This is a genomic window from Pedobacter sp. N23S346, from assembly GCF_048515415.1.
Taxonomy (GTDB): Bacteria; Bacteroidota; Bacteroidia; order Sphingobacteriales; family Sphingobacteriaceae; genus Pedobacter.
Genome location: NZ_JBLYEE010000007.1, coordinates 173,015 through 288,357 on the forward strand (window position 1 = coordinate 173,015; position 115,343 = coordinate 288,357).

The following is a 115,343-nucleotide window of genomic DNA, read 5'->3' on the forward strand; positions in this document are numbered from 1 at the left end:
TTGGAGCAGAACCACCAGCACCGGTTTCAAATAAACCACCACCATTCATTAACGGAACAATAGATAACATTTTAGCCGAAGTACCCAATTCTAAAATCGGAAACAAATCTGTTAAATAATCACGCAATACGTTACCGGTAACGGAAATGGTATCTTCACCTTTACGAATACGCTCCAAGGTAAATTTGGTCGCTTCGATAGGTGCAAGAATGCGGATATCCAAGCCTTCAGTATCGTAGTCTTTTAAATAAGTATTTACTTTAGCAATAATTTCTCTATCGTGTGCTCTGTTTTCATCTAACCAGAATACTGCTGGTGTTTCAGATAAACGAGCTCTGTTTACGGTTAATTTAACCCAATCCTGAATGGGTGCATCCTTAGTTTGGCACATGCGGAAAATATCTCCTTGTTCCACTTTTTGATCGAAGAAAACTTTACCATCTGCATCAGTTACCTGAATAGTTCCATTTGCAATAGCTTGAAAAGTTTTATCGTGTGAACCATATTCTTCAGCTTTTTGAGCCATTAAACCTACATTTGGAACGGAGCCCATTGTAGTTACATCAAAAGCGCCATGTGCTTTACAGTCTTCAATTGTTGCAGTATATACGCCAGCATAGCAACGATCAGGAATTAAAGCAATAGTGTCCTGAGCGTTACCATCTTTGTTCCACATCTGACCAGAAGTACGGATCATTGCAGGCATAGAAGCATCAACAATCACATCACTAGGAACGTGAAGATTCGTAATCCCTTTATCAGAATTTACCATAGCCAAAGCCGGGCCGTTTTCAATTGCGGCAGCAATAGCAGCTTCCACTTCGGCTTGTTCCGGGCGACCAGCAATTTTCGCAAAAACATCACCTAAACCATTGCGGGTATCAACATTAATTTCTTTAAAAAGCGCTGCATATTTAGTAAAAACATCTGCAAAATAAACCTCTACAATTGCTCCGAAAATAATCGGATCCGATACTTTCATCATTGTAGCCTTTAAGTGAGCAGATAACAAAACACCTGCAGCCTTCGCAACTTCGACTTCTTTAGCAACAAAAGATTTTAAAGCAGATAAACTTAAAGCAGAACTATCAATTACCTCACCTGCTTTTAAAGGAGATAAACCTTTCAATTCAGTAACTGAACCATCCTCTGCTACAAATTCGATTTTAAATTGAGAGGCATCGGCGATAGTAACTGATTTTTCCGAACCGTAAAAATCACCTTCCGTCATGCTAGCCACTACTGTTTTTGAATCAGCAGACCATTTCCCCATCGAATGCGGATTTTGTTTTGCATAATTTTTAACTGCCTTTGGTGCCCTGCGATCTGAGTTACCTTCACGTAAAACCGGGTTTACTGCAGAACCTAAAACTTTTGCATATTTTGTTTTGATGGCTTTTTCTTCTTCCGTTTTTGCGTTATCCGGATAATTTGGAATGGCAAAACCCTGAGCCTGTAACTCGGTAATGGTACCAACTAATTGAGGAATAGATGCTGATATATTTGGTAATTTAATGATGTTTGCTTCTGGGGTGGTAGCCAATGCACCCAGTTCAGCTAAAGCATCACCAATTTTTTGATCGTCTTTTAAATACTCAGGAAAGTTTGCCAAAATTCTTCCCGATAAAGAAATATCTCTGGTTTCTACATCAATACCTGCTGATGCGGTAAAAGCTTGTACTATTGGTAAAAGTGAATAAGTTGCCAGCATTGGCGCCTCATCGGTTTTGGTGTAGATAATTTTTGATGTATTTGACATGTTTATATTGATTTTGCTTTATAAGGTTAACTATTTAATCGGTTAAAATTACAAACCGACCTTTTCTTAAAATCGCCTAAAGATAAAATAAACGAATGAATTAAGGAACATCGTAATGTTATTTGTGTTTGGTAAAACATTAAATTTTAGCCCCTGATTTTTAAATAACAAATAACCCTACCCTATTTTTAACCACTAAAATAAGTACCTCCTGATGGTTACTTTTTCATAATTGGATCAGGATTTGTTATGAAAGAAGACGAAACAAACGGGCTATTCGCCACGGCGAATGTATTTCCTCAATTTCAGGCATTACAACGCATAGCTCTTAATTTTAACCTATACCTATAATATCTATGAGTGAACAGAATTTAGAACAACTATTAATGCAAAAACAGTTTGATCAGGCATTCTCGTCAATCCAATCAGGTGAGAAATTATCAAAAAATATTCCCGAACATCAAAAATCCCAAATTTTAGAACGTTTATTCAGCAATGAGCAATACGAAATCATCAATGAATTAGTGGCTGGCAAATGGATTGAAACCGACGTTTATGAATTTGATAGTTTCGATAAAAGTGTGTTTGGAAATATGATCTGGAACTTAAAAAATGATGATAAAGCACTAGGGTTTTTTCAGGATTTCATCTCTAAATGTGATAACATTAATGATGAAGTAGAAGCAAAAACACTCATCAATTATTTCCTTGAAAAAGGGGTCAGTGTAGAAAAGATTAAAATATTAATAGATACCGGATGCGATATCAACTTCACTAATAACGCAGAAGAAAATCTTATCCACCAGGTGATCAAAACTAACTTGATGAAACCGCAGCTTTCTATCGCATATCTGGAATTACTGATCAACGAGGGGTTAGACGTAAACGCAGTTAATATTGTAAATAAGACACCGTTAATTGCCGCGATTGAATTTAACAAACCAGAGTATCTCGATATTCTATTACAAAATGGCGCAAATCCTAATGAGCTGGATCAGGATGGAAATTCAGCGTTTTTCTATGCTGTAGCGCAGAAACAAGACCTCAATATCTACCTAAAAATTAGAGACTTTGGCAGCCCCGATTTTGATACAATCAATAAAAATGGCGTGAATACTCTTTTCGAATTTCTAAGGATGATGTATGCAAGCGAAAAAAATCTTGAGCTATTAAGTACAATGATTAGTGATGGTGCAGATATTTACCAGGCCAGTACCTATTACAGTAAAGAAAAAACACCAATAGATTTAATCGCAGAAAAGCAACCAGAAATTCTTCAGGCTGTTCTGGATTCGGGTAGCATAGATGTTAACCGTCAGGATAATCATGGCAATACCCTTCTTCATAAAGTATGCGCATACAACGTAAATTTCGAAGCTGAGAAGGCAAAAGAGACTTACAAAAAAGTAAAACTATTGCTTGAAAATGGAGCAGATGTTTCTATTAGCAACGATGAAGATAAAACGCCACTCATGCTTGCTTCTGATGATAATCTGAAAATAAAAACGGTAGAACTATTAATGAAAAACGCTTAAATCTGATTCAGGAAAAATATGTCGATGTCATTTATAATTGCCTGCGAAAGCGGCAAAAGAAAAATAGCCGAGCTTTTATTAGCCAATGGTGAAGTTGAAGTGGGTTATACTGATGAAAATGGAAGAACAGCATTGCATTATGCAGCGCATCGTGGTTATTTAGATCTTGTTCAGCTTTTAATTAATGCCGGAGCAGATTTAAATTACGAAGACCACGCTGGCGAAACACCTCTTTATTTTGCTTGTCTACAAAAACAGAAGCAAACCGCACTGTATCTTTTATCACAAGGTGCAAAAGCAGATATTAAAGATTTAGCAGGCAATAGCTTGCTTCATTTAACCGCACAAAGTGGCCAGATTGAAGTGCTGGAAAAATTACTGGATAACGGATTGGCAGTAGACGAAGAAAATAACGAAGCAGAAACACCACTTCTGATTGCGGCCAGCTGGAGGAATAAAGAAATTGTAAAAACCCTATTGGATAAAGGTGCAAACGTAAACACCACGAATAAAAGCGGTAACACACCTTTATTATTTGCAGTGGTTTCTAAAAACATCCCTGTAACGGAACTCCTCTTGGAAAACGGAGCAAACATCAACCACGTTAACCATAACGGAGAAAGTGCCTTACTACAAGCCTGCTATGATAGCAACAGAATGTTGATCAAACTATTAATGGATAAAGGTGCTGATGTATTGGTATCATCTAAAAACGGGCAATCGCCGATTTGGTATGCTTGCGCAAACAATCAAAAAGAAATTGTGGCTTTATTCCTGGAGAATGGTGTTGATGTCAATTATTCTAAACCTGTTTCAGGTGATGAAACATCGATGTACTCCTACTTAGACTGGGTGGAAAGCGCTACGAATCTATCTTCAGCCAGTACTTTTTCCCTGGATACCGAATATGGTTATGGTGGTGAAAGCCTGCTTCATGTAGCAGCAAAAAGCGGAAATGTGAGCATGGTGAAATTACTGATTGAGAAAGAAGCAAATATTAATATTCAGGATGAAAGTGGTAATACTGCATTGCATTATGCTGCTGCGAATGGCAAAAAAGATATTGTGAAATTGCTATTAGAGCATAAGGCTGATGGAACGATTGTAAATGCCAAAGAACAAAAAGCAATAGATTATGCAAACATTAAAGGGTTTAACGAAATCACAGTGCTTTTACTTCAGTACCATCCATCAACTCAGGTGAGTTTCAGTAAACCAAATGAAACTACAGTAACTGATGAAAAACCAAAACTTGATCTGGCTGCTAAAAAACAAGCTTTACTGGATTTGAAAGAGCTGCTTGATATGGGAATTTTATCACAAGCAGAATTTGATATAGAAAAAGGGAAAATTTTGGGTAATTAAACTTTCAGCAAAATAATTTTTAGTTATTCGTTTCAGTGATTTGAATAGGTTTTATTTAACAAACATCTCTGCATTTAAAATGTTATCATTTCGAAAATCTTCTTATTCACGAAAAAAGAAAAACATGAAAAAATATTATTTTTACGCCTCAATACTCTCTGTGGCCTATCTTACGAGTTGCCAATCAGGCTCTAAATCAGCGCCGCAGGGTACAGATACCACTGTTACAACTGCAAGTGAATCTCTTAACCTGCCTGCTCCAGATACGACAGCGTCTAAAGATAAATTCAGCAAAGTGATTGGTTGGCCGGAAAACAAAACGCCGGTTGCGCCAGAAGGGTTTGTAGTAACGAGATTTGCTACCAACATTAAAAGTCCACGCAATACCATTGTAGCACCAAATGGAGATGTACTTGTAGCGCTTTCCAATTCTGAACGCAGTACAAAAGAAAAAGTTGCGAATGCCGTAACCGGAAAATCAAAATCTGAAGTTGCAGGACAAAGTGCCAACACGATTTTACTGTATAGAGATGCAAACAAAGATGGAAAACCAGAATTAACAACTACCTTTTTAACTGGTTTAAATCAGCCTTATGGCATGTTAATCATCGGAAATTCTTTCTACGTAGCCAATACTGATGGCATTTGGCAATATCCCTACAAAAGTGGAGATACAAAAATAACGAGCACAGGTAAGAAAATTATGAGCCTGCCCGCAGGTGGTTACAATAACCACTGGACGAGAAACTTAATTGCGAATGCAGATAAAAGCAAAATTTATGTTACCGTAGGATCAGGAAGTAATGTTGGTGAAAATGGAATGGAAAATGAAGTTCGAAGAGCGAATATTCTGGAGATCAATCCCGATGGTACAGGTGAAAAAGTTTATGCTGCAGGTTTACGGAATCCGGTTGGAATAGATTGGGCGCCAGGATCAAATATGTTATGGACCGCCGTTAACGAACGTGATGGCTTAGGTGATGATTTGGTTCCGGATTATATCACAAGTGTAAAAGAGGGTGCTTTTTATGGCTGGCCTTACGCATATTATGGTCAAAATGAAGACCCTAGATTAAAAGGGAAGAATCCAGAGCTGGTTAAAAAAACAATTGCACCTGATGTTCCTGTCGGATCACATACTGCATCATTAGGTCTGGCCTTTTATAAAGGAACTAAATATCCTTCAAAATACCAGGGAGGTGCTTTCATTGGGCAGCACGGTTCATGGAACCGCTCAGAAATTGCTGGTTATAAAGTGATTTTTGTTCCATTTAAAGATGGAAAACCATCAGGCAAACCAGAAGATTTTTTAACAGGCTTTGTTGCTGATGCTGATAAAGCTGATGTATATGGCCGACCTGTTGGCGTAACCTTAACTCCAGATGGCGCTTTATTGGTTGCCGATGATGTAAGTGGTGTAGTTTGGCGAGTAGCTGCAAAATAATTAATTATTCATAATAAAATACGAGGAGATGGTGGAAGCACGCATCTCCTTGTTATTTTTACTAAAATTTAAAATATTGAAAATACTTTTTACTTCAATTTCCTTATTTCTTTCCATTACCACATTTGCGCAAATAAGTAAAACTGATTCTACTAAAAAATTAAATGAAGTCGTTGTTCGTGGCTACTACAATAATCAACCGCTGTTAAGATCCGTTTCAGCAGTAAGTTTAATTGATAGTAATATGATCAGGAATCAGCAAAACAGTTCATTGGTAAGTACATTCAATACCGTTCCCGGCTTAAGAATGGAAGAAAGGTCACCTGGTAGTTACCGGCTATCCCTGCGTGGCAGTTTGCTTCGTTCACCTTTTGGGATCAGGAATATTAAAATCTATATTGATGATTTCCCATTGACAGATGCGGGTGGAAACACTTACTTAAATGCCTTAGACCCACTTTCTATTGCAAACATTGAAATTTATAAAGGTCCGGAAGCCAGTGTTTTTGGTGCCAATACCGGCGGCGCAATTCTGATCTCTCCACAACCTATAAATGAAAATAGTATTGCAGCAACTATTACTGCTGGCTCATATGATTTATTTCATCAAACGGCCAGTATTCAGCGAAAATATAAGAATTACAGTTTTAGCTTTATGCAGGGCTACCAAAGAAGCGATGGATTTCGCGAACACAGTGCTATGGAAAGAAAATATTTCCAAACCAATCATCAGTGGGACTACAGTAATAAAGGGAATTTAAAACTTTATGCTTTCTACAGCGACTTAAATTATGAAACCCCAGGCGGCTTAACGCTGGCACAATTTGAACTCGACGCTAAAGCAGCCAGACCTGCAACAGCAACGCTACCAGGCGCAGTGACGCAGCAGGCAGCCATTTACAATAAAACATTGTTTGGCGGCCTATCAAACAATTACCAGATCAGTAAAAACTTTAAACACGTAATTGCATTATTCGGAAGTTATACAGATTTCAAAAATCCATTTATCACTAATTACGAAAAACGCTACGAAGGTACATTAGGACTGCGAACTTTCGTTGATTATCAAAAAACCAGTAATCTCATCAAATTCAATGCTCAACTTGGCGTGGAGAGCGGTGCAACGAAAACCCAGATTAAAAATTTTGATAATAATGCTGGCTCCCCTGCTGCCATACAAGCTTTTGATCACCTGAAGGCAAACCAGAATTTTGCCTTTCTGAGATTTAACCTAGACATTAGTAATAAGCTTTTGATTGAATTGGCTTCCAGTTTAAATTTCTATAAATACAATTATGAAAGCTTTCTGCCAGTAACTGTGGCTAAAAGAGAAAGAAAATTTGACGCCGAACTGATGCCAAAACTGGCCGCATCATATCTGATCAACAACGAACTGTCAATCAGGGCATCTGTAAGTAAAGGCTATTCACCACCTACCATTGCCGAAGTAAGGGCTTCAGATAATAATATCAATAACAACATACAGGCAGAACTAGGCTGGAACTATGAAGCAGGTTTTAGGTATCACCTGAAGAATAATCGCCTCCGTATTGCCGCAAATGTTTTCCAATTTAACCTAAACGATGCGATTGTGAGACGTCTGAATGCAAACGATGCAGAATTCTTTATTAATGCAGGTGGAACAACACAAAAAGGACTGGAACTGGAAACCGCATTTTGGCTCATCAGAAACAGCGTTTCATTTTTAAAAGCAATCGAATTAAAAAGCAATTACACTTATAGTCATTTCAGATTTAGAGAATTTACTATAGGCAATGTAAGTTTCGACAGAAATAAGTTAACTGGTGTTCCGGCAAATGTAGTAGTGAGCAGTTTAGATTTTCAATTTAGCAAAGGCTTATACTTTTTTGCCCAACATAATTATACCGCTAGTATTCCACTAAATGATGGCAATACTGTTTTTGCAAAAAACTATCACCTGGTTGAACTTAAGACAGGGATGCGCAACATCCGCATTAAAAAAATCAAATTAGAAGTTTTCGGCGGAGTAAATAACCTTTTAAACCAGAAGTACAGCCTGGGAAATGATTTAAACGCAATGGGTGGCAGATACTATAATGCCGCAGCAAGTATTAACTATTACCTCGGAACATCAATTAAACTTTGATGAATAAAGTAATCAGGCTTTACCTGGCTTGATTACTTTATTCAATATAATTAGCAGCTAACTAATTGGCTAAATCAATTTCTTTGATAACCACTTCGTTCACCACAACGTCTGTTGTGAATTTTTTCGTCCCGTCTTTGGCTACGTATGATCCGGTTATCAATCTACCTTCTATCGTTAATCTGGTACCTTTTTTGATTTGAGCTGAAGCCAGATCAGCTTTATCATTCCAAAATGTTAGTGAAAACCAGTTTGTTCGTTTCATTTCTTCGCCGGATGCATTTTTATAATACTCATGTACCGCAAGATTTACCCTGGCTAATCTTTGACTTCCCGATACATTTTTTACCTCCGCATCTGCTCCTGCAAAACCGCTTAATACTACTTTGTTGATTGCACTTTCCATGATCTTTTAAATTTAAGTTTCTAATTGTTTAATGAACGGTAGATTCCTCGCTACCGACAAAACAAAGGTGCAAACAGTGAAAAATTCTATTCGGGTATTAAATATTTATAGTCGTTTATAAACGTTTAAACACGGATAATGATAATCCAGGAGAGCAAAATGGAATTTGGCCTCATAGGGTCTTTCTTAATATTTAAAGAATATTTCTACATTTAAATATGAGATCACAAATCGATAAGCAACGCAGTATCAGGAAACATCGATTAATATATCATGCTAATACCGAATTGGTTTTTAATAGGCTCTTCGAAAATTTCATCTGGATCATCTGTCTGGCGCTACCCGTTTTACCATTGTTTAATAACAATAATCAGATCACTACTACTGGCTTATTTTTAATTTCAATTTTCTGGGTGTTCTTGCTGACTGGTTTGTATTTTATTAATCATCTTACTATGATTAACGGAACCAATCAAACTATAAACAGAATTAAAATTATTGAAATTTTAAAATTAAGGTATCCCGAATTTACACTTAATGATTCCGGGAAAAACGTTATTAAATGTAAAAAGAAAGCAGGACTCTTTGGCTGGGGAAAGCAGATTACAGTAATGTTTGATCAGGATCGGATATTTATTAATTCGACCACACTAGGGCGTTATGATATAAAATCACCTTTTCATTCGATATTTAACGCAATCGCAATGAGACATATTAAAAAAGATTTTATGTCAGCCTAAATCAACAATAAACCAAAACTATAATATGATACAGAAGTTTTCTTCAAATAACTACCATTGACATATATTGCTAACCACCTATATTTCAAAAACATAAATTAACGCCATTAATATTAAATTTTATGGAACTAAATTATCCATCAGAATGACAACTTCTACATCGTTTTAAATTCTTACCCTGTCTAATCAAAGTATTATTTTGCCCACAAATAAATTTTTATTAGTTTTAAACATCATCCCATAATATTTAACCTGATTATTATGGAACGCTTGTGTTTAGATTGTGGTCTTGTTGTAAAAGGCAGAACCGATAAAAAATTTTGTGATGATAATTGCAGAAACAATTACAATAATCGCCTCAAAAGTGAAAACGGAATTGTATTCAATAGCATCAATGTAATTCTTAAGAAAAACAGGAAACTCTTAGCGAGGTTTAATCCAGATGGAAAGGTTAAGGTATCAAAGAAGAAGATGCTCACCGCTGGCTTTAATTTCGATTATCATACACATACCTATGTAGCTAAAAATGGGAACAAGTATGTATTTTGTTATGAGTTTGGCTATTTAGCATTAAGTAATGAAGAGTTTCTATTGGTAAAGAGAGAGGAGAAGTTATAATAAGCTATTATTCTATGAAAACATAGCAATTATCGGGTGTATTAAATCCAATTACTGCTGTAGTTTTGTGTATAATTAATAAAGTAATGAAAGCACAAGAAGAAATCAATTTTACCCGGATTACAGAGGCCATAAATTTTATTCAATTAAATTTTAAAAGTCAACCTAGTTTGGAAGAGATTGCGGAGAAAGCTAACCTAAGTCCTTATCATTTTCAGCGATTATTCAGCGAATGGGCAGGTACTAGTCCGAAAAGGTTTCTTCAATACATCAGCATTGGTTATGCCAAAAAATGTCTGAAAGAAAATCAGGCATCACTATTTGAAACGGCATTAGAAACCGGCCTTTCTGGAACCAGCAGACTACATGATTTATTCGTAAACATTGAAGGGATGACACCTGGAGAATATAAAAATGGTGGCGAGAATTTAGTAATCAGTTACAGTTTTGCGGAAACACCTTTCGGAACTATTATTGTGGCATCAACACTAAAAGGAATTTGCCACCTCGTTTTTTCTGAAGAGGAGGAAATTGCATTGATGCAGTTAAAAGCTAAATTTCCAGCGGCAAACTTTATCAGGAGACTTGATCCTATTCAGCAAAATGCGCTTTTAATTTTCCAAAACGACTGGACAAAACTAAACCAGGTGAAGCTACATTTGAAAGGCACCGCATTCCAGTTAAAAGTTTGGGAAACGCTTTTGAAAATCCCCATGGGGAAGTTATCTACTTATGGAAACATTGCCCGGAAGGTCGATAATCCTAAAGCATCCAGAGCGGTAGGCACTGCAATTGGTGATAATCCTGTTGCCTTTTTAATTCCTTGCCATCGGGTCATCCAGGCCAGTGGCGCATTGGGCGGCTATCACTGGGGCACCAATCGTAAAACAGCTATCATTGGCTGGGAAGCAGCAAAAACAGAGACCGACTCATTGTAAATATGTTGAATCACGTTGCTTTATCATCTGCTGACTTAACAAAAAAGATAAAAAATAAAGAAATTTGCCTTGGCGGAAATCTTAAGCTAAAAATTTACGGTAGCCTGCAATGTAAATCCGGCAAAAGGATGAAAAGAGAAAACCGGGTATTTTTTCATTCAGACAAGCAAGCAATTGACGCAGGCTTCAGACCCTGTACGCACTGTTTACACACGAAATATAAAAAATGGATTTGTTCAGTTCAACAATAGATAACAATAAAAACCTCTTGCCTTATGATGGCACAGTGCGTTATTTCGGTCCATTATTTCCCATTAGAAAGGCCAATGCTTATTTCGAAGCGCTGATGAACACCATTGAGTGGAAGAATGATGAAGCTTTTATTATGGGAAAACATATTATTACCAAAAGAAAGGTGGCCTGGTATGGGGATCTTGAATACGCGTACACTTATTCAAAAACCACAAAATATGCCTTACCGTGGACAAAAGAATTGCTCGAACTTAAAAGCATTGCCGAAGAAAATACAGGCTCGAAATATAATTCCTGCTTGTTAAATCTGTACCACAATGGCGACGAAGGTATGGCTTACCACAGTGATGACGAGAAAGCCCTGGGTAAAAATACCAGCATCGCATCAATGAGTTTTGGTGCAGAAAGAAAGTTTCTTCTTAAACATAAGGTCTCCAAAGAAACCATTGGTATGTTTTTAGAAAACGGTAGTTTGTTGGAGATGAAAGACACAACACAAACTAATTGGCTGCATCGTTTACCTCCAACAAAAAAAATTGCTACCCCAAGAGTAAACCTCACTTTTCGATCGATGGTTGCCGGATGATTAATCTATTTCTTAAATTCGCTGATGTCAACAATCCGGTTATCATCAGGATTTTGCTTTAAGAATGATGTTCCCTTAGCATTGGTGGCCCAGCTGTAACCCTGTCTGATTTCATTTGCCACATTTTCAGACTGAGCAACTTTTGCAGGAAGCGCAAGGTTATTGGTTTCGCCAGTACGATAATTTACCTGGTAAAGTGAATTGTTGGTTACAAAAACCAACGTTTTTTTATCAGAAGAATTAAATAAAAAATCACCTTGAATACGCTCTCCCTCCTGCTGTCTTTTTATAGGATAAATCTTTCCATTTACCAGTGCGATGGCAAAATCATTGTTTACTATTATATTACTCAGGCTCATTTCCTGTATACCTTTTGTATATTTTTTATCGTTTTTACCATTCGATGCCCTATCCAAACTCGTTACGCTCACTTTTCCATCTGTTAACGAAACCACATAAAATGGAGAAACCAGACCCGTACCATCCTCTACCTGAACCAATGCCGCCGTTTTTTGGGTATTGATAAATCTTGCTTCCTTAAACTTATTGGCCAATGGCTTCGGGTTATCCTGAACAGCCACCGTTGTATCTTTAAAAGTTATGGCATAACTTTCTTTGCCTTCCGGAGTTTCAGGCTCAATGGTTACAATATTTAAGGTTTGATTTTTAACTTTTGGAAACTCATTAAAATCATCATTTGCATATGCTTTTGGTGTGTAAACAGTTTCTAATTTACCCGGTTTACAAGCAAATAAGCTAACGGAAAGTAAAATGGCTAATACAGTAATTTTCATAGACTTAAGGTTCTTGCTTTTTTTTGCTAATTTATTACCTTTATTTCTTTCCTCCGATTAAATTTTCAACTTTATATGATTTTTATGTAGAATTGAAGATTAACATGGAGCATGTTCATGCCAATATATTACATATGAAATGATCATAACTTCCTTATCCAACACCAAAACAAGATGTATACCATTCCATTTACCAGTATTGACTGGAATCAGGTTGAAAAAACTGAACATATAGGCACAAGGGGTATAGCTACGTGGCAAACCCTAAATTTTGATGGTTTAAGAATCAGAATCGTAGAATATTCGCCAGATTACCTTGCAGACCATTGGTGTTTAAAAGGGCATATTGTACAATGCCTTGAAGGAAGTTTTGTGAGCGAAATGGAGGATGGAAGCACCTTTAGCTTATCAAAGGGAATGACTTATGTGGTATCAGATGATTTAAGCAGCCACAGGTCTATATCTGCCGGGGGAGTAAAGTTATTGATTATTGATGGTGATTTTTTAAAACCAAAAGCCTGATAAAAATCAGTCATCTTCAACCTTTATTAACATACTTAAACGTAGGTGAGAGAGAACCGCATACTTGGTAATACTTATTGGATTAATTATTGTTGATGTTTTCCAAATTACAAAACCTATGAAAAATTTATTCATCTTCGGAATGATCCTTTGCCTTTTTAGTGCCTGTTTAGAAAAAAATGACCCTAAAAAATTAACCAACACCAAGTGGGAATTAACTGAATTACCCGGCTTAACACTTCCGCCAAGCTCAAAAGCAACGCTCATTTTTGGCGATAGTTTAAAGGTAAGTGGTAAATCATTTTGCAACAGCTATGGCGGCAAGATAGAAGTTAAAGAACAAAAAATTTCATTGAAAGATATTTTCAGTACCAGAATGTTCTGCCAGGAAACAGATGCGGCCGAACGGGCTTATATGCAAGCCATTAATCAGGTAACCGGAGCCAAAATAACAGATAGCGAACTTCAGCTCTTAAATGGAGATAAGAAACTATTGGTATTTAAAAAGTTCGATCAATAACAATCTATATACAAATAGAACGAAATAAAGTATTTTGATTATTTTCGACCCTTTATTAATCGAACATGCTGTCAAAACTAAAGGATGAATTACGTTTTTTTTTCTTAACCGGGAGAAATGCATTTGTTTTATTTCAACAAAATGATCCTTTACGCTTAGCAGGAGCTACTGCTTTCTTTACCAACTTTGCATTACCTCCAATACTAATTATTCTAATTCGCTTATTCGGGCTTTTTACTGACAGGCGTACACTATTCACCAATATTTTTCAGCGGCTGGCTAATATCCTTGATGAGGATAGTATCAAACAAATTAAGTTGACCCTTAGAAATATCAGGGGAATTGATCAGGCCTGGTATATTACCTTGTTTAGTTTCGTCTTTTTTCTTTTTGTGGCAACCACGCTTTTTAATGTGATTAAAAATTCTTTAGAACAAATCTGGAACATTGGACAGAAGGATAAAAAAGGAATATTAGCAACTTTGAAATCAAGAGCCATATCCATGACGATCATTTTATTCGCTGGAATCTTATTTTTTATCGGCTTATTAGCTGATAGTGTTCAGGCAATTATTGGTGCTTATTTGAAAACAAATTCACCATCTTTTGGCCTCATTCTTACCTCAATACTGAACCAGATTATTTTTGTAATTATCGTAACCACGTGGTTTACTATGTTATTCAGATTCTTAACCAATGGCAGACCTACCTGGAAAGCGGCATTTTCTGGCGGATTACTTACTGGCTGTTTGTTTACTGCCGGCAAATACATTTTGAGAATTCTATTGCCACTAAGCAACATTAGCAATATCTATGGTTCAGCAGGATCAATTATCGTAATTATGCTTTTTGTATTTTACTCTTCACTCATCTTCTATTTTGGTGCATCTTACATCAAGGCTTTAAGTATCGGCAGGGAAACGCCCATCATCCCTAAAAATGGATCATATGCTTATGAGCTTACGGAAATAGATACAGAAAAAACGCCATAAAAAAAGGGCAGATCAAATGTCTGCCCTCTTATATACTGATAATTTAATATCAGATTAAAAAATTCTATATCCTAAACCAACAGTGAACAAGTTCAACTTTGTTCCAGGATAACCATCTTTATTTAATTTAGACAAGCCCAATTCGTAACGTGCATCAATACTTAATTTCTTAATATCAAGTGCTGCGCCAAACTGCCATGCAAATGCCTGGTTTTTAAAGTTTCCGTTAAAAACATTTCCGGTAGCCTGACCAAAACTTTGTTTCTCATCTAAGATAAATGAAACCATTGGACCTGTATTTAACCTAACGCCAACGCCCAAGGCACCAATTTTAGTTCCAACCAATAATGGAACATCCAAACTGGTAAAACTCACTTTGTTTACCTGGCCTGTTGCATCACTAACTAAATTCGTTTTCTTACCAGAGATGTAAAGTTCTGGTTGAAAATGAACGCCTGCACCACCAATCCTCGCCCATAAACCGCCATAAAAACCAGCGCGGTTATCACTACTAAAAGTGTTATCGCTATCAAACTTTGAAAAATTTGCTCCGGCTTTTAAACCTAGCTGGAAGGTTGGTAATACCTGTGCGCTTGCAAAAAAGCATACAAATAAACAGGCAACAGTTAATGATAAAGATTTCATATTAAATAGGGTTAAAGTTAATTAGCTAGTCGCATTGTTGATTGCTTCTTGTTCTTTCAAGGCATCAACATTGTTCTTATCGCCAAAATTTTGTGTCTTACCTGCAAAGTAATCTAAAATTCCTGAGATAGTATCTAAGTTATCAGCTAAATTTTGGTGAATATCTGGTAAATCTTTTTCCAACCTGCCATCGCCTAGTTCGATATTGTCAACTTCAATTTTACCAATCTTTTGAATAAGTGCGGTTTGGGAGTTCTGTAAATCCTCTAATTCACGCACAATTTTTTCCATCAATTCGAATTTCTGTAAGGTATTCATAGCTTCTTATTTTTAAATTTTTATACTGTTACCTTTATAAACCCACTCGTCTTCAATTTGTTTTATTTACCTATTCTTCCATATAGATTTGGAATAATCAAAAACAACTAATAAATTAGTTTAAAATATTTATGGTTATGAAAAATCTTTGTACATGCTTACTATTATTTTTTCTTTCAGCGTTTTGTTATGCACAAAATACGCCAGTTATAGATAAAGATAAGTTGTTTGATTTATATCAAAGTCAGCGGTATGCCGATGCAGCAGTTTACCTAAAAAGTATCTTCAATGATGACACACAGGATATAAAAGCATTAACACAGATCGGCTATTGCTTTTTAATGGCCGGAAATAATGTAGAGGCAGAAAAATATTATAGCAAGGCCTACCAAATACAGCCACATAGTTTACCAATTCTTTTCAGCCTGGGTAATATTAGTACCAAACGTGGCAATAACGATAAAGCGAAGAAGTATTACGGTGAAATTGCAAAAATCGACAGCAATAATTTTAATGTTTATAAGCTGCTCACCAACTTATACCCATCCCTAAAAGATTCTTTAAGATTTGTTTACCTGTTAAAAGCCAATCAAATTAACCCTGGTGAGGGAGATATTGCCGCTGACCTGGCTGAAGTACATGCCGTTTCCCAAAATTATGATAAGGCCTATGAGGTTCTTAACATTGCAATTAAAGCTGATAGCGAGAATCTGGTATTACAGCGGGCGAAACTTCCAGTCGCTAATCAATTAAAAAAATATCAGGAAGTAATTAATTCAGGAGAAAGATTAATGAAAGATGGAATGGATGCGGCGGTAATTAAAGATGTGGCTAAAGCTTATTATTATACAAAAAACTATAACAAAGCGATCAAACTTTTTTCGCTGCTCGAAAACCTGCTGATGCAGAACGAAAATACTTTATACTTTACCAGTTTAAGTTTTCGCTACTTAAAGAATTATAAAATGGCTGCCGTTTATGCTAAGAAAACAATTGATGAGGCAATCTCACCAAACACGACAAGTTATTATGTGCTATTGGGGCTGGTATACGAAGAGAACAGTCAGTTTGCATTAGCAAATTCAGCCTATAAAAAAGGCTTGCAGTTTAAAGCCAACCCGACCATTTATTATCGCCTGGCTACACTTTATGACACCAAACTTAATCAGCGAAAAGCTGCACTTAATTACTATCAACTTTACCTCAAAAGCAAACCTAATGCAGCCGATGATAAGGAAGAGATCAAATTTACAAAAGACCGGATTGCGCAGCTAAACCTGGCTGACTAAACCAGGTCTTCGAAAACTGGTTTAACATTATCCCAGAAATCATCAAGCGCAATAATTCTTGGCTTGAAGAATGAAATCAGTTCAGGCCAGTGTTGTTGATTAAAGATGCTTACTCCAGTTAAGGTGACTGAAATCTGACTAATTGTTTTGCCATATTCATCCGTAAAATCTCTTTGCCAGTCCCATTCTTGGCCTACTGTATTGGTGAACATGAGCTTAAACTCTTCAAACTGATCAAAAATCAGGTGGCGAATCTCCGGATCTGGATGGCTTAACTGAATGGCGATACTTGCCTTTTTGCTATCCACATCCATTTTAAAAATGATGTTTTTTACGCCAGTTTTGTAATTAATCCAGTGTACAGTGCTTCCACTTGCTGAAGGAACAGGCTTCATGTATTGCCCGAAACTGATCCAAAATTGCTGCCTTAACCGGGCGGCCTCATCTTTACTGTACATCCTAATCTATATCTGCAATGAAATAAGGTTGATATAAGACATCAACCACCAAAGCTGCAATATTAAAGCATTAATTTTTATATTCAAAACAATACCAACTTGCAAGTTTAAAACACGTCATGCTGACCTGTAGCGAAGCGGAAAGCTACGCAGTAAATTTAGTTCAGCACCTATCTAAGTAAGATCCTGAATCAAGTTCAGGAGGACGATTCGTCGCAAAAGGGATTTCCTCGAGGGATGAACTAACCCATTCGTCATGCTGACCTGTAGCGCAGCGGAAAGCTACGCAGTAAATTTAGTTCAGCACCTATCCAGGTAAGGTCCTGAATCAAGTTCAGGAGGACGATTTATTGCAAAAGGGACTTCCTAGAGGGATTTACTAACCCATTCGTCATGCTGACCTGTAGCGCAGCGGAAAGCTACGCAGTAAATTTAGTTCAGCACCTATCTTGGTTGATACTGAATCAAGTTCAGAAGGACGGTTCGTATTAAAGGGGGTTTCCGTTCCTACTTATTCATCAACCTGGCAACGTATTTTCCAATAATGTCAAATTCCAGGTTTACTGTGTCGCCCACCTGAACTTCCTGCAAATTGGTGTGTTCGAAGGTGTAGGGAATGATGAAAACAGAAAACTCATCTGTTGTAGAATTGACAACGGTTAAACTGATTCCATTTACGCAAGCAGAACCTTTTTCTACCGTTACATTCCCAGAACTACTATCATATTTGAAACGATATTCCCAGCTACCATCTAATTCTGCTCTTTTAACACAAACGGCAGTTTGATCTACATGCCCCTGAACAATATGACCATCCAAACGGGCATTCATTTGCATGCAACGTTCCAGATTTACCCGGCTTCCTACTTTTAAATTACCTATGCTGGTTTTATTTAAGGTTTCATCAATGGCCGTAACCGTATGCGCACCATCAGCTAAAGATACCACTGTGAGGCAAACGCCATTGTGCGCCACACTTTGGTCGATCTTTAATTCGTGGCTAATGGCCGATGAAATGGTAAAATGAATGTTGGTATGATCGTTTTTGATGGCGGTAACCTCGCCCAGCGTTTCTATAATTCCAGTAAACATGATTTATAATTGTTGAGGTCACCTTAAGATTCTAAACTATGTTAGAAATTAAGAAACCAATATTAATATTCTAATCTATTTTTTCTCCAGTTTGATGATTGTTGGGTAACCTGTTCCTGTTCCACACTCAAAACATTTTTCTGAAAAAACTTTGCAGCGATAACAGCAGCAATTAATACTTCATCATCATTTACAAGCTTATTTTTATCTGGTTTAAAATATTTAGACACAAAATGAGTATCGAAATTTCCAGTTTTAAAAGCTTCATGCTGCATTACAAACTTACCAAAAGCAAGGGTAGTTTCTATCCCTGTAATCTCATATTCTTCTATTGCCCTAACCATTCTGGCGATCGCCTCTTCCCTATCCTTACCATATGTAATCAGTTTAGCAATCATCGGATCATAATAAATCGGGATTTCCATTCCTTGCTCAAAGCCATCATCAACCCGTACACCGTTTCCTTTCGGAGTTTTATAGGTTTGGAGCACGCCAATATCTGGCAGAAAGTTGTTGTTCGGATCTTCTGCGTAAACGCGAAGCTCAACCGCATGACCGCTAACTTTCAAATCTTCCTGACGGAAACTTAATGGCTCACCAGCAGCAATTTTTATTTGTTCTTTAACCAAATCTATACCCGTAATCAATTCCGTAACCGGATGCTCTACCTGCAATCGGGTATTCATTTCGAGGAAGAAAAAATCGAGGTTTTCATCTAAAATAAATTCCACTGTTCCGGCGCCGGTATAATTAACGGAACGTGCAACATCTACTGCGCATTTTCCCATTTTCTCGCGAATTTCTGGCGTTAATACCGATGAAGGTGCCTCTTCCACAACCTTTTGATGGCGGCGCTGCACAGAACACTCCCGTTCAAAAAGATGGACAATGTTTCCATACTGATCACCAAGAACCTGAATTTCGATATGCCGTGGGGAGGTAACATATCGCTCAATAAACACTGCACCATCGCCAAAGGCAGAAGTTGCCTCGCTTACGGCCAGGTCCATCTGCTCTTCAAAATCGTCAACACTTTCTACAATCCGCATTCCTTTTCCGCCACCACCCGCAGCCGCTTTGATCAGGATGGGGAAGCCAACTTCAACAGCTCTTTTCTTTGCTTCATTTAAATCAGTAATGGCTTCTTCCGTTCCCGGAACCATTGGGATATTATATTTTAATGCTGCCGCTTTCGCTGATAATTTATTTCCCATGATCTCCATGGCTTCTGCAGATGGCCCGATTAAGATTAACCCTGCATCGGCTACCTTTTGCGCAAAGGCAGCATTTTCAGATAAGAAACCATAGCCTGGATGAATGGCATCTGCACCAGTTATTTTGCATGCATCAATAATTTTTTCTCCAACTAAATAGCTTTGGTTTGATGGCGCCGGACCAATACAAATCGCCTCATCAGCATAACGAACATGCAGTGCATTGCGATCCGCTTCAGAAAATACAGCAACAGTTTTTATCCCCATTTCTTTTGCAGAACGCATAATACGCAAAGCAATCTCACCACGGTTGGCTATTAGTATTTTGGTTATTGGTTTATTGGCTTTTTGGTTCATTCGTTTAACACCTTTTTATTTAAACAATGTATATCAAGCGTTGCAAACTCCGGACGTCTGACTAAAGACTTCCGACTTCACTACAAATGTAATATTATTTCAATCGCACGATCAATCATCGCTGGGCTAAGATCCAGGTGCGTTACCAACCTCACCGTGCTTGCGCTTGTTGTTCCGCAGTAAAGTCCCTTTTCTTTTAGTTGCTGAACCACTTTTTCTGCAGTTCCAGCTGCCACTTCAAAGATTACGATATTAGTTTCAACAGGCAAAACAGAAAGTACATACTTTGTACTTAATAATGCCGTAGCCAGGGCGTGTGCATGTTGATGGTCTTCCTTTAACCTTTCCACATGATGATCTAGGGCATAAATCCCCGCGGCCGCTAAAAACCCTGCCTGGCGCATTCCACCGCCAAATGCTTTCCGCAGTTTACGTGCCTTTCTGATCATATCTTTACTGCCTAATAGTACTGATCCAACTGGTGCACCAAGTCCTTTAGATAAACAAACGGAAATGCCATCAAAGTATTTACCATAATCGTGTGCTTGATCACCTGTTTTAGCCAAGGCATTAAAAATCCTTGCGCCATCCAAATGAAGTTTCAAACCTTTAATATTACACAAATGATGGATGGGTGCAATCTGAGTGAGGTCATAACATTTTCCTCCACCCTTGTTCACGGTGTTTTCCAGCACGACCAGGCTGGAGTTCGGATAATGGATATTGTCTTCATTAATTTCCGGCTCGATAAGTTCTGGAGTTAAAATCCCTCTTTCGCCGTGAAGCAATCTCACGGATGCGCCGGAGTGAAAGGCAATTCCGCCAATTTCATAACGGTAAACATGTGCGGTTTGGTCGCAAATTACTTCATCCATTGGTTGAGTGAAACATTTAATGGCAATTTGGTTTGTCATCGTCCCTGATGGACAAAATAACCCGGCTTCCATATTGAAGATATTGCAAAGCTTTTCCTCCAAGGCAGCCACCGTTTCATCCTCGCCAAAAACATCATCACCTACCTTTGCACTCATCATGGCATCCAGCATACCAGCTGTAGGTTTGGTTACAGTATCGCTTCTAAAATCTAAAAAGTTATTATTCATTTGACTTAAAATTGTAAAATATTCTTGACGGTTAAAAAAAAGACCAATGCCCTTTCTAGTATAATATTAGGCTTTTAACGTGATTAACGCCCCTATATAGTGTATTTTTTACACACTTAAATTTCAACAACAATAAATTGTTAAAAAATTATTAAAAAAAAGGATACAAAATATAAGAGTTTTTATACTTTTATCGTGCTAAAACCAAAAATAAATAAAATGATAGTAATTGCAGACGGTGGATCGACCAAAACAAACTGGTGTCTGATTAACGAGGCCGGCAGAAAAATTTACTTTAACACCGAGGGTTACAATCCATATTTTTCAAAAGGAGAATACATTGTAAAATCTTTAAACGAAACACTTCCAGACCACTTGGAAAGAGAAAAGCTAACCGCTGTTTATTATTATGGCGCTGGTTGTTCTACCCCCGGTAACGTAAAGATTGTGGCTGATGCCATGAAACAGGTTTTCATTAATGCCGAAATCTTTGTTGGTCATGATCTACTTGCCTCTTGCAGAGCACTTCTTGGAAACGAGCCAGGATTTGCTGCTATCTTAGGCACAGGTACCAACTCATGTTTATACGACGGGAACGACATTACCTTGAATATAGATTCTTTAGGTTACTTTTTGGGTGATGAAGGTAGCGGTTCCTACATTGGGAAACGCATTTTGAGCGATTATATGAAAGGTTACATGCCGAAAGGTTTACGTGAGGCTTTTTATGATAACTATGCCTTAACCAACGAAGATATTTTCGATAATATTTACAACAAGCCATTGCCGAACCGTTTCTGTGCTAGCTTTAGTAAATTCTTATACGATTTTAAAGATAACTACGAAGACTACGCATTCAGCACAATAGATTATGCTTTCACGTCATTCTTCGAGGCATTGGTGATTCACTATCCAAACTACAAAGACCACAAATTAAATTGTGTTGGTTCTGTAGGTTACAGCTTCCGTGATATTTTAAGTATTGTAGCAGATCGTTATGAAATGGGCGTTGGTAAAATTATCCGCTCACCTATAGATGATTTAGTTCACTACCATTTAGAGGCCGCTAAGAAAGGTTAGTTTTTAGTACTGAGTTTGGAGTCTTTAGTCTGAAGTCATGAGTCCAAAGTCTTTAAAGCCATAAAAAAGGTCCCTATTGAAATTCAATCGGGACCTTTTTTATATGGCAACCTGGTCTTTAATCTTTGCTCCTTATTCCTTGCTCTTCAATCTTTATTCCTTGCTCTTTATTCCTTGCTCTTTACTCTTCGCGCTCCTAAAAAGAAATCTCCTTACCAAATAATTTTGCATATCTGCGTTTATCAAAACGATACAGTGTTGCTGCACGATAAGAAACACCTTTCTGCTTTTCATCTAATTCTTTAAGCACACCGAAACTGACAATCTTTTTTCTAAAGTTCCGCTTATCGAGTTTTTTACCTAAGATTAACTCATACACATGCTGCAATTGGGTTAAGGTAAATTTTTCAGGAAGTAATTCAAAGGCAATTGGCTGATGTTTAATCCTCCTTTTGATTTTTTCTAACCCTTTATCATAAATCTTCTGGTGATCGAAAGCCAGTTTTGGCAAATCGGTAATAGGCAACCAGTTCGCACGTTTAGCATAAGTACTAATCGGACGAAGCTCCTTCTCACCACCCAAGCGAATCAGCGCATAATATGCCAGCGTAATTACCCTACCTTGCGGGTGCCTTCCCGGATCTCCAAAAGCATAATATTGCTCCATGTAAATACCACGTAAGCCCGTTAACTCATAAAGGATACGAGAAGCCGATTGATCCAGACTTTCATCTGCGCCAACAATGTTACCGGGCAAAGCCCACCAATCTTTAAATGGTTCTTCATTTCTTTCGATAAGTAAGATTTTTAATTCCTTACCATCAAATCCAAACAAAACGCAATCTATCGAGAATACTGAATCTAAATGAGGTAAAATTTGTTCCAAGGTAAAATTTAGTTATTTTAAGCAGATAAAGGTATGACTTTCAATATTAAGTAAAAAAAATAAAAAAAATTACTTAGTGTAAAAATTACACACTATATTCGTATCATAGATGGAGCCAAATATTAAAAATATAGCTGTACTTACTTCTGGTGGCGATGCCCCAGGAATGAATGCGGCAATCAGAGCTGTTGTTCGTACCGGAATTTACCATGGCATCAATATGTTTGGTGTGATGCAAGGTTACCAGGGATTGATCACAGACAATATAAAACCAATGGATGCCCGATCTGTAAGTAATATTTTACACTTAGGGGGAACCATATTAAAAACTGCACGCTGTTTAGAATTTAAAACAGAAGAAGGGCAGCAAATTGCCTATCAGAATTTAAAGAAAAATAACATCGATGGTTTAGTGGTTATCGGCGGAGATGGAACTTTTACCGGCGCAAAACGTTTTTCTGAAACTTTTGGCGTTAAAGTAATCGGGATTCCAGGAACGATTGATAATGACTTAGTTGGATCTGACTTTACTTTAGGCTATGATACTGCTATTAATACCGTAATTGAAGCTATAGATAAAATCAGGGATACTGCAGATGCACATGATCGTTTGTTCTTTGTTGAAGTAATGGGAAGAGATTCTGGCTGTATTGCACTTAGAAGTTCCATTGCAAGTGGCGCAGAAGCTGTTTTATTACCAGAAAGAGCAACCAGTGTAGATGAATTAATTACTAAACTGGCATTAGGTGCAGCAACTAAGAAATCATCCAGCATTGTAATTGTTGCTGAAGGACATAAACAGGGCGGCGCTTACGATATTGCTAAAAAAGTAAAGGAAACTTTTGATCATTACGATACTAAAGTAACCATCCTGGGGCATTTGCAAAGAGGCGGAAGTCCAAGCAGTTTCGACCGTATTTTAGGAAGCAGACTAGGCTTTGCCGCAGTAAATGCACTGATTGCAGGCGAAACGGAGCAAATGGTTGGTTTACATGGTAATGCTATTAAGCTAACCAGTATTACGGAGGCGCTTACTGCACATAGTTTCAAACTGGAACCAGACTTAATGGAAATGACTGAAGTTTTATCGATATAATTTATGGTAGCAGTTGTTTACAGTGGATCAAGAACCGCATTTTGGAAATTAACACGAAATGGACACGTAGTAGCGCATTGCAATACAACGGGCATTAATCCAACCTTTGTAGATCCGAAAATGATTCTTCAGATTCTGAATAAAAAAATTGTGCTGGTAAACAATGCCGAAAATATCAAGAAGATTTATTTCTTTGCTGCAGGAGCGTCTTCTGCAGATCGAAAAGATGAACTTGCAGAAACTTTATCATCATTTTTTAGATACAGTAAAGTTTTTGTCGAAAATGATTTGTTCGGTGCAGCTAAGGCTGCTTGTTACGACCAACCCGGAATAGTAGGCATGTTGGGAAGTGGATCCAACTGTGCGTATTTCGAAGGTAAAAAATTGATTGACAACAATTTTGGCTTAGGATACATACTCGGTGATGAAGGTTCATCTAACTATTTTGGAAAAATACTTCTTAAGAAATTTTTAAGTAAGCAATTGCCAGAAGAACTGGAAACAAAATTTATCAGGAATTTTAATCTGGATCGCCCTCAAATTTTAGAAAGAATTTACAATAAGCCACAGGCGAATATTTTTTTAACTTCTTTCTTCGATTTTTTTACTCAAAATATTAAACATGAGTACATCCTTGGGTTAATCGATGAGGGATTTGAGAAATATTTCCAAACCTACGTATTACCCGTGGTTGCAAAATATAACAATGAAGATTTACACTTCGTTGGTAAAGTGGCCGCAGAATTGGAAGATCGATTGCAACTTGCAGCTGAAAGGCATCAACTAAAAATAAAATCTATTATTAAAGAACCCATATTAAATTTATTAAAACATTACACTAATTAACAAAAACAATGAGCAAAATTGGAATAAACGGCTTTGGCCGTATCGGCAGACTGGTTTTCAGAGCCGCATTAAAAAGAGGATTAGATATTGTAGCAATTAACGATTTGATCGAGCCGGATTACATGGCTTATATGTTGAAATATGATACAACACACGGTAAATTTGATGGCACAATTGAAGTTGTAGATGGTAACTTAGTCGTTAATGGCAAAACAATTCGTGTAACTGCAGAAAGAAATCCTGCTGACTTGAAATGGGATGCAGTTGGTGTTGAAGTAGTAATCGAATCTACTGGTTTATTTTTAACCCGTGCTGATGCTGAAAAACACATCGCTGCTGGTGCTAAAAAAGTTGTTTTCTCTGCTCCTGCTAAGGATAGCGACATCCCTACTTATGTAATGGGTGTTAACCACGATAAATTAACGGCAGATCAAACTATCGTTTCTAATGCATCTTGTACTACCAACTGTTTAGCGCCAATCGCTAAGGTATTAAATGATAACTTCGGAATCGTTGAAGGCTTAATGAGTACAATTCACGCAGTAACTGCAACTCAAAAAACAGTAGATGGTCCTTCGGCTAAAGACTGGAGAGGCGGACGTGGTGGTTTCTCTAACATCATTCCTTCATCAACTGGTGCTGCTAAGGCAGTAGGTATGGTATTACCTGAATTAAAAGGTAAATTAACAGGTATGTCTTTCCGCGTTCCAGTAGCTGACGTTTCTGTTGTGGATTTAACTGTTCGCTTAGAAAAAGCAGCAACTTACGAAGAAATTAAAGCGGCAATGAAAGCTGCTTCTGAAGGTGAATTAAAAGGCGTATTGGCTTACACTGAAGACGAGGTGGTATCTTCTGACTTCATTGGTGATGATCATGCTTCTATTTTCGATGCAAAAGCTGGTATTTCATTAAATGATAACTTCGTAAAAGTTGTTTCATGGTATGATAACGAGTGGGGATATTCTTCTGCACTTGCTAAATTCGTAGAATACTACGCTAGTTTATAATAGAAAACAGCTACAAAGCTAAATTAAGTAGTTTAAAAGCGACAATGCCATTGGCATTTGTCGCTTTTTCATTTTAAACAGAAATTTCACTAATAAAAAGGAGTATAATTTTGATTTAAAAATAAAATAAGACTTAAATAATCTATCAAAAAAGTGTCTTTACAAAAAAAATAACACTAAAATCACCTTAAAATTAAATTTAATCATCAAACAACCCTAATTTTATAAAAAAACAGCTACCATACATCTGTTTTTTACTAAAATTTAACATTTACTTAACACATTTTCAGTGTATATTCGTAGCATGGCAGTTTTAGCAGAGGATTCGAGCATAAAAACTACAACAAACAAAAAATGACAAAAAAAATATATAAAAATTTCATAGTGTATTTTTTACACTATCATTTTTTTTACTATATTTGTAGAGTAATAAACGAGACGATGTTTATTCAATTAAAAAAAGATAAATCATTCTCCTTAAAAAATAAATTTTAGACGGAGGATTAAAGACAAAGCCTGGCTCATAACAGGTTTATATTTGGTTAGAAAAAAAGGAGACGCTTGGATGAGGTCTCCTTTTTCTTTTTCAGATAATTTTGAAAATTTTGGCTAAGCGAATAAAGTTGTGCAAAACAAAATCGAGCTCCATCAAACATATAAATAGTTTAAAATTAATAACATGGGTACCTCACCAAGTAGCCTAAGTTTTATCTCGTCAATCTGTTAATAGCAATGGATCTATTAGGAATGAATTTTTCGATTAGCGAGAAAACGAACGATAGATAAAAATCTAATCTGAAATATCTTGGAAAGAATAAGACTAATCTACAGAGATAGTTCAGATAAATTTTAAGTATTGGCATAATGATGGTTAATCTGATCATTTGAAATTTGATTTAACCAGATGAAGATTTTCAATTTGGTTTCGTCATAAACCGTAATTGAATTCCAGGCTTCAAGAAATATCTTCTCCAAAATAACTTCAGCTGTTAGCCTATCTCCCACTTTCCTAAGCACAATACCAAACAATGCCGCAGCATATTTTTTATATAATAGCCGAAACGTTTCCAAATCGCGTGACCTTAAACGTTCAAAAAAGATTTCCTGATCAGATAACCAGCCACTTAGGCCCGAGCCTTCTTCTTGTTGCTTTAATACATTAAATGAAACTTGCATTTGCTGATCAGTATAAATCCTTAACATTATAAAGTTTCATTTGTTCGTTCGCAAAGCTAAATAACGAACAACCAACTGGAATAAGAAACCGATATACTGATGCTGAACACCAAGGATTTACCTAATGGTTATCAATTACCTACAAATATACCAAGCAGAAAATTCCACAAACACCAGATAAAGTTGCTAGAAAGTGTAGTAGATGGCTCACATTTGAATCCAACATTTGATGACATTTGGACTCTACAGAAGGTAAAATCTTTATGAAGGAATTGAAGTTTTAAGAAACTGTCTAAAAACTAGAACCTATCAATTCACGAAATTCCAAAAGCCCGTACGTTGAAGAATTTCGAAAGTTTTGATGACAATATCACAAAACTTGCGAAGTATTTCCCCCCAACAAAGGCCACCAAAACTTCGCAAGTTGATCTTCATTCATAAATTTAAACAGCTTCTAAAAAAGATTTACCTTATTTTAAAATAGCTATTGCCAGAGAAAACTATTATTGTATCTTTGCACCCTCTCTGGAAGCTTCCACTCCAGAGTTTAAGAAAGCCTTCCAGCAATGGGAGGCTTTTCTTATTTAAGCTTATTTGCTTTTAAATATGGTTACAGCCAATGGTGGCAATGTAATGTCGATGGAATATCCCTGATTGTTATACCCTTCTTTGTTAGTAACGATATCTCCCCTATTATTGATCCCACTTCCGTAATAAACAAGATCATCAGTATTAAAAATTTCTTTCCATTTGGTTTTAAATGGCACCCCAATGCGATAATGTTCCCTAACAACTGGTGTTAGGTTAATTGCAATCACTAAGGTATCTTTTGCTTTTGGCCCTTTTCTCATGAACACATAAACAGATTCGTTTGTATTATCTGCATCAAGCCACTCAAAACCTTCGTAACTGAAGTTGAAATGATAGAGCGCAGGCTCCTTTCTGTATAAAAAGTTTAAGGCTTTTACTGTTTCCTGCATTCCTTTATGGCCTGGATATTGAAGCAAGTGCCAATCTAATGATTGAGTAAAATTCCACTCACTGGTGTCGCCAAATTCGTTGCCCATAAACAATAGCTTTGCTCCAGGGTGCGTAAACATATAACCGTAAAGCGCTCTTAAATTTGCAAACTTCTGCCAGTCATCGCCCGGCATCTTGTATAGCATCGGCGATTTTCCATGTACCACTTCATCGTGCGAGAAGGGAAGCATAAAATTCTCCGTAAAAGCATAAGTCATACTAAAGCTTAACTGATGATGATGGTGTTTCCGCGCCAGGGTATCCACCTTAAAATACTTCAGGGTATCATTCATCCAACCCATCATCCATTTCATACCGAAACCTAAGCCCCCGGCATGTACCGGATGCGTAACACCTGGATAAGTGCTACTTTCTTCTGCAATGGTTTGAACGCCTTCAAAATTTCCATACACCGCTACGTTAAGATCCTGTAAAAACTGGATGGCACCTAAATTTTCGCTGCCACCATATTCATTTGTTGCGGCATCTCCATCTTCTCTTGAGAAATTGAAATACAACATTGAAGCGACTGCATCCACCCGTAATCCATCAGCATGGTACTGGTCTAACCAAAATAGCGCATTACTGATTAGAAATGAACGGATTTCATTCCGGTCGTAGTTAAAAATATATGATTTCCAATCCGGATGAAATCCCTTCCGCATGTCTGCGTGCTCGTAAAGATGCGTTCCATCAAACTCATAAAGTCCATGTCTGTCGCCAGGGAAATGCGAGGGCACCCAATCCAGAATCACAGCGATATTTGCTTCATGCAAAGCATCAATCAGAAACATTAAATCTTGTGGAGATCCGTAACGTGAACTGGCGCCAAAATATCCGGTAATCTGGTAACCCCAGCTTGGAAAGTAAGGAAATTCCATTACCGGCATTAGTTCTACGTGTGTAAAACCCATTTCCTTAACATAAGGCACTAACCTTTCTGCCACTTCACGGGCATTTAATACACGTTCAGGGTTTTCCGGATCACGCTCCCATGAACCCAAATGTAGTTCATAAACTGAGATAGGCTGATCCAGCGTATTAATCTTTGCTCTTTTGGAGAGCCACAATTTATCTTTCCAGGCATAATCGGTATCCCAAACTACGCTGGCCGTTTGCGGCGGATGCTCCCATTTTCTAGCATAGGGGTCACCTTTTAAATGTTCTGAATCGTCATATCCCTTAACAAAATATTTATAAATCGTTCCTTTCGAAATTCCCGGGATAAATCCTTCCCATATTCCTGATTTGTCTTGTCTTTTATAGAGCGGGTGAGTAGCAATATTCCAGTCGTTAAAATCACCAACTAAGCCAACTTTCTGTGCATTTGGCGCCCATACCGAAAAATAAGTTCCATCTTTTTTATCAACAGTAATAAGGTGGGAACCCATTTTCTCATATAATCTGAAATGCTTTCCTACGGAGAAAAGATCAATATCATAATCTGTAAACAGGCTATACTCCCAAACTGGCTTACTGGTATCTATTAGAGGTACGGCTATAATTTTCTTGGAAACTTTTTTTGCTGGCATAGTAATTAGGCTAGATATAATTAGCCCCAAAAACTAAACAGAATTTGGGGCTAAAAGATTTACAGACTTAAAATCTGTATATCGCTGAAGTTTTTAAGGCACTTGAAATGAAGCACATTTTGATCGTCTACCTGATAATCGGTTACTTCCTTATCATTTATAAGAATCTTTTTAACCTGGAATTTCAAGCCCATAATTTGACAGGCGTAAAACTCATAATTAGGCGTATAAAGCCCCTCAATTCTTTGATGTACTTTCAATCCGTTTGCATCTGCTTTAACGGTGAACTTTTTCTCCAGATAAATATCCTGTTCAAAAGCAAACGTATCTCCATGATCTTCATACATATAAGAATTCACTTCATAATCACTACTGTAGATATTAAGTGCAACTTCTGTAATTGCCTTTTCATCCACATACTGCATCACCGGATACTCTGGAATAACTGAGCCTGCTCTCACAAAAATCGGCATACTGTCTATTTTTGCTTCAATGTTATATTCGTTTCCACCTTCTAACACCTCATTGGTCCAGAAGTTGTACCAGGTTCCTTTCGGGAGATAAACTTGTCTTGAAATTGCACCTTGCTCTAAGACAGGACAGATCAACAATTTATCGCCGTAACAGAATTCATCCTGACGGAAACTGTTACTAATATTTTCTTGCTCCAGCATCACTAATGGTCTTAAAATTGGGAAACCGTAACGGTGATGTTCCCAGAAAACCGAATACAGGTAAGGCATCAGGCGATATCTTAACTCGATAAACTTTCGGTTGATATCTTCAAAAAACTCACCAAAGCTCCATGGTTCTCGTTCTGCAGTATCACCAGCTGAATGCGCACGCATAAATGGTGAAAAAGTTCCTAACTGAATCCAACGGGTAAATAATTCACCATCTGGTTCACCACTGAAACCGCCAATATCTGTTCCGCAGAAAGGCACACCAGAAACCGATAAACGCTGGCACTGGATGTTTCCAATTTTCAGGTGTTCCCATGTCGCGATGTTATCACCTGTCCAAACACTTGCATAACGCTGCATCCCGGCATAACCTGCCCTGGTAATGGTGAACGGGCGTTTATTACGCATCAGTTTTTTCAACCCTTCATAAGTTGAGCGAACCATCTGCATGCCGTAAACATTGTGTGCTTTGCGGTGAGATCCACGGTAACCATCATAATTATGGCGAACATCATTAGGAAAAGTGCCCGAACCAAAAACAGCTGGCTCATTCATGTCGTTCCAGAAGCCTGCTACCCCCATATCTACCAATTCTTCGTATAATTTACCCCACCATTTTCTTACTTTCGGATTGGTAAAATCCGGAAACTGGCATCGGCCCGGCCATACATGACCTTCCATAAAGTAATCATCACTTCTTCTGCAGAAGTATTTATTATCTTTTCCTTCCTTAAATACCCAATAATCATCATCCACTTTAATTCCGGGATCGATCATTACCACCGTTTTAAAACCGTCGGCAGCAAGTTCTTTAATCATCCTGCGTGGATCTGGAAAATATTTTTTGTTCCATGTAAAGCAACGGTAGCCATCCATGTAATCGATATCGAGATAAATGGCATCACAAGGAATTTTACGATCCCTGAACTGCTTCGCAATTTCTTTTACTTTGGTTTCCGGGTAATAACTCCAGCGACATTGCTGATAACCCAAAGTCCACTTTGGCGGCATAGGGTGTGTTCCGGTGAGGCTGGCATATCGTTTTACCACGTCCATAATGTGCGGACCATGGATATAGTAATATTGTAGTTCGCCACCATCGGCCCAAAAACTTGTTTTATTTACATCTTCACCGCCAAAATCGAAGTAAGATTTAAAGGTATTATCGAAGAAAATACCATAAGCAGCCTGATTATGTAATCCGATATAAAATGGAATTGTTCTGTAAAGCGGATCCTGGTTCCAGCCAAAAGAATAGGCATCGGTATTCCAGTTTTCGAATCGGCGGCCGCGAAGGTTGAAGTTCCCTGATTTATCGCCCAAACCGAAGAAATTTTCCTCAGGATGGCATTTTTTTGTTGCGTAAATATAGTAGCCACCAAAATCAACATTTTCTTCCCAGTGCATAGAGTTGGCTTCATCTACCATTACTAAATTGGTGATGTTATCAGAAAAGGAAACATGGAAGTTTTCTTTTTCGATTTTACAGGTTACTGAATGCGTGGATATGGTGTAATGATCCTCATGCTCCTCCATTTTAAAAACAGAAACCTTTTGATCAACCTCTGGTACGGCATAAGAAAAATCATCCAGAAAAACACCGTGTGGTGCAAGCCTTACCCTAATGATATCATCACTCACTACCCGGATTTCAACCCGCGCATCTCCATCAGAGAAATAAAAGCGATTTCCTTCTTTTTTTACCTTCTTTACGGCGCCAAGATATTGCTTAACAATTGGCTTAACCGATATATCTACTGGATTATTTAAATGCTGTATTTCCTGCTCCTTATCGATTAGTTCATTAACCTCATTCGGCTTATCGTTTTGCTGTTCCATCCTTTATTTATTCAAAATTTATTTTTTTTAACTCTTAAACTTGGGATGTGCTTAAGAAAGTACTATTATACAAATATTTTATAGAAGGCCCGTAGTAAATCACAAAAAAGGTCATCGCCTTTTTTGCTCATAAATTTGCTTTATTGTAGAAAAAAAAGGCCGTTATCTATCTAAAAAGAACCAATTGAAAAATGGTCTTTGGGAAATAATTTTCTTTGGGTTACTTGTTAAACCCTCCGCCATAAAAAAAGCGTGCCCATTTAAGTTAGACACGCCTGATTCATTTTCCATCATTTACAAAATTCATCTATAGAAATGATGTTCTACTATTTGAGTTCCATAACAAAAACCTCACCTTGTGCGGAATTGGATTGCACATTGATCATATATTTTTTACCGTTGTTTTTAAAGGCATATACCGCAAAAGGTTCGTCATCACCTAAACCAAATGTTCGTTTTTTACCATTATAAAGGTTTTCTTTAAGTTTACTTTTAGCGCCCTCATCTGATGGAAAGATTCCTTCATAAATAAGTGTAGCGCCTAATTTTTCAACCCAATCATCGAAGGTATCATCAAACAACAACTTATTGAAAGGCTTGCCATTATTCTCTCCAAAGAACATCAGTCCAAGCTTCCCTTTGGTAGGATAAATTCCTGTGCCGGTATAATTGTTGAGTTGGGCATAATCAATGAGTTCTGACACTCCGTTTTTTGCATCTGCTACCACCACGTCGCCGGTAGGCGCAAAAAACGGAAAAGTTCCAATATTTTTCATTTCCGGAACTTTTGCCCACACAATCGTATCTGCTTCCACTGCTGGATTCTTTTCTACGGGTTGGTTAGTCGAAGCCATGCTGGTATCTTGCTCACCACCAGAATTATTGTTTTTTTGTTTACTGTTACAGGCTGCCAATGCCAAACTGATGGCGAAAATGGTCAATACTTTTTTCATTTGTTCAGTTATTGAGGTTTGATTTAGTTTTATAAGATTTTTAATAACAGTCAAAAATAATGCCCTGATTCCATGAATCCAAGACATAAAAAAACCCCTATGCTTTTTAAAGGCATAGAGGGCGTTTCATTATTATAGTGTTACTAGGGGTTAAAAGAATAGGCGATATAATAAATTGCGCCTGCGGCCGGATTGCCATATGAGGTAATATAATATTTATTCATCACATTTGATCCGCCGAGTTTAATAGATGACTTTACCGAAGGAATTTTTAAGCTAACCTGTGCATCCAATGAACTGTATGCCGGAACATCTCCAGATGCAAATGATGAATTCCAATAGAATTTATCCTGCCAGCGATAGTTTACATTAAAGCCAAAGTTTTTAATAATTTCCCTGTTACCCAAACCTAAATTAAACCTAATTTTTGGTGTGTTAAAGTCGTTTATATAATTTACAGGCAAATCACCGATCTGGTTGTAAGAAACATTTCCACTCATGGTCCATTTATTAATCAAATAATCAAGGCCCAAAGCAGCGCCATAAGAACTTACTTCGTCTGTTGCATTCACCGGAATACCGAATTTCACAAACGTTGGACTAGCAGGTGTACCTACATTCTGATAAACATCAACTGCGGTGATAAAGTCTTTATAGATATTGTAATAACCATAAGCATCAATTAACAAATTAGGGGTAATTAAACCTTTATAACCTAATTCATAAGATTGCACACTTTCCGGACGAACGCCCCTGCTATCTAGCGTATATTGCTGCAACAATGCCGGATTTGGTGTACCGGTAGCTGCAGATGCCAGGAATGCACGATAACTCACATCTGTAAACGGTCTGTTTGTATCCAGTTTATATTTTCCGAAAATAATTTCAGGTAAACCACCAATTAAACGTTGTGATCCACCGCCAACAGAAAGATCGATGTACTGATTTTGTGTGGTTGGGTTGCGGTAGCCTGTTTGGTAAGATGCCCTGATGTTGTTATTCTTCGCCACGGTGAAAACTCCGGTTACTCTCGGTGTAAAACGGCCTTCAAAATTCTGGCTTTTATCATATCTGCCAGCAAAAGTAATCTTTACCTTATCGTTAAAAAATTTCTTCCCGATTTGTGCAAATGCACCATATTCATCAATATCAATTGATTCGTTTAAATCATTGAAGATTGTTCCGGCAGAATTAAGATCATACAAACGATAGGATGCACCTACCTGAAACTCCACTACGTTATTAAAAGCATTGGTAAAATTGTACATTCCTTCGTAATGATAAAGGTTAGACTTATCATCGAATTTTGCACCATAAACACTTTTTGTTGGATCCTGGGCATTAATCGAAGTGGCGCTGATTGTGGTATTCAGAATAGCATTTTTTGCAGATTCAAACTGGGGAGTTCCAGGCACAAAGCGACCTTGGTTGGCCACGCCCCGAGCAAGTGCATGTGCAGCCGCATCAGTTTGTCCGGCTGCCCTCGCTCCTACATAGTTGCCAATATACTGTGGAAACCACGTGGTAGATGGTTTTGAAACTTCATTAATATAACTTCCCAAAATAGAAGAAATATAAGAATCGCCAGAGCGTTCCTGGGTGGTATAACCTTTTAAATAAAAATCCTGTCCTTTCAATTCAACCTTATATTGACCAATATTAAAGTTGCGGAGCGAATAACGATCTGAACCAGTGTAAACCGAAGTTCCTGTTCCCCAATTGGCCTGTGCAACGGCCTGAATCGTGTTGGTAAAATTGTAGTAAACGGCTCCCGATGCTTTGAGGGATTTGGTATCGTAATCAACCAGATTCTCTTCATTGTAACCTGTTCTGGATACATTTTGATCAGGAATCAGATTTGCTTTTAAGCCCACATAAAAAGGAAGATAATTTTGCACCGCTGGCCTCAATGCTGCCGGCAAGCCTGATAAAAACCCAGCTTGTTGCGCTCCGGTAGGAATTGCAGCACCAAAAGCACCATCCATTAATGCTTTAATATTTGGAATTGCACCACCTGAACCAGCATTTATACCAGCAATTGTTGCATTCTGCACACTTAAGGCTACATTGCGCATGTTCTGGCTCACTTCATCACCGTAAGAATTGATTCCATCATAATTGGTGTCACTATTGCGATCGCCGCTTTTTGCCGTTCTGGAATTACGATCGAAATTGGAAAAATTGTTGCCTATCCAATCCTTCGCCTGCAAAAATGAAAATGCTGCTTTTACCCCAAATTTATTATTCCAGGATTTTGCTACCCGAACATCAAGCTGATTAAATTGCTGCACACTGCTATTATCATCATTAACATGGTTGATTCCCGATTTATATTGAAAACTTGGCCCCTGGTATTTAAAAGGATCTTTAGATGTCATCAACAATGTTCCATTAATACCACCAGCGCCATACAATGCAGAAGATGCACCAGGTAAAAGTTCAACATTATCAACATCCAACTCGGTTATGCCGACAATGTTACCTACAGAAAAGTTGAGACCTGGTGCCTGGTTATCCATTCCATCGATATATTGATTGAAACGCGTATTTCCGTTGGAGTTGAAACCGCGTGTATTGATTGATTTAAAGGTTAAACTCTGCATGCTACTCTCCACACCCTTCATATTATTCAGTGCATCATAAAATGATGGCGCGGCAATATCTCTGATGGTAGCAGCACTCATTCGTTCGATAGAAACTGGAGATTCCAAAATGCGTTCAGGTGTTCTGGATGCCGAAACAACTACATCACCACCTAAAACCACAGCCGTTTCAAGTTCCAGTATAATCCCGGAAGTATTAGTCGTAATTTGTTGCTCTACAGTGCCATAGCCTACATAAGATGCTACCAGGGTAAAGGGTAGCTTTGCGGTAGTAGAAAAACTAAATGTTCCGTTTGCAGTCGAGGCTGTTCCGCCAGACTGTCCTTTGATGACAAGGCTTACGCCAGCCAGTCCTTCTTTTGATTGCCTGTCTTTCACGGTTCCACTTACCGTAATGCTTTGTGCCTGTACCGCTAAATTAATGGCGCATACAAATAATAACACATAGAAGACCTGTGTAAAAATTCTGCTCATAAACGATTATAATTTGGTTGTTTGTATTATTAGTTACATAAACTTAAACTCTTTTTTCGAATAAAACAAATTATGTAAGCATAATAATTCACTATTGAATTTATAATTTTGATTGACATTCAGTTTGTTGTATTTTGCAAACATTATAAATCGTTAGTTACTTTAATGGGTTACTCTCGATATTTCTGCTACCATGATGAACAAATTAAAAGCGCTATTCTGCATTATCATACCGATAAGCCTGGCTTTCCTTTTTAACACGAAAATTGGAAGTGCGCCGCCTGTTTTGAAATTTCTAAATCCATTTATGGGTTTCTGGCAAAATGCAGAGAATAACCATTTCATGTTTAACCATCACGTGAAGATTAAAGGGGCGATTGACAAAATTGAAATCGTTTTCGACGATCGAATGATTCCACATATTTTTGCTCAGAATGATCATGATCTTTATTTGGCGCAAGGATATGTTACTGCCATGCATCGCCTTTGGCAGATGGATTTTCAGACCCGGTTTGCAGCAGGCAGAATTAGTGAAGTTGTGGTATCAGAACCTGCACGGGAAAGTGATCGCTACCAGCGCAGAATGGGAATGGTTTACGGTGCAGAAAAGTCGCTAAAAGGCATGATGGTTGACCCAAAATCAAAGGAAATGCTCCTGGCTTACACAGAAGGGATTAATGCTTATATTAAAACCTTATCCCATTCTAACTATCCCATCGAATATAAAATACTGGATTTTAAGCCAGAGAACTGGACACCATTAAAATGTGCATTGTTATTAAAACAAATGTCGGCTGTTTTAGCCATGGGGTCTGATGAATTCTATATGACCAATATCTTAAAAAAGTTCGGTCCGGAAATTACCAAAGATTTGTTTCCAGATTATCCTTACAAGGAAGATCCGATTATCCCGGTGGGAACAAAATGGAACTTTTCGCCACTGCCTATTCCTAAAACTCCGCAAAGCTTTACTGCATCTCAAACCGGAGACGTAAGAACGAAAGAAAAAGTAGAAGGTATTGGAAGCAATAACTGGGCTTTATCCGGAAGCAAAACAGCTTCTGGATTCCCGATTCTGGCCAACGATCCACACTTGGATTTAAGCCTTCCTTCTATCTGGTACCAGATTCAGTTACATGCGCCAGGCATAAATACCTACGGGGTTTCGCTTCCGGGTGCGCCGGGAGTTGTTATTGGCTTTAACCAGAAAATTGCCTGGGGTGTAACCAATGTTGCTGCCGATGTACTTGATTTTTACCAGGTAAAATTTAAGGATAGTTCGCACAATGAATACTGGTACAATAACAAATGGAATAAAACGACTAAACGCCTGGAGGTGATTAAAATCCGGGGAAGTAAAGACTTGATTGATACGGTATATTACACCCACCAGGGCCCGGTGGTTTATCTTCAAAAGGCAAACTTTGCAAAAGCGGGGAATGTTCCGGTAGGTGATGCACTCCGTTGGATTGCACATGATGAATCAAATGAACTGATGACTTTTTATTACCTGAACCGTGGCAAAAACTACGATGATTACAGAAAAGCATTAACCTATTATACTGCACCCGCACAAAATTTTGTTTTCGCCAGTGTAGATAATGATATCGCCATTACACCCAATGGCAAATTCCCACTTAAATGGAAGAATCAAGGTAAATTCATTTTAGATGGAACCGACCCGGCATACGATTGGCAAGGCTGGATTCCGGCGGCTCAGAATCCTACCGTAAAAAATCCACCCAGAGGTTTTGTGAGTTCTGCAAATCAATCTTCTACAGATCAAACTTATCCTTATTATCTTAATTGGGAGTTTGCACCGTATGAAAGAGGTAAGAGAATTAATGATCGCCTGGGCGCCATGAACAAAGCCACAATGGATAGTATCAGGCTGATGCAGACCGATAATTATAGCATTTTAGCTCAAAACCTACTGCCTGCCGTAATGCCACTGTTAAATGCAGATCATTTGAATGCGACCCAAAAAGAGGCTTTGAATTATTTAACAAAATGGAACAAACGCTATGATGCTGATGAAATTGCAGCAAGCGTTTTTGAGATCTGGACCAAGCGCCTGGCGTTTGATATCTGGGATGATGAATTTATGGTTAAAGGAGTTCCTATGCGTTATCCTTCCAGAGACCGTACTGTTGAAATGATTTTGAAAGAACCTGCAGCAAAATGGTATGATAACGTAAATACCAGTAAGCAGGAAACACTGCCAGATTTAGTTAATGAGGCATTTAAATATAGTTGTGACAGTTTGGAGCGCAGATTCGGACCAATAAATAAAGATTGGAGATGGTCTAACGTGAAACAAACCAATGTACCGCATCTGGCAAAAATACCAGGCTTTGGCTCTAAGGTATTGCAAATTGGTGGCGCAAAAAGTACCATTAATGCAATAAGCGAAACGAACGGACCTTCATGGCGAATGGTGATTGAACTTGGAAAAAAACCTAAAGGGCATGGTGTTTATCCTGGCGGGCAATCGGGCAACCCTGGAAGTAAATTCTATGATAATATGATCGATACCTGGGCGAGTGGCCAGTTATACGATTTGTTTTACATGCAAACACCCGATGATCAATCTGGTAAAATTATCTCTCGTTTAAAAATTTCTAAATAATTAAAATGGTTTTCATTGTCATCGTTATAATTTGTTTCTTGCTTCAAATGATTGCACCCTGGTGGGTGATCATCGTGGTGGCTTTTGCCACTTGCGGCATTATTGGTAAAACCGGTAAAATTGCTTTCTGGCAATCTTTTTTCGCTATATTTCTATTGTGGATTGGCTATTCATTATTTAAGAGTTTACCGAATGATAACCTGCTCGCTGGTCGCGTTGCAGTAATGACAGGTGTTAAACTTTGGTGGGTTTTATTATTGGTTACCGGAATTTTAAGTGGCTTGGTTGCCGGAATAAGTGGCTATTGTGGCTACCAATTCCGGATGGCAATGCTTGCCAAAAAAACTGACGAAAAAATAGCATAACGCTTCGTACTTTTGCGGCGTGAATTCAATACCAAAAGATATATTTTCGATCGATGATGCAGCGGCATTTCAGACGCAGGCTTTAGCTACCTTTAAATTCCAGGCAGAAAATTGTCAGGTTTATAAAGAGTACATTCATCATTTGAGGATTAATGTAGATCAGGTATCAACTATTGAACAAATTCCTTTCCTACCCATTGGTTTTTTTAAAACGCATTCAGTATTAAGCGATCAACAGCCAATTAAAATTACCTTCAGTAGTTCGGGCACAACAGGAATGGTTCAAAGCAGTCACCATGTAACTGAAGTTGGTTTGTACGAACAAAGTTATCTTCGGGCTTTCGAGCAGTTTTATGGCCAGGTATCTGATTACTGTTTTCTGGCTTTACTCCCCTCCTACCAACAAAGAGCAGGATCTTCATTAATTTATATGGTTAATGATCTGATCGAAAAGAGTGGACATGTAAAAAGTGGCTATTTTCTTGATAACCATAGCGAACTTTTTCAAACACTTACCGATCTTAAAACCCAAAAACAGCCCACTGTTTTAATAGGTGTTACTTATGCTTTGCTCGATTTTATAGAAAAATTTGATGTCAATTTTCCGGAGCTTATTGTAATGGAAACTGGCGGGATGAAAGGAAAACGGAAGGAAATGGTTAGGGAGGAACTTCATGAGCAACTTACTGCCGGATTTAGCGTGCCTGCTATTCATAGTGAGTATGGCATGACAGAATTGCTTTCTCAAGCCTATTCTTTGGGGGAAGGAGTTTTCCAATGCCCAGGCTGGATGAAGGTTCTGATTCGTGATACTAATGATCCTTTAACATTGATCCCTAAGGGAAAAACCGGTGGAATTAACGTAATCGACCTCGCGAATATCAACTCCTGTGCTTTCATTGCCACTCAGGATTTAGGCAAAATAAATTTGGATGGTAATTTTGAGGTTTTAGGCCGGTTTGACAATGCAGATATCAGGGGGTGTAACCTTCTTGTACAATAATTGAATTACTTGAAAAACTCAATTATCTAAAACAATTCTCCGCTAAAAACGATTATTTATATACAAAACTCAAACTATGAAAAATATCTTTTTAGCAGCCTTGACAATAACTGGTTTATTTGTAGCCTCATGCAATGGAAAACAGGCAGATCAGGAAAATGCAGATAGTACTTATAAATATTCAGATACCAATAAAATAGATTCGGCATCACTAGATACTACAAAATCAAAACTTTATGCAGATTCAACTACTAATGCTCCGGCTGATGCCAAACATTAGAAAATCACAGGAAAGAAGCCGTTAGTTGATTATTATGATTAAAAATAAAAGGCCCAATAGTAATTGAGCCTTTTATTTTTAAATGATCTATTCTGCAATTAACAGGAAGTAGTTTTTCTTTCCTTTTTGCACAACGATGAACTTTTCGTTAATCAGATGGCTACTGTTAAAAACCTGAGCCATGTCTGCCACTTTTTCTTTGTTCACAGATACGCCACCGCCTTGAATGGTTTTCTTCGCTTCACCTTTGGATGGGAAAATAGCCGACTTTTCTGCCAGTAAACTCGCCGCATCAATTCCCGCACTTAATTCTTCTGCAGAGATTGTATACTGTGGAATTCCTTCAAAAATATCCAGTACCTGATTTTCCGTTAAACCAGTTAAAAATGCTAAAGATCCATTTCCGAATAAGAATTCAGAAGTTTTAATGGCGGTTTCCAAAGCTCCGGCATCATGTGTTTTAACCGTTATATCTTCAGCTAAAGCTTTTTGCAGAATACGCAAGTGAGGTGCGGCATCGTGTTCCACCTCCAATGCTTCAATTTCCTGCTGCGTTTTTAACGTAAAAATCCTGATCCATTTTTTCACATCATCATCTGATGCATTTAGCCAGAACTGATAGAATTTATATGGAGATGTTTTCGCCGGATCTAACCAAACCGCACCACTTTCAGTTTTACCAAATTTGGTTCCATCTGCTTTTTTAATGAGTTGTGTGGTAATTGCATAAGCGGTTCCTGCGTCTTTTCTTCTAATCAGTTCGGTACCCGTTACAATGTTTCCCCATTGATCTGATCCACCCATCTGAACCAGGCAATTTTCATTTTTCCATAAATGATAAAAATCGTATCCCTGAATCAACTGGTAACAAAATTCAGTAAATGACAAGCCAGAATCGCCTTCCAAACGTCTTTTTACGCTATCCTTTGCCATCATGTAATTTACCGTAATGTGTTTACCCACATCTCTGATAAACGTAAAAAGGTTCATATCTTTAAACCAATCTGCATTGTTTACCATCACAGCACCATTTCCACCTTCTTCGAATTTTAAGAATTTAGATAGTTGCGCTTTCATCCCTTTTAGGTTATGCTCAATCATTTCAGGTGTTTGAAGGTTACGTTCATCCGATTTACCAGAAGGATCTCCAACCATACCAGTAGCACCACCAACCAAAGCAAAAGGTTTATGCCCCGCGTTTTGAAAGTGAATTAAAGTCATGATTTGCGTTAAGTGACCAACATGAAGTGAATCAGCAGTAGGATCAAAACCGATATAACCGGATGTCATGCCTTCATTTAATTTTTCTTCAGTATTTGGCATAATATCATGCAGCATGCCGCGCCACCTTAACTCTTCAACAAAATTCGTCATTATATAAGCAATTTAATTCTCTTGCGTGCAAAGATAAAATTTTCACTTACTTTAATGCAAATTACTTGATGGCGTAAACCAGCTTTTGAAATCAGCTATAGCCGAATTAAAATCCGGGTGACCTATTAAGCAGTTCATTGCCGAATCACTCCGAATAGACTGATTAGGTACACCTTCATTATTCAACCAGTTATCGCACATTTTTTTGATTAGAGATAACTCCTCATCTTCAACCGCATCCATGTCCATTGCATTCAAAGCGGTATATTCTTCTTTGCTGATTCCTGAAGGTAAATCCCAGTGTTTACCGTTTGGATCATTTACCAGGATTGGTCGCATTACAGGATTCATTCTGATAAAATTGGTAGGCTTTGCTGGCATAGAGGAGTTTAAAATCATGTAGGCCACAAAAGCAGCGGTATCAGGTGGATCGTTCAAAATGCTGGTGCTCATTTTTTGAATATCCTTGATCAGCCCCGGCTCTTCGTAACTAGCTTTAAGTTCACTGTATTTTACCGGGCTATCTTCATCATACTGCAATTGTGAAACTGATCCAGTACCAAGTGACAAGACCTGAACTTCGCCGATATCATATTGATCCCAATTGCATAGTACCTCAGTTATAGCAGCAAGCACCGGATTATTGTTTCCAGTTACGCCGCCATCCCAATAATATTTCATTTTATTATTTACTTTGAACATAGCAGGTTCGTTAAAATAGTTTACAGGCGCAGTGCTCGATGCATGAATAGCATCAACCAAAGTAATTCTACCACCAGCATCTGCTAATTTATCGGTTAAACCATTTAGTTTGTGAATAATACTTGCCGTAGATGCCTGGCTGTTTATATCTGTTCGGAACATTTCGGCGCGATTGCGGTAATAATCATATCCGATAATCAGGAAATGTGTTTTAACATCGCCTTTTACAGCAACATGCGATGGAACATTCACCAGGTCAATTGTTGCAATGCCCGGCATAATTTCTTTTAATGCTGTGTGCTTCCTCTTCGTGGTATACTTTGCGCCAATTTTAAAAATTCTGGCGATACTAGAAAGTAAGCTCTTTTCCCAGAAACCTAACTTTGAGAAGACCTTGCTTCTTATTTTCTCATCATCAAAAATCTTTTCTATTTCAGATAAGCGAAGATTTTCAGCCAGCGCAGCGGCAACTAAACTTCCTCCGCTATTGGCTGCCACCAAATTAAAATAACTCAAAACCTCGTGCCCTGTTGGATCTGGATTATTGAAAGTTTCGGCAAATAGTTTACGCAGGCATTTCACTTGCGTTAGGGCCCAGGTGCCGCCGCCATCTAAAGCGAGGATTCTGTAAGGTTTATGATTTGGCATGGTTGAATTCTTTTCGGCTATCAATTATCATTACAATTTACAAAACAATATGCTATCCGCCACACCTTTTTACACTTGGCATTTTGCATAACTAAAGAAAATATTACCTTGCAGCATGAACTTTCTATCCCATTATTATTTTGATAAATTAACACAGGATGCCAATGTGGTAATGGGAACTGTTTTGCCCGATCTCATTAAAAATGCATCAAAGGAGGCTAACCTTTATCCTCAAAAAAATGAATTTCTTTTTAAAGGAAACCCTGATGAGGAGAATTTACTCAAAGGTTGGAAGAGGCACCTTGCGGTAGATTTGTATTTTCATTCATCTAATTTCTTTCTCGAAAAAACTGCTCTATTAAAGGAACTGATTAAACCCATCGTAATTGATACGCCAGTTCGGCCTTCGTTTCTGGCTCATATTGGTTTAGAATTACTGTTAGATCATTTATTAATTGAGCAGAATCTTGTCCAGGTTAATCACTTTTATGATAAGCTAATCGCTGTTGATCGAAATTCATTAACTGATTTTCTGGAGCATTGTGGCCTTAAAAATCAACCTGTTTTTACAAAATTTCTAGATAGCTTCATCAGCAGTAAATACTTGCTAAGCTATCAAAAGCTGGAAAATATTAGCTATGCCTTAAATAGAATCTGCATGCGCCTGTGGCCCGAAACTTTAAACGAATTTCAACTTCAGGAATTAACATTTCAATTGGGAATTTTTAAACCAGTTTTAGCAAAAGATTTCATGGAGATTTTTAATGAAATTGAAAGTAAATTAATCTAAATAATTCTTCCTAACACTTCACTAACCTTGTAATTTGAAAGTTAAACTTTCAAATTACAAGGTTTAATAGTATATTTGTTGTAATCTGAAAGCCAGGGTTTCAAATTACAAGGTTATGATTGAAAGATTAATAAAGCAAAAAATTATTAAAGGTTTAAAAAGTGTTCCAATTGTTGCGCTTTTAGGGCCGCGGCAAGTTGGTAAAACAACGCTGGCATTCCAAATCTCCAGCGAATTTTCAGATAAAAAAACGAGCTATCTGGATCTTGAATTGGATACTGATATCAACAAGCTTCAGGATTCTGAAAGCTATTTAAAAAGATTCGAAAATGTAATCCTGATTATTGATGAAGTTCAGCGTAAACCAGATCTTTTCCCTAACCTAAGGGGAATTGTTGATCTTAGAAGGCGGGCAGGTGAGCAAGCCGGTCATTTTCTTCTTTTAGGCTCGGCATCAAGAGACCTGCTACAACTTTCATCAGAAACATTAGCAGGAAGAATCAGGTACATAGAACTTACGCCTTTTAATGCACTGGAAATTTACAATAATGATCCACTCGGTTTTAGCGTAGAAAAACTTTGGTTCAGGGGTGGGTTTCCAGGGAGTTTTCTTGCCATTGATGCGGAAGAAAGCTGGGAATGGCTAAATGATTTTATCTCCACCTATGTAGAACGAGATATTCCACTCATGGGACCAAGCATACCGGCAAACCGGTTAAAAAGGTTTTGGTCTATGTTGGCCCATTTTAACGGACAACAAGTTATTTATACTGATTTAGCCAAAAGCCTGGAGGTGAGCCACCCAACAGTTAAACTATATCTGGATGTATTAACAGATTTTTACATGGTGAGGCAGTTGCAGCCATGGGCCGGAAATACTAAAAAAAGATTGGTAAAATCTCCAAAGATCTATATTCGCGATACAGGAATTCTTCATAAACTACTCAACATATCCAGCCTGGAAGACCTTTTAGGGCATCCGGCACTAGGATCGAGCTGGGAAGGCTTTGTGGTAGAAAATATTATTGGTCAGTTATCCAGTAAATGGCAATACAGTTATTATAGATCGGCCACACAAACAGAAATTGATCTTGTTTTGGAAGGTCCGAATCATAAAATCTGGGCGGTTGAAGTGAAAAGATCCGCATCGCCAAAAATTACGAAAGGTTTCCATATCGCCTGTGAAGATATTGGTGCAACAGAAAAATTTGTCGTTTACTCTGGCACCGAAAGGTATCCGCTCCCAAACAATACGGAAGCTATTGGTCTGATTGAGTTTCTTCAACTATTGAATAAAAACACAGATCAGGATCCAGCTTAATGGCATTTAAGAGCACAGTAATTGTTATTCACCGTATTATGGCAATTCAGGTTATGTTTAAGATAGTGTTATTTATTTCCGCCAGCTTTTTGTTCCTCAAAGCATAAAAGCAAGTTATCCTTTTTTATCTTTGTGCTATGTCGCTGTTTACAATAAAAGAGGAAATGGATGCGCTGGTTGCCGAACTTAACCAGCACAATTATAATTATTATGTGTTGGCTATGCCAACTATCGGCGATTTTGAGTTCGATAAAAAATTAAAGCATCTGGCTGAATTGGAGCTGGCGAACCCAGATTATGCTGATCCAAACTCCCCTACTCAACGTGTTGGTGGCGATATCACAAAAAATTTCATCACTGTTCAGCATAAATATCCCATGCTTTCGCTTGGCAACACTTATAATGAGCAAGATCTCCGCGACTTCGACGAACGGATTCGCAAAGCCATAGGGGACAATTTCGAATATGTTTGCGAATTAAAATTCGATGGCTTATCAATCAGTTTAACGTATGAAAATGGAAAACTGACCAGGGCGGTAACCCGTGGCGATGGCACCAAAGGTGATGATGTAACCAATAATGTAAAAACGATTCATACCATTCCTCATCAAATTAAACCAGACCAGGCACCAGGACATTTCGAAATCAGAGGCGAGATTTTTATGCATAAAGCTGCCTTTTTACGTTTAAATGCTTCCCGCGAAGAACTTGGCGAAATTCCATACGCCAATCCTCGGAACTTTGCTTCCGGAACCATCAAAATGCAGGACAGTAAAGAAGTGGCTAAACGTCCGCTCGATGGATTTATTTATTTCCTTTATACAGACAAAAATGAATTTAAAAATCACTGGGATAGCCTTGAGGCAGTAAAAAACTGGGGTTTCCATGTTTGTGAGCATAACCGTCTGGTTTCAAACATTGATGATGTACTGGCTTTTATTCATCACTGGGAAAATGAGCGTTTTAAATTAAGTTATGACATTGATGGAATTGTTATTAAGGTAAATAGTTATGCACAGCAACAAGAATTGGGGTTTACCGCTAAATCTCCCCGTTGGGCAATATCTTATAAATATAAAGCAGCTGAGGTTGAAACGATTCTTGATAAGGTGACTTACCAGGTTGGACGTACCGGGGCGGTAACGCCGGTTGCAAACCTTAAACCGGTTCTGCTCGCTGGCACTACCGTGAAAAGAGCCACTTTACATAATGCTAATGAAATTGATAGATTAGATTTGCATGAAGGTGATTCCGTATTTGTTGAAAAAGGCGGAGAAATTATCCCTAAAATTATCAAGGTAAACCTCGAAAAACGTTTGCCAGGATCTAAAAAAGTAAATTACCTGCATAATTGCCCGGAGTGCGGAACGGAATTAATTAGAAAAGAGGGTGAAGCCGTTCACTATTGCACTAACGATGAAGGCTGTCCACCACAGATTGTTGGGAAAATACAACATTTCATTTCGCGCAAGGCGATGAACATTGATGGGCTTGGCGATGAAACCATTGAGACCTTTTATAAACATGGCTTAGTGAATCACATCAGTGATCTGTATACCTTGTATCAGAAAGCTGATCAGTTAAAAGAGCTGGATCGATTCGGCGAACGCTCTATCGATAATATGCTAATGGGCATAGAAAAATCAAAAGAAATGCCTTTTGAAAAAGTTCTCTTTGGATTAGGCATTCGTTATGTAGGCGAAACGGTAGCAAAGAAACTGGCGGCCGGAGTAAAAAACATAGACAACCTGGCTAAGGCTACAGTTGAAGAATTGATTGCCATTGATGAGATTGGGCAACGGATTGCAGAGAGTATTGTTGAATACTTCGCAAAAAAAGAGCATTTAGCGCAGATAGAATTACTAAAATTGGCGAATTTGCACTTCGAAATTGAAGAAAAGCTAATTGAACTGGCGAGTGATAAACTTATTGGAAAAACATTCGTAATTTCGGGCGTTTTTGAAAACTATAGTCGCGATGAACTCAAAGATATGATTGAAGCCAATGGCGGTAAAATTCTGAGTGGAATATCAGGCAAGCTAAACTACCTGGTTGCTGGTGATAACATGGGGCCATCCAAACTGGAAAAGGCAACTAAATTGAAGGTTCCGATTATCAGCGATGCTGAGTTATTGGAAATGATTAAGTAAAAAATGTGTGAATGATAGATTTAGAGAATGACCGAATGCTCACATTCTTTCATTCAAAACTCAATAATTACAATATATAATGAACAAATTTCAGGGTACTGGTGTGGCATTGGTTACACCTTTTAATGCAGATGGATCTGTTGATTATAAAGGTTTAAAAAACCTGATTAATCATTTGATCGACGGAGGGATAGATTACCTCGTTTCTTTAGGTACAACTGGCGAAACCGCTACAATGACTAAGGACGAGAAGAAGAAGGTGTGGGCTTATACTGCTGAAATTAACAACAATAGATTACCATTAGTTGCCGGAATTGGTGGCAATAACACACTTGCCGTTGCAGAAGACATTAAAGCTTTCGATACGACAGGTTATAGCGCTATTTTATCGGTAAGTCCTTATTATAATAAACCTACACAGGAAGGAATTTATCAGCATTACAAATACCTGGCAGAGGTTTCGCCATTGGATCTTATTCTTTATAATGTTCCTGGGCGTACCATGAGCAACATGACTCCGGAAACAACCTGCAGACTCGCTCATGATTTTAAAAATATTATTGCTACCAAAGAAGCATCAGGAAGTTTTGATCAGTTTAACCAGATTATGAGGGATAAACCAGCAGACTTTTTATTAATTTCTGGTGATGATCCGATTACGTTACCAATGATGGCTTTAGGTGCATCCGGGATTATTTCGGTAATTGCCAATGCCATTCCAAAGCAGTTTTCTGATATGGTAAGACAATGTTTATCTGGTGATTTTAAAGATGCTGTTCCAGCTCATTTAAGCTTAGTAGAGTTTACACGTTTAGCTTTCGCTGAAGGGAATCCATCAGGTATTAAAACTGCACTGAAACATTTAGGTGTTTGCGGAGATACGGTTAGACTACCACTGGTTAAAGCATCTTCGGCTTTAGAACAATCTATTATAAATGAAATAGAAAAGCTGGCACAGTTGGTCTAGTTAAAAAATATGCTTTGTAGTAAAGCATGTGTTAAATCATAAACAGGTTACTTTTTTTGCTTAAAATTGCTAAAGAAGTAACCTGTTTTTTTTATGAGTATTTGAAATGTTACTCACGTATCTCACTTACAATTAATGTGTTAAATAACACCATTAATATTTCTATCATTTTGTTTAAATATTCCATACAAGAATACTATGCAGGCATAAAAATTGAATGCAGCATTCTACACACAAATTAAACACAAAATGAGAAAGCTATTATTAATGTTTCTATTGGCAACAACGCTAATGGGCTGTAATGTGATTCAGTATTACGAGCCTAAATTTACTATCGGAATGACCGAACAGGAGTTTAAAAAACTTAACGGATCTGCGGTTCAGGTTTATGGAGATGAGAAAGATATGCTCATTTACAGAACCTATAATACCATGACAGAAAACTTCAAATTTTTCCGTTTCTCAAAACAAAAACTGGTACAATTTAGTGAGGGAGTTTACGCAGATGACTATAAGTTGTTGTCTTTGGAGTAATAAAAAAAACCTGCCTTCGAGATTTCCTCAAAAGGCAGGTTTATCAAATATTTAAATTGGTATTAATCTTTATTTTTTGTTTCCTGTACTTCTAAACGGATAGCTTGGGCTAAGTTCTTTAAATCCTGCATCCCTTTACGAACACGGGTTCCAGCAGCACTATTACCCTTGCTGTAAAACTTGTCTGCATCAGCTTCCAAAGCTGCAACTAAACTTTTCACTTCTTCAAATTTTTTCATTTTTAGTACTCCTATAATTTTAAAGGTTTGATTTTTAATTACCTAACTCTAATTTAAACGGTTTGTTGCAGAAACAAAAATATAAATTCACAAAAATAGCGGTATAATGTTATTTTTTTCAACAATAGCGTTACATATGAATAATAATCGCTAAAAAGATGGAGCTAGTGCCTCAAAAATGCAATTACTCTAAATATGTAACCTTTTTGTGAGTTGATAGAATTGAGACACCTATGATTCCGTAAACCTTATTGAAGCCAACACTTGCTATTTTAAGAATTTAGTAGGCTTGATCAAAGCCAAGTGCGACATAAATTTAAATGTGGCCTAATACTGCTGTACATGTACAGACTGAATCACCGCAATTATTGGAGCAAAAAAAAGGCCAATCAATTTAAATGATTAGCCCTTATCTGTTTCTTTTTGTTATTTATACAATTGCAAACTGGTTTTCTTTATAGTAACCATTTTGTAGTTTCTCAAAAACCTCACTGAAAGCATCAAGTGTACGTTGAACATCTTCCAGGGTATGTACTGCTGTTGGAATTAAACGCAATTCGATCATTCCCTTAGGGATTACCGGATAAACTACAATGGAACAGAAAATGCTGTAATTTTCACGTAAATCGAATGTTATTGCAGTAGCATCAGTTAATTCTCCTTTTAAAAATACTGGTGTTACTACTGAATTGGTTACGCCTAAATCGAAACCACGTTCACGTAAGCCCTTTTGCAAAGTCATCGCAATTTCCCATAATTTATCTTTAAGCTCTGGCTTGCTTTTCAATAATTCCAACCGCTTTAAAAGTCCCTTAACCATCGGCATAGGCAACGCTTTCGCAAAAGTTTGTGAACGCATGTTATACCTCAAAAAATTAGTAATCTCTTCTGTAGAAGCTACGAAAGCACCAATACCAGCCATCGATTTTGCAAAAGTACCGAAGTAAACATCAATCCCTTCAATACAATCTTGCGCCTCGTGCGTACCGGCACCAGTTTTACCCATCGTTCCAAAACCATGAGCATCATCAACCAGGATACGGAATTCGAAATCATTTTTAAGATCAACAATCTCTTTTAATTTCCCTTGGGCACCGCTCATTCCGAAAACACCTTCCGTAATAAACAGGATACCACCGCCAGATTCTTTTGTAAGCTTGGTAGCGCGCTCTAATTGTTTACGGGCACTATCAATATCATTGTGTTGGTACACAAATCTTTTACCCATATGCAAACGCAAACCATCAATAATACAGGCATGTGATTCTGCATCATATACAATTACATCGTTTCTATCCACCAAAGTATCAATAATTGATACCATGCCCTGATAGCCATAATTTAATAAAAATGCATCCGGTTTCCCTACAAATTCAGCAAGCTCTTGCTCCAATTGCTCATGGTACTTGGAATTACCACTCATCATTCTGGCACCCATCGGGTAAGCCATACCAAACTCTGCCGCTGCATCTGCATCTGCCTTTCTAACCTCTGGATGATTTGCTAAACCTAAATAATTATTTAAGCTCCAAACCAAATGCTCTTTTCCTTTAAATTGCATGTGTGGTGCAATTTCTCCCTCTAATTTTGGAAATGAGAAATACCCATGAGACCATTTCTGGTGTTGACCAAGTGGCCCCATGTGCTTTGCTATTTTATCAAATATATCCAATGTATTGTGTTTTTATTATACTGAAATTGTTGCGAATTTACGATTTATTAGGCTTAAAATCAACAGTATTAGTCCTTTGCTTGTCAATTAACGCTATTTAACGAGCTGGAAAGACCAATTGTAACTATACAAGTCTTTCAACAACTCGCTATTATGCTAAAAAAGCCCCCGATTTAAAATCGAGGGCCTTAAAATTATATTTGGCTAAACTTAGTCAACATTATCGTGTAAGAAAGAATTATTCGGTCTGATCTCTGTACCGCCATCCTGATCATTACTTAACGTGAAACGGCTTACCTGCGACTCAGAAGAGTGTTGAACTTGCTGCAATTGCATTTGCTTACGTTTGTAGGCAGGTTCGTTTTCCAATTCCTGAAGTCCGTTGGTTGTACGCAGTTTCATACTCAAATCTTTTAAGCGTAAGATACGCTCTTTAGATTTTTTCAACTGCTCTTCCATAGACTCATCGCTTTTGTCATCATCCAAACCTACCACTGGCATTTCTGGTTCTGGTATTGCTTCAGCAACAGTTGTATCAAAAACGTAATTTGGTTCAGCTAATTTAACCTCAAATTCAAATCCGGTTTCCTTCGGCTCTTCTACCTGAGGCTCTTCCTCAATTAGCGTATGACGAACGATGTGAGTTTCTGGCTCCTGAACACGTTGGTGCTCTGGTTTATTAAACATTCCACCAAAAAGGTCTGCCTGAGAAACTTCTTCTTTAGCTTTTAAAACCGGCTCGTATGCTGGATCTACTTTCGGCTGTATGAAAGAGTTTACTGCCTCAATCGGACGAACCAATGGTGCCTCTTCCGGCGTTAATAGTGATATTTTCTTTTTATTTTTCTCTTCGTGAACGCGTTCTTCTGAAGTTTGGAAACCTGTAGCAATAATGGTTACCGATAGTTTATCTTCTAAAGATTCGTCAGTACAGTTACCCCAGATTAAATCTGCAGATAAACCTGCTTTATCCTGAATGTAATCGGTAATGATAGAAACTTCATCCATGGTTACTTCACGTAAACCAGAGCTGATGTTTAATAAAATATAACGGGCACCTTCAATTTCATTGTCTTTTAATAATGGAGAAGCTAATGCACCTTCAACCGCCTCAAGAGCCCGGTCTTCACCATCAGCAGAATGACTACCCATAATGGCTACGCCACTATCTTTCATTACGGTACGCACATCTTTAAAATCCACGTTGATATAACCTGGAACAGTAATTATCTCTGCGATACCCTTTGCAGCGGTAGTTAAGATATCATCAGCCTGACCAAATGCAGAACCGAGTGTTAAGTTTCCGAAAATCTCGCGCAATCTATCATTAGAAATCACTAAATATGAATCTACATATTTCTTTAGTTCCTCCATTCCTTCATCAGCCTGAAGGCGACGTCTTTTTCCTTCGAAAGAAAATGGAGTGGTGATAATGGCAACGGTTAAGATATCGAGTTCTTTTGCAGCTTTAGCGATAATAGGAGAAGCACCTGTACCAGTACCACCACCCATTCCTGCTGTAATGAAAAGCATTTTGGTTGTGCTACCTAGCATTGCCTTAATATCATCTATATTTTCTATCGCCGAGTTTTTACCAACCTCAGGGATAGAACCAGCTCCCATTCCTTCGGTTAAACTAGCACCCAATTGTACCTTGTTAGGTATAGGACTAGATTCCAAAGCCTGGGCATCTGTGTTACAAATAATAAAATCTACACCAGTAATACCCGACAGGTACATATGGTTCACCGCGTTGCCGCCACCGCCTCCAACACCAATTACCTTGATGATTGAAGACTTATCTTTTAACATTTCGAACTGCATATCTTTATGAATCAGTTGTTTAAAAATTTTTAAATTCTGTTCATTACTCAATGTAATATTAACACTTTTTCAACACACGTTTTCCACAATTGTTAAGAATGTGGAAAACTCCCTTTTTGTTGAAAAGTTTTAGCTTTTTAAGTAATCCTCATCGCTAACATTCATATCATCCTGAATGAATGTCTTTGTTTTTGCTAATAATTTATCAAACAAACCTGGTCCACGTTTCTCTTTCTCTTTTATAGATTTTGGTTTCTCTACAAAAACACCTGGCTGTTTCATTTCTTCGATCAGTTCTTCTGCCTTTTGAATTCCTTTAATCAACAAGCCAACACTGGTTGCATACATCGGGCTTTTAAGGTCATCATAAATGGTTTTAGGCATATCTTCATATTTAGATAAATGCTCGTTCGGATAACCAATTCTACAATCTAACCCTGTTACATATTCAACAGCCTGAGATAAGTGCTTTAACAATGCTCCTCCACCGGTAATCACAATACCACCGATTAATTTTTTCTCATATCCGGAAGATTTAATCTCATAGTAAACGTGCTCTATAATTTCTTCCATCCGCGCCTGAATAACATAAGCCAGGTTTTTAACCGAGATTTCTTTGGGTTCGCGGCCCCTTAAACCTGGTACACAAATAATTTCGTTTTCTTTATTCTCCTCAGCAAGTGCAGAACCGAAACGTGTTTTCAATAACTCAGCCTGATTACGCATTACAGAGCAGCCCTCTCTGATATCTTCAGTCACACTGTTTCCACCAAATGGAATTACAGCAGTATGGCGGATAATCCCTTCGTGAAAAATCGCAATATCAGTGGTACCACCACCAATATCTACCAATGCAATACCCGCTTCTTTCTCTTCCTCGCTCAACACCGATTCAGAAGACGCCAATGGTTCAAGAATCAGATCCTGAGTTTGTAACCCTGCATTGTTTACACATTTAATGATGTTTTTTACTGCCGTAACCTGACCAGAAATGATGTGGAAATTAGCTTCAAGACGCACGCCTGCCATACCAATCGGGTCTTTGATTCCGGGCTCGTTATCGATAGTAAATTCCTGTGGCAATACATGGATAATTTCTTCTCCGGGAGGCATTACCAGTTTAAACATATCATCTATCAACTTATCGATATCTTTTTTACCGATTTCGTTGTTTAATTCTCTTCTTGTTAAAATCCCTCTATGCTGTAAGCTCTTGATGTGCTGACCAGCAATTCCTACATTTACCACCTGTATTTCTACGTTAGATTGTCCGCTGGCGACCTCAACTGCCTGCACAATGCCCTGTACGGTTTTTTGAATGTTAGAAACCACACCACGTGTCACCCCCGCTGATTCTGCCTTGCCTATTCCTAAGATTTCTATCTTACCGTGCTGTGTCCTGCGACCAACGATAACACATATTTTTGTAGTACCGATATCCAATCCTACTACAATGGGCGACTGACTGGTAAATTTTGCCTTGTCCATATTTGTTAATTTTGCTGAGTTTTATATTGTTTTTCTAGGGCTCTGATTTCCTTATCTCTTGCTTCCTTTTGTTTTTTAAGTGCCTGGGCACTTAAAGCTGGTTTCGCCGTAGCTGTCGCTTTTGGCTTATCTTTCTTCTCTACCGTTTTCGCTGCTTTTGGTTTTACCGCCTGCACTATTGCCTTTTTTGGTTCAACCTTTTTTTCTACTTTTTTAACTTCTGTTTTTTTTACCTCTGGCTTTTTCTCCTCTGCTTTTTTAGATTCAGTTTTTTTAGGTTCAATCTTTTGAGGTGCAGCTACTGAAGGTTTTTCAATCGGCTTCTCTTTAATGGCAGTAGCGATTACATTGCTTATTAATGAATCTGATACTTTTTGACGAACACGAACACTATCCATTTTCGATAATCTTTTAAGATTCCTCGCAATTTCTGTAGAGTCTCGTCTCTGGCAAACAATCTGATTCGAGTACTTTATGTTAATTGTTCTATAGGCTTCCCACCCCACCTGAGGCATCGCTTTTTTATAAAAAATTAACAGGTTATTCATTTTCTTCTCGAGCGAATCTGCATTTCCTAAAATGATGCGTTGGTTACCTACCCTTGGAATAAGCTCCATATCGTTCTGCTGATCAACTACGATCTGCTCAATCTGAGCATCCCAGAGTGTATCTTTTTTAATGTACTGAGCTGTTTTATAAAGGTCGCGTGCTAATTTGGTATGAAGTGTATCTACTCTGCTGCCGAAAACTTCCGAAATATGACCAGTGGCAACCAGTACATTTGCGGTAAAATTAGAAGAGATCGGCATTTTTAATCCATCATTGTCAATATAGAAATCTTGTCCAGTTTCATTTAATATACGTACAATGGGCTGTCTTTGTTTTACCTCAATGTGTAAAACGCCATCCATATCTACATAAACTTTCGCAAATCCGATATAAGGGTTAGATTGCAACTTTTTTTCTATCTGATGAATGTTAATCCTTTCAAGATTCCGACCTAAAAGCACTCCCTGATCTTCTTTCAAAATGGCATCAATTTCTTCTCTTTCGATGAAGTTATCCGCACCAGGAATTAAAATTTTCACATCAGTACATTTTACAGTTTGCTTTTTAACATTGATGAAACTTAAAAGCACCACCACGCCTGCCAGGCTAATTAGCCAGGCGAAGCCAGTAAATATTGCGCTCCAGTCAAATCGTTTAAGCATTATTTAATATATTTTTAAGTTGTTCAATAATCGTATCAATATCTCCTGCACCTACAGTTAAAATTAATTCAGGTTTTTCATTTTTTACATATTGAATAACCGCATCTTTTCCCAAAATACGCTTGTTCAACAAGGTAATTTTGTTCAATAAAAACTGTGCATCTATTCCTTCCAGTGGTAATTCCCTGGCGGGATAAATATCGAGTAGTAAAAGTTCATCTGCAGTGCTTAAAACACTTGCAAACTCATTGGCAAAATCTCGTGTCCGGCTGAACAAATGCGGTTGAAAAATCACCGTTAGTTTCTTCTGCGGATATAATTGTCGCACAGCATCGAAACAAGCTTTAAGCTCTTCCGGGTGGTGCGCATAATCATCAATATATATCTGCGATTCGTTATTTACAATATACTCAAAGCGACGTTTAACCCCTTTAAAATTGGCAACAGCTTGTTTCACCTTCTCCTGATCGATCCCTAACTGCAAGGCAATGGCGATGGCAACAGTTGTATTTTCTACATTGTGTTTACCAGGCAACATCAGGCTGATGTCGTTAATATTCTGATTATCATCTTCATAATCAAAAACAAACTTAGCACCTTCTACCCTCAAGTTTAATGCCTTCGCGTTAGCCGTTTGGCTAGCCGCATAACTGGTACTATTCTCTAAAGGCAAACCTTCATGAACATAAAGTTTACCACCAGCTTTTAACTGACTGGCATATAGCTTGAACGACTCTTCCAATTGGTTCTTATCACCATAAATATCAAGGTGATCGGCATCCATAGAAGTAATTACTGCTACATCAGGATGCAAAGTTAAAAAGGAACGGTCGTATTCATCAGCCTCTACCACCACCACATTGTTGGTTCCGTAAAGCACATTGCTATTATAATTACTGGCGATGCCACCTAAAAAGGCCGTACAACCATAACCCGTATCAGTAAGAATATGCGCAACAATTGATGAAGTTGTCGTTTTGCCATGTGTACCCGCAATGCCAATACAAAACATTCCTGTACTGATGATGCCCAATACTTCAGATCTTTTTTTCAAGATGAAACCAAGATCCCGGAAGTGATTTAACACCTTTGCATCCTTTGGAATGGCTGGCGTATAAACCACCAGGGTATCATCCTGTGGATTTAAAAAAGCTTCAGGTAATGATGACACTTCATCGGTATAGGTGATCAGGATTCCCTCACTCTCCAGAGTCTCTGTAAGTTTGGTTCTGGTTTTATCGTAACCACAAACCAGCTGACCTCGTTTAGCAAAATAACGGGCAAGTGCACTCATGCCGATACCACCGACACCAACGAAAAACACCCTTTTTATTTTACTTAGTTCCATTTTTTTTATTTAGCTAAAAGCGGAAAGGTTAAAGCTTAAAGCTGCCTTTCTACTGTTTTAAGTTAAAGCGGAAAGGTTAAAGCTCAAAGCTGCCTTTCTACTGTTTAAGTTTAAAGCGGAAAGACCAAAGCTTAAAGCTGCCCTTCTACTATTTATATCTATTTTCTTTAATCTATTTCTTATTTACTATTCCCTACTTACTATTACCTAAAACTTCGCATTTGCTTTCAGCTTTTAGCTCTCCGCTTTCAGCCGCTTATCTAATCAATTTCAAAACCTCACCGGCAATAATTTCATCAGCTGCCGGAAGTGCCATTTTTCCGATATTTTCAGCTAGCTTTTGGCGCTGATCTTCATTCTCCAGCAACTCCATTGCAGCATTAACTAATGTATCTTCTGCCGATCGATCGTTAACCAACAATGCTGCACCATTCTTAACCAGAGCCATGGCATTTTTAGTCTGATGGTCTTCCGCAACATTAGGCGAAGGCACCAGAATCACTGGCTTTTTGATCAGGCAAAGTTCAGCAATGGTACCTGCTCCGGCTCTCGAAATAATGAGATCTGCAGCCGCATAAGCCAAATCCATCTTGTTCAAAAACTCCAGGATACGCACATTGGGATGATATTCAAGTCCCAATCTTTCGATTATCCCTTTGTAGTAAAACTTCCCGGTTTGCCATACCACCTGAATATCTTGTGCCAATATCTCCGGCAAATGTTTTTCGATGGCTTTATTCAAGGTTCCGGCACCCAAACTTCCACCGGTTACCATAATTGTTTTTTTAAGCGGATCAAGCTTCAGCAATTCTGCACCAGCGTAGTGTTTACCTTTAATATCCACTACATCTTTACGAACCGGATTACCCGTTTTTAATATTTTATCTGCCGGAAAAAACTGCTCCATCTCATCAAAAGCCACACAAATTTTCGATGCTTTTTTTCCCAACCACTTATTCGTAACTCCGGCATACGAATTTTGCTCCTGGATTAAATATGGTATCCCTTTTAATGAAGCTGCATATAATATTGGTCCGGATGCATAGCCACCAACCCCAACAACAACATCTGGTTTAAAATCCTTAATAATTTCCAAAGCGCGTTTTACGCTTCCGATAATTTTAAAAGGCAGCGCCAGATTCTTCATAATAGAACCTCTTTGCATACCACTAATATTTAAGCCAATAATTTTATATCCGGCAGCAGGAACTTTTTCCATTTCCATACGTCCGTTTGCGCCCACAAATAAAATTTCACAAGAAGGTACCAAGCGTTTTAGCGCATTGGCTATGGCTACGGCGGGAAATATATGCCCACCGGTGCCACCACCTGATATGATAATTTTTGGGGAATTATTCATTTTTTATATTTAATTATTGAATGAAGGAATTTAGAATGAGGGAATGTTTACTAGCGATAGCTACATTCCATAATTCTGTTATTCTGTCATTCTTTATTTTTATATTTAATTATTGAATGAGGGAATTTTGAATTATTGAATGCTAAATAGCGAGAGTCCATTCAATCATTCGTTCATTCTATCATTCTATCATTCTTATTTAATTATTGAATGAGTGAATTTTGAATGAGTAAATGTTTACTAGCGATAGCTACATTCCATAATTCTTTCATTTAATCCTTTATTTATTATTACTTACTGTTTTTCTTGCTTTAGCTACAATGGCTAAAATTTCATTTACTTCTTTCAACAACGGTTGAGCTTCCACTGAATTTGTAATCTTCGATTCAGTTAAGATCTCTATCCAAAAAGCAGTTTCATCAGCTTCTTCAACGACAATACTGAGCTTGGAAAAAAATTCCGCTCTAGATCTACTTCTACAGGCGGCCCTATAATTCGCTCCGACTGATGACGCTGATCGTATAAATTGCCTACCTATTATTTTTCCTTCTTCAGTTTTTGGTAGTGTTTGATAAAATTTTATTGAATCCAAAACCAATTGCTTTGTTCTGGCTTTAATCGATTCTACAAAATCAATTTTAGTTACATTCTCCATTATTTATTAATTTTATAATTATTAAACTTTGGGATGTTTACTGTTCAATAGGTCATTTTATCACTTCATCATTACAACTTTCTCATTCAATCATTCAAAATTCTATCATTCAAAATTCTATCATTCTAAGCCATTGCCGGGATCTCTCCAACAATTACTTTATTTTTTACTTTTTCTTTATCCTCTTTGGCTATTGCACCTGCATTTTCTTCAACATCTCTGCTTACACTTAAAATGATTCCAAAAGCCACACTGGTAAAAATCATCGAGGTTCCACCCATACTTACCAGTGGCAATGGCACCCCTGTTACCGGACCTAAACCTACAGCAACGGCCATGTTTGCAAAAGCCTGAATGGTTAAACTAAAACTTAGCCCCGCCGCCAATAGCGCCCCGAATGCCTTCGGGGCCTTGGTTACTATCTTTATACATCGGTATAAAAGCACCAGGTAAAGCACCATAATAACAATTCCTCCCAGGGTTCCCCATTCTTCAATAATAATGGCGAAAATAAAATCGGAATACGGATGTGGCAGGAAGTTGCGCTGCGTACTATTACCTGGTCCTTTACCAAAAACACCACCAGTCGCCAAGGCTATTTTTGCCTGGTCTGCCTGGAAAGTTTTATCTGAATGCTGCATCTCCGGATGCAGAAACGTATTAATCCTGGACATATAAGTCTTCCGCCTCGGCCCCAGGAAGAATACAAATAACAATAACACAAGACCACCCGCACAAACAATGGCTATTTGCTTGATACTAATTCGCCCGATAATTAACAACAAAATACTTACACCAAAAAGCATAAGCGCTGTAGATAAATTGGCTAATGCAATCAATACGAAAACCACACATACAGAGCCCATAATGGGTAAAAATGATTCTTTTACATCTTTAATATTCTCTTGTTTCTTCGTCAGCATTCTGGCTAAGAACGTAATTAAAGCCAGTTTTGCCAAATCGGAGGTTTGAAAAGTTAATCCAATTACCGGAATTTTCACCCAGCGTGAGGCATCGTTTAAATTCGTACCAAATATTAACGTGTAAACCAGCAACGGAATCGTGATGATCATTAAAATTTTAGATATACCTGCGTAATACCGATAATCCAGCAAATGCGCAATGTAAATCATCCCAATCCCCATTAAAACAAAGATGAGGTGTTTGGTCAATAGCAATTTCTCTACGGCTTCACCCTTTTTATAGGCTAAAGTTCCTGTTGCACTGTAAACTGCCATTACAGATATAAGCGAAAGCAGGATGATGATCAACCAGATCCATCTATCGCCTTTTGTTTTATCAAGTAGTGCTTGGAACATCTTTATTAAGCCTCCTATTTATAATTCTCTAACTGCCGCTTTAAACTGATTACCACGGTCTTCATAACTTGTAAATAAATCGAAACTGGCACAGGCCGGCGAAAGCAAAACTGCATCTCCGCGTTTAGCCAAATGGAAGGCAATTTGTGCGGCCTCATCAGCTGAAAATGTATTGACAATTATCTCTACATCATCTTCAAAAGCATCGTGAATGCGTTTATTATCCTTACCTAAACAAACAATGGCCTTTACTTTGCTTTTTACTAAATCCTTAAGCATGTTGTAATCGTTGCCTTTATCCACCCCACCCATAATCAAAACTACATCGGCAGTCATGCTTTCTAGGGCGTACCAGGTAGAGTTTACATTTGTTGCTTTACTATCGTTGATGAAATCAATTCCGGAAATCTTTGCTACATGCTCTAACCTGTGCTCAATATTTTTGAAATTACCCATACTCTCGCGAATGGTTTCATTTCTCAACTCTAAAACCTTCGCAACAATGCCCGAAGCCATAGAGTTGTAAATGTTGTGCTTGCCTTGTAAGGCTAAATCTGTAAGAATAGACATGGTTAGTTCTTTATTTGGTTCTATAAGGATCGTTATCGTTTGCGCTTCTAAATAAGCGCCTGGTTCAATTTTTTTTGTGATGGAGAACGGAAATGTCTTTGCTATTGGTTGGAAGGCCAGCACAGCTTTAATACTTTCTTCGTCGTCTGCGCAATAGATAAAAACATCTTCTGCGGTTTGATTTTGAACAATGCGCATTTTTGATGCAACATAGTTTTCCATTTTGTAATCGTAACGATCTAAGTGATCTGGTGTGATGTTTAAAAGCACAGCAATATCTGCCTTGAATTCAAACATATCATCAAGCATAAAACTGGAAATTTCCAGCACATAGTAATCGTAGTTTTCTTCTGCAACCTGAGCCGCAAAACTATGACCGATATTGCCTGCAAGACCAACATTCAATCCTGCATTTTTAAGAATGTGATAGGTAAGCAAACTTGTGGTCGACTTTCCGTTCGAACCTGTAATGCAGATGGTCTTCGCAGAAGTGTAACGCTTTGCAAACTCAATCTCTGAAATTACTGGCGTTCCTTGTGCAACCAACTTTTTAATGATTGGTGCAGTAGACGGAATACCCGGGCTTTTAATCACCTCGATTGCGTTTAAAATCAACTCTTCGGTATGTTTCCCTGATTCGAAAGGCACATTTAGCGTTTCTAAGGCTGATTTATATTTATCGGCTATGTTACCAAAATCTGAAACAAATACCTCGAAACCTTTCGCCTGCGCCAATTTCGCAGCACCAACGCCACTTTCGCCTGCGCCCAAAATAACCACACGGCCCTGCCCTGCCATTGCTGACTGCTGGTTTCCTGATGTATTATTTTGATTTGTGTTCATTTTTTTGTTAGTATTAAGTAGTTAGTATCAAGTATCAAGACTGAGCCTGAACGCCACTCATTTATTTTTATTTACCACCTAAGGTATTTTAGTTTTCAATTATATTCTTTCTTTTCAAGCTTTCAGCTTTGGTCTTTAAGCTTTTCATTACCTTAATTTCAATGTTACTATCGTGATTATTGCCAACATGATTCCGATAATCCAGAAACGTGTTACAATCTTCGCTTCATGATATCCCTTTTTCTGATAGTGGTGATGCAATGGTGACATCAGAAAAATTCTGCGCCCTTCGCCAAACCGCTTCTTCGTATATTTAAAGTAAGAAACCTGCATAATTACTGACACCAATTCTACCAGGAAAACACCGCATAGAACAGGAATTAATAATTCCTTACGGATCATCAAAGCGAAGGAAGCGATAATTCCACCAATGGCTAAACTACCCGTATCGCCCATAAAAATCTGAGCAGGATAAGAATTATACCAAAGAAAGCCTACACAAGACCCCACAAATGCGCCTGCGAAGATCATCAGCTCTGCTGAATTTGGAATGTACATGATGTTCAGGTAATCGGCCATTACGGTATTACCGGAAACATAAGCGAGAATCCCCAGCGTAATCCCAATCACGGCAGAAGTTCCCGTTGCCAGGCCATCTATCCCATCCGTTATATTCGCTCCGTTTGATACCGCAGTGATGATGAAAACGGTAATTAGCAAAAAGATGATGAAAGCAAACTTCTGATAATCGCCACCCAAAAACTTTAGAACCTTCGCATAATCGAACTCATTGTTTTTGTAGAAGGGCATGTTGGTTTTAGTCGATTTAACATCTTGAGTATAGTAAAAAGTCTCCCCTTTCTGACGTAGAACCATTGGCGCCGAAGAGGTGTTTTTCACATCATCCTGAACCGTTTCCCTCACCACAATATTCGGGTGGAAATACATCGTAGTACCCACAATCAGGCCTAAACCTACTTGTCCGACAACTTTAAACTTACCCGCTAATCCTTCTTTATTCTTTTTAAAAACTTTAATATAATCATCCAGAAAACCAACAGCTCCCATCCAAACGGTGGTAATGATCATTAGGATAACATAAATATTGGAAATGTTAGCGAACAATAAAGTCGGAATCAGAATACCCAACAAGATGATAATCCCTCCCATAGTTGGAGTACCTTGTTTTTGCATCTGCCCTTCCAGACCAAGATTTCTTACAATTTCACCTACTTGTTTTTTATGTAAATAGTCGATTAACCTACGTCCATAAACTGTGGTAATCACCAATGATAAAATAATGGAAATCGACGCACGGAACGTGATATACTGAAACAACCTTAAACCAGGAATGTCGTAGTGCTTATGCAAGTATTCGAATAATAAATATAACATTAGCTGTTCGGGTTTAATTGTTCTAGTAAAATTTCTTTGTCGTCGAAATGGTTTCTTACGCCATTTATTTCCTGGTATTTTTCATGACCTTTCCCTGCAATTAAAATAATATCTCCATTTTGCGCCAGATGGCAAGCTGTTTTAATGGCTTCTCTCCTATCTAAAATGGATAATGTTTTACGCTTGTTGGTTGGCGAAACGCCAGCTTCCATATCTGTAATAATACTTTGTGGATCTTCCGTTCTGGGATTGTCGGAGGTTAAAATCACCTTATCACTCCAATCGCAGGCCACCTGTGCCATAATCGGACGTTTTGTTTTATCACGATCGCCACCGCAACCAATCACCGTAATTACCTGTTCCGTTCCTTTGCGGATATCTGCAATGGTTCCCAAAACATTTTGAACAGCATCTGGCGTATGTGCATAATCCACTATACCAATTATCTTATCTTCAGAAACGATATAATCAAAACGCCCTTCAGCACCAGTTAACAGACTTAAAGAAGTCAATACTTTTAGCTTATCCTGTTCCAAAAGAATGGCTGTTCCGTAAACCGCCAGTAAGTTGTATGCATTGAACGAACCGATCAGCTTGAAATAAACATCTTCATTATCGATATCCAGGTGCAAACCGCTGAAACCATTCTCCACAATTTTAGCTTTAAAATCAGCCAGCTGTTTCAAGGCATATGTCTTTTTATATGCTTTGGTATTCTGCAACATTACATTACCATTTTTATCATCAATGTTGGTTAATGCAAATGCCGTTTTTGGCAGCATATCAAAAAAGGTCTTTTTCGCTTTTAAATAACTATCAAAGGTTTTGTGGAAGTCTAAGTGATCGTGTGTAAGGTTTGAAAAAACACCACCAGAAAAACTTAAACCTGCTATCCTGTGCTGTGAAACGGCATGCGAACTTACTTCCATGAAACAGTAATCGCAACCTGCATCTACCATATCTCTCAATAACTGGTTCAGTGCAATTGGATTCGGTGTAGTATGTGTGGCCGCAATGACGGTATCGTTAATATAATTTTCGACAGTAGAAATCAGGCCGGTTTTGTAGCCTAAATCCTTGAATAACTTAAATAAGATAGTCGCAATAGTGGTTTTACCGTTGGTTCCTGTGATGCCAATCAATTTCAAATCTGCAGAAGGATTACCAAAATAATTGCCCGCCATAATGCCTAAAGCCGCAGCCGTACTTTCTACCTTAATGTAAGTGATGGTAAAATCATGTACTTCAGGAAGATTTTCGCAAACGATTACGGTTGCACCCTGCGCAATGGTTTGCTCAATAAACTGGTGACCATCGGTTACTGTCCCGGAAATAGCAAAAAATACATCTTCTTTACCAACCTTGCGCGAATCAAAGTTAAGCGCATTGATTTCCCTATCGGTTTTTCCAACCAATTCTTTAATCGTTACGCCATAAAGTAAATCTTGTAATTGCATGCTATTTTAATTATTGATTGAGTGAATTTTGAATGAGTGAATGTTCACAGCAATTGCTACATTCTATCATTCTGTCATCCGTTCATTCATTCATTATATTTAATTCAATTCTATTTGTACGCCTAATCCTTTTCCAACCTTGGCACCTGCAGCGATCGACTGACTAATTACCCGGCCTGAGCCAGATACTTTTGTCTTTAAACCTGCATTCCCTAGAAGATAAAGTGCATCTTTTAATCCCATTCCGGCCACATTTGGCATCACTCCTCTTTGCTCTGTATTTTCCTGAAAAACGGCACCAGCGCTGGTATCTATAATGTTGTAATATTCAGATTTGGAAGCAAACAATGGTTTAAAACCAAATGCCTTATACACTTTTTGAGTGGCTTTACTCTGTCCAGCCTTTGTAGGCGGATTACCTGTATTGCCCACCAATCTGGTTGGAACATCGTTATACATTTGCATATCGCTGGCATAAATCCGATCGGCCACTTCTCTGAAAACCGGTCCTGAAACCAAAGCACCATAATACCCGCCTTTTGGATCGTTGATCACCACGATCATAGAGTATTTAGGCTTATCGGCAGGAAAATAACCTACAAAAGATGCTTGATATTGCTTCTTGGCTTTATATCCTTTATTGGCATCGGCTACCTGGGCTGTTCCTGTTTTACCTGCAATTTTATAAAGTGGATTATGAACATATTGCCTGCCGCTGCCTTCTGTAACCACACCTTCCAGCATACTTTTAATTTTACTTAATGTTACATCAGAGCAGATTTTATCATTAATTACCCTGGCTTTGAACTGCTCAACCGGATTACCTAACCTCCTGATTTCCTTAACAAAAATCGGCGCTACATACTTTCCATCGTTCGCAACTGCATTATAAAACGACAACATTTTAAGCGGTGTTAACTGCATCTCATAGCCATAAGCCATTTGTGGCAAAGTCATTTTTCCCCAGCTTTTGTTAGATGGATTTTTGATCACTGGTTTTGCCTCTCCGGGGATTTGCAATTCGAGCTTTTGATTTAAATGCCAATCGTATAAATGATCAGTAAATTTTTTAGGATTATCTCCATATTTGCTATTAATCAAGTAAGCAATCGCCGCATTGGATGACTGTTCAAAAGCTTTTTTAACCGTAACCACACCGATACTTCCGTGCGAATCCTTGATCATATGACCAGGAATTTTGTAATTCCCTGTCCCTACCATCATATTCGTATCTACCAGCTTATCTTCTAGCAAAGCCATATAAGATGCCAGCTTGAAGGTAGATCCGGGATCCTGATTACCTGCAATGGCATAATTGAATTTCTCTTTATAAACGCCTTCCTCTACTTTCGAAAAGTTAGCTACTGCTCTAATTTCGCCAGTGGCCACCTCCATAACGATAACCGCGCCGTGATCTGCATCATACTTGATCAATTGTTTCTCCAGCGCACTCTGCGCCAAATCCTGCATGTTTACATCGATGGTGGAAATAATATCAGCCCCATCTTTTGGCGCAACTTCGGCTTCTTCATTAACCGGGATGTATACTCCTCCGGCAATACGCTGCATTAGTCTTTTCCCGGTTTCACCGTTAATATATTCGTTGTAGGCGCCTTCTAAACCAACGCCATTTTTTACATTTTCATTTTTATAACCGATGGTTCGGGCAGCAAGCGCCTGAAACGGAAGAATTCGCTTGTTCTGCTGAACAGCGATTAAACCACCACTAAACTTACCAATGTTATAAAGGGGGAAAGTCCGGATAGTTTTCAAATCTGCATAACCTACCTTCCGGTGGATTAAAAGATACCGGGCACTATCCTGCCGGCCTTTACGCAGCATTCGGGCATATTCTTTTGCGGTTTTATCGTTAAAAATCTGCGATAATTTAATCCCCAGAGAATCTACCTTTAAGTTGAATACTTTATCTTCTGCAATACCTCCGGCGAACATATCCATCCGCAACTCATACTCAGGCACAGATGTAGCCAGCAAACTTCCATCGTTAGAATAGATATTTCCACGGGTAGCTTCTACACTTACATAACGCGTTGACAGGCTATCGGCCATCGCTTTCCATTTTTTTCCTTGCACAAACTGTACCTGACCAAGGCGCATAAACACCGCGAAAGCAAAAAGCACAATTAAGCCAAATGCCAGATATACACGAAGCAAGATGTTTGCCCTAATATTCATCGCTCTTAACAATTATTTTTTTTGGTGGTTCAATGAGTTCTTTTATCCCAAGGGTATCTACCTTTTTAGCCACTTCTGTCAATTTACTTTTGAACATCAGCTCGGCTTTTAAAGATTTATACTCCCATCTTAATTCTTTTACTTCTTTATTTAATTTATCGATCCGGCGAACATTGTTTACCGCAAAGTGGCTATTGGCAATATATACCATCCCTAAAAGGGCTAAAAAACACAGATAAGGCAAAGCATCTGTTGCCGCCTCTTTCGATACTAATCCATCATTAAAAAGCTTGCTGATAAATGAATTACTATCCATTTTCTCTTCAGCAGTTTTTGGCTTTTTAGGCGCAGCCTTTAACTCCGGTTCAGGACCAATCTCCTCCTCTTCTATATCTTCCCTGAACTTGTTCATATCTTCTCCGCAATTCTTAATTTCGCACTACGGGCACGATTATTCTGAGCAATTTCTTCATCATCAGCCATAATGGCTTTTCTGGTAATTACATTAAAAGGCTTTTGCTGATTTCCAAAAAAATCTTTCTCTACCTCTCCCTGAAACTTTCCTTTAGCCAGGAAATTTTTAACCGGTCGATCTTCTAATGAGTGATAAGACATCACCACCAGGCGACCACCAGGCTTCAATACATCAGCTGCCTGCTGCAAAAAATCTTCCAGCACTTGTATTTCAGCATTTACTTCAATACGCAAAGCCTGAAAAACCTGCGCCAGGTATTTATTTTCTTTTCCTTTCGGGATATAGGATGCAATAGCACTTTTCAGACTATCAATATCAGTGAATGGCATTTCCAAACGTGAAGTAACGATTGCACGGGCAAGTGATTTCGCATTTTTCACTTCTCCATAAATTCCGAAAAGCTTGTGTAACTTATCTTCCGAATAGGTGTTCAGCACATCTGCAGCTGTTAAGTTACGGTGCTGATCCATTCGCATATCCAAATCTGCATTATGACGGATCGAAAAACCACGTTGCGGGACATCAAACTGATGAGAAGAAACACCTAAATCTGCCAGGATTCCATCAACTTCCCTGATACCGTTTAAACGAAGGTTATTTTTTAAAAACCCAAAGTTCTGATCAATAAAAACCAAACGGTTATCATCCGGAATATTTTGTTGCGCATCAGGATCCTGATCAAAAGCGATCAATTTACCCTTAGCACTTAAATGTTTTAAAATTTCCCTTGAATGGCCGCCGCCGCCGAAGGTTACATCAACATAAACCCCATCAGGATTAATATTAAGTCCCTCAATACACGGCTGCAACATTACCGGAACATGGTAACTATTCTCCATCATCGCCCCCTTTCTTATTACCCATTACCTTTTGAGCAAGATCTGCAAAGTTTGCAGGTACATCATCGAAAATATCTTCGTAAGATTTTTTATCCCAAACCTCTATCCGGTCTAACTGACAAGCTAAAACCAAGTCGCTTCCGATACCTGCATATTCTACCAAAGATTTTGGCAGCAATACCCGACCAGCAGCATCAAGCGATAGCTCCGTTGCCCCACGGGTAAAAGCCCTTACAAAAGCACGATTTTCCTGATCGTAAATATTCAGCTTAGCAAGATCTGCTACCACTGCATCCCAAACATTTTTAGGATAGATCACCAGATTCTTTTCAAAACCACGGTTAATAATAAGCCCCTCATTTTCAGAATTAGGCAATTGTTTCTTAAGCGCAGCAGGTACCATAAGGCGTCCCTTTGCGTCAAGTTTACAATCAAATTCTCCTAAAAGTTGGGTCATAGTGGTATCTACACTTTTTATCTAGTGTAAAAGTAAATAGTTCTACCACTTTTTACCACTTTTTACCACAAAAAAGTTTTCAACATCTTTTTTGTTACATTAAAGCGGCTAAATTGAATTAAAAAACAACTTAAGTCAAACGCAATATACGCCTCAACATCTAGTAATCAATAAATTATATATCTTGTTTTTCTAAAGTGGGAAGCTAGCCCAAAGCATATCGTATACCAGCAAATCTGGGCTAATTGATCATAAATTGCATGAGTAAAGCCTCAAAATCGTTGAATGATCCTGGCCAATAGTGACTTGGTTGCACAAATTTTTCGAAATGGAACTTGAGATTAGAAGTCCTTCTTATATTACAGTTGGTAATTAACACACCGTTTCAAAATTATTATATTTAGGAATGAAATTCGAGCCCCATTCTGTTTATCATATTTATAATAGAGGAAATAATAGCCAAAAAATATTTTTCACAGAAGCAAATTATTTATTTTTTCTAGACAAGATCAGGAAAGAATTAATTCCACATGGCGATATGCTGTGCTATTGCTTAATGCCCAACCATTTTCATTTAATTATCCATTCTCACGAACTAGCAATTCCATACAAACTAAATAATGCCATAGGAATTTTGCTCAGGTCTTACACAAGGGCAATTAATCTTCAGGAACGTAGAACCGGATCTTTATTTCAGCAAAAAACGAAAGCAAAAGAACTGATAGATATGAATGATAATAACACGGTAAGTTATCTGGCAAGCTGTTCGCATTACATCCATCAAAACCCTATAAAAGCTGGCTTAACGAAGAACTTAAACGACTGGAAATTCTCCTCATACCTTGATCTTACTGGTTTAAGGAACGGAACTTTGTGCAATCAGGAATTATTTTTTCTGCTAAGCGGAATAAGAAAAGATGAATTTATTAAAGAGAGTGAAGCGATGTTAGCTTTTAAACGAAATATCTTGAAGGCATCTGACCGAAAATAGTCATCGGATGAATATAGCCTGTCGCCTGTTATTCATCCGATGACTGAAAATAAAATCCAATACCAAATTATCGAATAGTAGTCATCGGATGAATATAGCGTGTTGCCTATTATTCATCCGATGACTGAGAAATTCATCCGATAACGAAGTGATTACCCGTTAATTGCTTTAACGCCTGGTAATTCTTTACCTTCCATATATTCTAATAAAGCACCACCACCTGTAGATACGTAGCTAACTTTATCTTCCATACCGAATTTTGCAATTGCTGCAGCAGAATCTCCACCACCAATTAATGAAAAGGCACCGTTATCAGTCGTAGCGGCCACTACAGCATCAGCTACAGCTTTGGTTCCTACCTGGAAATTTTCCATTTCAAAAACACCCATCGGACCATTCCACAATAACGTTTTTGAATTTTTAATTACTTCCTGGAATAAAGCAACTGATTTCGGACCGATATCTAATCCCATCCAGTCAGCAGGAATCTGACCTGAATCTACATCTTTCTTATCTGCATCATTCGCAAACTTATCTGCAATTACCGTATCAACAGGCAAAATTAAGTTCACGCCTTTAGCTTTTGCTTTTTCGATTAATTCTAACGAAAGTTCTTGCTTATCTGCTTCTAAAAGTGAAGTACCAATTTCGCCACCTTGTGCTTTAGCGAAAGTATAAGCCATACCACCACCAATGATCAGGTTATCTACTTTATCTAATAATTTTTCAATTAACAGGATTTTATCAGAAACTTTTGCACCACCCATAATAGCTGTGAATGGACGTTCTGCATGGTTTAAGATTTTTTCTGCATTTTCTACTTCCGAAGCCATTAAGTAACCAAAGTATTTTGCATCAGGAAAAAATTGCGCAATAATTGAGGTAGAAGCATGTGCACGGTGAGCGGTACCAAATGCATCATTCACATAAACATTACCCAGTTTAGCTAATTTTTCTGCGAAAGCTACATCACCTTTTTCTTCTTCTTTGTAGAAACGTAAGTTCTCTAATAAAAGCACTTCACCCGGGAAAAGATTTTTTGCCTGGTTTACAGCATCTTCACCAATACAATCATCAGCAAATTTTACTTCAAGATCAAGCATCCGCGATAAATCACCTAAAATATGTCTTAAAGAATATTTATCAGTCGGCCCATCTTTTGGTCTGCCCAGGTGAGACATCAAGACTACAGAACCGCCATCATTTAAAATTTTTGTAATGGTTGGAAGTGCAGCACGCATTCTTTTATCATCGGTTATTTTAAATTCATCATCTAAAGGCACATTAAAATCTACCCGGATTAGCGCTTTTTTATCTTTAAAATTTAACTGATCAATTGTTTTCATGTTTATATATTATTTTAGTTTTAGTCTCATTTCGTAATGGAAACCGATGCCAGGAATGTCAAATTCTGGTGATTCATTGATAAATCCTATTTTTTTGTAGAATGCTGCGGCCGTAGATCTGGCATTGCACCACAGGTAATCGGTATTATATTCCTTCAGGTAATCGATGGCGAAGTTGATTAAAGCTGCTCCATAACCCCTACCGCCGAAATCGGGGTGTGTGGCCATTCCGCGAAGCTGATACCCCTCTCCTTCCTCAGGAAAAAAATCGTTACGCATAAAGGTAGCTACCGACCTGATTTTGTTATAGTCTACATAGCCTAAATGAAAAGTATCATAAGCCTTATCGCCATCAAAAACACATTCTTCCAAAGGCTTACTATTCCTAAGCATCAGGCTTCTAAGCGGAAGAACTTCTTCGGGAAGAATGAATTTAACCATATTTACTTAATCAAAAAGTGTGTAACTACTAACAAGATAGATACAGGGTTGTTTTCAGTGCGTTCGCAAAGTTAGCAAAGCATTTGAAACCTGATTAAAATTGATTAAGAATTTTGATGACCTATTAGCAATGGGCAATTTATCACATTAAATAAAAAAGTATAGATCTATAAAAATGCACCTTATTTTGTGCATAATTTAGTTAAATGCACAAAATAAGGTGCATTATTGATATTTTAGTTTTGGCATGTACTGTATTTTGCGCAAATTCCATTAAAATTAAACGAAGCGAAATAGAACTGATGGCTAAGGCATTTAAGTTTGGCTAAAGTCTGATAATATTAAGAAAGTAACAGACTAACCTCACCCTTGAACAGAAAGAAACTCCTTTATAATCTAAAGAAAAGGCAGCCATAAAATCACCGTCAATGCGATTTTATGGCTGCTTATCAAATTATTTACTTTTAAGCTCGTTTACCGGAGCGGTTAAGGCAAAGGCTTTATGAACTTTTTCTACTTCCAGTTCTTTAGCTAAAGAAAATTCTGCAGATTGTTTAATAGCTAATGATGAAGCACCAATAGCTACTTTATAATTCCCGGCTTCGGCCACCCAGGCACTTTTACTTTCAATAAATGAAGCTAAATCTTTCGGAGATAAAGTGAGTTGCAGGGTTTCTGATTGACCAGGTTTTAACAACTTTGTTTTCGCGAAAGCCTTTAACTCTGCTACTGGTTTATCAATATTCTGGTGAGGTGCAGAAAGATAGAGTTGTACAACCTCCTTTCCAGCCACTTTACCAGTATTTTTTACCATTACTGAGGCTGTTAACTTTCCATTAAAAGTTTGGCTACTCAGTTTAAGATTCGAATATTCGAAGTTGGTATACGATAATCCGTAACCAAATTCGAACGATGGTTTTACCTTGAACGTATTAAAATAACGGTAACCTACATAAATTCCTTCTTGATAGGTTACGTTTTCCGGGTTTGTGGCAGGTATACCTAACCAGTTTTTCGCCGAAGGTGTGTCTTCATACTTCACAGGAAAAGTCATGGTTAATTTTCCTGAAGGGGTAACTTTTCCACTAAAAATATCGGTTACAGAATTTCCACCTTCCTGGCCAGGCTGCCAAGAGAGTAAAATGGCATCTACTTTATCTTTCCAGCTAGCGGTTTCAATCACGCCACCAATATTTAGAATCACCACTACTTTTTTGCCTTTGGCATGAAAAGCTTCAGTAACGTTATTAATTAAGTTTACTTCATCAGCTGCCAGATTAAAATCGTTATCTACTGTTCTGTCTCCACCCTCACCCGAATTTCTTCCGATAGTAATTACAGCCAATTCAGTAGATGCTGCCTTTTTAGCAATTAAATCTTTACTCAAATCTAATTCTGGTAATCTTTGTGGCAATGCTAGAATTCCACGTTTTTTACGACTTTCTAACTCTGCAGCTTTTTCTTTAGCGGCAAAAGGAGTATACATCGTTTTGAGTTCTGCATCTAATTTATAACCACCTTTTTCCAACCCTTCAATTAGCGAAACTGTGTAAGCCTCATTTACATCACCACTTCCGGTTCCACCTGCAATAAAATCATAAGAAGTTACACCAAACGCTGAAATGGTCTTTTCTTTGGTTTGGTAAGGCAATAAATTATTCTCGTTTTTAAGCAAGATCATTCCTTCTGCAGCTGCATTTCGGGTTACTTCGGCATTGGCCTTTAAGTTTGGCTTATCAGTATATTTATATTTCGCCATGGTTGGCGATTTAAAAACCAGTTCCAAAATTCTTTTAATGTTGGTATCCACCACCGCTTTTGAAAGCTTACCATTTTTCATATTTTCTAAAATGGCTTTTTTCTGAGCAGGAAGTCCGGGCATCAACAAATCGTTTCCAGCATCAAGCTGGGCGACAACATTACTGGTTCCACCTTGTAAGGAACTAAAACCAGCGTATCCGCCAAACCAATCGGTCATTACAATTCCTTTAAAACCCCATTCCTCGCGAAGAATGTTGGTTAATAAATCTTTTCGTGCAGAAGTATAAGTTCCGTTGATCAGGTTGTAAGACGACATAATCGTCCATGGGTTTGATTCTTTTACCGTAATTTCAAAGCCTTTTAAATAAAGCTCACGCATGGTTCTTTCCGTAATGTGCTCATTAATCGAAAGGCGATTGGTTTCCTGGTTATTGGCGGCGAAGTGTTTAACAGAAGTACCCACACCATTTGACTGAATCCCATTTACCATAGCTGCAGCAATTTTGCCAGATACCAGAGGATCTTCTGAATAGTATTCAAAATTGCGTCCGTTTAAAGGATTTCTGTGAATATTCAGCGCCGGCGCCAAAAGCACATCCACGCCATATTCTTTCACCTCATTCCCCATGGCTTTACCAACACTTTGAATCAGTTCGGGATTCCAGGTAGAAGCCAATGCCGTACCAACGGGAAAAGCGGTACAGTAATAGGTGTTTTTATCGTTCTCACGAATGGGTTTGATGCGCAATCCGGCAGGACCATCCGCTACAATAATCTCTGGAATACCTAAACGTTTAATGGCATAGGTACCTCCTGCAGCACCTGGAACGCGACCTTCAATGGCGCCAACAACTGGCGTTAAACCATCAAAGCCTGGCATTCCGGTTCCCATTAACATCGAAGCTTTTTCATCATCAGTCATTTTACTGATCAGATCATCAACTCGTTCACTAATTGATAGTCGATAATCTTCGTATTTGTCTAATTTACCGTTACCGTTTAAATCATCGAAAGTGAAACCATTAATGGTAATTTTCGGTGATTTTTCATTGCCTTTCGGAGTGCCATTTTTCCATGCCACATTCGAGAAAACCAATGCACCCATTAGCGAAAGCTTTAAGGCCTGGTTTACATGATGCTTTTTCATATTATTATCTATTTAGTTATCTTAATTCATTAATTTGTGGTTCTTCAACCAATCTTCAAACCGATCAACCCAGCTATCTACAGGCAGGTTTTGTTTGCCCATACCAAATCCATGACCACCTTTTTCATACATATGCAGCTCAACCGGATAGCCGCCTTCGAGCCATTTATTGTATACCTGAATGCTTCTTGGGGCCAGCTTTAACTGATCATCTGAAGCAGCACATACGAACAATGGTATGGTTAGCTTTGGCAATGGCTTTTGTAACAGTTCTGCGGAAACACCTCCATAAATAGACGCTGCAAAATTTGGCATGAAAGTGCTGTTGTTATTTAACACGGTTTGCATGGCGACCGTACTGCCCGCAGAAAAACCGATGATGCCAATCTGATTGGTTTTTACGCCTAGTTTAGCCGCATTTTCATATACATATTGAAGGGCTTTTTTACCATCCTGAGCTGCCATTTCGATTAATGGTAAAGCACTTTTTTCAAATGCTGCACGGTCTTTCAGCTTATCCATCATTTCCTTTGCAGGATCATTAGAAATGGTTTCCAACAAGCGGTATTTCAATACCAGTGCGGTAATTCCCTTTTCACTTAGTCTCTTGGCTAAATCAATTCCTTCCCTGTTGATAGATAAACTCTGGAAGCCGCCACCTGGAGCAATTACGATGGCTGTACCTGTATTTTTCACGCCTTCTGGCACCTTATAAACCAAAACTGATGGATCAGTTACATTGTACACCACTTCTGTTTTAAACCGCTCGGAATAAACCTGTGCTTCTTTTTGCTTCCAGTTTTCAGATCCTGGTGCTTTGCCATTGTATAGTTTAATTGCTTCCTGTGCTTTAATCGAAAAAGAAAAGCTGAGTGCAGTAAATAGTAATAAAGGGATTTTATTTTTCATGGGATTCTATTTTGTTATTGTTAATCGAAATTTCAAAACACTATCTTAAATCTGATAGCATCTGAATAGCTTAAAATTTCAGTCGTTATTTTTTATATTTTTCTGTTCTCGCATCTTTGATTACGCCCTTCCAGTTTAAGCCATAACCAAAATCGTAGCGGTTCCCATCTGTATCCTGATGCGGAATTAAATCAAAAGGAACATCTTCTTTCTGGTTTTCGACTGTTTTCATATTAGCAGGCATTTGTAAAGGCAACAAGCCGGATGGTTCGGTTTTGCCTGAAATAATATCTAAAACAGCTTGTGTGGAAACTCCAAAATTCAACACAATGCCATTTACATTTTTCTCAAACTCATTAAAAATCATCGGTTTTGATGCGGTAACTGAAACGATAACCGGTTTTTCTTTCATCATTTCGCGGGTATCCAGAATGGTCCGCAAATCCATGGTATTGGATGCAGTAACTGTTTTCCCTTTGTAATTGCGGTCTTTTATAGTTGCATCTATTACCGGATCGCCTGCAGCAATACTTTTTGATCGGGCATATTCAGCCGTGTAAGTGCCGTACTGTAAAGAAATTGGAACATAGCCATTACTTCCGTCATTGCGATCGTTGATATCATAACCACCTTCTACGCTTTGCGGACTGGTTACAAACACGATCGCAAAATCTGCTTTCTCTGGCACATCGGTTACGTTGTAATATTTTTTAACCAAATCGATATTTACCGGATAATCTAACTTTGCAGCGGTATAAATTCCCCACCAATCTTTAGTAGGTGCCGTATAAATCTTGGGGATATAAACGGTTTGCTTCTCTTTCATAGGAAGAACATTCCCTTTGTTTTTCAGCATCACTATTGATTTTAATTGCGCATCATAACCCGCTTTCATAAATTCAGCATTGCCAACAATGGCTTTGGTTTCAGCTACGTCTAGATAAGGATTTTCGAACAAACCAACACGAAAAATATTCTTGAGTAAACGAACCGCAGATCTTTCAAAACGAGCCCTCATAAACTTTTCACCGTATTCTTTCACGCCCATTTGATATGCTTCGAGCACTGGCTTTTTATCATTATTTCCACCAAACTGATCTACACCTGCCATTAAAACCTTATAGTGTCTTTCTGCAATACTTAAAGCTTCGGCACCCCAGGGTTTACCTGCAAAAAGATTTGGCGTTTTCCCTTCATCACCAGTTACCAGCCAATCCGTACAGACCACGCCGTCGTAGCCATATTTATCGCGAAGTAAATCTGTAATAATGTATTTACTAAAGCCATTGGCTACGTTTTCTTTATATTTTTTATCCTGGTTAAAAGTGATGGTGTAATAAGGCATTACAGCCGATGCTTTACTGGTTTTTCCATTCAATTTAAAGGCACCATTTACAAAAGGATCGATGTGTTGTTGCAAATTATTGCCTGGGTAAACCGTAAATTTTCCATAGGCCCAGTGCCCATCTCGCCCACCTTCTTCTGCACCGCCACTTGGCCAATGCTTAACCATGGCATTTACACTTTGATAACCCCAGCCATCCTTAATTTCATCTTTTCCATAAGAGGTTTGAAAGCCATCGATGTAAGCACGCCCCATATCGGTTGTTAAAAGCGGACTTTCACCAAAAGTCATCGAGATGCGGTACCAGCGTGGTTCGCTTCCTAAATCTACTTGCGGAGATAATGCCGTAGCAATACCTAATGCCCTGTATTCTTTCGCCGCGATTTGCCCAAACTGTTCTACAATTTTAGGATCAAAAGTAGCGGCCATCCCTAAGCCATCAGGCCACATGGAAATTTTTCCTCCGGCACCTGCATTAAATTCGCTGGTGGCTAAAGCAATGTGCCGGGGATCTGAACTGTTATTCGCCGGAATGCCTAAACCAATGCCTTCGACAAAAGCCTGTACATTATTATTCCAGATGGCTGCAATTTCCGGCGATTGAACACTCGTGAGTAGCACGTGACGCAGGTTATCATCCTTTAAAAAAAGCTTTTGCTGATCGTTTAAATCTGATGCTTTTGCTTTGCTTTCCGGAAACACTTTACCATTGTAAGTACCCATATTGTAACCTGCCACACCAGCTGGCAAAGCCTGATGCCTGCTATAAAGCATTAAGCCAGCAATCTGCTCAACCGTCATTTTAGAAGCCAGATCTTTCGCCCTTTCTTCTACGGATAAACGCCAATCTTCATATCGATCAAGTTTGCCGTTTCGGTTAAGGTCTTTAAACTTTAAACCGCCTACAGATAAAATTTTTACACCCGAATTTGCTGAATACCCAAGGGTGGCTCCGCTATTGTTTTTAATAGTGGAGAATTGTTGGGCACTTAAGGATAAACTCCCCATAAGTGCAATGGTAAAAGTTGCTGTAATTTTTTTCATTTGGTTAGAATCTGAAATTTAATGACGCCTCAACGGTAAACGGACGGATATATGAGCCAACCAGAAGCTGGTTATAATAAGCAGATGCATCTGTAATTAACTCTGCGCCATTAATGGTACCTTTTGCACCAGTCTGGTTTAAGAAGTTTACGGCAGTTACACCAAAATCGAAATGTTTGTTCACCTTATAGTTTACACCACCAAAAGTTTCCCATCGGGCAGCGAAATAAAGCGCATTGGTTAAGTTAGCAAATTGCTTGCTGAAATAACGGAAACTTGCCCAAACTTTAAAATCTTTGTAAGTGTAGCTGGGATCAATCTCCATTAACATTTTAGAAATTTCCAGCACATTTTTATTGTCGTAAGAATAACTGTTTCCAAATGCAGAGAAATTGTAATTTTTATAAATCGGATTTTGGAAAGTAATCAGGTAATGGATGTTGAAGCCTTTAAAAGGATTTGCAACAATGTCTGTTGTCCAGCCCAGCGTTTGAATGTCATAATTAACAGTAGCCACCTGAGAATCACTGGCATTGCTTGGGTTAACCAGGTTTAAGCGAGAGAAGTAATTGTTTCTGGTTAAGTAAGTTGCTTGTGAAACAACACTGAATTTATCGTGATTATAGTAAACACCAAAAGCACCTAACGGACTTTTCGTTTTCGACATATTTGGTACTACAGCTCCCGAATAACTTTCTAACCGGCCATTATTTTCTGCATAAGTAAAATCGGCTAACAAGCCTAACCTGTTGGTAATTTTGTATACCGTATTAACTGATCCACCAAAATGAAACCAGTTGTTGCTAATGGCCGTTCTTTGATTTGGATCAAAAACAAAACCTACCGTACGTGGCGTTTGATCATAATTTCCATCAATTCTATGGTACCTTAAATTGATACCATAATTAATCGAAAACTTATCAGAAACATTCCAATGATCAGAGAAATAGGTAGAGAGTTTGTTCTCATAACCATCATGATACTCACCACCTAAATTATAGTTATAGAATCCATCTGCATCAGTGTTAGAACTTCCGCCCGGTACGTTCCTGATCAACTTTTCTGGGTTGGCAGAAACGGTTTGATAGTAAAAGGCCCTGCTTGAAGTGTATTGATCAACATTGTAATAGTACTCCGTTAAACCCAATCTAAGATCGTGGTTATTTACTTTTTTTGTTAATTCAAATCTGGATAACACGGTTTGTGTTGGTGCTTTAGGGGTAGATAATCCCAGCATCGAATTTACATTACCCGTGTAAGCTTGTCCGTTGCTTACATAAGAAAAACCGTCATTTGATCCTGCCTGAAGAATTCCCAGTGGAATATTGGTTAATGTGGTGGCCTTTGCAAACCTTAAGCGGGTATTGAAATTAAAGTTCCATCCGTTTTTAAGCTTGTAATTTCCCAGTACATCAAAACTGTGTGAGCTGGATGCAGCATCATTTCCTCCCTCATTTTTAAAAGAAAATTCGCCTGTACGAATGTCTTTAAATTTCATTATTCCATCGTTGATGATGTAAGAATCTCTACCAATTCTAAAATTATCCAGTTCCTGTACCTGCCCATTTTCTTTATATTGAAAAACAGCATAATTGGTTAGTGAAATGGAATTGGCATATTTGTAGAGAAAACTAATCTCGCCCTTATCTTTTTTGAAACGTTTGGTTAAGCCTGCACGATAAATCTGTGTTTTATCAGAATAATCTGAAAACTGAACATCGAAGGAATTGGGATCATAGTTTTGGTAAATGCCAGCCACATAAGACCATCCATTGGAAATTGGCCCTGAAACATTTACATCACCTTTTAACCATCCGAAATGACTGCCAGATAAATTACCAACTAATTCGAATTTGGGTGTTCCAAGTTTGGTGTATGAATTAACAGCGAAGCCCAGATCGCCGGTAGTAATTACCGATTCGCCAATTTTTAATAACCCGGTTTTCTGTAAACTTACACTTTGTCGCCAGGTTCTGTTTGGCAATTCCGGCCAGAAAAAATACACCACGGGCAAATTATTTTCCTGAATGGTGATGCCACCAACGGTTGTTGGTAAACCAATATTTACATCACGCGGGCCTGTATTATTTGCCGCATTCAGCATCACGTTTCTATTATCTTCTTCTTTTTTCTCTGCTACTTTCTTTTGGGGAATAGAATCTCTTTTTATTTTCTCCTGCGCGTAGGATGAAATGCAAAACGCAGACAACATCAATAGTAAAGTGCTCTTAAGGGTGCTCATAGCCAACTAGTATTAAGTATGTAATTTTTATTATAATTTCTCAGCAAAAAAATCAGAGGTGAGGTAGATTGGTTAGTAAAAAATGGAACAATTCCTCATTGCTTCATTATGAAGCAATATTAATGTGTTTAATTAAGAAAAACAAATTATTAATTTTAGAAGTCTTTAAATAAACTATCTTCAACCTATGATCAATCAGGATATAAAAGATGCAAGTGCGGAATTTTGGCAGAGTTCAATCCCTCATATTTCGATAGACAGCGTTGTATTTGGCTTTTCGAACAACGAATTAAACGTTCTGCTATTAAAGATTAAAGAGGATGAAAATTGGATTTTACCTGGCGGATATTTACAAAAGGATGAGGCAATTGATGATGCTGCAAAACGAATTTTGTTTGAAAGAAGCGGGGCGGACAAAATATTCCTGAATAATTTTGGCGTATTTGGAAATCTTAATCGATCTGAAAGTTACTTTGTAGATTACCCTGATGATTTATGGCATAAACAGCGTTTTATTACCATCGGGTATTATGCATTGGTTGATCAAACACGGGTAAATCCGGTAACTGATGTATTTTCAGATCGCTGTGAGTGGGTACCAGTAGAATCTAATCCTAAAATGGTGATGGACCATGAAATTATTCTTAAAAAAGCGCTTAGCACTTTAAGGGAACACATTAGTTATAAGCCTATTGGATATAACCTTTTACCTGAAACGTTTACACTCCCGGAATTACAGGGACTCTATGAAGCGATCTTGGGAGAAAAGCTAAACAGGGGAAATTTTTATAGAAAAATGATGCGTTACGATATCCTGATCAAGCTGGATGAACAGCGAAAAGGTGGCGCCTATAAATCACCGAATTTATACAAATTTGATGAAGAAAAATACAAAATCGCTTTGAGTGGATTAAACTGGTAAATCAGGTACAAGAATAATGCATCAAATCCTGCAAGCTGATAACACTATACCGTTTGATCTACTTCTCTAACTGCCGCTATTTTTTTTACGATATCAATCAGTCGAGAACTATACCCAAATTCATTATCATACCAACCCACAACCTTTACCATATCGCAAACGATGGAGGTTAGCAGCGAATCAAAAATGCATGAATGTGGATTATCAATAATATCTACTGATACGATCGGATCTTCCGTATATTCAATAATGCCTGCCAGATCTGTTGCGGCAGCAATTTTAAACGCTTCGTTAATTTCTGCTATGGTTGTTTTCTTTTTCAGCAGGCAGGTAAAATCCGTTAGCGATCCATTCAACACCGGAACCCTGATTCCGGCACCGCCTAAACACCCATCAAGTTCTGGAAATATATGGGTAATGGCCTTCGCCGCTCCTGTAGTTGTTGGAATAATCGATGATGATGCAGCCCTAGCCCTTCGCAAATCTTTATGGTTGGAATCGTGCAGGTTTTGATCGCCGGTCATGGAGTGAATAGTGGTAATATAACCTTCCTCCACTCCCCAATTATCATTAAGGATTTTGATCATTGGCGCAATATTATTGGTTGTACAGCTTGCGTTGGATAGAATTTCACTGTTTAAATCTATTCGATCCTCGTTAACGCCCAGCACAACCATTGGAATATCATCTGCTGCAGGTGCCGAAATTAATACCTGTTTTGCTCCTGCGGTAATGTGTTTCCCAGCGGTATCAATCGTTAGATTTTTCCCGGTACAATCGATCACTAAATCAACCCTTAATGCAGACCAGGGTAATTCTTCTGCCGCTTTAATAGAAAAAACCGGAATAGAAAGTTTATCAATTACCAGGGCATCGGGTTTAGCAGCAACTTTACCTTTAAAAACACCATGTACAGAATCGTATTTAAAAAGATGGGCCATGGCACTGGCATCAGCTAGATCATTAATTGCAACTACCTCAAAACCCTCGGCCAATGCCAAGCGCAAAAAAGTCCTGCCTATTCTACCGAAACCATTAATCGCCAGCCTCATTTTATCAAAATTAGAGGGCAAAATTAATGTTTATTTCCAGATTATAGCTTTATCGTAAATTCTGTCTGCATTTATTTACATCTCATTTACGAGACTGTTTAGAAAGTCGCCAGGAGATCAGCACGTTGAAGATCATACAGATCCCGATCAGCAGGAAGATCAGGAGAAAATTGCCAAACCTTTGCAGGGTTATAGTAGCAAGGATGATGCTAAAATTCAGGATAACTGTCATGAATACAATTTTATTCGGTTTGTATCCAATGGTCTCTAATCTATGGTGAATGTGATTTCTGTCGCCAAGAAAGGGAGATTTTCTAGTCAAAATCCGCACTGTAAATATGCGGAGGGAGTCGAATATCGGCACAATCAGAATAGAAACCGCAATGGCAGGTGCAGAATAGAAGGCAGGTGTGTTGGCACCAGTAAATTTATTTAGTTCGATAAACTTAATGGCAAGGGCAGCCGTAGTTAAACCGATGATTAAAGCACCTGTATCACCCATAAAAATATTCGCAGGAAACCAGTTATATTTTAAAAACCCAGCAATTGCACCAGCAAGCGCAAACGCAATAAAAGCATAAGGTACCTGCCCCATCAGAGCAAAACAGATACCAAAACATAGGCTGGCCAGGATGCCGATTGTACCTGCGAGGCCATCTATCCCATCAATTAAATTAAAGGCATTATTTAAAAAAATAATCAGAATGATGGAAAAAATACCTCCACCAAGGTAATTGATATCGCTAATACCCAGCACACCATAAAGACTGGTAAGCCGAAAGCCCCCAAAAAAAACAAGTATAGCTGCAACAATGAGTTGTAATAGGAATTTGGTACTGGTATTTGTGCCATAAACATCATCTTTTAAACCGAGGCCAGCGAGGATGATACAGGAAACAATCAAAAAATTTGCTTCTTTGAAACTAATCAATGTAGAAAATAGCAGCGTACAAATGGTAAAACTTGCTACAATTGATAAGCCGCCTAACCTGGATATATTTGCCGCATGGTTTTTTCTGTGCAAATCGTTAACATCAAAAAGCTTGTATTTTAATGAAGCATGAATTACTGAAGGAATACTAAAGATCACAAGTGCTAGTGACAATATGAATATCGCCCCATAGAATACTTCTGGAGTAGTTTTTAACAAGTTTTCGAACAAAACGGGGGAACTATTTCTGTAAAGATAGCTATTGCAGATAGGTTTTCTGTGTTCTTTTTATTCTTTAGTTTGACAAATATCAATTCGGCTTTACTCCAATCAGGTTTAATCGCATTGCGAATACAACTGCATCACTAATGAAGGATAGATACAAATAGAATTGAGCCCTCGGTATACCGAATAAACAAAATGAGTCATCCGCTCATCTGGCCAATAAAAAAATAATGTCAACTACCAATACTGTGTCACTTTCGATAGCTTTTTTCTTAATAGTACAGAAACCGGATACGGGACACCATTAAGCTTTAAAGCCTTATAATCATTTTTAAAAGCCCCCATCAAACTAGAAATATCTTTATTACTAACACCACCAACTCTCATCTCTACCATTAGGAGCGGTAAATAAATGGCTTTTAGCTTATTTATATAGAAGTACCTTAAAATAAGATCATAATCTGCAGCCGTACCTAAATCAAGAGCGTAATTACCATACTTGCTAAATAATGTTTTTCTGAGGTAGAGTGTTGGGTGAGCCGGCATCCATCCCTTCTCGATGTCTTTTTCGTTTGCCTGTTTTGATTTCCAGCTTCTTAAAACCTTATGGTTAATCGGACTGATGTAATTTAAATCGCCATATACAGCATCAATTGCAGGATGTTCCATAAATCCATTTGCAATCTGCTCAATTACATTTTTATCCGCAAGCATGTCGTCGGCATTTAAAATACCAATTATTTCACCCGATGCCAGGGCGATCCCTTTATTAATGGCATCATATAAACCCCGATCAGGTTCAGAAATTAAATGGTGAATATGCTTTCTATATTCGTCAATGATCAGGAGTGTGCTATCTATAGAGCCACCATCGATAATAATGTACTCGATATTTTGATACGACTGGTTAATGATTGATGTTATACATTCCCTCAAGTAGGCTTCGCCATTATAAATTACCGTGATGATGGATATTTTCATTTTCAATTCGCAGTGGCTTTCTATGCAATGCTGAAAAAGCTACACCCGTGGTAAAGATAAATAATAGTGGGATAAAATCATCAATGGGGCATTCTTCGTAATAGGTTCCTTTAGTCCCTGCTTTCCCATGCCCAATGCAGCCAGCACTTGCTAGTGATGTATCCAATATCCAGGAACAACCACTGGCCGGATAAATATCGCCAGGCGTGTTTGAAAAAGTGCCGCCAGGTGGATTCGTTTGATGGGTAAGTAATTCCGGGTATCCTGGTACCAGGCAACCATACTCGGCAAAAACAAAAATTGGGATAAGATAGATCGGGATGATTAAACATAACTTTTTCATAAGCTAATAGATTAATCATACACTAATGTAGTAATTATTTTTTAAAAGAAGATTAGATGAGTTAGTCTTTAGTGAAAATCATTTCAAAAATGATTGTTTCTTTTAATTCCATTTTTTTCTCACTTTTTTCTCCACCAAGTCTCCACAAATTCTTATTACACGTCCTCTCCCTCCCAGGGAAAGGTGCCGATAGGCGGATAGGGGCTTTAGCCGCTCGAGTCACCCTTTTAAATCAAATTCCTGGTAATCTTTCCTTTAATAATATACAGAGATGTAATATTCGATTTATCGATAATGGTATCACCTTTAAAATTTGGGTTAGATGAACGCAGGATCAATTTATTCCGGTCGGCATGTTCATAGATCATCTTGATGCTCCGCAGGTGGTTTGCTTTTTCATTTGCCATCACCACATAAGCCTCGCCCCATTGCAACACTTCAAAATTGGTCACTTCCCTAACGGCAATAATTTCGCCCGATGCATAACGTGGATACATACTATCACCATATACCGGAAGATAGGCCGTACAATCATTAAAGGGTTTATAATTTACGAAGTACTCTGCCTTCTCTTCCATTAAAATTAAAGTGTCAGCGTCTGATAAGCTGATATCATAATACGGCACGCCCTCTTTAATTTCAGAAATTACCGGACCTTTGTTAAGTAATGGTTCTCCTACCCCATTTTCCAGCCAAGCTAGATTGACATCAAATTTAAAACTAAGTCTGTCTTTAAAACCATTAGAAATTCCAACCCGCCCCCTAAAAATATCAGAAAGTGAACCATCTTTGATATTTAATGCAGCGGCAAAGTCTCGTTGAGTTCTAAAACCTAATATATTCATTAACGATTTTAAACGATCTAGTTCAGTCATATATAATGTTAGTAAGTTTGCTAATTAAATTTAGATTTCCGTAATAATTATTGTATATTTGAATGATAGGCGGCAAGATAATAAAATAAGCTTGCTTCTGAACGTATTGAAATAAACTAAATATACATTAGTCAACCTAAATTAGTTGATCAAATTTAATGTGATATTTAGTGATTAATCAGGTAATCAATTGCATTTACAATAGTGCAATTTTTACTCATATTTATCACAGCAAATAATCTCTTATTCCGTAGTTCGGCAGCTAAGTTTAAGCTTGGCATTAATGAATCGAAATGCGAAATTCCTAGCTCGGCTGGTGCGCAGACTTGCCATTTTCACCAAATTTAAATGGAGTACGAATTTATAACCGCTATGGAAATGAATCTAAACGCAACACAAACCAACGCTACAGCATCTTATACCACCGAAAAACCGCTGAAACTGTTCATAGAACTTATCACGGGCATTATCCCAATTGCCTACATTTTTGAATGTTCCTCAGATGAAACAGGCACCAGGTTAATCATTATCCTTGATCAATATCGATTTCAGCGCAATGAGGAGACTAAAAATATATTGGCATTTTTAGGTTTAAGCCAGATCAATATCGAAATTATGTATTACCACTATGGGATGATTAATGATATATTACAACAAGGTAACCTCTTTCTTGCTAAATACATTAACCGCAATAATTGCCTTTATCAGCATGCCGCAACCCATCAACTTCCAGAATACTCAGAAACAACATTAAATACATTGAAAGCATCTTGTAAGGTGATCATTAAAAATGCAACAGATAAAGCAATGAACTTTTTCGATGGCGCTTCTTTGTATTACAGGCAAGGTGAATTACATTTAGCCGCTTTTATGCTTCATCAAACCTGCGAGCAGATGTTAAGGTTGATTATTAAATTATTTAACGGTAAAGAATATAAAAGTCACCAATTAGCTCAGCTTCAAAAAACAGCCGGCTTCTATTTTCCAAAAATTAAAAACATCTTTCATTCTAAAAACAACAAAGAGTTGCAATGGCTTGAAATACTACAACAGGCGTACGTTGGAGCTCGTTATGATGATAATTACACAATTGATTCTCAGCACTTACTGTTTTTACAAAGTAAGATTGGTTCGATGCTGAATAAAGTGAATGAAGAACTTCTGTTAATTACATCTTAAAAATATCGAACAGGTTTTAATCTACTCTTCGCCTTCGAATGACTACTAAACCCAAAGTACCTGCGACAGCTACAAGTGGTAAAGTATAATCGTCGAGGTCGCAATATACAATTGACTTAGTAACAATAAAACCGTTATTTGCCGTTCCAGAACATCCTGTAACAAGATTTAGCACATTGTATCCATTTGGACAAACTCTGCACGCACCTGCTGGATTAGTCCATACTGTTTGACTAAAATTAACACAGGCTGAGGTCTGCGGTTCGGTAGGAGAATTTTTGTATGCAGCAGTACCTCCGAAAATCCCTATTAGTACAACATTTATTAATCCTAAATCATCAGGCGCTGTGTGAACTGTTGCTCCGACTAAACATCCGTGCACAGGAGCCTGAGCATATGAGCTAAAACAAAGGAAAATCGATATACAAAAACAAATAAAAGCTTTCATCAGTGAGCATTAGATTTGTAAATGTAATTAGAGTACTAAGCGAAAACCATATTCATTTCATTCAGTATTCACCTGTATATGAACCTCATACACTGAACAAATTATTAAATCAATAAAGTCTGATCCGTACTTATGAAGAATTATTTAAATTGTGTTACAACATTACATTGAACCAGTACAATGGAAGAACGCCGTTTAACCCAGCACCAATATACGCTAGCTACAACTTTTAATTTAGTAAGACGCTAGGATGAAATCAGTTGCGGATAAGGAAGAAAGCCAGTACTCCGGCCGAGACTATTAAAAGAGGCATAAAATCATCTAATGGCAAATGGTTTGGACGTGAGGCGTCACATTTATTCGGATCTTTATAGGTATAACCAACAATGGTGCCCTCACCATCAGGCGTGGCATAACGAGATGATGCCACCACACACTCATGCTGGCGCGACGATGAACTCCGTCTGATATCATGACTGGCGGGAACTGTCCTCATTCCTCCATAAGGCTGGATGGATGGATCCCAAACCTGAAATTCGCCGTAATCGTTAACGGCTGCACAATCATATGCACGACCATTCCCTTTATTAATAGGAACTGCAGAAGAGGAACTATACACTTCAACAATATCGTTTTTGTTGCCATAGTAAGTGGCAGTACCTAAATACAGCATAGCGATCTGACCACCAAAGTCGCAGCCGGTTCCGCTAATTTGCGAATAAGACTTAACGCAGGTTAATGATAAAAGAATAACTAATATTCCAGTAAGATTAATCTTTTTACTATTAATCCAGGAAATGAGAACTGTTAACTGTTTGGAAGATTGGTTAAGTGAGAACATTAGATAATGCGAGATGTTAGGAACGGAAGACTTCAAAAATTTAAATTTACTTGTATTAATTGGGCTACAAAATTATTCAAATTTGAATTACGAACAAAATGAACGAGTGCCATGTGACAGTCTAAAAAGACCAAAACCATGCACTAAAAACAAATGATAAATTCTAAAAACCCACTCAAACTAACTATCAATAAACTTTATGAAAATCATGTGACTCAAAATCACTACTCAAAATATTGATATTAATCAATAACTATATTTTTACGGATATTTTTAGCCATCTATTTCTCTACATTCCGTTATACAAAATATGATACGAATTTTGATAATATTTCTTGAAGTATTATGACTGCCGTAGCTGCCAAAAGGTTTTATTTTAGTTGAAGATTCAGATAAGAAATGATTCTTATTCCTATGATTAGGGTGGTTGGTGAGACACCAACCATTAGATTAGTTTCCATCTATCGGTTTGCTGTCTCACCAACCGAAAAATTCATACTTGTAAATTCCCTATTAAACAGTATAAAGAGATAAAAATTAAGCTGATTGCTTAGACACTAACATATAGAAAGTAGGTTTAAATTATTAGTTTTCCATCAACACTATTCCCTTTTCTATGTAGATATGATCCTTTGTCTTGAAAACGCAAAGGAAATTGGCAGCATTAACAGCAAAACGAAAGGCATGTAATCATCTATCGGGCATTGATAGGTTCTGGTAAAATTCACTGCTGTACCTCTTGTATTTGCATTTGCATAACTTACATAACATCTGCCACCAGTAGCCGATCTGGAAGATATTTCACTAGACAATACATAAGTAGCACTCGCATTAGATGGAGAGTTACAACTGGTTTTTGAACTAAACTGAATCCAGTACTCATCTGTAAAATATTCATAGATCTGGTTTGGGGGATTGCTCATACGTTTATAATAAACCCGCCCCATGTACTGGCAACCCGGTGCAGCTACTGCTGTTTCATTGATTAAAATAATGGCACACAAACAAACGAGTGTGCTGAAAATTAGTTTTCTTGTTTGGCTCAGTAAAAACATTGCGCATGAGTAAACTGATTAATTGCGTAACCTGCCGGATGAGCAGCACACAAAAAATCCTTTAAAAAAAAAATCAGGGTTTACTTATTACCTCAGTTAGAAGAAACAAATGTTGATCAAACAAGCATTTGCTGATTGCAGAAACAGTTATTAATCATAACGAACCGTTCGGCAGAAACTAATAAGTATAATAGGGAATGATAAGAAGCCATCTAGCTCATTGAACTAGCCAACTCCGGCAAAATTTAATTTTAAAAATAGATACGAATGCTGTTACATTTTCATCTTTACTTATTATCCATGAAGCTATGCTTTCATAGGTGCTAAAGACTTGGATTTAAGATTCAAAAAAACAGATGAATAATATCCTTTTTTAAATTACACGACAAATAAACTAATTTAAGACTGATATATACTACAAAATAACTGCAACTTTGACAAATGTCATTGGAATTAAATACTAACTATAATTTAGTAAAGGCAAACCAATCAAATTGTAGAATTAGCTAACAATGGCTGATGCTTATGCCATTTATAATTATTGTACCTGGGAAGTAAGAAGCAAAAACGAAAATTATTAACCATATAATCAACTAATTAAACACCTAAACATTATCCGAAAATACGTTTCACGAGTTTCAGGATTGCTTTTATTGTTTACCAAAAGAGGTTTATATAAAATCAATTTACCGTTGTAAGTATAATTACACCAATTGAGATAAGTTAATTTACCACTTGCGCTAAAGAAATTTTAAATTGTATTTTTGCAGCACATTACTTTACCCCACACTAAACGCCCCAGATCAGAGACATGCCACACCGGAAAGCATTTTTTAAATTTTTGTTATTTTTTATTATTATCGCTTCTATTTTTGGATGTGGTGTTCGAAAAGAACGTACCCTTTTTAATGCACCTTCAGATATTGTAACCGATACCATTAAACAAGTTTATGTGGTAAATGATCAGGGCATTAGCGATGCATACTATAAAATTAAAGTGAATGATCAGTTGGCGATTCGCAATGTTCAAAATTTCGAATTCGGTGCAACCGGAAATGCCGGCACATCAAACGCATCTGGTAATAGCGGGCAAAATTCAGCAAGCGGTAGCATCCAAAACATACTCTCTTATCCGGTAGATCTAGATGGAAAAGTAAATCTACCTGCCATTGGAAAAGTGGATGTAGTGGGCTTAAGCCGACGGGAAGCGGCCATTAAAATTCAGGAAATTTACAAAACAAAGTTATTAAAAGAACCTATTATCGAACTTAGCGTGGTTAATTTAAAAGTTACCTTATTGGGCGAGTTTGGGAAACAGGGCAACTTCCTTCTGGAACGCGATAATACTACTTTGATAGACATTATCGGCGAAGCTGGCGGCATCAGCAAAACTGCAGATCCAAAAACATTAAAAATTATTCGTGGAGATCGCACCAATCCCGAGTTAATTTATGTTAACCTGAACGATATCAATAGTTTGGCCAGTAAAAAACTGATACTCCAAAATCACGATATCATCGTACTGCAACCCACTAAAAGCGCAGCGACAAGTGATAAATTACAAAGCCTGAATAACATCCTGCAACCATTATTGGTAGTAGTCAATTTAGCGGTACTCATTTTTACGGTAACAAGATAAGGCGTTAGGCGTTAGGCGTTAGGCGTTAGGCGTTAGGCGTTAGGCGTTAGGCGTTAGGCGTTAGGCGTTAGGCTAAACAATTCCTGGAATGAATGTTTTAGTATATTTCATTTTTTTTCATCCTTGCTTTTCACCTTATTGCCTCCATAAACCCGCTTACAAACCCTTTCCCGTTCAGGGGAAAGGTGCCGATAGGCGGATAGGGGCTTCAACGCCTTGTCCTATTCCCTTTCCCCTCTTCCATTTTCCCTATTTCCTTTTTCCTTTCTCTATTGACTAATCTCACTAAGTATAAAACAATTAGAATAAAATAATTGCTTTTGAAAAATTGCTTTTATCTTTATGTTTTTAACTGATTGTTCCCCCAAATTCAAAACATCACACATTGACAGAACTTGTGCAAGAGAAAAAGGCTGTTAGCCAGAGTATTGATTTTTATAAAATATTCAGGGTATTCTTAAGTCGATGGTACTGGGTGGCGTCAACGGTTGCCATTGCACTTTGCGGTGCCTGGCTTTACCTTTGGTACACCCCCCCGATTTATCAAACAGGTGCTTCACTCAAATTAGAGGAAAGTAACCCCGCTATCGGAACCGGTGGTGGCCAGATGGCCATGCAAAATTATAACTATACGGATAAAATTCAGGCAGAAAGTTTCACAATCCGCAGTAATGAGGTGATTGCTAATGCAGTAAAAACGCTGGATTATAAAATCAGCTACTATTTAAAAGGCCGTGTCCGCACAACCGAACTTTATCCTAACATACCATTTGTAATCGAAATCATTAAGCAAGACAGTGTTAATTTCAGTCGTTCACTCTACGCTGTAACCGGGAAGGATGAAAAACATTTTGCACTCGCGCCCGCTGATAATGAAGATGAGAAAGTCACTTATCAATACGGACAGATTATCAACATCGGCAATATGTCGTTCCGGATTAAAGATAAAATTCCGGTAGGTAGTACTTATCAATTTAAATTTAACAGTCAGGACGATTTTATAGGTAGAGCAATGGGTGGTTTAAATATTGGTGAAGCCGCAAGGTTTACCAATGTGATGGGCCTCAGCCAAACAGATGGAAATGCAGTTTTCGCAGCAGATATCCTCAATGCCATCATGAAGGAATATGTGAAGTATGATGTGATTCAAAGAAGGCGGTCAGCCAATCAAACGGTAGACTTCATTAACCATCAGCTGGGATTTATTGATACCGAAGCAGGGAAATCTGGCAGCACCTTAGCCAATTATAAAACCCGCAACAACATGGTAGACGTGAGTTCTTCTACCTCCATGACGGTTGGAAAACTTGCTGATTTTGAGAAACAAAAAACGGAGCTTAACCTGAAACAACTGGGCATAAAACAGCTTCAGGAACAAGTAAACAGCAATAAAGCGAAAGTAGAAATCGGCCTCGATCTGGAAGGAGACATCAACTCCGGAATAGGAACTTTAGTTACTCAATTAAATAACCTGCTGGCAAACAGAGAAGCCAAACTTGGCCAGTTCAACAACGATTCGCAGCCCATAAAACAAATTGAACAACAAATTTCCAATGTTAAAGCCAGTATTAGAAATGCCGTAGCAGGCATGCTCAGACAAAACGAGCAAACCATTCGGTATATCGATAGCCAAATTGCAGGCGTTACACAAAGCATGAGTTCGATTCCACAGAAAGAACAAAACTTTGTGAAATTACAGACTAATTTCGAAGTCAATAATAAGGTCCGCTCCTACCTATCGGAGAAAAAGCTCGAAGCAGAAATGAATGCTGCCGCGATCGTACCTGGTGCGTCAATTGTTAATCCAGCTTATCCATCTTATTATGCTATTTCTCCAAATGGAAGCAAAGCATACAGCACTGCCCTAATGCTGGGTTTAGCATCTGGTTTTGGCCTGATTTTACTCGTTCGCTTCCTGAATCCATACATTTACGACAAGGAAACTGTTGAAGGTTTAACCCACACCCCCATTATCGGCGTGATCCGGAAATTCCCGGATTATATCGATCAGGATAGCAGACAAGCACTTTCATTATCGAAACCTAAGTCTGTTTTCGCCGAATCTGTACGGTCTGTGCGAACAAACCTGAGCTTCCTGGCAAGTCATAAAGAAAGTAAAGTTATCTGCATTACTTCTGAAGTATCAGGCGAGGGGAAATCATTTGTAACGATTAATCTGGCCAGCACCCTGGCATTGATCGAAAAGAAAATAATATTAATAGCGGCAGATTTAAGAAAATCTAAATTACATAAGGCTTTTGGCAGCGACAATAAAAAAGGACTCAGTTCTTTACTATCCGGACAAGCCACTTTAGAAGAAGTAATGATTCATGATGATGTTCATCACCTCGATTTCATCCCATCAGGACCAGTACCACCAAATCCATCAGAATTGCTTCACACACAAGCAATGAAAAGTTTGTTAGCGAAACTCGAATTGGAGTATGATTATGTATTAATTGATACCGCGCCTGTAGGCCTGGTTTCAGATGCAATTCCGCTAATCAGATCTGCCGATATTAACTTATTTGTAATCCGTTCCGGCATTTCACAGCAAAGATCCGCTAACATCCCGGAACGTTTATCAAGAGAATACAGCTTGAGTAATATGGCAATCATTTTAAATGCGTTTGGTGATGATGCACTGCATTCTAATTATTATACCACAGATTATTCACGCGGAGGAGGCAATAGCACTTATTACTATTCAGACTATAGCGGTTACTCAGGATCAGGTTATTACGAAGATGAAAACAGGAAATGGTGGATGTTTTGGAAGAAGAAATAGTCTTTAGTCTTTAGTCTTTAGTGAAAATGACTCTTGGAATAAATATTTCAGTTTATTCCATATTTTTTTCCACTCTCCTCTTCTTCACCTCCCTGCCTCAACAAATCCTTATTACACGCCCTTTCCCATTTAGGGGAAAGGTGCCGACAGGCGGATTGGGGTCCTTGACTTATCGCAACAAAAAACCGCAAAAAGTTACAACAGAACACCGTTAATTAAGTATTTTTGCGAGCATCCCAGCTGCTAACTATATTATTTAAGATGACTTGCCTTAAAAGCTATGCCCTTTATTTTATTCAAGAGATCAATAAGATAATTAATATAACATTCCCTGAATCAACTCCTGGAAAATTAATTTGAAAACATGATCGACAACAGTTATCGTTGGTATCCCGTTTATACACGTTCGCGGGCAGAGAAGAAAGCTTTTGATGAATTAAACAGAAAAGGGATCACCACTTATCTTCCCCTTCATAAAACCCTCAAACAGTGGAGCGACCGCAAGAAATTTATCGAAGAACCCCTCCTTAAATCATATCTCTTTGTGTATATTTCCAGCAAAGAATATGCAGAGGTACTCATGACGAACGGTATCGCCAGATTTCTATATTTTTCCGGAAAGATAGCATCAATGCCGGAGCAACAAATTGAACAGTTAAAGTTATTATTAGCAACTGAGCAAGAGCTGGCCGTTTTCGATTATGATATCAAACCCGGTCAAAAAGTACTCGTAAAAGCAGGCCCTTTTAAAGATATGATAGCAGAAATGGTATCAGTACAAAATAAACAACGCATCATATTGCGTCTAGAAAACATAGGCTATTCGATCGACATCAATACTTCGCTTGCATTTGTAGAGCCGATTTGATTTGGAAAACGTGAGCTGGGATATTAAGATCAGTTTAGTTAAAAGAATGACTCAAAGAAAAGAAGCCTTTGAGCAAAATATAGGATTAAAATGCACAAGTTGAATAGTTACATTTAACCATTTAGCTTTGTTAACAACAAGATAGGTTAAGTTTTCCCTACGAAAACGAACAGATCAAAGCCAGTAATCAGTTCATTTTTTAAAATAAAAATGTGACTGAGGGGGCGAAGCTGCGTCCAGACTCCATGCAAGTTTGTAATCAAAAGCCAAAATATTTAGAAAACAAGGTGTTAGCCGAACTGAAGTTTAGGGCCATCAACCAGTTGGATCATGTGTAGAATAGCTGGAATTATAGATAAAAACGCTCATCCAACACAATTGGAGAAAGATGTTAAATTAATGTGCGATTCCATGCAACACGGAGGTCCGGATGATGAAGGCTTTTATGCCGATGATTCCATTGGCTTAAGTTTTGGACACCGCAGGTTAGCCCTGATCGACCTTTCTTCCCGCGGGCATCAGCCTATGCAGGCACAAGAAGAAAAATTGGTCATCACTTTCAACGGTGAAATCTACAACTTTCTCGAATTAAAAGCAGAATTGTCAGCATTAGGCTACCCTTTTCAAACAGAAAGCGATACCGAAGTCATTCTTGCCGCTTACCAGATTTGGGGAACCAAAAGTTTTCGAAAATTTAAAGGAATGTTTGCTTTTGCACTCCACGATCAACCGAAAAAGCTTACTTATCTTGTTCGTGATCCATCTGGAATCAAGCCTTTATACTATTCTACCCAACAAAATCGCCTGGTATTTTCATCCGAGGTAAAAGCTTTCAAAAAAACCAGTTACCAATTTCCTGAAGAAAAAAAGTGGAAAACCTATTTTCTGGCTTTCGGACATATTCCTCAGCCTTTCACCACGCTTCAAGAAGTATTTTCATTAAAACCAGGAAACTTTCTTACCTGGAATCATGAACAACAGACTAATCAAATCACCTCGTTCGAACAAATTTCACCATCAAAAATAGTTACCACCGCACTACAAGCGGCCGATCAGGTGCGTACAAAACTTGAGGATGCCGTGAATTGCCACCTGATTGCTGATGCACCAATCGGCGTATTTCTAAGTGGCGGGATAGATTCCAGCATCATCACCCTCCTAGCAGATAAAAAAACTGGCCAGAACCTAAAAAGTTTATCTATAAATTTTGGCGAGAAAGCATTTTCAGAAGAAAATTATCAGCAACTGATCACTGCAAAAACCAGTGGCATACACCAGACTTATCTAGTAGAAGAGCAAGATTTAAAGGCAAACTTCGAAACGATTGTGAATGCGATGGATCAACCCACCAATGATGGGATCAACTCTTGGTTTGTTAATAAATATGCAAAAGAAAATGGGCTGAAAGCTGTATTATCAGGAATTGGAGCAGATGAGCTTTTTGGAGGATACCCGTCGTTTAACCGAATGGGAATAATCAGGGTCCTCAAAAAATTACCAGCTTTTATCTTAAGGTACTGTGGGAAATTACCTTCAGAAAAGTTAAAAAGGATTTACTACCTCAGTTACCAAAACCCCATTGGCGAGTATCTTTTCCTACGGGGATTTTATATTCCGGAAGCAATTGCCAAAATTTTAAACATCAGCAAAAAAGAAATTGACCAACTGTTCGAAACTTTTCCTTTGGATGAAAAAGTTAACCAGTTAAGCGGTACAGAAAGAGCCTCTTGGTTCGAGACCCATATTTTTATGCAAAATCAATTACTAAAAGATACTGATTTCATGAGCATGAGTCACGGAATAGAAGTCCGCGTACCCTTTCTTGATCAAAACTTTTTAGAAACTATTGATGGCATTGCGCCTCAACAAAGATTCCCGGCAGAAAAAAAAGGCTTATTGATTCAGGCATTTAAAAATATACTTCCAGAAGCCGTTTGGAACCGCCCTAAAATGGGATTTAGTTTTCCACTTCAACAATGGTTTATCAAAGGAGGTCAAATCTCAGATGAACATATTTATGTCGATAATGAATTTGCCAGGCGGCAAATAAAAAAGTTCAAAGCAGGCAAAATGCATTGGTCAAAAGCTTTTGCACTCTACCAGGTATTCAGGAAAAATTAACCCAAAACGATAGACGAGAAACGAAAAACGACCACCAAACATTGAAAAACGAGAAAATCTTATTTCTAACTTTACATAGTTTCAGCTTAACAGGCGGAATAGAGAAAGTGTGCAGGTGTGTAAGTAAAATCCTTTCAGATTTAAATGATACTACAAAAAGCAACCACCAGTTATTGAGCCTTTATGATGATCAGCCAGACCTTAAGTACATCGAGGCAGCGCATTTCAAAGGCTTTAAAGGGAATCGCCTGGCCTTCCTGTCTACTGCAATCAAAACAGGTTTAAGCGCAAATATCATTATTTTAAGTCATGTTAACCTGTTGCTGTTTGCCTGGATATTGAATAAAATTCACCCCAAAAAGCGAATCATTCTTCTCGCCCATGGCATAGAAATCTGGGGAACACTTCCGAAATGGAAAACCATTTTCCTACGGAAAAATACCGAAATATGGGCTGTTAGTCATTACACTGCACAACAGATCGAAAAAACACATCACCTGCTTCCCTCAAAAATTAAAACTTTGAACAATAGTCTGGATCCTTTGTTTTCCATTCCAACTCATTTTACGAAACCGGAAACGCTTCTGCACAGATATCAGATTTCAAGCTCGACAAAAATACTTTTCACCTTAACCCGACTCTCCTCACAAGAACAATATAAAGGTTATGACCAGGTCATTTTAGCTTTAAAAAACCTGCCCGAAGAGGTAATCTATATCTTAGCGGGTAAAGCAGATGAAAAAGAAAAAATAAGAGTATTGAACCTTATCGCACAGCATCATTTAAATCACCGTGTAATACTAACTGGTTTTCTGGCTGATGATGATGTACAGCATTATTTCCTTTTGGCCGATTTATTTGTGATGCCAAGTAAAGGAGAGGGTTTTGGAATAGCCTTTATCGAGGCCGCAGCATGTGGACTTGCTTCCATCGCAGGAAATGCTGATGGTAGTCGCGATGCACTTCTCAATGGAAAATTAGGGGATTTTGTCGACCCAGATAATATAGAAGAAATTACCAGCACAATTACAAAACACCTAGCGCTTCCTAAAGATCAGGCTAATGTATTACACCATCAAAGTCTATGTTTAAATGCCTTCGGTTTTGAACAATATAAAACGAACTTTCTAAATCTATTATCAAATTAGATGAAGTATCCTCACCAAATTACGCCTGAACAAAAAGAAGTTTCACCTCCCTCCTTTTTGAAAAAAACAGCGCCCCATTCCTCACCTGTTTATGGAGCCTAAAGAAGAATATAACTGGACCATTGAAGCAAAGGCTTCATTATTCGATTTAAAATTGAATGAAATCTGGGCCTATCGGGATTTATTATGGCTCCTCGTTCGTCGTGATTTTGTTTCCTTCTACAAGCAGACCATCCTAGGGCCACTTTGGTTTTTTATTCAGCCCTTGTTTACCACCATCATTTTCACCTTTATTTTTGGAAATCTTGCCGGCATTTCTACCGATGGATTGCCAAAGCCATTATTCTACATGGCGGGAATTACCGCCTGGAATTACTTTGCAGATTGTTTAACCAAAACCTCAACCGTATTTAAAGACAATGCCGGCATTTTCGGAAAAGTTTATTTCCCAAGGCTCATCATGCCGCTTAGTATTGTGGCGAGTAACCTCGTTCGCTTTGGCGTGCAAATGCTCTTGTTCATGCTGATGATGGCTTATTACTATTTTACAGGTGCGCAATTCAACTTCACCTGGGCCATTTCACTCTTCCCGGTAATTGTAATTTTAATGGCTTTACTTGGCTTAGGTACTGGAATGATCATCTCCGCCATGACCACAAAATATCGCGACCTGGCATTTTTGGTTTCATTCGGGGTGCAGCTGCTGATGTATGCCACCACGGTAATTTACCCCCTGTCTGAAGCAATAAAGAAATATCCGGCTTATGCCTGGATCATCGAATACAACCCCATGACGCCTATTATTGAAACTTTCAGATTCGGATTCCTGGGCGAAGGAAGCTTTAGCTGGGCAAGTTTGGGCTACGCTTGCGGAGTAACATTTTTTTTGTTGGTTTTTGGGATAGTGGTATTTAATAAAGTGGAACGGAATTTTGTAGATACGGTGTAGAAAGAGGGTTAAAAGAGGGTATAGGGTTAGAGAAGAGGTTAGAAGGTTAGATGAATAAAATTGTATATTTAAATAATCATCCTTTATTTATTAATTCACTATTAAATAAAGATTATGCACGTTTATTCATTCGAGAAACTGGAAGTATGGAAATTGTCTATGTCATTTAGAAAAGACATCTATCGTTTAACCACAAAATTTCCAAAAGACGAAACTTTCGGATTAATCAGTCAGATTAAAAGGTCAGTTAGTAGCATTGGAGCTTGTTTGGCTGAAGGATCAGGAAAGATTACTTCAAAAGATAAAGCTCACTATACCAACATGGCTTACTCCACTACGCTTGAAACGTTGAATCATTTAATCGCGGCTATAGATTTGAACTATATCAGTCAGAGGATTACACTTCATGCCGGAATCAAATAGAAACTATCACGATTAAACTTACTAATCTTAGGAATACACAAATCAATAGTAAAAGTTAGGGATTAACTTTCAAATATGCACTAACCCTGTAACCCCTACTACCCCCTAAACAATACTAACCTTATAACCTACAATAACCCCTTAACTCCATACCTCTTGTCAAACAACGTTGCTATAAAAGTACAAAACCTCTCCAAAGCCTATCAGCTAGGTCAAATCGGAACGGGAACCATCAGTCGTGACCTGGAGCGTTGGTATGCACGGATGCGGGGGAAGGAAGATCCATTTTTGCGGATTGGAGAAAGTAATAATCAGAATACGCGGAGTACGAGTGATGTAGTCTGGAGTTTAAAAGACATCAATTTCGAGATCGAACAAGGAGATGCAGTGGGGATTATCGGTCGAAATGGTGCTGGTAAGAGTACACTCCTAAAAATCTTGAGCAAAGTTACCGCACCTACTACGGGTAAAATATCCGGAAAAGGCAGAATAGCCAGTTTGTTAGAAGTGGGTACAGGTTTTCACCCTGAATTAAGCGGCCGCGAAAACATCTTTTTAAATGGAGCCATTCTTGGCATGCGAAAAAAAGAAATCCAACGAAAACTCGAAGAAATTGTAGACTTCGCCGGAATCGAACGCTATCTGGACACGCCCGTTAAACGCTATTCATCAGGCATGTATGTACGCCTGGCTTTTGCTGTAGCAGCACATTTGGAATCCGAAATCTTAATCGTTGATGAAGTATTAGCCGTAGGCGATGCAGAATTTCAGAAAAAATGTTTGGGCAAAATGGGCGAAGTAAGTAAAGGTGAAGGACGGACGGTGTTGTTTGTGAGCCATAATATGGGGAGTATCCAAAAGTTATGCACTAAGGCAATACTGCTAGAAAATGGATTAGTATCCTTTTCCGGATTAGTCAATTCAGCAATAGAGAAGTATACTCATAATAAAAAAAGTAAAACCGCAGTATATAAAATCCCTCTTCCAATAAATTTTAATGAATTACCTTGTTTCGCAAGTGAGTTAAGGATAGAAGATATCTATGGCAATATATTGCAGGAGATACCTGTCGGACAACCGTGGCAAATTGCTATAGAATTTGAAGTTACGAAGGCTATAAATCACTTTATAATCGCAATTGGTATAGTTAACAGTTCAGAAACTAATATCCGTACTACATGGAGCTTAGAACAAAATCTGTTACCAGGTAAATACACAGCAATTTTTCAGGAAAAAGAACTAGTATTTTCAACTGATACCTATAATATCACACTTGGGTTGTCTTCTTATGAAAAATCTATACAGTATATCGAAAGTGTTGCGTCATTTACAATTTCGGATGCGATATTTCATGACATTAATAAAAGCATCATTAGAACATCTGGGACAGGATTAATCTTAAATCCAATGGATATCAAAATTATAACAAAAAATCTTGATGAATAAAGTAAAAACGTATTTAAAGAAATTAGTCAGAAATGATCGAAATCTTAAATTTCAAAAAGTTTCATATTCACAATGTGGAGAGGATTTAATAGTTGAATTTATCTTTAACCAGCTTGGAATTTATAAACCAACATATCTTGATATTGGTGCTCATGATCCATTCTATTTAAGTAACACAGCAATTTTCTACAAAAAAGGATGTAGAGGTATAAATGTTGAGCCTGATCTTAATTTATATAATAAGATAATAAAGCATCGTCAACAAGATATTAATCTTAACATTGGTATTGCAGAAAGTACAGGTTATGCAGAATTTTATGTCATGAACGTTCCAACATTAAATACATTTTCGGTTGATCAAGTGGAACTATACAAGAAAGAAGGAGATTATTTTGTTACAGAAATAAAAAAGATCAAACTTGACACTGTAAAAAATGTGATCGATTATAATAATGGGATTTTTCCTGATTTTCTTTCATTAGATGCTGAGGGCATTGACGAAACAGTCATTAAAAGCATTAATTACTCAAACAAGCCGAAAGTTATTTGTGTAGAAACACTATCATTTTCAAACTCAGGAAATGGCCGAAAAAACAATGATATTATTGTGTTCTTAAATGACAATGGATATTTTTTATATGCTGACACACATATTAACAGCATTTTTATAGATAGAAGCATTTGGGAGAAACAGGGAATTTAATTATGTCAATCCTTTCAAAATTAAAGGGCAAAATCAAAAATCTGTTGTCAAAAAAAGAATTATCAAAATTTGAGCAAGATTTTTTGACTTTTAATTTATTAGATAAAAACCAAAAGCTGTTATGTACCTGGTCTGATATCTATCCATGCCTTGAAGACAACACTGAAACGACAGGATTTGATGCACATTACATTTATCATCCGGCCTGGGCTACAAGAATTATTAAAAATATCAATCCAGTTAAGCACATTGATATATCCTCAACATTACATTTCTGTTCAATTCTATCAGCCTTCATTCCAGTAGAGTTTTATGATTACAGGCCCGCTAATCTAAATTTGAGCAATCTTTTAAGCCAAAAAGCAGACTTAACTAATCTTTTTTTTGAATCAAATAGCATCGAATGTTTATCCTGCATGCATACCATCGAACACATTGGTTTAGGCAGGTATGGGGACCCTATTGATCCAGAAGGAGATTTAAAAGCTATAAATGAGATTAAAAGAGTAGTAAAAAAAGGTGGATCAATACTATTTGTTGTACCTGTTGGAAAACCGAAAATCATGTTTAACGCACATCGAATATATGATCCAACAATGATTTTAAATTATTTCAGCGACTTCGAACTTAGAAATTTTTCTCTAGTTACAGATCAAAACAATTTTATTGATGGAGCAAAAATAAATGAGGGTTCTACTCAGAATTATGGCTGCGGTTGCTTTTGGTTCATTAAGAAATAATGATAATTGTTAAATTACAAGGAGGCTTAGGCAACCAAATGTTTCAGTATGCAGCTGCCAGAAGTTTATCTAAATCGGGTAAAGTATATTTTGATTTCGCCTTTCTGCTTCAAAATAACACCACAACCGAATCATTTACCGCACGTCAGTTTGAACTGGGTATTTTTGAACAACTTAATACTCGTATTGCCAGCAAATATTTCATCAGGTTAATCAAATCGAAAAGAAATATTCTTAAAGGTATTTCACCTCGATATGAAGAAGTCAACGATGAAAACTTCCTAAATATTCTTGACACCAATTCAACAAATCTTTATCTAGATGGGTATTTTCAAAACCCTATTTATTTTCAAGACTTAAGAACGATGTTACTAAAAGAATTTACATTTCCAAAACTGTCAGGTTATTCGAAAGAAATTGAATTAAAAATTAAACAGACAAAATACCCTGTTGCAATACATATTCGTCGAGGAGATTATATTAAGCCAGAAATTCAGAATTATCATGGAATTTTAACTCTAAATTATTATAAACAAAGTATTGAGAATATTAAAAGTAAAATAGAAAATCCAATATTTTATATTTTCTCTGATGACACTGAATGGTGTGAAAATAACCTATCATTTATACATAATAAAAAAATAATTTCAGGTACAACCCAAGCATGGGAAGATATGTATCTAATCTCCAGATGTAAACACCAGATCATCGCAAATAGCAGCTTCAGCTGGTGGGGGGCATGGCTAAATCCTAATCCGGAAAAGATGGTAATAGCACCGAAAAAGTGGTTTAATAATATTGAGTCAACTATTTTACCTGCAGAATGGATAAGCCTATAGTATCAGTAATTATGCCTGCCTTTAACGCAGTATTATATATTAGTGAAGCAATAGAAAGTGTGATTAACCAAACTTTTAGAAACTGGGAGCTCATCATTATTAATGATGGATCTACTGATGCAACAGAGGAAATCGTTTTAGATTTTGAAAGAAAAGACAAGCGTATCAAGTATTTATTTCAAGAAAATGGCAAACAGGGTAAAGCCAGAAATTTAGGAATAGCTAATAGTATTGGAGAATATATTGCTTTTTTAGATGCTGACGATTTATGGGTAGACAATAAGCTTGCCACACAAGTAAACTATTTAATTGCGAATCATAAAATAGATCTTATATTTTCACAGGGCTATCTTTTAGAAAAGGATAAATTAACTGATTTCGATATCTTAATTAAGCCGTTATGGACGATTACGGATATACCTTTATTTATTGAAAAAAATCAAATCCCAATTTTATCAGTCGTGGTAAAGAAAACCTGTCTAATTGATGTTGACAATTTCAGTGAAGATTTAAACATTCAAAATGTGGAAGATTATCATTTATGGATAAAGCTATTAATTAACCAATTTAAATTTACATCAATTTCAGATAGGTTATTTTATTACAGAATTCATTCAGATCAGAATACTTTTAATAATAACAACACATTTTTACCTATCGTGAGAATGTTTAGATTATTGCATGATGAAAATAAAATTTCAAATTGGGAGAAAAACGTCATCATCCGCTTAAAATGGATACTATTTGATTCCAAAGCAAAAGAAGAGGCGACCAAACTTATAATAAAATTATTAAATTCCATTAATAAGTATCTAGCTCTATTAATGATTTTGACCTTAGAGATATCGTCTAATAAAATTAGAACGAAGATTATTTTTAAAATAGCTTCATTGGTATGAAATTTTAATAATCGTTTTTAACTTATGGTTTCTATTATAATAGAGCACTTTACGCATAAAAAAATTGAATAATTTGTTTAATACTGAGCGTAATGCAAAAACCCCTAATCATTTGGTCTCAGTTATAGTGCCATGTTATAATCAAGTGGAGTTTTTAACTGAAGCTCTTAACTCTGTTTTAGCCCAAACCTATCAAAACTGGGAATGCATCATTATCAATGATGGTTCAACAGATAATACCCAAGAAGTAGCTTTACAATACTGTAAAAAAGATAGTAGATTTAAATATATAGAAAAGAAAAATGGCGGTTTAAGTTCTGCAAGAAATGCTGGATTAAAAATAGCCAAAGGTGAATTTATACAACTCCTGGATTGTGACGATATAATTCAATCTCAAAAATTAAACAAGCAGACTGAAATATTAATAAATAATAAACAAATAGATCTAGTTTATTCGGATTTGAGGTATTTTCAGTCTAGTAATCCGAATATTTATTATAAGTCATTTCATCTAACCGATGAAGATTGGTTACCTAAACTTTCGGGCAAGGAAGAGATTATTTTAAGTAGGCTAATCATTGGCAACATCATGGCATGTAATTGCCCTCTTTTTAGAAAGTCTTGCCTTAAGAAAACAGGTTATTTCAACGAAATTCTTTTCAATCATGAAGATTATGAGTTTTGGAACAGATTTGCATTAGCTGGCTTTTATTTCCATTATGATGATCAGCATAATACTAATGCGCTTGTTAGATTACATAAAAAAAGTATGAGCAGGAATTCAAAAATGGATATTGGTTTCATGATGGTTCAATTAAAACTCTTTATTGAATTACTTAAAGAAAACCATAAAATCCATGTTGATAAAAATTCTATAAGAAATCAAAAAAGAAAATTAACGAAACTATATTTATTAAATGAAATTAAGCGAGAACATTTATTCTTTATATTAAATTTCTACGAAAAAATTAGATTACCTATTCTTGGGCTGGTACCTAAAAAATTTAAATACCAATTCTTGATGTTCGATTTACAAGATTTATATAAATTAATTTAGTTGCATTGGTGATTATCATAACTAGAATTAAAGCCAAAATGCTGTAATAAATTATGAAAATAAAGAAAACATTCAATTTTAAGATTTTCATCCTTTAGATGAATATGTCCATACCTAAAGTTTCTGTAATCGTTCCCAATTATAACCATGCAAAGTTTTTAAAACAGCGTTTGGATTCCATATTAAACCAAACTTACCAAGATTTCGAAATTATCATACTTGATGATTGCTCCACAGATAATAGCAGAGCAATAATTGAAAGCTACAGAAATAACAAAAAAATCACAAAGATTGTATATAACACAAATAACAGTGGAAGCCCATTTAAACAATGGAAAAAAGGGATAGAATTAGCTAAGGGTGAATATATTTGGATTGCAGAGAGTGATGATATTGCAAATTTTTCCTTCTTACAAAAAATGATATTAACTATCCAAAAATATAAAACTGCATCATTAATTTTCTCGGAATCTGAATTAGATATTAATTTTTTTGATCAGAATATCACAGAAAGGATTGAACATATATACGATTTAGGTGAAAATTTTATCAAAAAAAAGATGCTTTACAATTGTTCCATTATAAATGCAAGTGCTGTTTTATTTAAATCTAATTCTGTCGATAATTTTATTTTAGAAGAAATAACGAAGTATAACTCCACAGGTGACTGGTTGTTTTGGAACTACTTAGCTTCTAGAGGTGATGTTATAAATTTAATAGAGAAATTAAATTATTTCAGGCAAAATTCTTCCAATATAGTTAAGCAAAGAGGAAAAGATGCAATCTTCTTATTTGAAGGATTTAAAGTAATCTTGTTTACAGTAAAAATCCTAAAAATAAATTTGGGTTTATCACATATTAAATTATGGTCATCTATATGGGCGCAGTACTATCTAAGTAATGTAGCTTCATTTCGTAAAAATTTTTATACTGCCATAAAAACATCATATCTTATACCTATCTATTTCATCTATTACTATTGTAAATATCTTCTTACTAATACAAAAAACATAAACATTGCAACAAAAAACTAAGATCTTCTCTATTTGCACTGGAGATTATAAATATGGTGTATTTGCCCTAATTAATTCTATCAGACATTGTGGCATTATAAACGATATTATAATAGGTACGGATAAAATCATACCAGAATTAGAACATATCATAGGTGTTGAGCAATTGATTATTGAATCTGAGTGGAATGGCTTAAATTTAAAATCAACTGTTATCTTAGAGAGTGAATGTGATCACTTTGTATTTTTCGATTCTGACATTATAGTGACTTCTGCAGATTTTTTCAAGGAGATTGAGCTATTAATAATAAAATCTAAGTTCGTAGTTTGCATTGACGGAATTGTCAGTGGCAATGAATATCGGAGGATGTATTGGAATGATATTTATCCAAGCACATTAGCTAAACGTGAATACCATAATTTTTACTATAACTCAGGCTTTTTTGCAGGAAGTTATTTAGAACATAATTATATTCTTAAGGATTGGAAAAAGCTGACTCAAAAATATCTAGATCCTAAAGCCTATCTGTTTGATAATCCCAAACTGCCTATGGCAGATCAAGATCTTTTTAATGCTATCATCCAAACCTTGCCGCTAGACAATTTAGTATCATTACAAATGCCAGATTGGAGAGCTATCAATTTGGAAGACTTTCCTTTCTTTCATATTGGAAATTTTAGACCTCATGCCTTTTTACATTGTACTGGAAATTTTAAACCTTGGAAAATTAAAAAGGTACCTGCTCAAAGTCCTACATTATACGATGAACTTTGGTTTAAATATGTAACAGATCCTACAAATCCCATTACGCCAAAAATAATTTTCCCAAGGGTTCTGAAACTATGGTTTAAAAGAAATATGCTATCTCGCATTCTCGTAAAGATTAAAAAGACTTTTCATTAGTATAATATGGTATCAGTCATTATACCAGCATTTAATGCCGAAAAAACAATCGAAGAAACACTTAATAGTATTTTTAAGCAAAGTTTTAAAGATTTTGAGATTATCGTAGTTAATGATGGATCAACGGATCAAACCTTAAAGGTCTTAAATCTCTTTAAATCAAAAGTTAAAATTATTAATACTCCAAACATGGGAGTAAGTTATGCTAGGGAAAATGGATTGAAGTATGCTGTTGGAAATTTTATTCAATTTTTAGATGCCGATGATATATTAAGTCCTAACAAATTCAACATTCAACGTAAAGCCTTAATTGATAATAATGCAGATATTGCATATGGAGATTGGCAAAAATTTCATACAATAAAAGATCAGATTATCATTCTGGAAACGGTAAGGAAAAAATTAGAAAATGATTTGGAAAGATCATTATTCACAGATTTCTGGTGCCCACCTGCTGCAATAATGTACTCTAAAAAAATAGCTGATCAATTAATTTGGAAAAAAAACCTTCCCATCATTCAAGATGCAAGATATTTATTAGATGCTGCGATTATTGGCGGAAAATTCATTTATACTCCAGGGGTTATGGCCTTATATAGAGATAATCAATCTGATTCACTTTCTAAAATTAGCGAGCTGAAATTTGTATCCGACTGTTTGACTAATGCAATAGAAATCTATAATATTTGGCTTGGACAAAATAAATTTACAATCGAACGCCAACAAGCAGTAATTGGAGTACTACGTTATTGCATTAATCGATTAACAATATATGATAGAAATTTAGCTGAGAAAGCAATAAATTTTCTATTAAGGATAGACTCCAAATACATTCCGTTTGAAAAAGGATATTTAAGATATATTTCAAAGGTGTTTGGTTATAAAAATGCTGAGAGGCTAGCTGGATTAAAACGAAGGCTCATTAAATGAAAGTTCTTCTAGGTACGCAATATTATTATCCCCGAAGTCTGGGGGGGACAGAGCGATATGTATTGGATTTAGGGTTGGAGCTTAAATATTTAAATATTGATGTTGCTATATTAAAGGTTGGTCATGAGCCTGATTACTATTATGATGGTATAAAAGTATTTGTTATACCTTACATAATAGGAAATGGGGAAAAGATAAATAATTTCAAAGAATTCAATGAAGTGTTAGATATCTTCCAGCCCGATATATTTCACCTTAATACACTGCATCCACATTTAAATGGAAATCATATAAAGTATGCAAAAAAAAGAGGAATAAAGTGTTTTTTTACCGCACATCTACCTAATGTTACTTGTCCAAAGGGAGACTTACTATTAAACAATGAAATACAATGTGAAGGATATGTAACGCCTAGAAAATGTTTAAACTGTATGCTAATCAGTAACAATAAAAGAGGCAACATTATTACTGATATAGTATTGGCAATATCAATATTATCTAAAGTTAAAATTAAATCTTCTGCGATAGACGCTATCATATATACAAGGATACAAAAGCAACTCTTGGCTGATAACTCTACTAAAATGTTTGTTCAATCCGATTGGCAAAAAAAAGTATTAATTCAAAATGGCTTCAAAAATGAACATATTAAACTGATAAAGTTAAGTATTAGTGATAGCTATCTTGCTTTTAAAAAAGAAGTATCTAAAATATATGATATCTGCTTTATTGGAAGATTTTCTGAGGAAAAAGGATTGTCAGTTTTACTTAGGGCATTGCAGACTGTTAATACAAATTTGAAAATTTGTATTATTCTATCAATCGTGGATAAAGATAAGCCTGATATTGAAAAATTAGTAAAAGAGAATCATAAACATCAATTTGATTTGCATTATAACATTAGCAAAGAAGCTATTATAAACAAATTAGATGAAAGCAAAATACTTGTAATTCCATCAGTATTTGTAGAAACAGGTCCTTATGTTTTACTTGAAGCATTTTCTAGGGATGTCCCAGTAATCGGTTCCAATATCGGAGGTATGAAAGATATGATTAAAAATGGAAAGAATGGATATCTCTTTGAATTGCGAAATATTAATGAATTAGCCGAAAAAATAATGCTTTTGGTATCTCAGATCGAGAATAAAACCTTTAAATTCAAAATTAACACCACAATTTTGAGTAGTCAGGGATATGCACACAAAATAATAGAAACTTATAAAAATGTCCATTAAAATTAATCTTTTCTATCAAGAACCTGATCCTGATAGATGGATTCTATATGATAGATACCCACGAAGAATTATTAGAAGACTAATAAGAGGCAAAAGGAGACCAGGAGGAGTAATGATGATTGCTATTGAGCTTATGAAGGGATTGGACAAACTCGGAATTCCGTATCGCTTCAATGACTTTAACTTTGCAAAAAATAACCCAAAAGAATTAATTGGTGTAATTGGCAAACCTCAATTGATATTTAGAAACAAATTTAAAAATCCAATATTATTTGGTTCTGGAGTTTTTTCTCATCCAATAGATTGTCCAGATCTATTTATAAACTATCCAAATGTTAAAAAAATATTAGTGCCTGGCCCATGGATGAAAGAGATGTTTAAACCATATTATGGTGATAAAGTTTTATCATGGCCAGTAGGTATAGATACAGTAAAATGGAATAAGAAACTTAAAAAAAGTAATACGAAAGATTTTATTATTTATGAGAAGTTCTTATGGAATAAAGAGCATAATTTTAAAAATATTCTTGAACCAATAAAAAAAATACTGTCTCAGCATAAACATACCTATGAAATAATTCATTACGGCGAATATTCACATGATGAACTCCTCAAAAGGTTGAATGAATCAACATACGCAATATTTTTAGGTGAACATGAAACTCAAGGACTTGCTTACCAACAAATTTTATCAACTGATACACCAATACTTGCCTATGATAAAAATGGGGTATGGCCAGATCCGAGTTATTATCCTAAAATAATTTTCAAACCTGTTACTTCTACCCCTTATTGGGATGATCGGTGTGGTATAAAATTCAATTCTATCTCAAATTTTGAAACAAAACTAGAAATGTTTAAATCTAAATATGAGAAAGGAGAATTTGCACCAAGAGATTTTATTTTAGAAAATTTGACACTTGAAATTTGTGCAAAGAGATATTATGACATCTATTGTTCTTTATCAGAAAAAGTATAATAAATTTTAGACTAAGACTTTTAATTGGAGTGAAAGACATAACATTAATACTAAATGCTGCCCCTTCAGATGCAGATTATGCAGAACTAAATATCATACATTTAATTAAACAGCATTCAAGTATATCAGAAAGAATTTTAATAATTGATACTTCCAAAACGAAGCATGGAAATGAATTAAATGAAGATTATCAAAATAAGCTTGATAAGATTATTGCAATAGCAGAAAAATTATTACGGAGTTCACTAATTACACAAATAATATATACTCACTCATATATCAATTTTAATACCTTATACAAAAAGTTTTTAAATAAATTTATTGAATCCAAGCATGAATACGATTATAGAGGTGCCCCAATAGGAGCATATTTAATTGGTTTCGATCTAACCCAAACAAAATTTCAATTGAGGTATGATATTGATATGCTTCTACATCAGCCAGATGTTGTAGATTGGACGGAATATGCTATATCAGTAATGAATAAAGATGTTAGAATATTATGTTCGTCGCCATCAACTGCACCAAAAAAGTACAATAACTTATTAAAGGATGAAAAATTTTGTTGGTTTAGTACCAGATGTTCACTAATTAACATGGAGATATTTTATAAAATGAAACATTCTTTAAGTATTCAATTTCGTATTCAATCATATTTAAGAAAATTTTTAAAAAAATCTTATCCGCCAGCATTTGAAACTATTGTTTACCAAATGATGTTAAAAAATAAAGTTACCAGCCTTTATATCAATAGCCATAAAGCATATCTTCTTCATCCTGAAAATAAAAATGCATACTATATAAATATTTTACCAAAAATAATATCATGTATAGAAAATAATAATATTCCAGATGAGCAATTGGAAAAAGAGTATATAAATCTTTCAGCGTGGACTTAATTTAACTATAATTGAAAATAGCCATCATAGCCGATCCGGAATTACCAGTTCCTCCCTTATTTTATGGCGGAATTGAACGCATTGTAGCTATGCTTATAGAAGGCTATGTGAATTTAGGCCATAAGGTAAGTTTATTTGCACATCCAGATTCTGTAACAGCTGCTAAGCTTTTTGCGTATAAAGGTAAAACCAGTACAAAGCGATCAGACGTTTTAAGAAACTCATTTTTAATTAATAAAGAGTTGTTCAGCCATCGCTATGATGTAATCCACAGCTTTGGCAGGTTAATTTATATTCTACCACAATTGCCTTTAGGCATCCCTAAACTGATGAGTTATCAAAGGGAACCAACTATTAGCCAAGTTAGGAAGGCAAAAAGATTAGCTAAAGTAAATTCATTGACTTTTACAGGATGTAGTGCTTATATCAGCAATCAAATTGTACCCATTGCTCCTGCCTATCCTATTTTTAATGGTGTAGATTTGAGGATTTATAATTTTAATCTCAACATACAGAAAAATGCCCCACTTGTTTTTTTAGGGAGAATAGAGCCTATCAAAGGAACGCATATTGCAATCCAGGTGGCACAGGCCGCCAAAAAGAGATTAGTCATTGCAGGAAATATTCCTCCAGAATATACTTATTATTTTGAAGAGGAAATTAAACCCCATTTATCTAATAGCATCACCTACATAGGCCCGGTAAATGATGAACAGAAAAACACACTTTTAGGCAATGCCTTAGCATTCTTAATGCCAATTGAATGGAATGAACCCTTTGGTATTGTAATGGCAGAAGCCATGGCTTGTGGAACACCCGTAATTGGTTTTAATAAGGGTTCAGTGCCAGAAGTTATTATCAACGGCATAAATGGATTTAGATGTGATACACAGGAGGAAATGATTCAGGCTGTTCATACAATAGGATCAATTGACAGGAAAATGATTCGTGAAGATGCAGAAAAAAGATTCTCTTCTGAAGTTATTATTCAGCAATATCTAAATCTTTATAACAAAATTATTCATAATGAAGATTTCCATCGCTAACCCCACGGTAGCACCACATGTTAAACAAAATGTGCTAGCTTATCATGAAGGGAAGCAGTTAAATAAATTTTATACCACCTTTTTTTCTCATCCAGATTATATCTTTTCTGTTTGGCTTTCTGCTTTTCCACCGCTAAAAAAAGAAATAAAAAAAAGAGCTTTTGATCTTATTCCCATAAAATATTTTGAAAGTAAACCCCTTTTGGAGATCATCAGAAGCATCGCTGCCAGAAAATTAAATGCGAGAATAACAGATGCCATCTGGTATTATGCTGAACTGTCATTTGACCAATGGGTAGCCAGAAAAATTAACGCAAAAATAGATGTCATTCATACCTATGAACATTGTTCATTAGCCACTTTAAAAAAGGCTAAAGAACATGACATATACGTTATTTACGAACAATTGAGTCAGCACCATACTTTTTTTACCAGTGTGGCGCAGCAGCAGTTTTTAAAATACCCTGAACTTCAAAACAAAGACACTAATTTATTGATTAATGACAAAGCTTCCAAAAGAAATAGAAGAAGAGATGAGGAACTTAATCTTGCTGATACAATTTTATGTAATTCTTCATTCACAAAAAAAACATTAATACTGGCCGGAATTAAAGAAGAAAAAATAACAGTAATCCCTTTGGCATTTCCAAAACCAATTGATCACCATAAAACAAGGGATATAAGCGAACCCATAAAATTTTTATATGCAGGAAATCAATCCCTCAGAAAAGGGGCTCATTTACTTTATGAGGCTTGGAAAAGATGCAATTTTATTCCCGCCGAAGCAGAATTGTGGTTAATTGGAAAAATGGAACTTCCGCAGCATTTAAGAGATAATTTGCCGGGAAAAGTAGTGATTAAAGATACTATTCCACATGAAGAACTTTTAATGTTATACCGAGAGGCTGATGTTTTTGTATTACCAACATTAGCTGATGGGTTTGGAATGGTGATTACAGAATCAATGTCCCAGGGAACGCCTGTAATCACCACAGAAAATAGTGCTGGTCCGGATTTGATTGAACACCAGGAAAATGGCTGGATTATCCAGGCAGGTAATGTAGATGCATTGGTTGATCAAATGCAACAAATTATAAGTAATAGCAATAATTTAGATACTATAAGCAGTACAGCACTCAAAAGTGCACACCTTTGGCAGTGGAGTGATTACCGAAAAAGACTACGTCAAAAAGTAGAATCTCTATATGAAGAGAATCAAAATAAAGGTTAAATGATCATCAAAAAAATCTGTCTGATTACACCCGGCCATATTTCTTCTAACCCAAGGTTAGTCAAAGAAGCTATTGCATTGCACCATGCAGGGTGGAGTATCCATATTATTTTTACACAGTACATGGATTATCTGGTTTATCAAGATACAAAGATTTTGGAAGCAAATCCGGAATGGACCTATGACTACCTTTTGTGGACACCAACTCATAAAATTTTAAGGCTAAAAACAGCTATTGTCCAGAGACTTGCCAAATTAATAAGCCATACACTTGACATTTCGAACCTGCTCATCAACAGAAATTATTATTGGCAGCTTAAAACTGCGGTAGAAAGTCATGCCGATCTTTACATTGCTCACAATTTGACTGCACTTCCAGTTGCCGTTAATGCAGCAAAAAAAAATAAAGTAAAATGCGGTTTCGATGCGGAAGATTTTCATAGGAATGAAGCCAGTAACGATCCTGATAGCGCTGATGTTAGATTAAAAACATTTATCGAAGATAAATATTTAAAGCAAACAGATTATATTACAGTAGCAAGTCCATTAATCTACAAAGCATATAATAGTTTATACCCAAATTTAAACCCTATTATAATCAATAATGTATTTGAGTTAAAACATCAGCCAAAGTTAAACTTAGGTACTAAAACAGGCTTAAAACTCTTTTGGTTTTCGCAAACCATCGGTAAAAATCGTGGATTAGAAGATGTTATTGAAGCACTTAACCTGATTAATAATCCATTAATTGAATTGCATTTATTGGGGAGCTCATCAGTAGAAAATGCTAGCTATTTTAATCAGATGGCACATTTTGAAATCAAATACTATAGTCCCGTTTCTCCTGATCAAATCTTTGAATTGGCCGCTACTTTTGATCTGGGTTTAGCAATGGAACAAAATAGTCCATTAAATAGAGATATCTGTTTAACTAATAAAATTTTTACCTATCTGATTTCTGGACTGGCCATTATCGCTTCTGATACCCAAGCACAAAAAGAATTTATGACCTCAAATGCTCTTATTGGTGAACTTTATTCAATAGGAGATGTCACTGCTTTGGCTGATATAATCACCAAATTATTTAATAATCGGGACTTATTGAATATTTACCGGGAAAATTCATACGAACTGGCAAAATCAAAGTATAACTGGGAGAAGGAACAGGAAAAATTCTTAGCCATTATCAAATCGCTTTTAAGTTGAAAAAGGTTCTGGTCATTTCCCCCTATTTTCCTCCAGTAAACGCGGCAGATATGCAACGCATCAGAATAAGCCTGCCATATTTTTCAGCATTTGGATGGGAGCCTACTATAGTAATGGTAGATCCCAAATATACAGACCTGCCAACAGATATACTTCTGAATGAAGATATTCCTGAAAACATCAAAATTCACCAGGTAAAGGCATTACCAAAAAAATGGACGAGTAAGATGAGTTTAGGCAGTATTGCTTTACGCGCTTTATGGTTCTATAGAAGAAAAGTCAATCAATTACTCAAAAAAGAAAAATTCGACCTCATTTATTTTAGCACTACGCAATTCCCCGTATTAATTCTCGGCGCATATTGGAAGAAAAAATTTAGTATTCCATACATTATGGATATGCAAGACCCTTGGCATTCTACCTATTATGAAGATAAGCCAAAAGCAGAAAGGCCTGCAAAATATTGGTTTTCATCTCGTTTAGATAAACATCTGGAACCTATCGCCATGAACCATGTTGATGGTTTAATTAGTGTTTCACAGGCTTATTTGGATACATTGAATAAACGTTATCCACGGTTAAAATCGTTGCCCCAACAGGTGATTACCTTTGGTGCTTACCAAAAAGACTTCGAGCTGGTTCAAAAAAAACAGTATAAGTTTGATTTGCCATTTCAGAAAACAGATGGTCTCACGCATTTGGTTTATATAGGCAGAGGTGGTAAGGATATGAAAGACGCATTAACTTTATTATTTAAGGGCTTTAAAAAAGGGCTGGCTGATCAACATGAACTTTTCTGCAAGATCAGATTCCATTTTATCGGAACCAGTTATGCCCCGGCGGGAAAGGGCATTCAAACGATTATGCCGATAGCCGTAAAGATGGGAATTTCGGCATATGTGGAAGAGCAAACCGATCGCATCCCTTATTTTCAGGGTATTTTTACCCTCCTAAATGCAGATGGTTTAATCGTGATTGGCTCAAACGATGCCCAATATACAGCTTCAAAAGTATATCCCTATATTTCGGCAGAAAAGCCATTATTGGCATTTTTTCATCCAGAAAGCAGTGCTGCTAAAATCATTAAAGAATGTGAAGCTGGAAGGGTATTCTCGCTAAAAAATGAACATTTAGCAATTGATGAAATTAGCCAAGAATTATATTTAATGCTTTCAGGAAAGAGAAAAACAACCATAAACTGTTCTGTATTTGAACAATACAGTGCTAAAAATCTGACAAAGAAACAATGTCAATTATTTAATAGCGTATTAGATGCAGGCAATCTACCGAACAATTAGCTTTATTAATAATCATCCGTTAGCCAAAAAAAACCTTATATTGGCTTACTATAGATTTTTAAAATGGCAATTCAATTCTATCCTAAATAAAAATTTACAATCAGTTAATTTTATTGGTCCTATTAATTTTTTAGCAAAAAAAAGATTAACAGGAATAACAGGAAATATCTATACTGGCCTGCACGAATTTAACGATATGGGATTTTTATTGCATTTTCTAAAACAGGATGATGTATTTTTTGATGTTGGGGCAAATGTAGGCTCGTATACATTATTGGCATCATTTCGTAAAGCGAAAACTATAGCATTTGAGCCAATCCCAGAAACTTTTGAAATTCTCACAAAGAACATACAACTAAATAGTCTTCAATCTGATGTGACTTTAGTAAACAAAGCTGTAAGCAATAGATACGGTATTTTAAATTTCACAAATAATCAAGATACTACAAATCATGTAGTCAGCCATTCTGATGAACAAACTACAGAAGTTGAAATGATATTACTTGATGATTTTTTTGCAGAA

General features: G+C 37.1%; 100 protein-coding genes (2 of these 100 running past the window's edge). 53 read left to right on the plus strand and 47 right to left on the minus strand.

Annotated features, from left to right (window positions below):
• On the minus strand, positions 1 to 1,759 hold the 5' portion of the coding sequence (locus ACN1CD_RS14135) for an NADP-dependent isocitrate dehydrogenase (protein WP_419131028.1). It extends 461 nt beyond the left edge of the window; only the first 1,759 of its 2,220 coding nucleotides appear in the window; its start codon is at positions 1,757 to 1,759; the stop codon falls past the left edge of the window.
• Positions 1,760 to 2,115: 356 nt separating this feature from the next.
• Here ACN1CD_RS14135 and ACN1CD_RS14140 point away from each other — a divergent pair, with 356 nt between their 5' ends.
• The 4 genes from ACN1CD_RS14140 to ACN1CD_RS14155 all read left to right on the plus strand — a co-directional run bounded on the left by ACN1CD_RS14140 (position 2,116) and on the right by ACN1CD_RS14155 (position 8,231).
• On the plus strand, positions 2,116 to 3,294 hold the full coding sequence (locus tag ACN1CD_RS14140; RefSeq protein ID WP_419131029.1) for an ankyrin repeat domain-containing protein: 1,179 nt from the start codon (positions 2,116 to 2,118) through the stop codon (positions 3,292 to 3,294).
• A 24-nt stretch (positions 3,295 to 3,318) separates the two neighbouring features.
• On the plus strand, positions 3,319 to 4,659 hold the full coding sequence (locus tag ACN1CD_RS14145) for an ankyrin repeat domain-containing protein (RefSeq protein WP_419131030.1): 1,341 nt from the start codon (positions 3,319 to 3,321) through the stop codon (positions 4,657 to 4,659).
• 124 nt (positions 4,660 to 4,783) lie between these two features.
• Positions 4,784 to 6,103 (plus strand): PQQ-dependent sugar dehydrogenase, encoded by a 1,320-nt coding sequence (locus tag ACN1CD_RS14150; RefSeq protein ID WP_419131031.1) that lies wholly within the window; start codon positions 4,784 to 4,786, stop codon positions 6,101 to 6,103.
• Positions 6,104 to 6,179: 76 nt separating this feature from the next.
• On the plus strand, positions 6,180 to 8,231 hold the full coding sequence (locus ACN1CD_RS14155) for a TonB-dependent receptor (RefSeq protein ID WP_419131032.1): 2,052 nt from the start codon (positions 6,180 to 6,182) through the stop codon (positions 8,229 to 8,231).
• 61 nt (positions 8,232 to 8,292) lie between these two features.
• Here ACN1CD_RS14155 and ACN1CD_RS14160 read toward each other — a convergent pair whose 3' ends face one another.
• Positions 8,293 to 8,637, minus strand: coding sequence for a single-stranded DNA-binding protein (locus tag ACN1CD_RS14160; protein WP_419131033.1), 345 nt, complete (start codon positions 8,635 to 8,637; stop codon positions 8,293 to 8,295).
• Between the two features lie 218 nt (positions 8,638 to 8,855).
• Here ACN1CD_RS14160 and ACN1CD_RS14165 point away from each other — a divergent pair, with 218 nt between their 5' ends.
• From ACN1CD_RS14165 to ACN1CD_RS14185, 5 genes are all read left to right on the plus strand, one after another.
• The gene (locus tag ACN1CD_RS14165; protein ID WP_419131034.1) at positions 8,856 to 9,377 is read left to right on the plus strand and encodes a hypothetical protein; all 522 of its coding nucleotides are present in this window, start codon (positions 8,856 to 8,858) and stop codon (positions 9,375 to 9,377) included.
• Positions 9,378 to 9,638: 261 nt separating this feature from the next.
• Positions 9,639 to 9,995 (plus strand): hypothetical protein, encoded by a 357-nt coding sequence (locus ACN1CD_RS14170; protein ID WP_419131035.1) that lies wholly within the window; start codon positions 9,639 to 9,641, stop codon positions 9,993 to 9,995.
• An 86-nt stretch (positions 9,996 to 10,081) separates the two neighbouring features.
• Positions 10,082 to 10,933, plus strand: a complete 852-nt coding sequence (locus ACN1CD_RS14175) for a bifunctional helix-turn-helix domain-containing protein/methylated-DNA--[protein]-cysteine S-methyltransferase (protein WP_419131036.1) — start codon at positions 10,082 to 10,084, stop codon at positions 10,931 to 10,933.
• Positions 10,934 to 10,935: 2 nt separating this feature from the next.
• On the plus strand, positions 10,936 to 11,184 hold the full coding sequence (locus tag ACN1CD_RS14180; RefSeq protein ID WP_419131037.1) for an Ada metal-binding domain-containing protein: 249 nt from the start codon (positions 10,936 to 10,938) through the stop codon (positions 11,182 to 11,184).
• A complete protein-coding gene (locus ACN1CD_RS14185) occupies positions 11,160 to 11,771 on the plus strand; it encodes an alpha-ketoglutarate-dependent dioxygenase AlkB family protein (RefSeq protein WP_419131038.1) in 612 nt (203 codons plus the stop codon). The genes ACN1CD_RS14180 and ACN1CD_RS14185 overlap by 25 nt, the downstream gene beginning before the upstream one ends.
• A 5-nt stretch (positions 11,772 to 11,776) precedes the next feature.
• Here ACN1CD_RS14185 and ACN1CD_RS14190 read toward each other — a convergent pair whose 3' ends face one another.
• Positions 11,777 to 12,565: a hypothetical protein gene (locus ACN1CD_RS14190; RefSeq protein ID WP_419131039.1), complete on the minus strand. Its 789-nt coding sequence runs from the start codon at positions 12,563 to 12,565 to the stop codon at positions 11,777 to 11,779.
• A 174-nt stretch (positions 12,566 to 12,739) separates the two neighbouring features.
• Between ACN1CD_RS14190 and ACN1CD_RS14195 the strand changes: the two genes are divergently transcribed.
• The 3 genes from ACN1CD_RS14195 to ACN1CD_RS14205 all read left to right on the plus strand — a co-directional run bounded on the left by ACN1CD_RS14195 (position 12,740) and on the right by ACN1CD_RS14205 (position 14,599).
• On the plus strand, positions 12,740 to 13,087 hold the full coding sequence (locus ACN1CD_RS14195) for a DHCW motif cupin fold protein (RefSeq protein WP_419131040.1): 348 nt from the start codon (positions 12,740 to 12,742) through the stop codon (positions 13,085 to 13,087).
• Positions 13,088 to 13,205: 118 nt separating this feature from the next.
• On the plus strand, positions 13,206 to 13,607 hold the full coding sequence (locus ACN1CD_RS14200; RefSeq protein ID WP_419131041.1) for an META domain-containing protein: 402 nt from the start codon (positions 13,206 to 13,208) through the stop codon (positions 13,605 to 13,607).
• A gap of 65 nt (positions 13,608 to 13,672) precedes the next feature.
• The gene (locus ACN1CD_RS14205) at positions 13,673 to 14,599 is read left to right on the plus strand and encodes a YihY/virulence factor BrkB family protein (RefSeq protein WP_419131042.1); all 927 of its coding nucleotides are present in this window, start codon (positions 13,673 to 13,675) and stop codon (positions 14,597 to 14,599) included.
• A 54-nt stretch (positions 14,600 to 14,653) separates the two neighbouring features.
• Here the strand turns inward: ACN1CD_RS14205 and ACN1CD_RS14210 are convergent, their stop codons facing one another.
• A complete protein-coding gene (locus ACN1CD_RS14210) occupies positions 14,654 to 15,244 on the minus strand; it encodes a porin family protein (RefSeq protein ID WP_419131043.1) in 591 nt (196 codons plus the stop codon).
• Between the two features lie 21 nt (positions 15,245 to 15,265).
• Positions 15,266 to 15,562 carry a hypothetical protein gene (locus ACN1CD_RS14215; RefSeq protein WP_029283053.1) on the minus strand — a complete coding sequence of 99 codons (297 nt, stop codon included), beginning with the start codon at positions 15,560 to 15,562 and terminating at the stop codon, positions 15,266 to 15,268.
• A 137-nt stretch (positions 15,563 to 15,699) separates the two neighbouring features.
• Here ACN1CD_RS14215 and ACN1CD_RS14220 point away from each other — a divergent pair, with 137 nt between their 5' ends.
• A complete protein-coding gene (locus tag ACN1CD_RS14220; RefSeq protein ID WP_419131044.1) occupies positions 15,700 to 16,851 on the plus strand; it encodes a tetratricopeptide repeat protein in 1,152 nt (383 codons plus the stop codon).
• Here ACN1CD_RS14220 and ACN1CD_RS14225 read toward each other — a convergent pair.
• The 4 genes from ACN1CD_RS14225 to ACN1CD_RS14240 all read right to left on the minus strand — a co-directional run bounded on the left by ACN1CD_RS14225 (position 16,848) and on the right by ACN1CD_RS14240 (position 21,075).
• Positions 16,848 to 17,309 (minus strand): DUF4268 domain-containing protein, encoded by a 462-nt coding sequence (locus ACN1CD_RS14225; RefSeq protein WP_419131045.1) that lies wholly within the window; start codon positions 17,307 to 17,309, stop codon positions 16,848 to 16,850. The genes ACN1CD_RS14220 and ACN1CD_RS14225 overlap by 4 nt on opposite strands.
• A gap of 507 nt (positions 17,310 to 17,816) precedes the next feature.
• A complete protein-coding gene (locus tag ACN1CD_RS14230; protein WP_419131046.1) occupies positions 17,817 to 18,401 on the minus strand; it encodes a riboflavin synthase in 585 nt (194 codons plus the stop codon).
• Between the two features lie 62 nt (positions 18,402 to 18,463).
• A complete protein-coding gene (gene accC, locus ACN1CD_RS14235; RefSeq protein ID WP_419131047.1) occupies positions 18,464 to 19,972 on the minus strand; it encodes an acetyl-CoA carboxylase biotin carboxylase subunit in 1,509 nt (502 codons plus the stop codon).
• 80 nt (positions 19,973 to 20,052) lie between these two features.
• Positions 20,053 to 21,075, minus strand: a complete 1,023-nt coding sequence (locus ACN1CD_RS14240; protein ID WP_419131048.1) for a threonine aldolase family protein — start codon at positions 21,073 to 21,075, stop codon at positions 20,053 to 20,055.
• Between the two features lie 219 nt (positions 21,076 to 21,294).
• Here ACN1CD_RS14240 and ACN1CD_RS14245 point away from each other — a divergent pair, with 219 nt between their 5' ends.
• A complete protein-coding gene (locus ACN1CD_RS14245; protein WP_419131049.1) occupies positions 21,295 to 22,155 on the plus strand; it encodes a BadF/BadG/BcrA/BcrD ATPase family protein in 861 nt (286 codons plus the stop codon).
• A gap of 196 nt (positions 22,156 to 22,351) precedes the next feature.
• On the opposite strand, the gene ACN1CD_RS14250 is transcribed toward ACN1CD_RS14245, so the two are convergent.
• Entirely contained in the window at positions 22,352 to 23,041 is a 690-nt protein-coding gene (locus ACN1CD_RS14250) for an NUDIX hydrolase (RefSeq protein WP_419131050.1), read from the minus strand.
• 109 nt (positions 23,042 to 23,150) lie between these two features.
• On the opposite strand from ACN1CD_RS14250, the gene pfkA reads away from it, so the two are divergent.
• From pfkA to gap (ACN1CD_RS14265), 3 genes are read left to right on the plus strand one after another with little or no spacing between them, the layout of a single operon-like run.
• Complete coding sequence (pfkA, locus tag ACN1CD_RS14255) at positions 23,151 to 24,137, plus strand: 6-phosphofructokinase (RefSeq protein ID WP_419131051.1); 987 nt, start codon at positions 23,151 to 23,153, stop codon at positions 24,135 to 24,137.
• 3 nt (positions 24,138 to 24,140) lie between these two features.
• Positions 24,141 to 24,983 carry a hypothetical protein gene (locus ACN1CD_RS14260; protein WP_419131052.1) on the plus strand — a complete coding sequence of 281 codons (843 nt, stop codon included), beginning with the start codon at positions 24,141 to 24,143 and terminating at the stop codon, positions 24,981 to 24,983.
• An 8-nt stretch (positions 24,984 to 24,991) separates the two neighbouring features.
• Positions 24,992 to 25,990 (plus strand): type I glyceraldehyde-3-phosphate dehydrogenase, encoded by a 999-nt coding sequence (gap, locus tag ACN1CD_RS14265; protein ID WP_154279720.1) that lies wholly within the window; start codon positions 24,992 to 24,994, stop codon positions 25,988 to 25,990.
• 849 nt (positions 25,991 to 26,839) lie between these two features.
• Here gap (ACN1CD_RS14265) and ACN1CD_RS14270 read toward each other — a convergent pair.
• From ACN1CD_RS14270 to ACN1CD_RS14290, 5 genes are all read right to left on the minus strand, one after another.
• On the minus strand, positions 26,840 to 27,166 hold the full coding sequence (locus ACN1CD_RS14270; protein WP_419131053.1) for a hypothetical protein: 327 nt from the start codon (positions 27,164 to 27,166) through the stop codon (positions 26,840 to 26,842).
• Between the two features lie 590 nt (positions 27,167 to 27,756).
• On the minus strand, positions 27,757 to 29,718 hold the full coding sequence (gene glgB, locus ACN1CD_RS14275) for a 1,4-alpha-glucan branching protein GlgB (protein WP_419131054.1): 1,962 nt from the start codon (positions 29,716 to 29,718) through the stop codon (positions 27,757 to 27,759).
• A 59-nt stretch (positions 29,719 to 29,777) separates the two neighbouring features.
• Positions 29,778 to 32,240, minus strand: a complete 2,463-nt coding sequence (locus tag ACN1CD_RS14280; protein WP_419131055.1) for a glycoside hydrolase family 31 protein — start codon at positions 32,238 to 32,240, stop codon at positions 29,778 to 29,780.
• 326 nt (positions 32,241 to 32,566) lie between these two features.
• Complete coding sequence (locus tag ACN1CD_RS14285) at positions 32,567 to 33,193, minus strand: hypothetical protein (protein ID WP_419131056.1); 627 nt, start codon at positions 33,191 to 33,193, stop codon at positions 32,567 to 32,569.
• Positions 33,194 to 33,336: 143 nt separating this feature from the next.
• Positions 33,337 to 36,270 carry a TonB-dependent receptor domain-containing protein gene (locus ACN1CD_RS14290; RefSeq protein WP_419131057.1) on the minus strand — a complete coding sequence of 978 codons (2,934 nt, stop codon included), beginning with the start codon at positions 36,268 to 36,270 and terminating at the stop codon, positions 33,337 to 33,339.
• Between the two features lie 193 nt (positions 36,271 to 36,463).
• On the opposite strand from ACN1CD_RS14290, the gene ACN1CD_RS14295 reads away from it, so the two are divergent.
• The 4 genes from ACN1CD_RS14295 to ACN1CD_RS14310 all read left to right on the plus strand — a co-directional run bounded on the left by ACN1CD_RS14295 (position 36,464) and on the right by ACN1CD_RS14310 (position 40,547).
• Positions 36,464 to 38,899, plus strand: a complete 2,436-nt coding sequence (locus ACN1CD_RS14295; protein ID WP_419131058.1) for a penicillin acylase family protein — start codon at positions 36,464 to 36,466, stop codon at positions 38,897 to 38,899.
• Between the two features lie 5 nt (positions 38,900 to 38,904).
• A complete protein-coding gene (locus ACN1CD_RS14300; protein WP_419131059.1) occupies positions 38,905 to 39,264 on the plus strand; it encodes a hypothetical protein in 360 nt (119 codons plus the stop codon).
• A 19-nt stretch (positions 39,265 to 39,283) separates the two neighbouring features.
• Positions 39,284 to 40,267 (plus strand): acyl transferase, encoded by a 984-nt coding sequence (locus ACN1CD_RS14305; protein ID WP_419131060.1) that lies wholly within the window; start codon positions 39,284 to 39,286, stop codon positions 40,265 to 40,267.
• Positions 40,268 to 40,343: 76 nt separating this feature from the next.
• Positions 40,344 to 40,547: a hypothetical protein gene (locus ACN1CD_RS14310; RefSeq protein WP_419131061.1), complete on the plus strand. Its 204-nt coding sequence runs from the start codon at positions 40,344 to 40,346 to the stop codon at positions 40,545 to 40,547.
• Positions 40,548 to 40,634: 87 nt separating this feature from the next.
• On the opposite strand, the gene tyrS is transcribed toward ACN1CD_RS14310, so the two are convergent.
• Together tyrS and ACN1CD_RS14320 are read right to left on the minus strand one after the other, a co-directional pair.
• A complete protein-coding gene (gene tyrS / locus ACN1CD_RS14315) occupies positions 40,635 to 41,921 on the minus strand; it encodes a tyrosine--tRNA ligase (RefSeq protein WP_419131062.1) in 1,287 nt (428 codons plus the stop codon).
• A 51-nt stretch (positions 41,922 to 41,972) separates the two neighbouring features.
• The gene (locus tag ACN1CD_RS14320) at positions 41,973 to 43,271 is read right to left on the minus strand and encodes a patatin-like phospholipase family protein (protein WP_419131063.1); all 1,299 of its coding nucleotides are present in this window, start codon (positions 43,269 to 43,271) and stop codon (positions 41,973 to 41,975) included.
• Positions 43,272 to 43,386: 115 nt separating this feature from the next.
• Here ACN1CD_RS14320 and ACN1CD_RS14325 point away from each other — a divergent pair, with 115 nt between their 5' ends.
• The 5 genes from ACN1CD_RS14325 (at position 43,387) to ACN1CD_RS14345 (ending at position 49,033) form a co-directional block, all read left to right on the plus strand.
• Positions 43,387 to 44,061 (plus strand): ACP phosphodiesterase, encoded by a 675-nt coding sequence (locus tag ACN1CD_RS14325; RefSeq protein WP_419131064.1) that lies wholly within the window; start codon positions 43,387 to 43,389, stop codon positions 44,059 to 44,061.
• A 115-nt stretch (positions 44,062 to 44,176) separates the two neighbouring features.
• Positions 44,177 to 45,382 carry an ATP-binding protein gene (locus ACN1CD_RS14330; protein ID WP_419131065.1) on the plus strand — a complete coding sequence of 402 codons (1,206 nt, stop codon included), beginning with the start codon at positions 44,177 to 44,179 and terminating at the stop codon, positions 45,380 to 45,382.
• Positions 45,383 to 45,519: 137 nt separating this feature from the next.
• Positions 45,520 to 47,532 carry an NAD-dependent DNA ligase LigA gene (gene ligA, locus ACN1CD_RS14335; RefSeq protein WP_419131066.1) on the plus strand — a complete coding sequence of 671 codons (2,013 nt, stop codon included), beginning with the start codon at positions 45,520 to 45,522 and terminating at the stop codon, positions 47,530 to 47,532.
• A 79-nt stretch (positions 47,533 to 47,611) separates the two neighbouring features.
• Positions 47,612 to 48,499: a 4-hydroxy-tetrahydrodipicolinate synthase gene (dapA, locus tag ACN1CD_RS14340; RefSeq protein ID WP_419131067.1), complete on the plus strand. Its 888-nt coding sequence runs from the start codon at positions 47,612 to 47,614 to the stop codon at positions 48,497 to 48,499.
• A gap of 249 nt (positions 48,500 to 48,748) precedes the next feature.
• Positions 48,749 to 49,033 carry a hypothetical protein gene (locus ACN1CD_RS14345; protein ID WP_419131068.1) on the plus strand — a complete coding sequence of 95 codons (285 nt, stop codon included), beginning with the start codon at positions 48,749 to 48,751 and terminating at the stop codon, positions 49,031 to 49,033.
• Between the two features lie 62 nt (positions 49,034 to 49,095).
• On the opposite strand, the gene ACN1CD_RS14350 is transcribed toward ACN1CD_RS14345, so the two are convergent.
• From ACN1CD_RS14350 to mraZ, 16 genes are all read right to left on the minus strand, one after another.
• On the minus strand, positions 49,096 to 49,272 hold the full coding sequence (locus ACN1CD_RS14350; RefSeq protein WP_419131069.1) for a histone H1: 177 nt from the start codon (positions 49,270 to 49,272) through the stop codon (positions 49,096 to 49,098).
• Between the two features lie 430 nt (positions 49,273 to 49,702).
• Positions 49,703 to 50,944, minus strand: coding sequence for an aminotransferase class I/II-fold pyridoxal phosphate-dependent enzyme (locus tag ACN1CD_RS14355; protein WP_419131070.1), 1,242 nt, complete (start codon positions 50,942 to 50,944; stop codon positions 49,703 to 49,705).
• Positions 50,945 to 51,154: 210 nt separating this feature from the next.
• Positions 51,155 to 52,768, minus strand: coding sequence for a cell division protein FtsZ (gene ftsZ / locus ACN1CD_RS14360; protein ID WP_419131146.1), 1,614 nt, complete (start codon positions 52,766 to 52,768; stop codon positions 51,155 to 51,157).
• A gap of 129 nt (positions 52,769 to 52,897) precedes the next feature.
• Positions 52,898 to 54,256 carry a cell division protein FtsA gene (gene ftsA, locus ACN1CD_RS14365; RefSeq protein WP_419131071.1) on the minus strand — a complete coding sequence of 453 codons (1,359 nt, stop codon included), beginning with the start codon at positions 54,254 to 54,256 and terminating at the stop codon, positions 52,898 to 52,900.
• Positions 54,257 to 54,261: 5 nt separating this feature from the next.
• A complete protein-coding gene (locus ACN1CD_RS14370) occupies positions 54,262 to 55,467 on the minus strand; it encodes a cell division protein FtsQ/DivIB (RefSeq protein ID WP_419131072.1) in 1,206 nt (401 codons plus the stop codon).
• The gene (murC, locus tag ACN1CD_RS14375) at positions 55,460 to 56,815 is read right to left on the minus strand and encodes a UDP-N-acetylmuramate--L-alanine ligase (RefSeq protein ID WP_419131073.1); all 1,356 of its coding nucleotides are present in this window, start codon (positions 56,813 to 56,815) and stop codon (positions 55,460 to 55,462) included. Before murC ends, ACN1CD_RS14370 begins: the two co-directional genes overlap by 8 nt.
• Positions 56,816 to 57,071: 256 nt before the next feature.
• Complete coding sequence (gene murG, locus ACN1CD_RS14380) at positions 57,072 to 58,175, minus strand: undecaprenyldiphospho-muramoylpentapeptide beta-N-acetylglucosaminyltransferase (RefSeq protein ID WP_419131074.1); 1,104 nt, start codon at positions 58,173 to 58,175, stop codon at positions 57,072 to 57,074.
• A 280-nt stretch (positions 58,176 to 58,455) separates the two neighbouring features.
• Positions 58,456 to 58,830 carry a four helix bundle protein gene (locus ACN1CD_RS14385; RefSeq protein ID WP_419131075.1) on the minus strand — a complete coding sequence of 125 codons (375 nt, stop codon included), beginning with the start codon at positions 58,828 to 58,830 and terminating at the stop codon, positions 58,456 to 58,458.
• Between the two features lie 125 nt (positions 58,831 to 58,955).
• Entirely contained in the window at positions 58,956 to 60,149 is a 1,194-nt protein-coding gene (locus tag ACN1CD_RS14390; RefSeq protein ID WP_419131076.1) for an FtsW/RodA/SpoVE family cell cycle protein, read from the minus strand.
• Positions 60,150 to 60,167: 18 nt separating this feature from the next.
• Complete coding sequence (gene murD / locus ACN1CD_RS14395) at positions 60,168 to 61,562, minus strand: UDP-N-acetylmuramoyl-L-alanine--D-glutamate ligase (protein ID WP_419131077.1); 1,395 nt, start codon at positions 61,560 to 61,562, stop codon at positions 60,168 to 60,170.
• Between the two features lie 147 nt (positions 61,563 to 61,709).
• Entirely contained in the window at positions 61,710 to 62,957 is a 1,248-nt protein-coding gene (mraY, locus tag ACN1CD_RS14400; protein ID WP_419131078.1) for a phospho-N-acetylmuramoyl-pentapeptide-transferase, read from the minus strand.
• On the minus strand, positions 62,957 to 64,414 hold the full coding sequence (locus tag ACN1CD_RS14405; RefSeq protein WP_419131079.1) for a UDP-N-acetylmuramoyl-L-alanyl-D-glutamate--2,6-diaminopimelate ligase: 1,458 nt from the start codon (positions 64,412 to 64,414) through the stop codon (positions 62,957 to 62,959). Before ACN1CD_RS14405 ends, mraY begins: the two co-directional genes overlap by 1 nt.
• 99 nt (positions 64,415 to 64,513) lie before the next feature.
• Positions 64,514 to 66,610: a penicillin-binding protein gene (locus ACN1CD_RS14410; RefSeq protein ID WP_419131080.1), complete on the minus strand. Its 2,097-nt coding sequence runs from the start codon at positions 66,608 to 66,610 to the stop codon at positions 64,514 to 64,516.
• Positions 66,600 to 67,022 (minus strand): FtsL-like putative cell division protein, encoded by a 423-nt coding sequence (locus ACN1CD_RS14415; protein WP_419131081.1) that lies wholly within the window; start codon positions 67,020 to 67,022, stop codon positions 66,600 to 66,602. Before ACN1CD_RS14415 ends, ACN1CD_RS14410 begins: the two co-directional genes overlap by 11 nt.
• Positions 67,019 to 67,924: a 16S rRNA (cytosine(1402)-N(4))-methyltransferase RsmH gene (rsmH, locus tag ACN1CD_RS14420; protein WP_419131147.1), complete on the minus strand. Its 906-nt coding sequence runs from the start codon at positions 67,922 to 67,924 to the stop codon at positions 67,019 to 67,021. Before rsmH ends, ACN1CD_RS14415 begins: the two co-directional genes overlap by 4 nt.
• Entirely contained in the window at positions 67,914 to 68,381 is a 468-nt protein-coding gene (gene mraZ, locus ACN1CD_RS14425) for a division/cell wall cluster transcriptional repressor MraZ (RefSeq protein ID WP_419131082.1), read from the minus strand. Before mraZ ends, rsmH begins: the two co-directional genes overlap by 11 nt.
• A 406-nt stretch (positions 68,382 to 68,787) precedes the next feature.
• Between mraZ and ACN1CD_RS14430 the strand changes: the two genes are divergently transcribed.
• Positions 68,788 to 69,372: a transposase gene (locus ACN1CD_RS14430; protein WP_419131083.1), complete on the plus strand. Its 585-nt coding sequence runs from the start codon at positions 68,788 to 68,790 to the stop codon at positions 69,370 to 69,372.
• A 152-nt stretch (positions 69,373 to 69,524) separates the two neighbouring features.
• Here the strand turns inward: ACN1CD_RS14430 and ACN1CD_RS14435 are convergent, their stop codons facing one another.
• The 6 genes from ACN1CD_RS14435 to ACN1CD_RS14460 form a co-directional block, all read right to left on the minus strand.
• Positions 69,525 to 70,718 carry a phosphoglycerate kinase gene (locus tag ACN1CD_RS14435; RefSeq protein ID WP_419131084.1) on the minus strand — a complete coding sequence of 398 codons (1,194 nt, stop codon included), beginning with the start codon at positions 70,716 to 70,718 and terminating at the stop codon, positions 69,525 to 69,527.
• 9 nt (positions 70,719 to 70,727) lie between these two features.
• Entirely contained in the window at positions 70,728 to 71,159 is a 432-nt protein-coding gene (locus ACN1CD_RS14440; RefSeq protein WP_419131085.1) for a GNAT family N-acetyltransferase, read from the minus strand.
• Positions 71,160 to 71,613: 454 nt separating this feature from the next.
• Positions 71,614 to 74,067, minus strand: coding sequence for a glycoside hydrolase family 3 N-terminal domain-containing protein (locus ACN1CD_RS14445; protein ID WP_419131086.1), 2,454 nt, complete (start codon positions 74,065 to 74,067; stop codon positions 71,614 to 71,616).
• Between the two features lie 21 nt (positions 74,068 to 74,088).
• A complete protein-coding gene (locus ACN1CD_RS14450) occupies positions 74,089 to 74,976 on the minus strand; it encodes an alpha/beta hydrolase (protein ID WP_419131087.1) in 888 nt (295 codons plus the stop codon).
• Positions 74,977 to 75,061: 85 nt separating this feature from the next.
• Positions 75,062 to 77,365 carry a glycoside hydrolase family 3 protein gene (locus ACN1CD_RS14455; RefSeq protein ID WP_419131088.1) on the minus strand — a complete coding sequence of 768 codons (2,304 nt, stop codon included), beginning with the start codon at positions 77,363 to 77,365 and terminating at the stop codon, positions 75,062 to 75,064.
• A 4-nt stretch (positions 77,366 to 77,369) separates the two neighbouring features.
• Positions 77,370 to 79,607 carry a hypothetical protein gene (locus ACN1CD_RS14460; RefSeq protein ID WP_419131089.1) on the minus strand — a complete coding sequence of 746 codons (2,238 nt, stop codon included), beginning with the start codon at positions 79,605 to 79,607 and terminating at the stop codon, positions 77,370 to 77,372.
• A 187-nt stretch (positions 79,608 to 79,794) separates the two neighbouring features.
• Here ACN1CD_RS14460 and ACN1CD_RS14465 point away from each other — a divergent pair, with 187 nt between their 5' ends.
• Positions 79,795 to 80,529, plus strand: coding sequence for an NUDIX hydrolase (locus ACN1CD_RS14465; RefSeq protein ID WP_419131090.1), 735 nt, complete (start codon positions 79,795 to 79,797; stop codon positions 80,527 to 80,529).
• 44 nt (positions 80,530 to 80,573) lie between these two features.
• On the opposite strand, the gene gap (ACN1CD_RS14470) is transcribed toward ACN1CD_RS14465, so the two are convergent.
• The 5 genes from gap (ACN1CD_RS14470) to ACN1CD_RS14490 form a co-directional block, all read right to left on the minus strand.
• Entirely contained in the window at positions 80,574 to 81,581 is a 1,008-nt protein-coding gene (gene gap, locus ACN1CD_RS14470) for a type I glyceraldehyde-3-phosphate dehydrogenase (protein ID WP_419131091.1), read from the minus strand.
• Between the two features lie 82 nt (positions 81,582 to 81,663).
• Positions 81,664 to 82,686, minus strand: coding sequence for an MraY family glycosyltransferase (locus tag ACN1CD_RS14475; protein ID WP_419131092.1), 1,023 nt, complete (start codon positions 82,684 to 82,686; stop codon positions 81,664 to 81,666).
• Between the two features lie 288 nt (positions 82,687 to 82,974).
• On the minus strand, positions 82,975 to 83,718 hold the full coding sequence (locus ACN1CD_RS14480) for a glycosyltransferase family 2 protein (RefSeq protein WP_419131093.1): 744 nt from the start codon (positions 83,716 to 83,718) through the stop codon (positions 82,975 to 82,977).
• Complete coding sequence (locus ACN1CD_RS14485; RefSeq protein WP_419131094.1) at positions 83,687 to 84,061, minus strand: hypothetical protein; 375 nt, start codon at positions 84,059 to 84,061, stop codon at positions 83,687 to 83,689. The genes ACN1CD_RS14480 and ACN1CD_RS14485 overlap by 32 nt, the downstream gene beginning before the upstream one ends.
• Positions 84,062 to 84,288: 227 nt before the next feature.
• The gene (locus ACN1CD_RS14490; protein ID WP_419131095.1) at positions 84,289 to 84,936 is read right to left on the minus strand and encodes a LexA family transcriptional regulator; all 648 of its coding nucleotides are present in this window, start codon (positions 84,934 to 84,936) and stop codon (positions 84,289 to 84,291) included.
• Between the two features lie 348 nt (positions 84,937 to 85,284).
• On the opposite strand from ACN1CD_RS14490, the gene ACN1CD_RS14495 reads away from it, so the two are divergent.
• On the plus strand, positions 85,285 to 86,115 hold the full coding sequence (locus tag ACN1CD_RS14495; protein WP_419131096.1) for a HEPN domain-containing protein: 831 nt from the start codon (positions 85,285 to 85,287) through the stop codon (positions 86,113 to 86,115).
• A 16-nt stretch (positions 86,116 to 86,131) separates the two neighbouring features.
• Here ACN1CD_RS14495 and ACN1CD_RS14500 read toward each other — a convergent pair whose 3' ends face one another.
• The 3 genes from ACN1CD_RS14500 to ACN1CD_RS14510 all read right to left on the minus strand — a co-directional run bounded on the left by ACN1CD_RS14500 (position 86,132) and on the right by ACN1CD_RS14510 (position 88,459).
• Positions 86,132 to 86,563: a hypothetical protein gene (locus ACN1CD_RS14500; RefSeq protein ID WP_419131097.1), complete on the minus strand. Its 432-nt coding sequence runs from the start codon at positions 86,561 to 86,563 to the stop codon at positions 86,132 to 86,134.
• 256 nt (positions 86,564 to 86,819) lie between these two features.
• Positions 86,820 to 87,404, minus strand: a complete 585-nt coding sequence (locus ACN1CD_RS14505) for a hypothetical protein (RefSeq protein WP_419131098.1) — start codon at positions 87,402 to 87,404, stop codon at positions 86,820 to 86,822.
• 614 nt (positions 87,405 to 88,018) lie between these two features.
• Entirely contained in the window at positions 88,019 to 88,459 is a 441-nt protein-coding gene (locus ACN1CD_RS14510; protein WP_419131099.1) for a hypothetical protein, read from the minus strand.
• Positions 88,460 to 89,300: 841 nt separating this feature from the next.
• Here ACN1CD_RS14510 and ACN1CD_RS14515 point away from each other — a divergent pair.
• The 24 genes from ACN1CD_RS14515 to ACN1CD_RS14630 form a co-directional block, all read left to right on the plus strand.
• Positions 89,301 to 90,098 carry a polysaccharide biosynthesis/export family protein gene (locus tag ACN1CD_RS14515; protein ID WP_419131100.1) on the plus strand — a complete coding sequence of 266 codons (798 nt, stop codon included), beginning with the start codon at positions 89,301 to 89,303 and terminating at the stop codon, positions 90,096 to 90,098.
• Between the two features lie 385 nt (positions 90,099 to 90,483).
• Positions 90,484 to 92,886 carry a GumC family protein gene (locus tag ACN1CD_RS14520; RefSeq protein ID WP_419131101.1) on the plus strand — a complete coding sequence of 801 codons (2,403 nt, stop codon included), beginning with the start codon at positions 90,484 to 90,486 and terminating at the stop codon, positions 92,884 to 92,886.
• Positions 92,887 to 93,250: 364 nt separating this feature from the next.
• Positions 93,251 to 93,754: a UpxY family transcription antiterminator gene (locus ACN1CD_RS14525; protein ID WP_419131102.1), complete on the plus strand. Its 504-nt coding sequence runs from the start codon at positions 93,251 to 93,253 to the stop codon at positions 93,752 to 93,754.
• A 330-nt stretch (positions 93,755 to 94,084) separates the two neighbouring features.
• Positions 94,085 to 95,875 (plus strand): asparagine synthase (glutamine-hydrolyzing), encoded by a 1,791-nt coding sequence (gene asnB / locus ACN1CD_RS14530; protein ID WP_419131103.1) that lies wholly within the window; start codon positions 94,085 to 94,087, stop codon positions 95,873 to 95,875.
• Between the two features lie 41 nt (positions 95,876 to 95,916).
• Complete coding sequence (locus ACN1CD_RS14535) at positions 95,917 to 97,023, plus strand: glycosyltransferase family 4 protein (protein ID WP_419131104.1); 1,107 nt, start codon at positions 95,917 to 95,919, stop codon at positions 97,021 to 97,023.
• 91 nt (positions 97,024 to 97,114) lie between these two features.
• Positions 97,115 to 97,972, plus strand: a complete 858-nt coding sequence (locus ACN1CD_RS14540; RefSeq protein WP_419131105.1) for an ABC transporter permease — start codon at positions 97,115 to 97,117, stop codon at positions 97,970 to 97,972.
• A gap of 114 nt (positions 97,973 to 98,086) precedes the next feature.
• A complete protein-coding gene (locus tag ACN1CD_RS14545) occupies positions 98,087 to 98,395 on the plus strand; it encodes a four helix bundle protein (protein ID WP_419131106.1) in 309 nt (102 codons plus the stop codon).
• A gap of 156 nt (positions 98,396 to 98,551) precedes the next feature.
• On the plus strand, positions 98,552 to 99,841 hold the full coding sequence (locus ACN1CD_RS14550; protein WP_419131107.1) for an ABC transporter ATP-binding protein: 1,290 nt from the start codon (positions 98,552 to 98,554) through the stop codon (positions 99,839 to 99,841).
• On the plus strand, positions 99,834 to 100,544 hold the full coding sequence (locus ACN1CD_RS14555) for an FkbM family methyltransferase (protein WP_419131108.1): 711 nt from the start codon (positions 99,834 to 99,836) through the stop codon (positions 100,542 to 100,544). Before ACN1CD_RS14550 ends, ACN1CD_RS14555 begins: the two co-directional genes overlap by 8 nt.
• A gap of 44 nt (positions 100,545 to 100,588) precedes the next feature.
• A complete protein-coding gene (locus tag ACN1CD_RS14560) occupies positions 100,589 to 101,284 on the plus strand; it encodes a DUF268 domain-containing protein (protein ID WP_419131109.1) in 696 nt (231 codons plus the stop codon).
• On the plus strand, positions 101,284 to 102,123 hold the full coding sequence (locus ACN1CD_RS14565) for an alpha-1,2-fucosyltransferase (protein WP_419131110.1): 840 nt from the start codon (positions 101,284 to 101,286) through the stop codon (positions 102,121 to 102,123). The genes ACN1CD_RS14560 and ACN1CD_RS14565 overlap by 1 nt, the downstream gene beginning before the upstream one ends.
• Positions 102,108 to 103,022, plus strand: a complete 915-nt coding sequence (locus ACN1CD_RS14570) for a glycosyltransferase family 2 protein (protein WP_419131111.1) — start codon at positions 102,108 to 102,110, stop codon at positions 103,020 to 103,022. The genes ACN1CD_RS14565 and ACN1CD_RS14570 overlap by 16 nt, the downstream gene beginning before the upstream one ends.
• A 73-nt stretch (positions 103,023 to 103,095) precedes the next feature.
• Positions 103,096 to 104,079 carry a glycosyltransferase family 2 protein gene (locus ACN1CD_RS14575; protein ID WP_419131112.1) on the plus strand — a complete coding sequence of 328 codons (984 nt, stop codon included), beginning with the start codon at positions 103,096 to 103,098 and terminating at the stop codon, positions 104,077 to 104,079.
• A gap of 104 nt (positions 104,080 to 104,183) precedes the next feature.
• Positions 104,184 to 105,113, plus strand: coding sequence for a glycosyltransferase family 2 protein (locus ACN1CD_RS14580; RefSeq protein WP_419131113.1), 930 nt, complete (start codon positions 104,184 to 104,186; stop codon positions 105,111 to 105,113).
• Positions 105,097 to 105,996 carry a hypothetical protein gene (locus ACN1CD_RS14585; protein WP_419131114.1) on the plus strand — a complete coding sequence of 300 codons (900 nt, stop codon included), beginning with the start codon at positions 105,097 to 105,099 and terminating at the stop codon, positions 105,994 to 105,996. The genes ACN1CD_RS14580 and ACN1CD_RS14585 overlap by 17 nt, the downstream gene beginning before the upstream one ends.
• Positions 105,997 to 106,002: 6 nt before the next feature.
• Complete coding sequence (locus tag ACN1CD_RS14590) at positions 106,003 to 106,926, plus strand: glycosyltransferase family 2 protein (protein WP_419131115.1); 924 nt, start codon at positions 106,003 to 106,005, stop codon at positions 106,924 to 106,926.
• Positions 106,923 to 108,161, plus strand: a complete 1,239-nt coding sequence (locus tag ACN1CD_RS14595; protein ID WP_419131116.1) for a glycosyltransferase — start codon at positions 106,923 to 106,925, stop codon at positions 108,159 to 108,161. The genes ACN1CD_RS14590 and ACN1CD_RS14595 overlap by 4 nt, the downstream gene beginning before the upstream one ends.
• Positions 108,151 to 109,140, plus strand: coding sequence for a hypothetical protein (locus tag ACN1CD_RS14600; protein ID WP_419131117.1), 990 nt, complete (start codon positions 108,151 to 108,153; stop codon positions 109,138 to 109,140). The genes ACN1CD_RS14595 and ACN1CD_RS14600 overlap by 11 nt, the downstream gene beginning before the upstream one ends.
• A gap of 29 nt (positions 109,141 to 109,169) precedes the next feature.
• The gene (locus ACN1CD_RS14605) at positions 109,170 to 110,039 is read left to right on the plus strand and encodes a hypothetical protein (protein ID WP_419131118.1); all 870 of its coding nucleotides are present in this window, start codon (positions 109,170 to 109,172) and stop codon (positions 110,037 to 110,039) included.
• An 11-nt stretch (positions 110,040 to 110,050) separates the two neighbouring features.
• Positions 110,051 to 111,085, plus strand: coding sequence for a glycosyltransferase family 4 protein (locus ACN1CD_RS14610; protein WP_419131119.1), 1,035 nt, complete (start codon positions 110,051 to 110,053; stop codon positions 111,083 to 111,085).
• Positions 111,066 to 112,316: a glycosyltransferase gene (locus tag ACN1CD_RS14615; protein ID WP_419131120.1), complete on the plus strand. Its 1,251-nt coding sequence runs from the start codon at positions 111,066 to 111,068 to the stop codon at positions 112,314 to 112,316. Before ACN1CD_RS14610 ends, ACN1CD_RS14615 begins: the two co-directional genes overlap by 20 nt.
• Complete coding sequence (locus tag ACN1CD_RS14620) at positions 112,317 to 113,522, plus strand: hypothetical protein (RefSeq protein ID WP_419131121.1); 1,206 nt, start codon at positions 112,317 to 112,319, stop codon at positions 113,520 to 113,522. It begins immediately after the preceding gene.
• On the plus strand, positions 113,519 to 114,820 hold the full coding sequence (locus tag ACN1CD_RS14625) for a glycosyltransferase (RefSeq protein WP_419131122.1): 1,302 nt from the start codon (positions 113,519 to 113,521) through the stop codon (positions 114,818 to 114,820). Before ACN1CD_RS14620 ends, ACN1CD_RS14625 begins: the two co-directional genes overlap by 4 nt.
• A protein-coding gene (locus ACN1CD_RS14630) for an FkbM family methyltransferase (protein WP_419131123.1) crosses the window boundary here: on the plus strand, positions 114,795 to 115,343 show its 5' portion. It continues 330 nt past the right edge of the window; the window shows 549 of its 879 coding nt (coding positions 1-549); the start codon lies at positions 114,795 to 114,797; its stop codon lies beyond the right edge, outside the window. The genes ACN1CD_RS14625 and ACN1CD_RS14630 overlap by 26 nt, the downstream gene beginning before the upstream one ends.

Bases quoted from the DNA above. Each gene is read 5' to 3' on its own strand.
- ACN1CD_RS14210 (WP_419131043.1), bottom strand. From the start codon at position 15,244: ATGAAATCTTTATCATTAACTGTTGCCTGTTTATTTGTATGCTTTTTT.
- ACN1CD_RS14370 (WP_419131072.1), bottom strand. From the start codon at position 55,467: ATGCTTAAACGATTTGACTGGAGCGCAATATTTACTGGCTTCGCCTGG.
- ACN1CD_RS14480 (WP_419131093.1), bottom strand. From the start codon at position 83,718: ATGAAAATATCCATCATCACGGTAATTTATAATGGCGAAGCCTACTTG.
- ACN1CD_RS14580 (WP_419131113.1), top strand. From the start codon at position 104,184: ATGTCCATACCTAAAGTTTCTGTAATCGTTCCCAATTATAACCATGCA.
- ACN1CD_RS14385 (WP_419131075.1), bottom strand. From the start codon at position 58,830: ATGGAGAATGTAACTAAAATTGATTTTGTAGAATCGATTAAAGCCAGA.
- ACN1CD_RS14555 (WP_419131108.1), top strand. From the start codon at position 99,834: ATGAATAAAGTAAAAACGTATTTAAAGAAATTAGTCAGAAATGATCGA.
- ACN1CD_RS14260 (WP_419131052.1), top strand. From the start codon at position 24,141: ATGGTAGCAGTTGTTTACAGTGGATCAAGAACCGCATTTTGGAAATTA.
- ACN1CD_RS14170 (WP_419131035.1), top strand. From the start codon at position 9,639: ATGGAACGCTTGTGTTTAGATTGTGGTCTTGTTGTAAAAGGCAGAACC.
- ACN1CD_RS14565 (WP_419131110.1), top strand. From the start codon at position 101,284: ATGATAATTGTTAAATTACAAGGAGGCTTAGGCAACCAAATGTTTCAG.
- ACN1CD_RS14350 (WP_419131069.1), bottom strand. From the start codon at position 49,272: ATGAAAAAATTTGAAGAAGTGAAAAGTTTAGTTGCAGCTTTGGAAGCT.
- gap (WP_154279720.1), top strand. From the start codon at position 24,992: ATGAGCAAAATTGGAATAAACGGCTTTGGCCGTATCGGCAGACTGGTT.
- ACN1CD_RS14310 (WP_419131061.1), top strand. From the start codon at position 40,344: ATGAAAAATATCTTTTTAGCAGCCTTGACAATAACTGGTTTATTTGTA.
- ACN1CD_RS14320 (WP_419131063.1), bottom strand. From the start codon at position 43,271: ATGCCAAATCATAAACCTTACAGAATCCTCGCTTTAGATGGCGGCGGC.
- murC (WP_419131073.1), bottom strand. From the start codon at position 56,815: ATGGAACTAAGTAAAATAAAAAGGGTGTTTTTCGTTGGTGTCGGTGGT.
- ACN1CD_RS14220 (WP_419131044.1), top strand. From the start codon at position 15,700: ATGAAAAATCTTTGTACATGCTTACTATTATTTTTTCTTTCAGCGTTT.
- ACN1CD_RS14195 (WP_419131040.1), top strand. From the start codon at position 12,740: ATGTATACCATTCCATTTACCAGTATTGACTGGAATCAGGTTGAAAAA.
- ACN1CD_RS14455 (WP_419131088.1), bottom strand. From the start codon at position 77,365: ATGAAAAAAATTACAGCAACTTTTACCATTGCACTTATGGGGAGTTTA.
- ACN1CD_RS14230 (WP_419131046.1), bottom strand. From the start codon at position 18,401: ATGTTTACTGGAATTATAGAAACGCTGGGCGAGGTTACCGCCATCAAA.
- ACN1CD_RS14505 (WP_419131098.1), bottom strand. From the start codon at position 87,404: ATGTTCTCACTTAACCAATCTTCCAAACAGTTAACAGTTCTCATTTCC.
- glgB (WP_419131054.1), bottom strand. From the start codon at position 29,718: ATGCCAGCAAAAAAAGTTTCCAAGAAAATTATAGCCGTACCTCTAATA.
- ACN1CD_RS14410 (WP_419131080.1), bottom strand. From the start codon at position 66,610: ATGAATATTAGGGCAAACATCTTGCTTCGTGTATATCTGGCATTTGGC.
- ACN1CD_RS14500 (WP_419131097.1), bottom strand. From the start codon at position 86,563: ATGAAAGCTTTTATTTGTTTTTGTATATCGATTTTCCTTTGTTTTAGC.
- ACN1CD_RS14285 (WP_419131056.1), bottom strand. From the start codon at position 33,193: ATGAAAAAAGTATTGACCATTTTCGCCATCAGTTTGGCATTGGCAGCC.
- ACN1CD_RS14245 (WP_419131049.1), top strand. From the start codon at position 21,295: ATGATAGTAATTGCAGACGGTGGATCGACCAAAACAAACTGGTGTCTG.
- ACN1CD_RS14490 (WP_419131095.1), bottom strand. From the start codon at position 84,936: ATGACTGAACTAGATCGTTTAAAATCGTTAATGAATATATTAGGTTTT.
- ACN1CD_RS14450 (WP_419131087.1), bottom strand. From the start codon at position 74,976: ATGAAAAATAAAATCCCTTTATTACTATTTACTGCACTCAGCTTTTCT.
- ACN1CD_RS14205 (WP_419131042.1), top strand. From the start codon at position 13,673: ATGCTGTCAAAACTAAAGGATGAATTACGTTTTTTTTTCTTAACCGGG.
- ACN1CD_RS14300 (WP_419131059.1), top strand. From the start codon at position 38,905: ATGGTTTTCATTGTCATCGTTATAATTTGTTTCTTGCTTCAAATGATT.
- ACN1CD_RS14445 (WP_419131086.1), bottom strand. From the start codon at position 74,067: ATGAAAAAGCATCATGTAAACCAGGCCTTAAAGCTTTCGCTAATGGGT.
- ACN1CD_RS14290 (WP_419131057.1), bottom strand. From the start codon at position 36,270: ATGAGCAGAATTTTTACACAGGTCTTCTATGTGTTATTATTTGTATGC.
- ACN1CD_RS14190 (WP_419131039.1), bottom strand. From the start codon at position 12,565: ATGAAAATTACTGTATTAGCCATTTTACTTTCCGTTAGCTTATTTGCT.
- rsmH (WP_419131147.1), bottom strand. From the start codon at position 67,924: ATGGAGAATAGTTACCATGTTCCGGTAATGTTGCAGCCGTGTATTGAG.
- dapA (WP_419131067.1), top strand. From the start codon at position 47,612: ATGAACAAATTTCAGGGTACTGGTGTGGCATTGGTTACACCTTTTAAT.
- ACN1CD_RS14430 (WP_419131083.1), top strand. From the start codon at position 68,788: ATGAAATTCGAGCCCCATTCTGTTTATCATATTTATAATAGAGGAAAT.
- ACN1CD_RS14590 (WP_419131115.1), top strand. From the start codon at position 106,003: ATGGTATCAGTCATTATACCAGCATTTAATGCCGAAAAAACAATCGAA.
- ACN1CD_RS14600 (WP_419131117.1), top strand. From the start codon at position 108,151: ATGTCCATTAAAATTAATCTTTTCTATCAAGAACCTGATCCTGATAGA.
- ACN1CD_RS14510 (WP_419131099.1), bottom strand. From the start codon at position 88,459: ATGTTTTTACTGAGCCAAACAAGAAAACTAATTTTCAGCACACTCGTT.
- ACN1CD_RS14460 (WP_419131089.1), bottom strand. From the start codon at position 79,607: ATGAGCACCCTTAAGAGCACTTTACTATTGATGTTGTCTGCGTTTTGC.
- ACN1CD_RS14240 (WP_419131048.1), bottom strand. From the start codon at position 21,075: ATGAATAATAACTTTTTAGATTTTAGAAGCGATACTGTAACCAAACCT.
- ACN1CD_RS14150 (WP_419131031.1), top strand. From the start codon at position 4,784: ATGAAAAAATATTATTTTTACGCCTCAATACTCTCTGTGGCCTATCTT.
- ACN1CD_RS14325 (WP_419131064.1), top strand. From the start codon at position 43,387: ATGAACTTTCTATCCCATTATTATTTTGATAAATTAACACAGGATGCC.
- accC (WP_419131047.1), bottom strand. From the start codon at position 19,972: ATGAACCAAAAAGCCAATAAACCAATAACCAAAATACTAATAGCCAAC.
- murD (WP_419131077.1), bottom strand. From the start codon at position 61,562: ATGAACACAAATCAAAATAATACATCAGGAAACCAGCAGTCAGCAATG.
- ACN1CD_RS14390 (WP_419131076.1), bottom strand. From the start codon at position 60,149: ATGTTCCAAGCACTACTTGATAAAACAAAAGGCGATAGATGGATCTGG.
- ACN1CD_RS14570 (WP_419131111.1), top strand. From the start codon at position 102,108: ATGGATAAGCCTATAGTATCAGTAATTATGCCTGCCTTTAACGCAGTA.
- mraZ (WP_419131082.1), bottom strand. From the start codon at position 68,381: ATGACCCAACTTTTAGGAGAATTTGATTGTAAACTTGACGCAAAGGGA.
- ACN1CD_RS14405 (WP_419131079.1), bottom strand. From the start codon at position 64,414: ATGCAATTACAAGATTTACTTTATGGCGTAACGATTAAAGAATTGGTT.
- ACN1CD_RS14440 (WP_419131085.1), bottom strand. From the start codon at position 71,159: ATGGTTAAATTCATTCTTCCCGAAGAAGTTCTTCCGCTTAGAAGCCTG.
- ACN1CD_RS14200 (WP_419131041.1), top strand. From the start codon at position 13,206: ATGAAAAATTTATTCATCTTCGGAATGATCCTTTGCCTTTTTAGTGCC.
- ftsA (WP_419131071.1), bottom strand. From the start codon at position 54,256: ATGGACAAGGCAAAATTTACCAGTCAGTCGCCCATTGTAGTAGGATTG.
- ftsZ (WP_419131146.1), bottom strand. From the start codon at position 52,768: ATGCAGTTCGAAATGTTAAAAGATAAGTCTTCAATCATCAAGGTAATT.
- ACN1CD_RS14545 (WP_419131106.1), top strand. From the start codon at position 98,087: ATGCACGTTTATTCATTCGAGAAACTGGAAGTATGGAAATTGTCTATG.
- ACN1CD_RS14485 (WP_419131094.1), bottom strand. From the start codon at position 84,061: ATGAAAAAGTTATGTTTAATCATCCCGATCTATCTTATCCCAATTTTT.
- ACN1CD_RS14540 (WP_419131105.1), top strand. From the start codon at position 97,115: ATGGAGCCTAAAGAAGAATATAACTGGACCATTGAAGCAAAGGCTTCA.
- ACN1CD_RS14295 (WP_419131058.1), top strand. From the start codon at position 36,464: ATGATGAACAAATTAAAAGCGCTATTCTGCATTATCATACCGATAAGC.
- ACN1CD_RS14330 (WP_419131065.1), top strand. From the start codon at position 44,177: ATGATTGAAAGATTAATAAAGCAAAAAATTATTAAAGGTTTAAAAAGT.
- ACN1CD_RS14185 (WP_419131038.1), top strand. From the start codon at position 11,160: ATGGATTTGTTCAGTTCAACAATAGATAACAATAAAAACCTCTTGCCT.
- ACN1CD_RS14615 (WP_419131120.1), top strand. From the start codon at position 111,066: ATGAAGATTTCCATCGCTAACCCCACGGTAGCACCACATGTTAAACAA.
- ACN1CD_RS14215 (WP_029283053.1), bottom strand. From the start codon at position 15,562: ATGAATACCTTACAGAAATTCGAATTGATGGAAAAAATTGTGCGTGAA.
- ACN1CD_RS14145 (WP_419131030.1), top strand. From the start codon at position 3,319: ATGTCATTTATAATTGCCTGCGAAAGCGGCAAAAGAAAAATAGCCGAG.
- ACN1CD_RS14495 (WP_419131096.1), top strand. From the start codon at position 85,285: ATGGAGTACGAATTTATAACCGCTATGGAAATGAATCTAAACGCAACA.
- mraY (WP_419131078.1), bottom strand. From the start codon at position 62,957: ATGTTATATTTATTATTCGAATACTTGCATAAGCACTACGACATTCCT.
- ACN1CD_RS14465 (WP_419131090.1), top strand. From the start codon at position 79,795: ATGATCAATCAGGATATAAAAGATGCAAGTGCGGAATTTTGGCAGAGT.
- ACN1CD_RS14175 (WP_419131036.1), top strand. From the start codon at position 10,082: ATGAAAGCACAAGAAGAAATCAATTTTACCCGGATTACAGAGGCCATA.
- ACN1CD_RS14620 (WP_419131121.1), top strand. From the start codon at position 112,317: ATGATCATCAAAAAAATCTGTCTGATTACACCCGGCCATATTTCTTCT.
- ACN1CD_RS14270 (WP_419131053.1), bottom strand. From the start codon at position 27,166: ATGCAAGTTTCATTTAATGTATTAAAGCAACAAGAAGAAGGCTCGGGC.
- murG (WP_419131074.1), bottom strand. From the start codon at position 58,175: ATGAATAATTCCCCAAAAATTATCATATCAGGTGGTGGCACCGGTGGG.
- ACN1CD_RS14165 (WP_419131034.1), top strand. From the start codon at position 8,856: ATGAGATCACAAATCGATAAGCAACGCAGTATCAGGAAACATCGATTA.
- ACN1CD_RS14435 (WP_419131084.1), bottom strand. From the start codon at position 70,718: ATGAAAACAATTGATCAGTTAAATTTTAAAGATAAAAAAGCGCTAATC.
- pfkA (WP_419131051.1), top strand. From the start codon at position 23,151: ATGGAGCCAAATATTAAAAATATAGCTGTACTTACTTCTGGTGGCGAT.
- ACN1CD_RS14160 (WP_419131033.1), bottom strand. From the start codon at position 8,637: ATGGAAAGTGCAATCAACAAAGTAGTATTAAGCGGTTTTGCAGGAGCA.
- ACN1CD_RS14180 (WP_419131037.1), top strand. From the start codon at position 10,936: ATGTTGAATCACGTTGCTTTATCATCTGCTGACTTAACAAAAAAGATA.
- ACN1CD_RS14225 (WP_419131045.1), bottom strand. From the start codon at position 17,309: ATGTACAGTAAAGATGAGGCCGCCCGGTTAAGGCAGCAATTTTGGATC.
- ACN1CD_RS14595 (WP_419131116.1), top strand. From the start codon at position 106,923: ATGAAAGTTCTTCTAGGTACGCAATATTATTATCCCCGAAGTCTGGGG.
- ACN1CD_RS14280 (WP_419131055.1), bottom strand. From the start codon at position 32,240: ATGGAACAGCAAAACGATAAGCCGAATGAGGTTAATGAACTAATCGAT.
- gap (WP_419131091.1), bottom strand. From the start codon at position 81,581: ATGAGGCTGGCGATTAATGGTTTCGGTAGAATAGGCAGGACTTTTTTG.
- ACN1CD_RS14525 (WP_419131102.1), top strand. From the start codon at position 93,251: ATGATCGACAACAGTTATCGTTGGTATCCCGTTTATACACGTTCGCGG.
- asnB (WP_419131103.1), top strand. From the start codon at position 94,085: ATGTGTAGAATAGCTGGAATTATAGATAAAAACGCTCATCCAACACAA.
- ligA (WP_419131066.1), top strand. From the start codon at position 45,520: ATGTCGCTGTTTACAATAAAAGAGGAAATGGATGCGCTGGTTGCCGAA.
- ACN1CD_RS14345 (WP_419131068.1), top strand. From the start codon at position 48,749: ATGAGAAAGCTATTATTAATGTTTCTATTGGCAACAACGCTAATGGGC.
- tyrS (WP_419131062.1), bottom strand. From the start codon at position 41,921: ATGACGAATTTTGTTGAAGAGTTAAGGTGGCGCGGCATGCTGCATGAT.
- ACN1CD_RS14140 (WP_419131029.1), top strand. From the start codon at position 2,116: ATGAGTGAACAGAATTTAGAACAACTATTAATGCAAAAACAGTTTGAT.
- ACN1CD_RS14415 (WP_419131081.1), bottom strand. From the start codon at position 67,022: ATGAACAAGTTCAGGGAAGATATAGAAGAGGAGGAGATTGGTCCTGAA.